This is a genomic window from Microbacterium wangchenii, from assembly GCF_004564355.1.
GTDB lineage: Bacteria > Actinomycetota > Actinomycetes > Actinomycetales > Microbacteriaceae > Microbacterium > Microbacterium wangchenii.
The window spans coordinates 1,016,522-1,131,864 of sequence record NZ_CP038266.1 but is presented as its reverse complement, the minus strand read 5'-3'; the positions used below and the strand labels follow the sequence as shown (position 1 = coordinate 1,131,864).

Annotated in this window: 99 protein-coding genes (2 of these 99 running past the window's edge); 38 read left to right on the top strand and 61 right to left on the bottom strand. The window is 71.0% G+C overall.

Annotated features, from left to right (window positions below):
• Positions 1-79, top strand: the 3' end of a protein-coding gene (locus E4K62_RS18855; protein WP_240742826.1) for a hypothetical protein. Its footprint begins 875 nt before the window's first position; 79 of the gene's 954 nt are visible here — the last part of the coding sequence; the start codon falls outside the window, past its left edge; the stop codon is at positions 77-79.
• 129 nt (positions 80-208) lie between these two features.
• Here E4K62_RS18855 and guaB1 read toward each other — a convergent pair whose 3' ends face one another.
• Entirely contained in the window at positions 209-1,666 is a 1,458-nt protein-coding gene (gene guaB1 / locus E4K62_RS05230) for a GMP reductase (protein WP_135064461.1), read from the bottom strand.
• Positions 1,667-1,820: 154 nt separating this feature from the next.
• Between guaB1 and E4K62_RS05225 the strand changes: the two genes are divergently transcribed.
• Positions 1,821-5,489 carry a multifunctional oxoglutarate decarboxylase/oxoglutarate dehydrogenase thiamine pyrophosphate-binding subunit/dihydrolipoyllysine-residue succinyltransferase subunit gene (locus E4K62_RS05225; RefSeq protein WP_135064458.1) on the top strand — a complete coding sequence of 1,223 codons (3,669 nt, stop codon included), beginning with the start codon at positions 1,821-1,823 and terminating at the stop codon, positions 5,487-5,489.
• A gap of 72 nt (positions 5,490-5,561) precedes the next feature.
• On the opposite strand, the gene E4K62_RS05220 is transcribed toward E4K62_RS05225, so the two are convergent.
• From E4K62_RS05220 to E4K62_RS05210, 3 genes are read right to left on the bottom strand one after another with little or no spacing between them, the layout of a single operon-like run.
• Entirely contained in the window at positions 5,562-6,860 is a 1,299-nt protein-coding gene (locus tag E4K62_RS05220) for a GNAT family N-acetyltransferase (protein ID WP_135064455.1), read from the bottom strand.
• A gap of 49 nt (positions 6,861-6,909) precedes the next feature.
• Positions 6,910-7,149 carry a zf-HC2 domain-containing protein gene (locus tag E4K62_RS05215; protein ID WP_135064452.1) on the bottom strand — a complete coding sequence of 80 codons (240 nt, stop codon included), beginning with the start codon at positions 7,147-7,149 and terminating at the stop codon, positions 6,910-6,912.
• Entirely contained in the window at positions 7,146-7,817 is a 672-nt protein-coding gene (locus tag E4K62_RS05210; RefSeq protein ID WP_135064449.1) for a sigma-70 family RNA polymerase sigma factor, read from the bottom strand. Before E4K62_RS05210 ends, E4K62_RS05215 begins: the two co-directional genes overlap by 4 nt.
• A 28-nt stretch (positions 7,818-7,845) precedes the next feature.
• On the opposite strand from E4K62_RS05210, the gene aroA reads away from it, so the two are divergent.
• From aroA to bcp, 3 genes are read left to right on the top strand one after another with little or no spacing between them, the layout of a single operon-like run.
• Complete coding sequence (gene aroA / locus E4K62_RS05205) at positions 7,846-9,183, top strand: 3-phosphoshikimate 1-carboxyvinyltransferase (RefSeq protein ID WP_135064446.1); 1,338 nt, start codon at positions 7,846-7,848, stop codon at positions 9,181-9,183.
• A gap of 14 nt (positions 9,184-9,197) precedes the next feature.
• Positions 9,198-10,250, top strand: a complete 1,053-nt coding sequence (gene rsgA, locus E4K62_RS05200; RefSeq protein WP_135064443.1) for a ribosome small subunit-dependent GTPase A — start codon at positions 9,198-9,200, stop codon at positions 10,248-10,250.
• Entirely contained in the window at positions 10,247-10,723 is a 477-nt protein-coding gene (bcp, locus tag E4K62_RS05195; RefSeq protein ID WP_135064440.1) for a thioredoxin-dependent thiol peroxidase, read from the top strand. Before rsgA ends, bcp begins: the two co-directional genes overlap by 4 nt.
• Positions 10,724-10,731: 8 nt before the next feature.
• Here the strand turns inward: bcp and E4K62_RS05190 are convergent, their stop codons facing one another.
• The gene (locus tag E4K62_RS05190; RefSeq protein ID WP_135064437.1) at positions 10,732-11,118 is read right to left on the bottom strand and encodes a histidine kinase; all 387 of its coding nucleotides are present in this window, start codon (positions 11,116-11,118) and stop codon (positions 10,732-10,734) included.
• 225 nt (positions 11,119-11,343) lie between these two features.
• Between E4K62_RS05190 and E4K62_RS05185 the strand changes: the two genes are divergently transcribed.
• Entirely contained in the window at positions 11,344-11,592 is a 249-nt protein-coding gene (locus E4K62_RS05185; protein ID WP_013583608.1) for a WhiB family transcriptional regulator, read from the top strand.
• Between the two features lie 70 nt (positions 11,593-11,662).
• On the opposite strand, the gene E4K62_RS05180 is transcribed toward E4K62_RS05185, so the two are convergent.
• From E4K62_RS05180 to E4K62_RS05170, 3 genes are read right to left on the bottom strand one after another with little or no spacing between them, the layout of a single operon-like run.
• Positions 11,663-13,156: a sensor histidine kinase gene (locus E4K62_RS05180; RefSeq protein ID WP_135064434.1), complete on the bottom strand. Its 1,494-nt coding sequence runs from the start codon at positions 13,154-13,156 to the stop codon at positions 11,663-11,665.
• Positions 13,157-13,190: 34 nt separating this feature from the next.
• Entirely contained in the window at positions 13,191-14,429 is a 1,239-nt protein-coding gene (locus tag E4K62_RS05175) for a CpaE/TadZ family protein (protein ID WP_240742825.1), read from the bottom strand.
• Positions 14,426-15,055 carry an SAF domain-containing protein gene (locus E4K62_RS05170; protein ID WP_135064431.1) on the bottom strand — a complete coding sequence of 210 codons (630 nt, stop codon included), beginning with the start codon at positions 15,053-15,055 and terminating at the stop codon, positions 14,426-14,428. Before E4K62_RS05170 ends, E4K62_RS05175 begins: the two co-directional genes overlap by 4 nt.
• A 98-nt stretch (positions 15,056-15,153) precedes the next feature.
• Between E4K62_RS05170 and E4K62_RS05165 the strand changes: the two genes are divergently transcribed.
• Positions 15,154-15,435, top strand: coding sequence for a helix-turn-helix domain-containing protein (locus E4K62_RS05165; RefSeq protein ID WP_135064428.1), 282 nt, complete (start codon positions 15,154-15,156; stop codon positions 15,433-15,435).
• Between the two features lie 4 nt (positions 15,436-15,439).
• Here the strand turns inward: E4K62_RS05165 and E4K62_RS05160 are convergent, their stop codons facing one another.
• Positions 15,440-16,060, bottom strand: coding sequence for a hypothetical protein (locus E4K62_RS05160; protein WP_135064425.1), 621 nt, complete (start codon positions 16,058-16,060; stop codon positions 15,440-15,442).
• A 146-nt stretch (positions 16,061-16,206) separates the two neighbouring features.
• On the opposite strand from E4K62_RS05160, the gene E4K62_RS05155 reads away from it, so the two are divergent.
• A complete protein-coding gene (locus tag E4K62_RS05155; protein ID WP_222707527.1) occupies positions 16,207-16,647 on the top strand; it encodes an Rv3235 family protein in 441 nt (146 codons plus the stop codon).
• Positions 16,648-16,651: 4 nt separating this feature from the next.
• On the opposite strand, the gene E4K62_RS05150 is transcribed toward E4K62_RS05155, so the two are convergent.
• The 3 genes from E4K62_RS05150 to secA all read right to left on the bottom strand — a co-directional run bounded on the left by E4K62_RS05150 (position 16,652) and on the right by secA (position 21,217).
• Positions 16,652-16,999 (bottom strand): hypothetical protein, encoded by a 348-nt coding sequence (locus E4K62_RS05150; RefSeq protein ID WP_135064422.1) that lies wholly within the window; start codon positions 16,997-16,999, stop codon positions 16,652-16,654.
• A gap of 69 nt (positions 17,000-17,068) precedes the next feature.
• Positions 17,069-18,295, bottom strand: coding sequence for a pyridoxal phosphate-dependent aminotransferase (locus E4K62_RS05145; RefSeq protein WP_135064419.1), 1,227 nt, complete (start codon positions 18,293-18,295; stop codon positions 17,069-17,071).
• A 117-nt stretch (positions 18,296-18,412) separates the two neighbouring features.
• On the bottom strand, positions 18,413-21,217 hold the full coding sequence (gene secA, locus E4K62_RS05140) for a preprotein translocase subunit SecA (protein ID WP_135064416.1): 2,805 nt from the start codon (positions 21,215-21,217) through the stop codon (positions 18,413-18,415).
• A 191-nt stretch (positions 21,218-21,408) separates the two neighbouring features.
• On the opposite strand from secA, the gene E4K62_RS05135 reads away from it, so the two are divergent.
• The 4 genes from E4K62_RS05135 (at position 21,409) to E4K62_RS05120 (ending at position 27,072) form a co-directional block, all read left to right on the top strand.
• Positions 21,409-22,008: a PadR family transcriptional regulator gene (locus E4K62_RS05135; RefSeq protein ID WP_135064413.1), complete on the top strand. Its 600-nt coding sequence runs from the start codon at positions 21,409-21,411 to the stop codon at positions 22,006-22,008.
• A complete protein-coding gene (locus tag E4K62_RS05130; protein ID WP_135064410.1) occupies positions 22,005-22,730 on the top strand; it encodes an ABC transporter ATP-binding protein in 726 nt (241 codons plus the stop codon). The genes E4K62_RS05135 and E4K62_RS05130 overlap by 4 nt, the downstream gene beginning before the upstream one ends.
• Before the next feature lie 131 nt (positions 22,731-22,861).
• A complete protein-coding gene (locus E4K62_RS05125; protein ID WP_240742824.1) occupies positions 22,862-25,588 on the top strand; it encodes an ABC transporter permease in 2,727 nt (908 codons plus the stop codon).
• Positions 25,589-25,758: 170 nt separating this feature from the next.
• Positions 25,759-27,072, top strand: coding sequence for a hypothetical protein (locus tag E4K62_RS05120; protein WP_135064407.1), 1,314 nt, complete (start codon positions 25,759-25,761; stop codon positions 27,070-27,072).
• Positions 27,073-27,148: 76 nt separating this feature from the next.
• Here E4K62_RS05120 and hpf read toward each other — a convergent pair whose 3' ends face one another.
• The 5 genes from hpf to mtrA form a co-directional block, all read right to left on the bottom strand.
• Positions 27,149-27,808 carry a ribosome hibernation-promoting factor, HPF/YfiA family gene (gene hpf / locus E4K62_RS05115; protein ID WP_135064404.1) on the bottom strand — a complete coding sequence of 220 codons (660 nt, stop codon included), beginning with the start codon at positions 27,806-27,808 and terminating at the stop codon, positions 27,149-27,151.
• Between the two features lie 101 nt (positions 27,809-27,909).
• Entirely contained in the window at positions 27,910-28,572 is a 663-nt protein-coding gene (locus E4K62_RS05110) for a ComF family protein (protein ID WP_135064401.1), read from the bottom strand.
• A 90-nt stretch (positions 28,573-28,662) separates the two neighbouring features.
• Positions 28,663-30,327, bottom strand: a complete 1,665-nt coding sequence (locus E4K62_RS05105) for an LpqB family beta-propeller domain-containing protein (protein WP_135064398.1) — start codon at positions 30,325-30,327, stop codon at positions 28,663-28,665.
• Positions 30,324-31,994: an MtrAB system histidine kinase MtrB gene (gene mtrB, locus E4K62_RS05100; protein WP_135064395.1), complete on the bottom strand. Its 1,671-nt coding sequence runs from the start codon at positions 31,992-31,994 to the stop codon at positions 30,324-30,326. Before mtrB ends, E4K62_RS05105 begins: the two co-directional genes overlap by 4 nt.
• A gap of 7 nt (positions 31,995-32,001) precedes the next feature.
• Positions 32,002-32,682 (bottom strand): MtrAB system response regulator MtrA, encoded by a 681-nt coding sequence (mtrA, locus tag E4K62_RS05095; RefSeq protein WP_135064392.1) that lies wholly within the window; start codon positions 32,680-32,682, stop codon positions 32,002-32,004.
• Between the two features lie 158 nt (positions 32,683-32,840).
• Between mtrA and E4K62_RS05090 the strand changes: the two genes are divergently transcribed.
• The 5 genes from E4K62_RS05090 to E4K62_RS05070 are packed head-to-tail and all read left to right on the top strand — an operon-like array spanning position 32,841 to position 38,284.
• Positions 32,841-34,148 (top strand): DUF7847 domain-containing protein, encoded by a 1,308-nt coding sequence (locus E4K62_RS05090; RefSeq protein WP_240742823.1) that lies wholly within the window; start codon positions 32,841-32,843, stop codon positions 34,146-34,148.
• Positions 34,145-34,801, top strand: a complete 657-nt coding sequence (locus E4K62_RS05085; protein ID WP_135064389.1) for a DUF4129 domain-containing protein — start codon at positions 34,145-34,147, stop codon at positions 34,799-34,801. The genes E4K62_RS05090 and E4K62_RS05085 overlap by 4 nt, the downstream gene beginning before the upstream one ends.
• On the top strand, positions 34,798-35,961 hold the full coding sequence (locus E4K62_RS05080) for a DUF4350 domain-containing protein (protein ID WP_135064386.1): 1,164 nt from the start codon (positions 34,798-34,800) through the stop codon (positions 35,959-35,961). Before E4K62_RS05085 ends, E4K62_RS05080 begins: the two co-directional genes overlap by 4 nt.
• Positions 35,958-36,929, top strand: coding sequence for an AAA family ATPase (locus E4K62_RS05075; protein ID WP_135064383.1), 972 nt, complete (start codon positions 35,958-35,960; stop codon positions 36,927-36,929). The genes E4K62_RS05080 and E4K62_RS05075 overlap by 4 nt, the downstream gene beginning before the upstream one ends.
• Before the next feature lie 2 nt (positions 36,930-36,931).
• Positions 36,932-38,284 (top strand): DUF58 domain-containing protein, encoded by a 1,353-nt coding sequence (locus tag E4K62_RS05070; protein WP_135064380.1) that lies wholly within the window; start codon positions 36,932-36,934, stop codon positions 38,282-38,284.
• A gap of 134 nt (positions 38,285-38,418) precedes the next feature.
• Here E4K62_RS05070 and katG read toward each other — a convergent pair whose 3' ends face one another.
• From katG to E4K62_RS05055, 3 genes are all read right to left on the bottom strand, one after another.
• Entirely contained in the window at positions 38,419-40,680 is a 2,262-nt protein-coding gene (gene katG / locus E4K62_RS05065) for a catalase/peroxidase HPI (RefSeq protein ID WP_135064377.1), read from the bottom strand.
• A complete protein-coding gene (locus tag E4K62_RS05060) occupies positions 40,677-41,138 on the bottom strand; it encodes a Fur family transcriptional regulator (protein ID WP_135064374.1) in 462 nt (153 codons plus the stop codon). Before E4K62_RS05060 ends, katG begins: the two co-directional genes overlap by 4 nt.
• Positions 41,139-41,323: 185 nt before the next feature.
• Positions 41,324-42,319 carry a stage II sporulation protein M gene (locus E4K62_RS05055; protein ID WP_135064371.1) on the bottom strand — a complete coding sequence of 332 codons (996 nt, stop codon included), beginning with the start codon at positions 42,317-42,319 and terminating at the stop codon, positions 41,324-41,326.
• A gap of 16 nt (positions 42,320-42,335) precedes the next feature.
• Between E4K62_RS05055 and E4K62_RS05050 the strand changes: the two genes are divergently transcribed.
• Complete coding sequence (locus E4K62_RS05050; protein WP_135064368.1) at positions 42,336-43,157, top strand: RDD family protein; 822 nt, start codon at positions 42,336-42,338, stop codon at positions 43,155-43,157.
• A gap of 107 nt (positions 43,158-43,264) precedes the next feature.
• Here E4K62_RS05050 and E4K62_RS05045 read toward each other — a convergent pair whose 3' ends face one another.
• Positions 43,265-43,471 (bottom strand): DUF3499 family protein, encoded by a 207-nt coding sequence (locus tag E4K62_RS05045; protein WP_135064365.1) that lies wholly within the window; start codon positions 43,469-43,471, stop codon positions 43,265-43,267.
• A gap of 71 nt (positions 43,472-43,542) precedes the next feature.
• On the opposite strand from E4K62_RS05045, the gene E4K62_RS05040 reads away from it, so the two are divergent.
• Positions 43,543-43,977 (top strand): metallopeptidase family protein, encoded by a 435-nt coding sequence (locus E4K62_RS05040; protein ID WP_187270391.1) that lies wholly within the window; start codon positions 43,543-43,545, stop codon positions 43,975-43,977.
• Between the two features lie 4 nt (positions 43,978-43,981).
• Here E4K62_RS05040 and E4K62_RS05035 read toward each other — a convergent pair whose 3' ends face one another.
• The 4 genes from E4K62_RS05035 to manA all read right to left on the bottom strand — a co-directional run bounded on the left by E4K62_RS05035 (position 43,982) and on the right by manA (position 49,895).
• Positions 43,982-45,376 (bottom strand): DUF5719 family protein, encoded by a 1,395-nt coding sequence (locus tag E4K62_RS05035; protein WP_135064362.1) that lies wholly within the window; start codon positions 45,374-45,376, stop codon positions 43,982-43,984.
• Positions 45,373-48,192: a glycosyltransferase gene (locus E4K62_RS05030; RefSeq protein ID WP_135064359.1), complete on the bottom strand. Its 2,820-nt coding sequence runs from the start codon at positions 48,190-48,192 to the stop codon at positions 45,373-45,375. Before E4K62_RS05030 ends, E4K62_RS05035 begins: the two co-directional genes overlap by 4 nt.
• 69 nt (positions 48,193-48,261) lie before the next feature.
• Positions 48,262-48,585, bottom strand: coding sequence for a WhiB family transcriptional regulator (locus tag E4K62_RS05025; RefSeq protein ID WP_135064357.1), 324 nt, complete (start codon positions 48,583-48,585; stop codon positions 48,262-48,264).
• 140 nt (positions 48,586-48,725) lie between these two features.
• On the bottom strand, positions 48,726-49,895 hold the full coding sequence (gene manA, locus E4K62_RS05020) for a mannose-6-phosphate isomerase, class I (protein WP_135064354.1): 1,170 nt from the start codon (positions 49,893-49,895) through the stop codon (positions 48,726-48,728).
• Between the two features lie 42 nt (positions 49,896-49,937).
• Between manA and E4K62_RS05015 the strand changes: the two genes are divergently transcribed.
• From E4K62_RS05015 to E4K62_RS05000, 4 genes are all read left to right on the top strand, one after another.
• Positions 49,938-51,341 (top strand): O-antigen ligase family protein, encoded by a 1,404-nt coding sequence (locus E4K62_RS05015; RefSeq protein ID WP_135064351.1) that lies wholly within the window; start codon positions 49,938-49,940, stop codon positions 51,339-51,341.
• Positions 51,338-52,684, top strand: a complete 1,347-nt coding sequence (locus tag E4K62_RS05010) for an O-antigen ligase family protein (RefSeq protein WP_135064348.1) — start codon at positions 51,338-51,340, stop codon at positions 52,682-52,684. The genes E4K62_RS05015 and E4K62_RS05010 overlap by 4 nt, the downstream gene beginning before the upstream one ends.
• A 140-nt stretch (positions 52,685-52,824) precedes the next feature.
• Positions 52,825-54,726: a glycosyltransferase gene (locus E4K62_RS05005; RefSeq protein WP_240742822.1), complete on the top strand. Its 1,902-nt coding sequence runs from the start codon at positions 52,825-52,827 to the stop codon at positions 54,724-54,726.
• Complete coding sequence (locus E4K62_RS05000; protein ID WP_135064342.1) at positions 54,723-55,700, top strand: glycosyltransferase family 2 protein; 978 nt, start codon at positions 54,723-54,725, stop codon at positions 55,698-55,700. The genes E4K62_RS05005 and E4K62_RS05000 overlap by 4 nt, the downstream gene beginning before the upstream one ends.
• On the opposite strand, the gene E4K62_RS04995 is transcribed toward E4K62_RS05000, so the two are convergent.
• From E4K62_RS04995 to E4K62_RS04970, 6 genes are all read right to left on the bottom strand, one after another.
• Positions 55,685-56,431 carry an ABC transporter ATP-binding protein gene (locus E4K62_RS04995; RefSeq protein WP_135064339.1) on the bottom strand — a complete coding sequence of 249 codons (747 nt, stop codon included), beginning with the start codon at positions 56,429-56,431 and terminating at the stop codon, positions 55,685-55,687. The genes E4K62_RS05000 and E4K62_RS04995 overlap by 16 nt on opposite strands.
• Positions 56,431-57,219, bottom strand: a complete 789-nt coding sequence (locus E4K62_RS04990) for an ABC transporter permease (protein WP_135064336.1) — start codon at positions 57,217-57,219, stop codon at positions 56,431-56,433. The genes E4K62_RS04995 and E4K62_RS04990 overlap by 1 nt, the downstream gene beginning before the upstream one ends.
• Positions 57,220-57,265: 46 nt before the next feature.
• On the bottom strand, positions 57,266-58,402 hold the full coding sequence (gene glf, locus E4K62_RS04985; protein WP_135064333.1) for a UDP-galactopyranose mutase: 1,137 nt from the start codon (positions 58,400-58,402) through the stop codon (positions 57,266-57,268).
• Between the two features lie 39 nt (positions 58,403-58,441).
• Positions 58,442-59,704 (bottom strand): lipopolysaccharide biosynthesis protein, encoded by a 1,263-nt coding sequence (locus E4K62_RS04980; protein WP_135064330.1) that lies wholly within the window; start codon positions 59,702-59,704, stop codon positions 58,442-58,444.
• Complete coding sequence (locus tag E4K62_RS04975) at positions 59,701-60,621, bottom strand: glycosyltransferase (RefSeq protein WP_135064327.1); 921 nt, start codon at positions 60,619-60,621, stop codon at positions 59,701-59,703. Before E4K62_RS04975 ends, E4K62_RS04980 begins: the two co-directional genes overlap by 4 nt.
• Positions 60,622-60,689: 68 nt before the next feature.
• Complete coding sequence (locus tag E4K62_RS04970) at positions 60,690-61,937, bottom strand: glycosyltransferase (protein WP_167747741.1); 1,248 nt, start codon at positions 61,935-61,937, stop codon at positions 60,690-60,692.
• A gap of 36 nt (positions 61,938-61,973) precedes the next feature.
• Here E4K62_RS04970 and E4K62_RS04965 point away from each other — a divergent pair, with 36 nt between their 5' ends.
• Together E4K62_RS04965 and E4K62_RS04960 are read left to right on the top strand one after the other, a co-directional pair.
• On the top strand, positions 61,974-62,843 hold the full coding sequence (locus tag E4K62_RS04965) for a glycosyltransferase (RefSeq protein ID WP_167747740.1): 870 nt from the start codon (positions 61,974-61,976) through the stop codon (positions 62,841-62,843).
• Entirely contained in the window at positions 62,833-63,726 is an 894-nt protein-coding gene (locus tag E4K62_RS04960) for a glycosyltransferase family 2 protein (RefSeq protein ID WP_205805882.1), read from the top strand. Before E4K62_RS04965 ends, E4K62_RS04960 begins: the two co-directional genes overlap by 11 nt.
• Here E4K62_RS04960 and E4K62_RS04955 read toward each other — a convergent pair.
• Genes E4K62_RS04955 through E4K62_RS04940 form a run of 4 tightly spaced genes read right to left on the bottom strand, consistent with a single transcriptional unit; the run spans position 63,711 to position 69,855 of the window.
• Positions 63,711-64,118, bottom strand: coding sequence for a DUF2304 domain-containing protein (locus E4K62_RS04955; RefSeq protein WP_135064314.1), 408 nt, complete (start codon positions 64,116-64,118; stop codon positions 63,711-63,713). The genes E4K62_RS04960 and E4K62_RS04955 overlap by 16 nt on opposite strands.
• Positions 64,115-64,843 (bottom strand): glycosyltransferase family 2 protein, encoded by a 729-nt coding sequence (locus E4K62_RS04950; RefSeq protein ID WP_135064311.1) that lies wholly within the window; start codon positions 64,841-64,843, stop codon positions 64,115-64,117. The genes E4K62_RS04955 and E4K62_RS04950 overlap by 4 nt, the downstream gene beginning before the upstream one ends.
• A 38-nt stretch (positions 64,844-64,881) precedes the next feature.
• Positions 64,882-66,813, bottom strand: a complete 1,932-nt coding sequence (locus tag E4K62_RS04945) for a DUF6541 family protein (RefSeq protein ID WP_135064308.1) — start codon at positions 66,811-66,813, stop codon at positions 64,882-64,884.
• Between the two features lie 27 nt (positions 66,814-66,840).
• On the bottom strand, positions 66,841-69,855 hold the full coding sequence (locus E4K62_RS04940) for an arabinosyltransferase domain-containing protein (RefSeq protein WP_167747739.1): 3,015 nt from the start codon (positions 69,853-69,855) through the stop codon (positions 66,841-66,843).
• 137 nt (positions 69,856-69,992) lie between these two features.
• Here E4K62_RS04940 and E4K62_RS04935 point away from each other — a divergent pair, with 137 nt between their 5' ends.
• Genes E4K62_RS04935 through E4K62_RS04920 form a run of 4 tightly spaced genes read left to right on the top strand, consistent with a single transcriptional unit; the run spans position 69,993 to position 74,359 of the window.
• Positions 69,993-71,222, top strand: coding sequence for a lipopolysaccharide biosynthesis protein (locus E4K62_RS04935; RefSeq protein ID WP_135064303.1), 1,230 nt, complete (start codon positions 69,993-69,995; stop codon positions 71,220-71,222).
• A 4-nt stretch (positions 71,223-71,226) separates the two neighbouring features.
• A complete protein-coding gene (locus E4K62_RS04930) occupies positions 71,227-72,357 on the top strand; it encodes a glycosyltransferase family 4 protein (protein WP_135064300.1) in 1,131 nt (376 codons plus the stop codon).
• Positions 72,358-72,410: 53 nt separating this feature from the next.
• Complete coding sequence (locus E4K62_RS04925; RefSeq protein ID WP_135064297.1) at positions 72,411-73,394, top strand: GDP-mannose 4,6-dehydratase; 984 nt, start codon at positions 72,411-72,413, stop codon at positions 73,392-73,394.
• A complete protein-coding gene (locus tag E4K62_RS04920) occupies positions 73,391-74,359 on the top strand; it encodes a GDP-mannose 4,6-dehydratase (RefSeq protein WP_135064295.1) in 969 nt (322 codons plus the stop codon). Before E4K62_RS04925 ends, E4K62_RS04920 begins: the two co-directional genes overlap by 4 nt.
• 4 nt (positions 74,360-74,363) lie before the next feature.
• On the opposite strand, the gene E4K62_RS04915 is transcribed toward E4K62_RS04920, so the two are convergent.
• Positions 74,364-75,371: a decaprenyl-phosphate phosphoribosyltransferase gene (locus tag E4K62_RS04915; protein ID WP_261799174.1), complete on the bottom strand. Its 1,008-nt coding sequence runs from the start codon at positions 75,369-75,371 to the stop codon at positions 74,364-74,366.
• On the opposite strand from E4K62_RS04915, the gene E4K62_RS04910 reads away from it, so the two are divergent.
• Genes E4K62_RS04910 through rfbD form a run of 4 tightly spaced genes read left to right on the top strand, consistent with a single transcriptional unit; the run spans position 75,355 to position 79,279 of the window.
• The gene (locus E4K62_RS04910) at positions 75,355-75,981 is read left to right on the top strand and encodes a histidine phosphatase family protein (protein ID WP_135064292.1); all 627 of its coding nucleotides are present in this window, start codon (positions 75,355-75,357) and stop codon (positions 75,979-75,981) included. The genes E4K62_RS04915 and E4K62_RS04910 overlap by 17 nt on opposite strands.
• Positions 75,982-75,993: 12 nt before the next feature.
• Entirely contained in the window at positions 75,994-76,863 is an 870-nt protein-coding gene (gene rfbA, locus E4K62_RS04905) for a glucose-1-phosphate thymidylyltransferase RfbA (protein ID WP_135064289.1), read from the top strand.
• Positions 76,863-77,864: a dTDP-glucose 4,6-dehydratase gene (rfbB, locus tag E4K62_RS04900; RefSeq protein ID WP_135064286.1), complete on the top strand. Its 1,002-nt coding sequence runs from the start codon at positions 76,863-76,865 to the stop codon at positions 77,862-77,864. Before rfbA ends, rfbB begins: the two co-directional genes overlap by 1 nt.
• A gap of 2 nt (positions 77,865-77,866) precedes the next feature.
• Complete coding sequence (rfbD, locus tag E4K62_RS04895) at positions 77,867-79,279, top strand: dTDP-4-dehydrorhamnose reductase (protein WP_205805935.1); 1,413 nt, start codon at positions 77,867-77,869, stop codon at positions 79,277-79,279.
• A 1-nt stretch (position 79,280) separates the two neighbouring features.
• On the opposite strand, the gene E4K62_RS04890 is transcribed toward rfbD, so the two are convergent.
• Complete coding sequence (locus E4K62_RS04890) at positions 79,281-80,573, bottom strand: nucleotide sugar dehydrogenase (protein ID WP_135064282.1); 1,293 nt, start codon at positions 80,571-80,573, stop codon at positions 79,281-79,283.
• Between the two features lie 132 nt (positions 80,574-80,705).
• On the opposite strand from E4K62_RS04890, the gene E4K62_RS04885 reads away from it, so the two are divergent.
• The gene (locus tag E4K62_RS04885) at positions 80,706-82,670 is read left to right on the top strand and encodes a cell wall-binding repeat-containing protein (RefSeq protein ID WP_135064279.1); all 1,965 of its coding nucleotides are present in this window, start codon (positions 80,706-80,708) and stop codon (positions 82,668-82,670) included.
• Between the two features lie 17 nt (positions 82,671-82,687).
• Here E4K62_RS04885 and wecB read toward each other — a convergent pair whose 3' ends face one another.
• Positions 82,688-83,755, bottom strand: a complete 1,068-nt coding sequence (wecB, locus tag E4K62_RS04880) for a non-hydrolyzing UDP-N-acetylglucosamine 2-epimerase (RefSeq protein ID WP_135064276.1) — start codon at positions 83,753-83,755, stop codon at positions 82,688-82,690.
• Between the two features lie 50 nt (positions 83,756-83,805).
• Here wecB and E4K62_RS04875 point away from each other — a divergent pair, with 50 nt between their 5' ends.
• The gene (locus tag E4K62_RS04875; protein ID WP_135064273.1) at positions 83,806-84,888 is read left to right on the top strand and encodes a glycosyltransferase family 4 protein; all 1,083 of its coding nucleotides are present in this window, start codon (positions 83,806-83,808) and stop codon (positions 84,886-84,888) included.
• A 3-nt stretch (positions 84,889-84,891) separates the two neighbouring features.
• On the opposite strand, the gene E4K62_RS04870 is transcribed toward E4K62_RS04875, so the two are convergent.
• From E4K62_RS04870 to E4K62_RS04780, 19 genes are all read right to left on the bottom strand, one after another.
• A complete protein-coding gene (locus E4K62_RS04870; protein ID WP_135064270.1) occupies positions 84,892-86,199 on the bottom strand; it encodes a glycosyltransferase in 1,308 nt (435 codons plus the stop codon).
• On the bottom strand, positions 86,196-86,624 hold the full coding sequence (locus E4K62_RS18775) for a hypothetical protein (protein WP_147911166.1): 429 nt from the start codon (positions 86,622-86,624) through the stop codon (positions 86,196-86,198). Before E4K62_RS18775 ends, E4K62_RS04870 begins: the two co-directional genes overlap by 4 nt.
• Positions 86,624-87,943, bottom strand: coding sequence for a glycosyltransferase (locus E4K62_RS04860; RefSeq protein WP_135064264.1), 1,320 nt, complete (start codon positions 87,941-87,943; stop codon positions 86,624-86,626). The genes E4K62_RS18775 and E4K62_RS04860 overlap by 1 nt, the downstream gene beginning before the upstream one ends.
• Positions 87,940-89,151, bottom strand: coding sequence for a glycosyltransferase family protein (locus E4K62_RS04855; protein WP_135064261.1), 1,212 nt, complete (start codon positions 89,149-89,151; stop codon positions 87,940-87,942). Before E4K62_RS04855 ends, E4K62_RS04860 begins: the two co-directional genes overlap by 4 nt.
• Positions 89,148-90,926 (bottom strand): ABC transporter ATP-binding protein, encoded by a 1,779-nt coding sequence (locus E4K62_RS04850; RefSeq protein WP_135064258.1) that lies wholly within the window; start codon positions 90,924-90,926, stop codon positions 89,148-89,150. The genes E4K62_RS04855 and E4K62_RS04850 overlap by 4 nt, the downstream gene beginning before the upstream one ends.
• 3 nt (positions 90,927-90,929) lie before the next feature.
• A complete protein-coding gene (locus E4K62_RS04845) occupies positions 90,930-91,916 on the bottom strand; it encodes a Gfo/Idh/MocA family protein (protein ID WP_135064255.1) in 987 nt (328 codons plus the stop codon).
• On the bottom strand, positions 91,916-93,013 hold the full coding sequence (locus tag E4K62_RS04840; RefSeq protein WP_135064252.1) for a DegT/DnrJ/EryC1/StrS family aminotransferase: 1,098 nt from the start codon (positions 93,011-93,013) through the stop codon (positions 91,916-91,918). Before E4K62_RS04840 ends, E4K62_RS04845 begins: the two co-directional genes overlap by 1 nt.
• A complete protein-coding gene (locus tag E4K62_RS04835; protein ID WP_135064249.1) occupies positions 93,010-94,266 on the bottom strand; it encodes a glycosyltransferase family 4 protein in 1,257 nt (418 codons plus the stop codon). Before E4K62_RS04835 ends, E4K62_RS04840 begins: the two co-directional genes overlap by 4 nt.
• A 32-nt stretch (positions 94,267-94,298) precedes the next feature.
• Positions 94,299-96,230 (bottom strand): DUF6541 family protein, encoded by a 1,932-nt coding sequence (locus tag E4K62_RS04830; RefSeq protein WP_135064246.1) that lies wholly within the window; start codon positions 96,228-96,230, stop codon positions 94,299-94,301.
• Positions 96,227-96,964 (bottom strand): ABC transporter ATP-binding protein, encoded by a 738-nt coding sequence (locus E4K62_RS04825; RefSeq protein ID WP_135064243.1) that lies wholly within the window; start codon positions 96,962-96,964, stop codon positions 96,227-96,229. Before E4K62_RS04825 ends, E4K62_RS04830 begins: the two co-directional genes overlap by 4 nt.
• Positions 96,961-97,887, bottom strand: a complete 927-nt coding sequence (locus tag E4K62_RS04820) for an ABC transporter permease (protein WP_240742820.1) — start codon at positions 97,885-97,887, stop codon at positions 96,961-96,963. Before E4K62_RS04820 ends, E4K62_RS04825 begins: the two co-directional genes overlap by 4 nt.
• A 100-nt stretch (positions 97,888-97,987) precedes the next feature.
• Positions 97,988-100,225, bottom strand: a complete 2,238-nt coding sequence (locus E4K62_RS04815; protein WP_135064240.1) for a cell wall-binding repeat-containing protein — start codon at positions 100,223-100,225, stop codon at positions 97,988-97,990.
• Positions 100,226-100,280: 55 nt separating this feature from the next.
• Complete coding sequence (locus tag E4K62_RS04810) at positions 100,281-101,372, bottom strand: glycosyltransferase (RefSeq protein ID WP_135064237.1); 1,092 nt, start codon at positions 101,370-101,372, stop codon at positions 100,281-100,283.
• Positions 101,369-102,832: an LCP family protein gene (locus E4K62_RS04805; protein WP_240742819.1), complete on the bottom strand. Its 1,464-nt coding sequence runs from the start codon at positions 102,830-102,832 to the stop codon at positions 101,369-101,371. The genes E4K62_RS04810 and E4K62_RS04805 overlap by 4 nt, the downstream gene beginning before the upstream one ends.
• Positions 102,829-103,296: a 5-(carboxyamino)imidazole ribonucleotide mutase gene (gene purE / locus E4K62_RS04800; RefSeq protein ID WP_135070920.1), complete on the bottom strand. Its 468-nt coding sequence runs from the start codon at positions 103,294-103,296 to the stop codon at positions 102,829-102,831. Before purE ends, E4K62_RS04805 begins: the two co-directional genes overlap by 4 nt.
• Before the next feature lie 98 nt (positions 103,297-103,394).
• On the bottom strand, positions 103,395-104,531 hold the full coding sequence (locus E4K62_RS04795) for a 5-(carboxyamino)imidazole ribonucleotide synthase (RefSeq protein ID WP_135064234.1): 1,137 nt from the start codon (positions 104,529-104,531) through the stop codon (positions 103,395-103,397).
• Positions 104,532-104,598: 67 nt separating this feature from the next.
• Positions 104,599-105,153 carry a PH domain-containing protein gene (locus tag E4K62_RS04790; RefSeq protein ID WP_135064231.1) on the bottom strand — a complete coding sequence of 185 codons (555 nt, stop codon included), beginning with the start codon at positions 105,151-105,153 and terminating at the stop codon, positions 104,599-104,601.
• Positions 105,154-105,201: 48 nt separating this feature from the next.
• The gene (locus E4K62_RS04785; protein ID WP_135064228.1) at positions 105,202-105,996 is read right to left on the bottom strand and encodes a biotin--[acetyl-CoA-carboxylase] ligase; all 795 of its coding nucleotides are present in this window, start codon (positions 105,994-105,996) and stop codon (positions 105,202-105,204) included.
• A gap of 196 nt (positions 105,997-106,192) precedes the next feature.
• Entirely contained in the window at positions 106,193-108,418 is a 2,226-nt protein-coding gene (locus E4K62_RS04780; protein WP_135064225.1) for a serine hydrolase, read from the bottom strand.
• A gap of 170 nt (positions 108,419-108,588) precedes the next feature.
• On the opposite strand from E4K62_RS04780, the gene E4K62_RS04775 reads away from it, so the two are divergent.
• Positions 108,589-110,178: an acyl-CoA carboxylase subunit beta gene (locus E4K62_RS04775; protein ID WP_187270392.1), complete on the top strand. Its 1,590-nt coding sequence runs from the start codon at positions 108,589-108,591 to the stop codon at positions 110,176-110,178.
• Positions 110,175-110,402 (top strand): acyl-CoA carboxylase subunit epsilon, encoded by a 228-nt coding sequence (locus E4K62_RS04770; protein WP_135064219.1) that lies wholly within the window; start codon positions 110,175-110,177, stop codon positions 110,400-110,402. The genes E4K62_RS04775 and E4K62_RS04770 overlap by 4 nt, the downstream gene beginning before the upstream one ends.
• A 374-nt stretch (positions 110,403-110,776) precedes the next feature.
• On the opposite strand, the gene E4K62_RS04765 is transcribed toward E4K62_RS04770, so the two are convergent.
• From E4K62_RS04765 to E4K62_RS04750, 4 genes are read right to left on the bottom strand one after another with little or no spacing between them, the layout of a single operon-like run.
• Positions 110,777-111,814, bottom strand: coding sequence for a hypothetical protein (locus E4K62_RS04765; RefSeq protein WP_308195141.1), 1,038 nt, complete (start codon positions 111,812-111,814; stop codon positions 110,777-110,779).
• Positions 111,811-113,067, bottom strand: coding sequence for a sensor histidine kinase (locus E4K62_RS04760; protein ID WP_135064216.1), 1,257 nt, complete (start codon positions 113,065-113,067; stop codon positions 111,811-111,813). The genes E4K62_RS04765 and E4K62_RS04760 overlap by 4 nt, the downstream gene beginning before the upstream one ends.
• Entirely contained in the window at positions 113,060-113,728 is a 669-nt protein-coding gene (locus tag E4K62_RS04755) for a response regulator transcription factor (protein ID WP_135064213.1), read from the bottom strand. The genes E4K62_RS04760 and E4K62_RS04755 overlap by 8 nt, the downstream gene beginning before the upstream one ends.
• Positions 113,729-113,747: 19 nt before the next feature.
• Positions 113,748-115,019 carry a class I SAM-dependent RNA methyltransferase gene (locus E4K62_RS04750; RefSeq protein ID WP_135064210.1) on the bottom strand — a complete coding sequence of 424 codons (1,272 nt, stop codon included), beginning with the start codon at positions 115,017-115,019 and terminating at the stop codon, positions 113,748-113,750.
• Between the two features lie 36 nt (positions 115,020-115,055).
• Here E4K62_RS04750 and E4K62_RS04745 point away from each other — a divergent pair, with 36 nt between their 5' ends.
• A protein-coding gene (locus E4K62_RS04745) for a Maf family protein (RefSeq protein ID WP_135064207.1) crosses the window boundary here: on the top strand, positions 115,056-115,343 show its 5' end (the start). Its footprint extends 369 nt past the window's final position; 288 of the gene's 657 nt are visible here — the first part of the coding sequence; the start codon lies at positions 115,056-115,058; the stop codon falls past the right edge of the window.

Sequence of the window (115,343 nt, the reverse complement as noted above, 5' to 3'; positions counted from 1 at the left end):
GACGGACGCCGACCACCCGCGTCGCATCTGGGACATCCTCACCTCGGCCGGATTGCCCACGTCGCTGCCTCGCCCCTGACCGCCCGGGCACGCACCGCGACCCCGCGCGCACCGCGACCGCGCCACTTCCGCGCGTTCGCGCCACATCAAAGCGGCGCGGATGCACCGAAGTGGCGCGAACGTGGTGGCCGGCGCGGCAGCGCGGGGGCTACCAGCTGGCGGGGAGCGCCTTGCCCTCGTCGTAGCCGGCGGTGGACTGGATGCCGACGCGCGCGCGCTCGGCGAACTCCGGGACGGTGGCGGCACCGGCGTACGTGAAGGCCGAGCGCACTCCCGAGGTGATCATGTCCACGAGATCCTCGACGCCCGGCCGCAGGGGGTCGAGGTAGATCTTCGACGAGGAGATCCCCTCGGCGAACAGCTCCTTGCGGGCCAGCTCGTAGGGGTCCAGCCGGCCGAAGCGCTCGTGCACGGCCTTGGTCGAGGCCATCCCCCACGACTCCTTGTACGCGCGGCCCTGGTCGTCCACGAGCAGTTCGCCGGGGGCCTCGATCGTCCCGGCGAACCACGAGCCGATCATGACGGATGCCGCGCCGGCCGCGAGCGCCAGGGCCACGTCGCGCGGATAGCGCACACCGCCGTCCGCCCACACGTGCGCGCCGAGCTCCCGGGCGGCCTGCGCGGTCTCCAGCACCGCGGAGAACTGCGGGCGCCCCACGGCGGTCATCATGCGCGTCGTGCACATGGCGCCCGGGCCCACGCCGACCTTGAGGATCGAGGCACCGGATTCGACGAGGTCGTGCACCCCTTCTGCCGTGACGATGTTGCCGGCCACCAGCGGGATGCCGAGACCCAGGTCCGCCACGACGCGCAGCGCCCGCAGCATCCCCTCCTGGTGCCCGTGGGCGGTGTCGAGCACGAGCACGTCGACGCCGGCGGCGGCCAGGGCACGCGCCTTGGCCGCGACGTCTCCGTTGATGCCGATGGCGGCGGCGACGGCGAGACGGCCGGATCGGTCGACGGCCGGCGGATACAGCGAGGCGCGCAGCGCGCTGCGTCGTGACAGCGTGCCCACGAGCCGACCGTGTTCGAGCACGCACACCGTCTCGGCCTCGGCGGCCACGAGCAGGTCGAAGGCATGCCGCGCACTGCCGACGTCCTCGGCGTCCAGCGACGCGACCCCTCCGTGGGCCAGGTCGCCCAGGAGCGCGTCCGGCTGCGCGGTGCCGAGCCCCCCGGCCGGCACGACGCTGACGATCTGGTCGATCGTGAGGTGCTCGGCACCGGTGTCGGCCACCACGATCCCGTGCCCCGGTGTGGCCGGGAGGAGACGGCGGGCATCGGCCACCGTCGCGGTGGGCGGCAGGACGAGGGGCGTGTCCCACGGCACGGGCTGGGCCTTGACCCAGCGGATGGCGGCGTCCAGCTCCTGCAGCGGCATGTCCTGCGGCAGCACGCCCAGCCCGCCGCGTCGGGCGAGCGTCGCCGCCAGGCGCGCCCCCGTGACGGAGTTCATGTTCGCCGACACCAGCGGCAGGCGGGCGGGCGTACCGTCTCCCGGGGTCAGGTCCACGTCCAGCCGGCTGGCGACGGAGGAGCGGCGCGGGACGAGGAACACGTCCGCGTAGGTGAGGTCGAGGTCGGGCTGGGCGCCGGAGAACTCCATACCTCCACGCTACCGATCCCCCCGCCGCGCGGCACGGTCCGTCGGCCGGTGGACGGGCCACCGCGCGCCCGGTGAGCTAGGCTGGGGGGCGGTGCGCGGAGGCTGATTTCCGCGCAGCCCACCGATCTTCACCGAGGAAAGCAGGCGATCGACCGTGTCGAGCCAGGTCACAGGCGTCGGTACTTCGAACGAGGGCGAATTCGGGGCCAATGAATGGCTCGTCGATGAGCTCTACGAGCAGTACAAGGTCGATAAGAACTCCGTGGACAAGGCGTGGTGGCCGATCCTCGACGCGTACCACCCCGTCGTCTCCGATGGGGGCGCGAACGGGAACGGCGGAGGCACCGAGCCGAAGCCGGTGACCGCACCGATCCCCGTCGTGGGTGCGCAGCCGGTGGCCCGCACGACCGCGAAGCCCGCGGCGCCGCAGCCGATCCCCGCACAGGCACCCGCCAACGCCCCGGCGTCGGCGGAGCGCCTCGAGGAGGACAAGGTCACGCCGCTGCGCGGCATGCCCAAGACGCTCGCGGCCAACATGGACCAGTCGCTGACCGTCCCCACCGCCACGAGCGTGCGGACCGTGCCGGCGAAGCTGATGATCGACAACCGCATCGTCATCAACAACCACATGTCGCGCACGCGCGGCGGCAAGATCAGCTTCACGCACCTCATCGGATGGGCGATCATCCAGGCGCTGAAGGAATTCCCGAGCCAGAACGTCTTCTACGCGGAGATCGACGGCAAGCCCTCGGTCGTGGCGCCGGCGCACATCAATCTCGGCATCGCGATCGACATCCCCAAGCCCGACGGCACGCGCGCCCTCCTGGTGCCGAGCATCAAGCGCGCCGAGAGCCTCACGTTCGGCGAGTACCTCTCCGCCTACGAAGACCTCGTCCAGCGCGCCCGCGCGAACAAGCTGGGCGCCGCGGACTTCCAGGGCACGACCATCTCCCTCACCAACCCCGGCGGCATCGGGACGGTGCACTCGGTGCCGCGCCTGATGAAGGGTCAGGGATGCATCGTGGGCGCCGGCGCGCTGGAGTACCCGGCGGAGTTCCAGGGCGCCAGCGAGAAGACGCTCAACGAGCTGGCGATCGGCAAGACGATCACCCTGACCAGCACGTACGACCACCGCGTCATCCAGGGCGCCGGCTCGGGCGAGTTCCTCAAGAAGGTCCACGAGCTCCTGACGGGCCAGCGCGGCTTCTACGACGACATCTTCGCGGCGCTGCGCATCCCCTACGCCCCGATCCACTGGGCCGGCGACATCAACGTCGACGTCTCGGAGCGCATCAACAAGACCGCGCGCGTGCACGAGCTGATCAACTCCTTCCGCGTGCGCGGGCACCTGATGGCCGACATCGATCCCCTCGAGTACGTGCAGCGCACGCACCCCGACCTGGAGATCGAGTCGCACGGCCTGACCTTCTGGGATCTGGACCGTGAATTCGTGACGGGCGGGTTCGGCGGCAAGCGCCAGATGAAGCTCCGCGACATCCTCGGCGTGCTGCGCGACTCGTACTGCCGCACGATCGGCATCGAGTACATGCACATCCAGGACCCCACGCAGCGCAAGTGGTTCCAGGACAACGTCGAGGTCAAGTACACCAAGCCCGGTCACGACGAGCAGCTGCGGATCCTGTCCAAGCTCAACGAGGCCGAGGCGTTCGAGACCTTCCTGCAGACCAAGTACGTCGGGCAGAAGCGGTTCAGCCTCGAGGGCGGCGAGTCGCTCATCCCGCTGCTGGACGAGATCCTGCAGGGCGCGGCATCCGCGGGCCTGGACGGCGCGGCGATCGGCATGGCCCACCGCGGGCGCCTGAACGTGCTGACCAACATCGCCGGCAAGACGTACGGGCAGGTGTTCCGCGAGTTCGAGGGCTCGGTCGCCGTGGGCAGCAAGCGCGGCTCGGGCGACGTGAAGTACCACCTCGGCACCGAGGGCACGTTCCTCGCCGACGCCGGCGAGGAGCTGCCGGTGTACCTGGCCGCCAACCCCTCGCACCTGGAGACCGTCGACGGCGTGCTGGAGGGCGTGGTCCGCGCCAAGCAGGACCGCAAGCCCATCGGGACGTTCTCGTGGCTGCCGATCCTCGTGCACGGTGACGCCGCGTTCGCCGGGCAGGGCGTCGTCGTGGAGACGCTGCAGATGTCGCAGCTGCGCGGGTACCGCACCGGCGGCACGATCCACGTCGTGGTCAACAACCAGGTCGGCTTCACCACGACCCCCACCGACGCACGCACGTCGGTGTACGCCACGGATGTCGCCAAGACGATCCAGGCGCCCATCTTCCACGTCAACGGGGACGACCCCGAGGCTGTCGTCCGCGTGGCCGAACTGGCATTCATGTATCGCCAGGAGTTCCACCACGACGTCGTCATCGACCTGGTCTGCTACCGCCGGCGCGGTCACAACGAGGGCGATGACCCCTCGATGACGCAGCCGCTCATGACCAACCTCATCGAGGCCAAGCGCTCGGTGCGCCGCCTCTACACCGAGTCCCTCGTCGGTCGCGGTGACATCACCGAAGAGGAGTACGACCAGGCCAAGCAGGACTTCCAGCGCCGCCTGGAGGTCGCCTTCGCCCAGACGCACGAGGCCGAGACGGGCGCCAACCCGATCGTGGATCCGGATGCGTCGGAGGAGCCGGCCAGCGGTGCACCCGACACCACCGGCGTGCCGCGCGAGGTCGTCCACTCCATCGGCGATGCCTTCGTCAACAAGCCCGAGGGCTTCACAGTGCACACCAAGCTGCAGCAGCTGCTGGACAAGCGCCTGGAGATGAGCCGCAGCGGCAACATCGACTGGGGCTTCGGCGAGCTGCTGGCCTTCGGGTCGCTGCTGCTGGAGGGCACCCCGGTGCGCCTGGCCGGGCAGGACTCCCGCCGCGGCACGTTCGTGCAGCGCCACTCGGTGCTGCACGACCGCGAGAACGGCCAGGAGTGGATCCCGCTGACCAACCTGAGCGAGAACCAGGGCCGGTTCTACGTCTACGACTCGCTGCTGAGCGAGTACGCGGCGATGGCCTTCGAGTACGGCTACTCCGTCGAGCGTGCCGACGCGCTGGTGCTGTGGGAAGCGCAGTTCGGCGACTTCGCCAACGGCGCCCAGTCGGTCATCGACGAGTACATCTCCGCCGCCGACCAGAAGTGGGGACAGCAGTCGAGCGTCGTGCTGCTCCTCCCCCACGGCTACGAGGGTCAGGGACCCGATCACTCCTCGGGCCGCATCGAGCGGTACCTGCAGATGTGCGCGCAGGACAACATGACCGTCACGCGTCCCTCCACCCCCGCGTCGTACTTCCACCTGCTGCGGCGCCAGGCCTACCAGCGTCCGCGCCGTCCGCTCGTGGTCTTCACCCCGAAGGCGATGCTGCGCCTGCGCGGGGCGACGAGCCGCGTGGAGGACTTCCTGACCGGACGGTTCGAGCCGGTGCTCGACGACGACCGGCAGATCGACCGCTCCGCCGTCAAGCGCGTCCTGATGCACGCGGGCAAGATCCACTGGGATCTGCGCGGCGAGCTGGAGAAGAACCCGAACCCCGAGGTCGCCCTCGTGCGCCTCGAGCAGTACTATCCCGCACCCGTCGACGAGCTCAACGCCGTGCTGGAGACCTACCCCAACGCGGAGCTGGTGTGGGTGCAGGACGAGCCGGAGAACCAGGGCGCGTGGCCGTTCATCGCCCTCGAGGTGGTCAAGCACCTGCGCGGACGCACGATCCGTCGCGTCTCGCGCGCGGCAGCGGCGTCGCCGGCGACCGGATCGCCGAAGGTGCACGCCCAGGAGCACGCCGAGCTCATGCGCATGGCGCTGACCCTGTAGGAGTCGGATACCACGAAGGCCCCGGGAAACCGGGGCCTTCGTGGTATCCGTGACCGTGCAACGGTGCCGGCGTCAGTACCAGATGCTGAGGACGGGCGTGACGGCGGGCGCGAAGGCACGCGTCAGCGCAGCCACGCTCACCGCGTCGCCGTCGATCCCACCCGCGGTGGCCAGGGCATCCGGGCGCACGCCGCCGAGCAGGATGGAGGCCAGCGCGCTCGCCCCCAAGGTGACCTCCGGCGCGTCCTCGGTGGGCGTCACGGTGGCGTTGCCGTCCTCCCCGACCGCGACCCGCCACGTCCCCTCGGCGAAGCCGAGCGGATCCTCCACGCGTACCGCGAGGTCCAGCGGGGCGGCGTAGGAGCGGATGCCGAGGGCTCGGGGCACGTCGAGGATCCGCAGCCAGTGGTGGTCGGTGCGCGTCTCGCGGACGGCGCGGTGGTCGGAGAGCATCCACCGGATCGGGGAATCGGCCGGTTGCAGGGTCGCCACGACGGTGCCGACGAGATCGTGCTCGATCGCGAAGCGCCACAGCGCGGCGTACGCGTCGTCGTCCGCGGTGAACAGCCCGCGGATCCTCAACTCCTGCCGCGACCCGTCCTCCCCCTTCTCCGCGACGGAATACACGAGGATGCCGTCGGGCTCGCCCGTGCGCCGATAGGCCACGGCACGGACCTTGCGTGCGTCGTCATCGCCGGGGCGGAGCCCCGACATGCGCCGCCACAGCCCGGGCCAGCCGGCCGCCTCGCCGGGACGCTGCCGCCGCGTGCGCTCGTGGAGCGCCGCGAGCGCGTCGGGCAGCTCGTCCTGGCTCAGGAAGTCCAGACGGCCCTGCGGGCGGCGGCCCGTCCACTGCACGCGCCGGGTGTCGATCGTGAGGTCGGAGGTGAACACCGCCGGCCCGAACCCCCACCGGCCGTAGATCGTCGCCTCCGACACCGTCAGTCCCGCCAGGGCGAAGCCCGCGTCCGCAGCCGTCCGCAGTTCGCCGGTGAGCATCGCGCGCGCGATGCCGCGGCGGCGATGGGTGGGAGCCACCGTGACGCCGCTGATGGCCCACACCGGGACCGTTCGCCCGGGCTCGCTGGTGAGCTCGGTGACCCACGAATCCACCGTCCCGACGGGGACCTCGGGGTGGATCGCGTCGCGGTCGAACACGCCGGTCAGGCGCCGAGGGCTCAGCGCGACACGCGAATCCGCGATCTGCTCTGTGGTCGGCTCGCCGTCCAGGAAGCCGCGCGAGACGGCGGAGTGGAAGACCTCGAAGCCGGGACCGTCGTTCGCGACGAGCGCGTACTCCAGATTCTCGGCGGCCAGCTGCTCGGCCGAGGTGGGATCGAGCGGAAGCGAGTGGGCGTCGACGTCAGCCATGAGCCCAGCCTAGGGGCCGGGTCCGACACCCGCGCCGGTCAGCGCGTCGTCAGGCGACGGGATCGGCGCGCAGTCGCGCGATCACGAGGTCGCGCAGCTCCTCGGGCGCGCTCTCCTTGCACGCACGTGCCACCACGTCGGTGAGGGTTCGCGCGAAGTGCGCCTCGTCCCGGCACCCGGGGCAGTGGGCGAGGTGTTCGGCGATGTCCTCGGGACTGGTCTTGCAGACCTCGTCGCGCAGGTACTCCTCAAGGTCGCGTCGCGCCTTCTCGCAGCCGCAGTCGCTCATTTCGTCACTCCCGTCGCGGCGGAGATGCCGCGCTCCTTCGCATAGTCCGTCAGCAGTTCACGCAGCATCCGCCTGCCACGGTGCAGGCGGCTCATGACCGTGCCGATCGGTGTCTTCATGATGTCGGCGATCTCCTGGTAGGCGAAGCTCTCGACGTCGGCGAGGTACACCGCCAGCCGGAAATCCTCCGGAATCGACTGCAGGGCGTCCTTCACGACGGATGCGGGCATCCGGTCGATCGCCTCCGCCTCGGCCGAGCGTGCGCTCGTGGCCGTGGTCGATTCCGCTCCCCCGAGCTGCCAGTCCTCGAGGTCGTCGATGGTGCCCTGGTAGGGCTCCCGCTGCTTCTTGCGGTAGGTGTTGATGTACGTGTTGGTGAGGATGCGGTACAGCCACGCCTTGAGGTTGGTGCCCTGCGTGAACGTCCCCCACGAGCCGAAGGCCTTCACGAAGGTCTCCTGCACCAGGTCGGCCGCGTCGGCCGGGTTGCGCGTCATGCGCATCGCCGCGGCGTACAGCTGGTCCATGAAGGGGAGCGCCTGCTCTTCGAACTGCTCGCGCGCTTCGACGGTGGCATCGGCCTTGTCGTTCATCACGCGCCAGTCTACGTCCGACGGCGCGGCCACGACCCAGGACTCCGGCCGGGACCTGTCCAGGACAGCGATCATCTGCTCCTCCTTCACTAGGGTGGAACCGATGACCCTCGACGGCTATTCCCCCGCGACCTCCGACACCGCGCCCCGCGGTGAGTGGCTCGCGCCCGTCGCCGACGGGCCTCTGCGTGCGACGGTGGTCGTACCCGGGTCGAAATCGCTCACCAACCGGGAGCTGATCCTCGCCGCGATCGCCGATGGACCCAGCGTCCTGCACGCCCCGCTGCATTCGGACGACTCCGCCCGGATGGTGCGGGCCCTCACGACGCTCGGGGTGAGCGTGGAGAGCGTGGACGACAACGGCGCGAGCGCCGACCTGCGCATCACGCCCGTGGCCCCCTTCCGGGGCAACGTCGAGATCGACTGCGGCCAGGCCGGCACCGTCATGCGCTTCGTCGCGGGGCTGGCGGGCTTCGCCTCGGGCGAGGTGACGATCACCGCGCACGAGAGCGCCCTGCACCGGCCGATGGGATCCCTCATCGCGGCACTGCGCGACGTGGGCCTGGACATCGACGACGGCGGCCACTGGGCCCTCCCCTTCACGGTGCGCGGGCACGGCCACGTGCGCGGGGGCGAGGTCGAGATCGACGCGAGCGCCTCCAGCCAGTTCGTCTCCGGTCTGCTCCTGGCCGCGCCCCGCTTCGACGTGGGCCTGCATCTGCGCCACACCGGGGCGCGCCTGCCCAGCATCCCGCACATCGACATGACGATCGAGTCGCTGGCCCACCGCGGCATCCACGTCGAGCGCCCCGCGCCCGGCGAGTGGATCGTGCCGCCGGGTCCGGTGCGCGGCAAGGACATCGCGATCGAGCCCGACCTCTCCAACGCGGCGCCCTTCCTGGCCGCCGCGATGGTCGCCGGCGGCCAGGTGACGGTGCCGGGGTGGCCGCTGCACTCCACCCAGCCCGGCGCCCTCCTGGTGGAGATCCTCGCCGAGATGGGCGCGAAGGTCGTCCGCCGCTCGACCAACCTCACCGTCACCGCAGGCGAGTCGATCGAGGGCATCGACCTGGACCTGTCGGCGGCGGGAGAGCTGGCCCCCACGCTGTTCGGACTCGCCGCCTTCGCCGAGTCGCCCACGACGCTGTACGGCATCGGCCACATCCGCGGTCACGAGAGCGACCGCATCGCGGCACTGGTGTCGAACCTGCAGGCCCTCGGCGGAGAGGCGCACGAGCTGGAGGACGGCATCCGGATCGTGCCCCGGCCGCTGCACGGCGGGACGTGGCGCACGTATCACGACCACCGCCTGGCCACCACGGGCGCCCTCATCGGGCTGCGGGTCCCGCGGGTCCGGGTGGACGACATCGGCACGACGGCCAAGACGCTGCCGCAGTTCCCGTCGCTGTGGCAGGGGATGCGGGAAGGCGCCGGCCGCTGACGCGGACGAGGACGATGAGCTGGCTCGAGGATTTCGAGGACGACCAGGACGACGGCCCCGACGAGACCGACATCCGCGTCCGGCCCAATCCGAAGGCGAACCGCCCGCGCACCAAGCGCCGGCCCGCGCACGCCGACGCCGTCATCGCGCGTGTCCTGGGAGTGGACCGCGGCCGCTATGCGGTGCTCGTGGACGAGGACGGCCCCCAGGAGCGCCGGATCACCGCGACCCGCGCCCGCGAGCTGCGCAAGCAGGCCATCGTCACGGGCGACCGCGCACGGGTCGTCGGCGACATCTCCGGCGCCGAGGGCACGCTGGCCCGCATCGTCGGCATCGAGGAGCGCACGTCGCTCCTGCGCCGCAGCGCCGATGACACCGACCAGGTGGAGCGGATCATCGTCGCCAACGCCGACCAGATGCTCATCGTCGTCGCCGCGGCCGATCCCGAGCCGCGCGCACGGCTGGTCGACCGGTATCTCGTCGCGGCGCTGGATGCCGGCATCCGCCCGCTGCTCGTGGTCACCAAGACGGATCTGGCCGACCCATCGGCGTTCCTCGCGCACTTCGAGGGCCTGGACCTGGAGGTGTTCACCAGCGCGCCCGACGATGTCCCCCTCGAGCGCATCGGCGAGGCCCTCATCGGGCACTCGACGGTGTTCGTGGGTCACTCCGGCGTCGGCAAGTCGACCCTCGTGAACGCCCTCACCGGATCCGAGCGGGCGATCGGTCACGTCAACGTGGTCACCGGTCGCGGGCGCCACACCTCCTCCTCGACCGTGTCGCTGCGCTATCGCGGCGCCGGCGGCAGCGGATGGGTCATCGACACCCCCGGAGTGCGATCCTTCGGCCTGGGGCACGTGGACCCCGCCAACATCCTGGGTGCCTTCACCGACCTCGCCCTCATCGCGGAGGAGTGCCCACGGGGATGCACGCACCTACCGGATGCCCCGGACTGCGCGATCGTCGAGGCGGTCGCCGAGGGGCGCCTCGGGCCGGGCGGCGCCGCGCGGCTGGATTCGCTGCAGCGGCTGCTGACCACCTTCTCCGACCGTAAGGTGGAGGGGTGAGCACCCTCGAACCCGGAACCGCAGCGCCCGATTTCACGCTTTCCGACCAGGACGACCACCTCGTCTCGTTGCATGACTTCCGGGGCCGCCGCGTCATCGTGTACTTCTACCCGGCAGCCATGACGCCCGGGTGCACGACGCAGGCGTGCGACTTCCGCGACAGCCTCTCCTCCCTGCAGGGCGCCGGGTACACGGTGCTCGGCATCTCCCGCGACCTGCCGGAGAAGCTGCGGGAGTTCCGTGAGCGCGACGGCCTGGCCTTCCCGCTGCTGAGCGACCCCGACCACGCCGTGCACGACGCGTACGGCGCGTGGGGCGAGAAGCAGAATTACGGCAAGACCATCCAGGGCGTGCTGCGCTCGACGTTCGTGATCGACGAGGACGGCACCGTCGAGCACGCGATGGTCAACGTCAAGGCCACCGGCCACGTGGCGCGGCTCCGCAAGCTCCTGGGCATCGACGCCGCCGCCTGAACCATCCGTCAGGTCTGCTCTCCCGCGCGGGCCTGACGCCCGGCCGATCGCACGGTCAGGATCAGCATCACGCCGCACACCAGCGCCGGCGCCGCGATCAGCGCCGCCGTCGCGGGGTTCGCGTTCTCGCCGGTCAGCTCCCCCAGCGCGACGGCGAGGATGAGGGCCTGCGCGACGATGCCGCCGGAGCGGCCCCACGACTGCCCGCGCGCGGTGGCCACGGAGAACGCCGCCACCGCGACCGCCCCGACGAGGGTCAGCGCGGCCAGGGCGATCGCACTGGCGAGGGAGGCGGTGTCACCGGCCATCATCGCCACCACCTGCCACACGACGAGCACGGCGAGCCCGAGCGCTTCGAAGGCGAGGATCGCGGCGGCGATCAGTCGGACCATCATGCGGAACTCCTGGGGATCGGGTGCACGGGGGGACGAAAAGGCTGTCAACCGGCTGGAAAGCTCCCGTTCACCTCTTGATCGGTCCGGGTGCTTATGGGACGATATGTAAAGCCGTGTGCTCCCACAGCGACGTGGGGCGAGCCAGACGCTCGCATCTCCCCACCAGAGTATCGGACACCCGAAGCCGGGCTCTGATCAACCTGATTCCTCTCAAGGAGCACCACCATGGATTGGCGCGACAAAGCTGCCTGCCTGACCGTCGACCCCGAGCTGTTCTTCCCCGTCGGGAACACCGGACCGGCCGTCGACCAGATCGAGAAGGCGAAGTCGGTGTGCGCCCGTTGCACCGTCACCGAGGTGTGCCTGCAGTACGCCCTCGAGTCCGGCCAGGACTCGGGCGTATGGGGTGGGCTGTCCGAGGACGAGCGCCGCGCCCTCAAGCGCCGCGCCGCCCGCGCCCGCCGCGCGTCCTGACGCCGCCGCATCGCATCATCCGCGCCATGCGGACGCTCACGCGTCCGCATGGCGCTGTTGCGTGACGGGCTCAGCCCTCCCCGCGGGCGATGTAGCGCATCGGGATGTCGATGGTCACTTCCGTGCCGCTTCCCACGAGCGTGTGCCAGTCGATCGTGCCGCCGAGCTCGCCCTGGATGAGGGTGCGGACGATCTGCGTGCCCAGTCCCCGTCCCACCTGTCCCTCCGGCAGCCCCACCCCGGTGTCCCGCACACGCACCTCGAGGACGTCGTCGGTGCGCACGGCCGCGATCTCCACGTCGCCCTCCTGCCCGGCGAGGCCGTGCTCGACGGCGTTGGTCACCAGTTCGGTGAGAGCCAGGGCCAGGGGCGTGGCGTACTCGCTGGGGAGCGTGCCGAAGCGCCCGGTGGTGCGTGTCTGGGCCCGCGTGTTGGGCGCGGCGGCGACCTCGGCGACCAGCTTGAGCACGCGGGCGAAGACGTCGTCGAAGTCCACGTTCTGGGCGAGGCCCTCCGAGAGGGTGTCGTGCACGACCGCGATCGCCGACACGCGCCGCATCGCCTGCGTGAGCGCCTCGCGGGCCTCGTCCGAGTGCGTGCGGCGGGCCTGGATGCGCAGCAGGGAGGCGACCGTCTGCAGGTTGTTCTTGACCCGGTGGTGGATCTCGCGGATGGTCGCGTCCTTGGTGATGAGCTCCTGCTCCTGGTGACGGATCTCCGTCACGTCGCGGCACAGCACGATCGCCCCGATCCGCGTCCCCCGCTCGCGCAGCGGGATGGTCCGCAGCGACACCTGCACGCCGCGGGCCTCCAGGTCGGCGCGCCACGGCGCGCGGCCGGTCACCACGAGCGGGAGCGACTCGTCCACCTGACGCTTGGCGGGCAGGATGCGGCTGGTGACCTCCACGAGCGATTCGCCCTCGAGCTCGTCGTCGAAGCCCATCCGGTTGAACGCCGACAGCGCGTTGGGGCTGGCGAAGGTCGCGATCCCGTCGACGTCCAGGCGGATGAGCCCGTCCGAGGCGCGCGGGGCGCCACGGCGCGGCGCCGTGGGGGCGGACAGGTCGGGGAACTCCGCCGTGGAGATCATCCCGAACAGGTCGTCCGCGCAGTCGTTGAAGGTGATCTGCTGGCGCGAGGGGGTGCGGGTCTCCCCCAGGTTGGTGTGGCGGGTCAGGACGCCGACGGTCACCGCCGGCGCGCCGCCCTGGCCGAGCTCCCGCACGATCGGCACGGCTCGCACCCGCGTCGGAGTCTCCTCGAACCAGTCCGGTGACGCCGAGTCCACGATGCGCCCGCTGTGGAAGGCCTCGCGCACCTGGGTGCGCCACTGCGGGCGGACCCGGTCGCCGACGATGTCGCGATAGAAGAGGGTGGCCGCGCCGCTCGGGCGTGCGTGAGCGACGGCGATGAACGAGTCGTCCAGGGTCGGCACCCACACCACGATGTCGGCGAAGGCGAGGTCGGCCAGCAGCTGGCCGTCGCTGACGAGGCGGTGCAGCCAGTCGACGTCGGCCTCCGTGGAGCGGCCCTGGGCGTAGACGAGATCGCTGAGGGTGGACACCTCTCCACCCTATGCGGGCGCGCCGGGACCGCCGTCACGCGCTGCGCGGGACGCGGGCGCGAAGGGTGCGTCGCGCGGTGCGCCGCCGCTCCTGCGCGGCGGGGGCGGGGGCCACCGCCTCCCCCACGAACCGCCGCACGGCCGCGGCGAGGGGCGCACGCGGTGCCGTATCGGCCACCGGGCGGGCGGCGAGCATCGCGGCATCGGCCGAGCGAGGGTCGAGGGGCACGAACCACATGTCCTCGACCCCCGCGAACCGTTCCAGCGTGCGCCGCACCTGCCCGCGCGCGTCGATCCCGAGCGTCCCGGCGCGCAGGCGGTTCACCATCACCGCCACGGGCGTCGACCCGACGGTGGCGCGGAGCTCGGCGTGCGCACGCACGAACCGGGCGACTCCGACCGGGTCGGCCGCGCACACGGCCACCACGAGGTCCGACTCGCGCAGGGTCGCCAGCGTCGCGGCGTTGCGACGAGGCCCGTCCAGGTCGCTGACGACCTCCTCGTCGCGCTCCAGCGAGGCCGCGACATCCACCACCACCCAGTCCACCCACGACCGCGACGCCGACAGCACCGCCGCCACGCGGGCCTCGGAGAGCTCCGGCCAGCGGCCAGGGCGGTTGATCCCCGTCAGCACGTCGACGGTTCCGCCGGCGGTGCGCAGGGGGACGCTGATGCGACGCAGCTCCGCCTCGTCCAGCCCGCCCCGCTCCGCCTGCCGGCAGGCGGCGGCGAACCCCGGACCCTCGTCCGCGAGCCCCAGCGACAGCGCGATCGACGGCGCGTGCGAGTCGGCGTCCACGAGCGCGACCGCTCGTCCGCCGCGGGAGAGCTCCGCGGCGAGTTCGATCGCGAGGGTGGAGCGACCCGGCGCCCCGTGCGGACCCCAGACCGACACCACGCGGCCGGAGGCGGCGGGGACCGCGCGCGCGAGGGGAGCGGCGGGGGCCGTCAGCGAGTCGGCGAGCACCCACCCCTCGACCGCGAGACGGAGCGGGACGGTCAGCCCGAACCGCGCGGCCAGGCGCCGCCCCGGCTCGTCGTCGCACAGCGGCGCGATGCGCACGCCGTGCGCGTCGCACGCCGCGACCACCTCGGCGGTGAGGCTTGACGCCCCCACCTGCAGGACCAGGACGTCGATCTCTCCCCCGTCCAGGCGGAGCCGGGAGACCTCGGCCGCGCGCACCACCGCGCCGACCCGCACCCCCTCGATGCTCAGCTCGGTCGCGAGCCGGTCGCCGTGCGGGCCGTCGACGGCCAGCGCCACGCTCGTCACGGGGCCCCTCCGGCCACCGGAACGACCGAGAGCGAGGATCCGCCCGACAGCGCCGCGAGGGTCGCGGCGACGTCGGCGCGCGGGATGACGAGCTCGAGCGTCGCCCCGGCCTGCCCGATCACGCCCTCCTCGCGCACGACGTCGGCCACGGTGGCGTCGGCGACGAGGATGCGGGGAGTGTCGAAGAGGCCGCGCTCGAGCGCCGGCGCGTGCCACACCTCCACCCGCACGCCGGAGGCGACCGTGGCGGGCACGTCCGCCGCGGTGTCGACCACGACGGTCGTCACCCGCGCGTCGGCGCCGGCGCCGACGGCGTGCGCAGGCACGAGTTCGCCGGCGCTGATCGTGCGGGTCGCCACCGCCGCCTCGGGGAGCTCGCCGGGCGCGACGTACGCCTCGCCCGTCGCGCCCAGGGCGACGTCGACCGTGCGCAGATCGTCGGCGTCCAGGCTCTCCCCCGGCACGATCGTGCGGGCCGCCGCGAGCACGGGGACCGTCTGGCGGGCCGCTCCCACCACCAGCCACACGCCGGCGACGGAGACGACGACCAGGAGCACGCCGAGGAGGAACCGGGCGTCGCCCCAGAAGGGCCGCGATCGCGCACGCGGACGGTCGGAGGCAGTCATGCGGATATGGTGCTCCGATCACCGCAGGGGCATCGGTGTTTATCCACAGCGCCGCGAGGCGATTCGAGGGCCGCGGGGGTGCCGGTCATAATGGGCTCATGCCCGACCGTCCCCCCGCCGGCACGCACCTGCTCGCTCCCGCTCAGGTGGCGGAGCTGCTGAGCATCACGGTCGACGAGGTCGTCGCCCTCGTCCACGAGGGGCGGCTCCGCGGCATGCGCGTGGGCAGCCCCGCGCGGTGGCGCGTGGAGGAGGACAGCGTCGAGGCCTACCTGGAGGATCAGGCCGAGGAGGCCCGCCGCATCGCGCTGTGGCGTCAGTCCAACGCCGCGAGCTTCCCCGAGCTGTGGGGGCGCGGCGGCGCCTCCGCACGCGATTGACCGCTCACACCCGCAGCGACTCGGCGTGCCCGTCGATGCCGATCCACGCGACGGCGGCGAACGGCACGATGCGGTAGCCGGTCACCTCCGCCGCCCGGCGGATCGCCCCGCGCTCATGCACGGCCAGGTCCAGATGGTCCGCCCCGGCACGATCGATCGTGCCCGTGACCGACCTGCCGTCCACCTCGTGGACGGTGACACCCGAGCGACGGCGCACGAGGTCGCGCACCGCGAATCCGAACGTGGCCCGTCGTGACACGGCCGATCCGCTCGCCGCCGTCTCCGGCCGGGCGGAGCGCAGCAGCGCGGCGTGCGGCAGGGTGACGCCGGCGATCGCGCTGAGCGGCACGAGCGCGGCGCCCGAGCGCGAGCCCCACGGGGAGGCCAGGAGCCAATCGGCCCCCAGCCCGGCCACCGGCGCGGACAGCGTCGCCCCGCCCCGCAGCTCCAGCCCCGCGGCCACGGGGTCGGCGTCACCGGTCGCCACCAGCGCCGCGAGGCGCTCGTGCAGCGTGATGCGGGCAAGGCGCAGCCGCTCCGCTTCGGTCTCCAGCGCAGCGCGCTCCGCCTCCCACTCGGAGGCGAGCTGGTCCTCGATGTCCTCGAAGAAGCGATCCCAGCGCATGGCGCGAGGCTAGAGCACCGGTGCCGGAAACGACCGGAGTTGTCCACATCCGTCCACGGACCTGGTCGCCGCGCCCGGGGGTGTGCTCTACTGATCGCGAGAAATCTCCTCTCGCACGACATCCCCCTGTCGAGATAGGCGCGCATATGGCACCGATGCCGGCGGGCTCGCTCCCCGCACACCCCGTGACGGCCCGCGCCGCCGATGTGGACGAGTTCTTCGCCCCGCAGCGCACCTCCAGCTCCGCCCTCCCCGATCCCGACGCCCTGCTGCGCAACCTCACGCGCGGCGTGCTGGAGGTGCTGGCCGGCGTCCGTGAGATCGAGCAGCTCGCCCGCTGGCTGACCGAAGACGCGTACCGGGCGCTGCTGACGAGGGCCAACCTCGCCACCCGCGCCCGCAGCGCGCGCGGCGTGCCCGCCACGCGTCCGGTGCACGCCATCCGTTCGGTGCGCGTGTGCGTTCCCGCCGACGGGGTCGTGGAGGCCGTCGTCGTGGTGGTCACGCCGGCGCGCACGCGCGCCGTCGCGATGCGCCTGCAGGGCATCGACCGCCGGTGGCGGGCGACCTCACTCGCCCTGCTGTGACGCGTCAGTCGGCGTCGATCATCTCCAGCAGGCCCTTGAGGGCATCGCGGATCTCGTCGTGGTCGTACTGCCCCGCTCGACTCTCGCCCGAGATGACGCCGGAGCGACGCACCTTCTGGAAGTCACCGAACGGGAACGAGTAGGCGCCCTTGGTCTCCCGGTTCTCGCTCCTGTCGATGCCGAGGTGCCAGTGCGCGTACTCCGTCCAGCCTTCCTTCTCGATGAACGCGTTCTCGTCGGCTGCCGAGGGGGCCGCCTCCGACCAGTCGTCGCGTTCGTCCTTGACCACCTTCCCGTCGCGGATGAGCGCGCGGGCGTGACGCAGTGCCGGTTGGTTCAGTTCGATCGCCATGCCGGCGACATTAACTCCCGGCGGGAAGGTGCGGGACACCCTTGACGCGGCGCCGACGGTGCCGCGATCCTACGGCCGGTAGGACGCCAGGAAGTTCCCGAGACGCTCGATCGCGTCGGTCAGCACGCGCGCCTCCGGCAGCGTCACGATGCGCAGGTGGTCGGGGGTCGGCCAGTTGAACCCCGTCCCCTGCACGAGCAGGACGTGCTCGGCGACGAGGAAGTCGTAGACGAACTTCCCGTCGTCGGGAATGTCGTACACCTCCGGATCCAGGCGCGGGAAGGCGTACAGCGCGCCCTGCGGGCGCACGCAGGAGACCCCCGGGATCGCCTCCAGGCTCTCCCACGCGGCATCCCGCTGCTCGTGCAGACGTCCCGACGGCGCGATGAGCGCGTCGATCGACTGCACGCCCGTGAGCGCTGCGAGCACGGCGTGCTGAGCGGGGACGTTCGCGCACAGCCGCGTGGACGCCAGCAGCTGGATGCCCTCGAGGAACCCGGCCGCGTGCGTCTTCGGACCGGTGATGGCCAGCCACCCCGACCGGTAGCCGGCGACGCGGTAGGTCTTGGAGAGCCCGTTGAAGGTCAGGCACAGCAGATCCGGCGCGACGACGGCCATGGGGATGTGCGCGGCGTCGTCGAAGAGGATCCGGTCGTAGATCTCATCGGAGAGGATGAGCAGCGAATTCTCGCGCGCGATCTGCGCGATGCCTTCCAGGACCTGACGCGAGTACACCGCGCCGGTGGGGTTGTTGGGGTTGATCACGACGATCGCCTTCGTGCGCGGGGTGATCTTCGCGCGGATGTCGTCCAGGTCGGGCTGCCAGCCGTCGAGCTCGTCGCACAGGTAGTGCACCGGGGTGCCGCCGCCCAGGCTCGTCATCGCCGTCCACAGCGGGTAGTCCGGCGCGGGGATGAGGACCTCGTCACCCTCGTCCAGCAGCGCCTGCATGACGATCGTGATGAGCTCGGAGACGCCGTTGCCGAGGTACACGTCATCCGGATCCAGCGCGGGGAAGCCGGCGACCTGCTCGTAGCGCGAGACCACCGCCCGCCGCGCCGACATGATGCCGCGGCTGTCGCTGTAGCCGTGGGCGTGCGGGAGCGCCTCGATCATGTCGCGGACGATCTGGAACGGCGCCTCGAAGCCGAAGGACGCCGGGTTGCCGGTGTTGAGCTTGAGGATCGCGTGACCCTCCGACTCCAGCCGGTCGGCCTCGACGAGGGCCTGCCCGCGGATCTCGTAGAGGACGTCCTTCAGCTTGGAGGACTGATCGAGGGGGCGAAGCGGGCTCATCGGATCAGGATATCCCCGGCCCGCGTGCCGGCATGCGCACCCTCAGCGGGCCAATCCCCGCCCCGTGGCGCCCGAGCCGACCCGACCGCTTTCGACCTCTCGCACCGCCGAAGGGGCCTACTTCTTCTTGTCGGCGGCGCGACGCTGGGCGCGGTTGGCCGCGGGGGCGGCGGGGCCGGCACCGTCGGTGCGCTGTCCGAAGGCACCGCGCGGGGCCTCGGCGGTGCGGGTGGGAGCACCGCCGGTCGCCGCGGCGGCCTGACGCAGGCGACCCGTGGCGGCCTGCTGCACCTGCCCGCGCTCGTTGCGCACCTCCACCTCACCGGCGTCATTGGCCGCCGAGTACTCCAGTCGCGGGGTTTCGGCGGGACCGGCCGAGAGGCCCTTGGCCTCCACCTGCGCGCCCTGCTCGCCCTCGGCGCGGCGCACCTCCACCTCGAGGTTGAACAGGTAGCCGACCGACTCCTCCTTGATCTGCCCCATCATGGCCTGGAACATCTGGTAGCCCTCGCGCTGGTACTCGATGAGCGGGTCGCGCTGGGCCATCGCCCGCAGGCCGATGCCGTCCTTGAGGTAGTCCATCTCGTACAGGTGGTCGCGCCAGCGGCGGTCCAGCACCTGGAGCACGACGCGCCGTTCGAGTTCGCGCACCGCCTGCTCGCCGAGCTCTTCCTCGCGCTTGGCGTAGGCGATGCGGGCGTCGGAGAGGATCTCCCGCTTCAGGCCCTCGGCCGTGATGCGGCCGCGCGCGCCGGCGTCGGCGACGACCTCGTCGATCGTCACGCCCACCGGGTAGAGGGTCTTGAGCTCCGTCCAGAGGGCGTCGAAGTCCCAGCTCTCGGTGTGACCGCTGCCGGTGTGGTCGTCGATGACGGCCGAGATGGCGTCCTCGATGAAGTGCTGCACGCGGTCGGCGATGTCATCGCCCTGCAGGATGTGGCGGCGGTCGGCGTAGATCGCCTCGCGCTGGCGGTTGAGCACGTCGTCGTACTTCAGGACGTTCTTGCGGATCTCGGCGTTGCGCGCCTCCACCTGGGCCTGTGCGCTCTTGATGGCGCGGGAGACCATGCCGGATTCGATCGCGACGTCGTCGGGGAAGTTCGCACGGGCGAGGATCGCCTCGGCGGCCCCGGACTGGAACAGGCGCATGAGGTCATCGGTCAGCGACAGGTAGAACCGGCTCTCGCCCGGGTCGCCCTGACGGCCCGAGCGACCGCGCAGCTGGTTGTCGATGCGGCGGGACTCGTGCCGCTCGGTGCCCAGGACGTACAGGCCGCCGGCTTCGACGACCTTCGCGCCCTCCTCGGCCGCGGTCTCGCGTACGCGCTGGTACACCGCATCCCATTCCGCCTCGTACTCCTCGGGAGTCTCGACCGGGTCCAGGCCCTGCGCCTTCAGCTCCTGCACGGCGAGGAACTCGGGGTTGCCGCCGAGCATGATGTCGGTGCCGCGCCCCGCCATGTTGGTGGCGACGGTGACGGCGCCCAGGCGCCCCGCGCGCGCGACGATCTCCGCCTCGCGCGCGTGGTTCTTGGCGTTGAGCACCTCGTGCTTGATGCCCTTCTTCGCCAGCAGGCGCGAGAGGTACTCGCTCTTCTCCACGCTCGTGGTGCCCACCAGCACCGGCTGCCCGGTGGCGTGGCGCTCGACGATGTCTTCCACGACCTGGGCGAACTTCGCCGTCTCGTTCTTGTAGACGAGGTCGGACTGGTCCTTGCGGATCATCGGCTTGTTCGTGGGGATCGGCACGACGCCGAGCTTGTACGTCGACATGAACTCCGCCGCCTCGGTCTCGGCGGTGCCGGTCATGCCGGCGAGCTTGTCGTAGAGGCGGAAGTAGTTCTGGAGCGTGACGGTGGCCAGGGTCTGGTTCTCGGCCTTGACCGGCACGCCCTCCTTGGCCTCGATGGCCTGGTGGATGCCCTCGTTGTAGCGGCGACCGACGAGGATGCGGCCGGTGTGCTCGTCGACGATCATGACCTCGTCGTTCATGACGACGTAGTCGGTGTCGCGCTTGAACAGGGCCAGGGCCTTGATGGAGTTGTTGAGGAACGAGATGAGCGGGGTGTTGGCCGACTCGTACAGGTTCTCGATGCCGAGGTAGTCCTCGACCTTCTCGATGCCGGGCTCGAGCACGCCGATCGTGCGCTTCTTCTCGTCCACCTCGTAGTCCACGCCCGCCTCGAGCGTGCGGGCGATCTTGGCGAACTCGGCGAACCAGCGGTTGGCCTCGCCGGACGAGGGGCCCGAGATGATCAGCGGCGTGCGGGCCTCGTCGATGAGGATGGAGTCCACCTCGTCGACGATGGCGTAGTAGTGGCCGCGCTGGACGAGGTCCTCCTTGCGCCACGCCATGTTGTCGCGCAGGTAGTCGAATCCGAACTCGTTGTTGGTGCCGTAGGTGATGTCGCACGCGTACTGCGCGCGGCGCACCTCGGGGGTCTGTCCCGAGACGATGACGCCCGTGGTCATCCCGAGGGCACGGTAGACGCGGCCCATCAGCTCGGACTGGTAGGTCGCGAGGTAGTCGTTGACGGTGATGACGTGCACGCCCTGCCCGGCGATAGCGTTGAGGTAGACGGCGAAGGTGGCCGTCAGCGTCTTGCCCTCACCGGTCTTCATCTCGGCGATGTTGCCCAGGTGCAGCGCCGCGCCGCCCATCACCTGCACGTCGTACGGGCGCTGGCCGAGCGTGCGCTGGGCGGCCTCGCGCACGGCGGCGAAGGCCTCGGGCATGAGGCGGTCCAGGCTCTCCCCCGCCTCGAAGCGCGTACGGAGCTCGGCGGTCTCGCCACGCAGCTCGTCGTCGGTGAGGTGGGAGTAGTCCTCTTCCAGCGCGTTGACGGCCTTCACGACCTGCTGAAGCCGCCGGAGGACGCGCCCCTCGCCGGCACGGAGCAGTTTCTCGAGAGGATTGGCCACGGAGGATCTCCATCTGTCGGGTTCGGCCGTGTGCTGACGCACGTGGCCCGCCTGCACGCAGGCATACCGTGCCATGTTATCCGTTCGTGACACGGAGGATCCTGCGAGGATCCGCCGAAAGCAGGGCTGGCGCCGCTTTCCCGGAAAGCATATGCTCGAAAAGCATCTTCCGGGAAAGCAAAGGGGCTCACATGTCGGTACGCCAAGGTCTGCTCGCGATCCTCGCGCAGGGCCCCTGTTACGGGTATCAGCTGAGGGTCGAGTTCGACCGCCGCACGGGATCGACGTCGACCCTCAACGCGGGACAGATCTACAACACGCTGGAGCGCCTCGAGCGCGACGGATTCGTCCGCCGCGGCCTCGTCGACGACGAGGGACACGTGTTCTACGAGATCACCGACGCCGGCCGCGACGAGGTGCGCCGTTGGCTGGACACGCCCGTCGCGCGGCCGGCGGGGACCCGCGATGAGCTGCCCATCAAGATCGCACTGGCCTCGACCCTGCCGGGCGCCGACCTCGCGGCCATCATCCAGAGCCAGCGCCGGGCGTCGCTGGCGCGACTGCAGGGGCTCAACCGCGCGAAGTACGCCGGCGCCACGGATGGGCCCGAGGAGCTCGCGTGGTCGCTGATCGCGGATTCGATGATCTTCGAGGCGGAGGCGGAGGTGCGCTGGCTGGATCACATCGAGCAGCGCCTGGCCGCCGGCCCACCCGTTGCACCGCTTCCGATCGAGCCCGTCCGCCCTGCGCGCTCCTCCTCCCCCACCGCATCCGTGCGAGGTGAGCGATGACCGCTGCGGCGCCGGTGCTGCGCCTGTCGGGCGTCTCGCAGCAGTACGGGTCGGGCGAGACGTCGGTCACGGCACTGAGCGGGATCGATCTGGACGTCGCGCGCGGCGAACTCGTGGCGGTGATGGGCGCATCCGGTTCGGGGAAGTCGACCCTGCTCTCGATCGCCGGTGGACTGCAGCAGCCGACGGCGGGCGAAGTGATCGTCGAGGGCGACTATCTCTCCAGCGCGCGGCCACGGGAGGTGGCCGCGCTCCGCAGGCGCTCCCTCGGCTTCGTGTTCCAGGACTTCAACCTCATCCCGACGCTGACTGCGCTCGAGAACGTCACCCTGCCGCTCGAACTCGACGGCTTCCGCAGCCGCGTCGCGCGGCGTGCGGGCCGCGACGCCCTCGCATCCGTCGGCCTGGAGGAGCGCGCCGGCGCGTACCCCGACGACCTGTCCGGAGGCCAGCAGCAGCGGGTGGCGATCGCACGCGCCGTCGTGGGGAGCCGCCGGCTGATCCTCGCCGACGAGCCGACCGGAGCGCTGGACTCCGTGACCGGGGAGTCGGTGATGCGGATGCTGCGAGCCCGCGTGGATGCGGGGGCGGCCGGCATCCTCGTCACGCACGAGGCCCGGCACGCCGCGTGGGCCGACCGCATCGTGTTCCTCCGCGACGGGCGCATCGTCGACGAGTCGCGGCGCGAGGGCGCCGACTCGCTCCTGGCGAGCGCGCGGTGACGACGGCACGGACGCGTACCCGCGGCCCGGCGCGCCGACGCCGGCGCACGGGCTCGCTGAGCCGCTGGCGCGTCTCCGTACGCCTGGCTCGGAGACAGGCCGCACGGACCCGGCTCTCCAGCCTTCTCGTCGTGATCCTCATCGCCCTCCCGATCGCTGGGATGACCGGCTTCGCCGTGTGGGCGATGAGCTCGGTGAGCACGCCGGAGGAGCGTGCACGCGTGGAGCTCGGTCGGATGCAGGCGTGGGTGGCTCCGGCGGGCGTACCGGACGCGGGCTTCTGGCAGGCCCCGACCGAGCCGGAGTGGCACGGCTATCCCGTCGGAGCCGATGGCGTGTCGGAGGCATGGGAGGGCGCGCCGCTGGAGGATCCTGCCGCTGCGCTTGCGCCCGGCACGGAGGTCGTGGAGATCGTCGAGCGCGGCACTGTCCGCGTGGGCACAGCGGCGGGGGAAGCGCCCGTCACGGCCTGGGCGGGCGAGACATGGCACGAGGAGTTCGCCGGCAAGTACGACCTCGTCGACGGACGACGACCGTCGACCGCGTCCGAAGCGATGGTGACTCCCGCCGCATTGGAGCGTCTCGGCATCGGAATCGGCGGTGGGCTTGTACTCCCCGCCGAGGACCTGACCTTCACCGTGGTGGGCACCCTCGACGCGGCAGGGGTACCCGACGCCGACGCGGGAGTCTTCCTCCCGCTGACCGATCGGACGCGCCAGTTCGTGTCCGGCGAGCACCGTTGGTATCTGCCGGAGCCTGCCCTGCCGTGGTCGGACGTGGAAGAGCTCAACGAGCAGGGCGTCGTCGCACTGTCACGTGAGGTCCTCCTCGACCCGCCGACGCGATTGAACGAGGACGCGCAGCGCGCCCAGGCCAACCAGACCGCCGTGTTCTGGAGCATGGTCGCCGTCATCGCGATCGGAGGCGCGTTCGCCGCGTATGTCGTCGTGATGCTCGCGGGTGCCGCTTTCGCGGTGGCCGCCCGCCGCCAGCAACGCGCGCTCGCCATCGTCGCCAGCGTCGGCGGATCCCCTCGCGACCTGTTCCGCACCGTTGCCCTGCAGGGGACCGTCCTGGGCGCGGTCGGCGGCACGGTCGGCACCGCGCTCGGAGTGGGCCTGGCGGCCGGCGTCCTCGCGATCGTCGATGACGGCAGCGGCATCTCCCCATGGGGATTCCACGTGCCCTGGCTGGGCGTGGCCGGCATCTTCGTCTTCTCCGTGCTGGTCGGCACGCTCTCCGCGCTCGTCCCGGCCCGCACCGTGGCGCGCGCCGATGCCATCAGCGCACTTCGCGGGGCCCGCCGCCCGCAGCGGCCGACCGCGTCCCGCCCCGTCTGGGGCTCGGTGCTCCTGCTCGTCGGGGTGGGGATCACACTGGCGTGCGGGGTGGGCCTGGCCGTCCTCAACCGGAACGGTTCGGGCGTGAGGTGGGATTCACCCCTGAGCATGATCCCGGTCTACGGGATCGTGGCCGGGCCCATCCTGGCGCAGGTCGGCATCCTGCTCTCGGGACGTTGGCTCCTGTGGACCGTCTCGCGAGGGCTGTCGCGCGCCTCGACGGCCGCCCGCATCGCGTCACGGGATGCTGCCGCGAACGCGTCGCGCACCGTGCCGGCCTTCGCCGCCATCGGCGCGACGGTCTTCCTCGGCGTCTTCGTCGCCGCCGTCTCCGCGATGGGCACCGCGAACTCCGCGCGCACCCACGTCTACACCGCTCCCCTGGGAAGCGTCGTCGTCTCGATGGGACCGCCGCCCACGGCCTCGGGCGCCGAGCCACTCAGCGCGGACTCGGCGACGAGGGCGATCGAGTCCGCTCGCACCATGGTCGCCGACGCCGGGGCGGACGGCACCGCGACCATCGCCCGTCAGCTGCCGGTCTGGGACTATGCGGACGCCGACGACGTGCCCGATGACATGGTGCGGGCCCTGGCGGTGCTGCCCGAGCGGTATCTGCTCGATCCGGAGTCCGTGTGGGAATGGCGGGGGGCGGGGGATCCGCAGAACAACATCTCCGTCATCTCCTCGGACGAGCTGTCCGCGGCTCTCGGAGTCTCGCTGTCCGCCGGCGAGCGGGCCGCCTACGACAGGGGTGCGGTCGTCGTCACCGACCCGAGATATGTCGTCGACGGCACCGTGCAGTTGGGCGCGTGGTCCGGCCGCGATCTCTACGAAGGACGCGTACCCGACAACACCTGGCGGCCGCCCGCCGAGGGCCCCGAGCGCTCCGAGTCGATGTGGGAGGAGAGTGCCGACGCCATCGTCGAGGAGGGTGCCCGCGGGTCGATCGTCGTCGCGATGGCACCGCAGACCGCGCTCGACCTCGGCATCCAGGCGCAGCCCGAGGTCGTCATAGCCTCCTTCGACGATCCGATCTCGGTTGAGAGCCGCGACCGCCTCAACACGCAGGCGAACCTGGCCAGCACGCCGGACTACTCGCTGTGGGCGTACGTCGAAACGGGCCCACCGAGCGACCTGACGTGGCTCATCCCCCTGGCCACGACCGTCTCCGTTCTCGTCGTGGGGGCGAGCGCGGTGGCCCTCGGTCTCGCGCGGTTCGAGCGGCGTCCCGATGATGCGACCCTCGCCGCCGTGGGAGGCACTCCAGCCCTGCGACGGCGCATCGGGTTCTGGCAGGGCCTGCTGATCGCCGGGTTCGGGACGATCTCCGGCACAGTCGCCGGCATCCTCCCCGCGATCGGGCTGTCGATCCAGTCGCAGGGGACGCTGCGCCTGACGGACATTCCGTGGCTCGGACTCGCGGCTCTCGGGATCGCGCTGCCGCTGGCGATCGCTCTGGCCAACGCCCTGGTACCCCCGAGGCGGCCCGATCTCACGCGGCGCACGGTCATCGCGTGATCCGCGCACGACCTCCGTCCGGACTCCCCGTTCAGAATTCAGGAGATCGGCGGGCCACGGGGCCGATGGCGCCATCGTCCACGGCGTGTCTCCTGAATTCTGAACCAGCCCGGGCTGGGCGATCGGCGAATCACGACGCGAGGGGCGTCGTCGGCTCCTAGGATCGAGGCATGGCCGGATTCTGGGGTAAGCGCAAGCGTGAAGAGCAGGATGCCGCGGACGCCGACCTGGCGAAGCGGGCGGAGTTGGCCCTGGTCGCCGCCGATGAGCGCATCCGTCTGACCACCGACGAGCTGGACTTCGCCGTCGCCGAGCTCGGCGAGGGGCCCACCGCCGATCTGCGCGCGGCGCTCACCGCCGTACGCACGCACATGGGCGAGGCCTTCCACCTGCACCAGCTCAACCACGACCACATCCCCGACACCCCCGAAGAGCTCCGCACGCGCAACGCGCGCATCATCCAGCTGTGCCAGTGGGCCGAAGACCTCCTCGAGGAGCGGACGACGGCGCTGCAGCCGTCCATCGAAGCGGTACGCCGGGCACCGGAGACCCTGCAGCGCGTGCGCGCGGACCGCGATCGCCTGCAGGCGCGCCTCCCCCACGCGCGCGAGGTGCTGGAGCGGCTGTCGCGACGCTACAGCCCGTCGGCGCTGCAGCAGGTCTCGGGCAATCCCGACGAGGCCGGGCAGCTGCTGGATTTCGCGCTGCACACCGCAGACGTGTCCACGCGGCGGCGGGAGGCCGGCCAGCGCGAGCAGGCGTCGGTGGCGCTGGAGGCCGCAACCGAGGCCGTGCGTCGAGCGGAATCCCTGCTGGACGCCGTCGACGGATACGAGATCGAGGCGCTGCGCGCGGAGTCCACCCTGGCCGCCGTGATCGACGACTCCCGCGGCGACCTCGTGGCGGCACGCTCGGGCCCGCGGACGCCCGCCGTGTCGGCCGCGATGACCGAACTGGAGACGGCGCTGGCGGCCCTTCCCGCCCCGGGTGAGAAGAACGACCCGTTCGCGGTGCTGTCCCGCCTGCGGATCGCCAACGCCGCGCTGGACGAGGCGCGTGAACGCGCGTCGCGTCCCATCCCGTCCGAATCCCACGTGCGCCACGCCGTGGACGACGCCGACCGTCAGATCTCGGTGGCGCGCAGCGTCATCGCCGGCCACCGCGGCTGGATCGGCGCCGACGCGCGCACCCGCCTGGCCGAGGCCGAGCGCCTGCGGGCCGAGATCCCGTTCGGTCCGATCGCCGAGGACGACCGGGAGGCCGCCCAGGTCACGGCCCGCCGCGCCGGGGCGCTGGCCAGCGAGGCTCTGCAGCTCGCACAGCGCGACATCGACGCATCCCGCCCCGACGACTGGGAGAACAGCGGATGGGGCGGCCGCGGCGGTCGCGGAGGTATGGGCGGTATGGGCGGCGGCGGCATGGGCGGCGGCATCCTCGGCGGCCTCGTCATCGGCTCGCTCCTCGGCGACATCTTCGACGGCTGACCCGGGCCCGCGACGGAGCCGCCTCCACGCACGGGAACCCCCGCGGTGCGGGGGTTCCCGGTGGAAAGATCCGCGGTCAGGATGCGGCGCGGGCGGCCGGCGGAGCCGCCGCCGTCAGCGAGATCACACCGTAGTCCCAGCCCTTGCGGCGGTATACCACGCTCGGGTGGTCGGTGCGCGCGTCGATGAAGAGGAAGAAGTCGTGCCCGACCAGCTCCATGCGGTCCACGGCTTCCTCGACCGTCATCCACTCGGCGTCGAACTGCTTCGTGCGGATGACCACCGGCGTGTAGGGCTCGTCGTCCACCGAACGCAGCACGGGGATGTCGCCGGTCGCGACGGCGTGGATGGCGTCGGCCGACGCGGGCTGCACGTCGATGCCCTCCAGGGCCCCCGTGCCCTTTTCGAACTTCGGGCCGCGCGGGTGGTTGCGCGAGTCGACGCGCTTCTCCTTCGCCCGCCGCAGCTGCTCGGTCATCTTGTCCACGGCCAGATCCAGCGCCGCGAACTTGTCGGCGTCCGCCGCCTCGGCCCGGACGACGGGGCCCTTGCTGACGAGCGTCAGCTCGACGGTGTCGTCCTCCATCCGGCCGTTGTGGTACGCGCGGTGGGTCACCTTCACTTCCAGAACCTGCGCCCGCGGGCAGAGGTGTTCGATGCGAGCGGCCTTCTCCTCGACGACCGTGCGGAAGCGGTCGGTGATCCCGACCCCCACGCCGACGATACTGGTGTCCATCCGTTACCTCCTTGTTCCGGGTCCGCCCTGCGGGTCACACGGTGCAAGGGCGGACATCCGTCGCCTTGTACTTCCACGCTATCCCCCTCCGGCCGAAAGTGTCACCTCACGGGACCCCTTCTCTCTCGACCCCGAGAAATCCGCCGCGGCGTCGCCGCGACCGTGACCGCGCCGACCACCTCGGCCCCGGCTGCCCGCAGGGCGCGCGCCGTCTCGCGCAGGGTCGCCCCCGTCGTGACCACGTCGTCGACGATCAGGATGCGGGCACCGGCCACTCCGCGCGCCCGCATGCTGCCGGCGACATTGGCGGCCCGGCCGCCGATCCCGAGGGCGCGCTGGTCGGCCGTGCGGCGCGTCGCGCGCACGCACCGCTGCGGATACCACCCGGCCCGCCTGGCCAGCAGCTCGGCCACCCGGTAGCCGCGTCGGCGCAGGGCCGCGGCGGAGGTCGGCACCGGCACGACGATCACCCCGTCCAGGTCCCAGGATGCGGCCGCGCCCCGCAGCGCGGACCCCAGCGGCCGGGCGAGAGAGGTGCGTCCGTCCTCCTTCAGAGCGCGGATGACGCGGGCCACGGCCCCGTCGTAGACCAGAGCGCTGCGCACCGTGAGCCCGTCGATCACCTGCTGCGACGGCGCCGCGTGCAGCTGGAGGAGGCACGTCCGGCACAGCGAGACATCTGCGGCGGAGCATCCAGCGCATTCGACGGGCAGGACGAAGGCGAGCGCCTCGGCGAAGGCGACGCGGAGGCGGGCGGTGTCCATGCGCCGATCCTGCTGCCGCGCCCGGCCCATCCGGAACGGACGGCGGCGCTCTGGGGAGAACGCAGCGCCGGGCGACAGCGGTGCAGGACGCTACGGCATGCCCTGCTGCACGGCCAGCACGCGCACCTCCGACGCGAGCTGCTGCCACGTCGGGCCCTGCCGCACGTACAGGATGCCTCCGCCGGTGAGCAGCCTCGCGCTGGAGTTGCCGCCCGCCACCGCCGACACGCCGGCGGGGATCGTCAGATCGGTGCCCGGCCCGCCCACCGGCTGCTCGCGCAGCGACACGTCGCCACCCGCCCGCACGAGCACGCCGAGAGTGACGTCGTCGAGCCACGCCAGGCCGGCACCATCCGCGCTGAGGACGGCGACCGGGTTGGGTTCGCCCAGCGCGATCTCGGCGCCGTCGGAGGTGCGACGGATCCCCGCCACCCACAGCTCGGTGCGGCCGCGGACCGTCACCGCGGCCGCGATGCGGGCCCCGTCGCGGGAGACCTGCATCGCCGAGATCGCGGTGGCACCGGGCCACGCGTCGGCCACCTCCACCGTTCCGCCCGCCGGGGCGTACGCACGCACCGCGGCGGGGTCGGCCGCCGGTACCGCCCACACCAGCCCGAAGGGGTCGATCGTGGGAGACAGCAGGCCCGGACGCTGGTCCAGCAGCGCCGTGGTCCCGTCGGCTGCGGCGCGCACCACGGCGCCGGAGGCGGTGCGGATGGCCGCGAGCTCCAGGTCGGCGGTCGTCTGCACGGACACCGCATCCACGGACTCCACGGCGGGTGAGAGGCCCGCGACGGCCTCCACGGAGTCGCCGTCGAGGAAGCCGAACCGCCCGTCGGCCAGTTCCACGAGCGACTGGGCGTCCACGCGCGTGGAGACCGTCGCGGCGGGACGGGCCTGCAGCGGCGAACCGTTCGCCGTCATCTGCACGGCGGTGATGTCGGGCGAACGCAGTGAGGATTCCAGCTGCGCCTGCATGCGATCCAACGTCGTCTGCCCGAGCGAGAGGGCCGATGCGTCGAGGTCGACCTGCGCGACGCCGTCGGAGACGGTGACCGCGCGCGTGGCGGCGCCGACGTCGTCGGGGAACGCGGTGGCGACCGATCCGGCCAGCCACGCGCTGGGCGCCCCGTCCACGAGAGCGCGTGCGATGTACGTCGCGCTGTTGGTGCGCGGGAACCACCGGACATCGGGCACGAGGTACTGCCACGTGGGATCGAAGTACGCCAGCGACGCCGAGCGGAAGACGCTGCGGAACTGCTCCTCGAACAGCACGATGCCATCGGGCGCGTCCGCGATGCGCCATTGGCCGTCCTCCTCCGCCAAGGCGAAGGTCAGTGTCGCCGCGCCGCCGTTCTGCGGCTGATAGGACCCCTCGGCGTCGACGATGCCTGTGGCGGTCACCTCAACGGTGCTCACGCCGTCCACCGGCGCGCTCGGGGCGGATCGGTCGGTCAGGCGGTCGATCGTGACGCTCGCCAGCGGGTTCCACTCCGGCGCGAACGATTCGGTCAGGAACTGTCGTGCCGTGGCCCAGCCGTCCTGAGACCCCGACCCTGCGCGGATGAAGCCGCTCACGATGTCTTCCGGTGAGGCGTCGGGCTGTGGGCTGTCGGGGATGAAACGGATGTCGGGATCGGCTTCGACGTCCACCGGCGAGCGCCCCGGGTGCACCGCCCCGGTGGTGGGCAGGCCCGCGCAGGCGGTGAGCAGGAGCACCAGCGCGGCCGCGGCCGCCGCGGCCAGGCGCCTCATGACGCACCCCGTGCGAGGTCGATCGGCTGGGTCAGGCCCATGGCCTCCAGCGACGCGGAGTCGTCGTCCACGTCGAGCGTGATCGGCGACGGGCCGGCGAGCTGGCCGCCGCGGCGCGGCAGCGTCAGGACGAAGTGCGACCCTCGGCCCAGCTCGCTCCACACCTCCAGGCGCCCGCCGTGCAACCGCGCGTCGCCGAGCGCGATCGACAGCCCCAGGCCGCTGCCGCCGATCGTGCGGGTGCGGGAGGGATCCGCACGCCAGAACCGGTCGAAGACGTGCTCGGCCTCCCCCGGGCGCATCCCCATGCCGTAGTCGCGCACGCCCAGCGCGACGGCGTTCTGGTCGCTGTCGACGGTGACCACGATCGGCCTGCCCTCCCCATGCTCGATCGCGTTGCCCAGGAGATTGCGCACGATGCGGCGGACGCGGCGGGCATCCATCTCCACGAGCGAGTGGCCGCCGGGGGCCAGGAGGCGCACATCCGACCCGTGCTGCTCGGCGAGCTGGTGGAGTGAGCCGATGACGTCCTCGGCGAGGTGGGCGAGGCTCGTCGGTTCCAGCTCCAGCTGCACCGAGCCCGCGTCGTAGCGGCTGATCTCCAGCAGGTCGGTCAGCAGGCTCTCGAACCGCTGCACCTGGGCGTACAGCAGTTCGGCGGCGCGGGCGGTGGCAGGATCGAAGCTCTCGCGCTGATCGTTGATCATGTCGGCGGCCAGGCGGATGGTGGTCAGCGGCGTGCGCAGCTCGTGCGAGACGTCGGAGACGAAGCGCTGCTGCACGAGCGACAGATCGGCCAGCTCCTTGATCTGCGACTCGATGCTGTCTGCCATCGCGTTGAAGGAGCGCCCCAGCACGGCCAGCTCGTCGTCTCCGCGCACGGGGAGGCGCACGCCGAGGTCGCCGGCGGCGAGCTGCGCGCTGGTCTCGGCCGCCTCCCCGATCGGCACGGTCACCGACCGCAGCACGAACCACGTGATGCCGCCGATGAGGGCCACCAGCGCGAGCCCCGCGATCCACAGGGTCACCTGGACGAAGGCCAGCGTGGCCGAAGCGCCCTCCAGGTTGTAGGCCAGGTACAGCTCGTACGGCCCCACGCCCTGGACCACGAGCTGCTGACCGACCAGGATGCCCGGCCCCTGCCCGGCTTCGGTGGTCAGCGGCACCGACTGCCACCACTGCGTGTCGACGTTGGAGCGCACGAGCTCGCGCAGCTCGGGTGTCACGATCGCCGGATCGAAGCCGACGGAGTCGATGTTCTGCGGTGCGAGGGAGGACGCATCCGTGTCGATGCGGTACGAGGCGAACGCGTCGGCGGCGGACTGCTGCGACAGGGTGCGCAGGACGCTGTTCATGAGGTTCTGCGCGGTGACCGGATCGTCGGTGTCGACGGCGGCGTCCAGTTCGGTCTGCGCGGCGACGGTGGCCCGCTGGGCGGAGGAGAGCGCTTGCCGCAGGCGCGACTGGAACAGCTCGTTCTGGATCGCCAGGGCCATCCAGATGAACGCGACGAGCACCGTCACCGCCGTGAGGGCCAGCGTGATCAGAATCGTGCGGAACCGCAGCGACCGCTGCCACAGCGCCGTGATCCGGCCCGGCCACGAACGCCAGCCGCGCACCACGGTGGGCACGGGGCGGCGCGGCGTCGAGGCCGTCGCCGTCGTCATCCCGACCTCACACCACCGCGCCGGCGCGGTAACCCACCCCGCGGACGGTCGTCACGATGCGGGGATTGTCGGGATCGGTCTCGACCTTCGCCCGCAGGCGCTGCACGTGCACGTTGACCAGGCGGGTGTCGGCCTTGTAGTGGTAGCCCCACACCTGCTCGAGCAGCATCTCGCGGGAGAAGACCTGCTGAGGCTTGGATGCCAGTGCCACGAGCAGCTCGAACTCCAGCGGCGTCAGCGCGATCACGGTGTCGCGGCGGCGCACCTCGTGGGCCGCCACGTCGACGGTGAGGTCGCCGATCCGCAGCACCTCGGTGCCCCCGGCGCCCGTCGGGCGCAGCCGCGTGCGGATGCGGGCGACGAGCTCCTTGGGATTGAACGGCTTGACGATGTAGTCGTCCGCTCCCGATTCCAGGCCCTTCACCACATCGGCGGTGTCGGTGCGGGCGGTGAGCATGATGATGGGGACGCCGGACTCGGCGCGCACACGCGCGCACACCTCGATGCCGTCCATGCCCGGGAGCATCAGATCGAGCAGGATGAGGTCGGGGCGCTCCCGCCGCCATGCGTCGACGGCTTTCGCGCCGTCGGCGCAGAACACCGTGTCGAAGCCCTCGGTGCGCAGGACGATGCCGATCATCTCGGCAAGGGCTGTGTCGTCGTCGACCACCAGGATCCGTGCTGTCATGAGCGCGTTCTCGTCCTCACATCCGCCCGGCTGCGCGTCGGGTACACGCAGCAGCCTCCCCGTGCGCTTCCCACAGAGTAGTCGAGGCGGCTGGACACGCGCCGGGCGCCTCGCCCGCGTATGACACGATAGGACAAGCCCAGCACGAGGAGGCGCATGTGACCGCGTACCCGGCCTGGACGCCGGCGCCCCGCCCGGGGATCGTGCCGCTGCATCCGTACGGTTTCGGCGTCACGCTCGGGCGCTCCTTCACGGCCCTGCGGCAGAATCCCGGCGTTCTGCTGGGCTTCGCCCTGGGCGTGCAGGCGCTCGCCTTCCTCGTCCTCACGCTCGTGACCGGCGGCGTCGCGTTCGCGGCGTTCTCGCGGCTGGACACGCTGACCGAGGGCACCGAGGAGTTCGAGGCCGTGATGGCCGGCTCCATCGCCCTCACCGCGATCACCGGCGTCGTGCTCTCCCTCGCCGCCGGCGCCCTGGGCGTCCTGGTGCAGGGCATCGTGGTGCTCGAGGTCGCCCATGCCGTCGTCGCCGAGCGCCTACCGCTGCGGGCACTGTGGCGGCGCCTGCGACCGGTGGCGGCCCGGCTGGTGGGCTATGCCTTCCTGGTGCTGCTGGCCGTCGCGGTGGTCGTGGCCGTCGTGGTCGCCCTCCTCTTCGCCGTCGGCGCGGCCTCCCCGCCGCTGGCGATCCTCGCCGGGATCCTCGCGCTGCTGGGGTCCATCCCGCTCACACTGTGGCTGAACACGAAGCTGCTGCTGGCACCGGCGGCCATCATCCTGGAGCACGCCGGCATCGTGCCGGCGCTGCGGCGCTCGTGGCAACTGACCCGCACGCGGTTCTGGCCGACGCTCGGGATCATCGTCATCATCTCCCTGACGTTCAGCGTGCTCGCCCAGCTCGTCGGCCTTCCGCTGCAGTTCTTCACGGCGGGGCTCACCACCATCCTCACGCCTACGGGCGAACCGGATGCCGGCTTCCTCATCGCCTTCCTGGTCACCGCCGTCCTCACCCAGGTCATCACGATCCTCATCCAGTGCGTCGCGCTGATCGTGCAGTCCACCGCCACCGCGCTCGTCTACGTCGACTGCCGCATGCGTCACGAAGGCCTCGACCTGGATCTGCTCGCCTACGTCGAGCAGCGCGACGGCGGCGCCGTCGACCTCCCCGATCCCTACCGCGTACACGTCGGCCGCGCGCTGGCGCCACGACCACCCGCGTACGCCGGGCCGCCCGCCCCTTATCCGGGCGCCGCATCCGCCTTCCCGACCGCCCCGGCGGGACTGCCGCCGTACGCGGGCGGCTCCGCCGCGGCACCGTCGTGGCCGGCGCCCTCGGGCGCTCCTCGCCCCGGGCCGCCCGCTGCTCCCCCGACTCCGCCTGCCGCTCCCCCCGCCCCGGCTCCCGAGGGGCCTGCCGCGACGCCCGCCACGACGTGGGCGCCGCCGGGCGCACCCCGGCAGCCGTGACACCGGGCACGGTCCCGGCGCAGTCCGCGCCGCTTCTCCCCGACCCCGACGACGCCCGCGATCTGGTGCGCCGCGAACTGGAAGACCCGGTCTACGACGCCGCCGAGCCCACGCTGCTCGACCGTGCGGCGCGGGCCGTCGGCGACTTCTTCGCCCAGCTGCTGAACCCCGACCTCTCCGGCGCGTGGGGGCCGGCCGCCGCCGTGGTGGCGACGGTCGTCGTGGTGGCGGTCCTGGGGGCGGCGCTCCTCATCTGGGGCCGGCCCCGCTCGTCGGCGCGTTCCCGTCGCCCCGCGGAGCTGTTCGGTGCCGACGAGCGGCGTTCGGCGGCGATGCTGCGGGCGGATGCGGCGGCAGCGGCCGCCCGCGGCAACTGGGATGGCGCGATCGCGCTGCGTTTCCGCGCGCTGGCGCGCGGACTTGCCGAGCGCGCGATCGTGGACCCCTCACCTGGCACGACCGCACAGGCCTTCGCTCGCGCCGCCGCACGGACCTTCCCGCCCTCCGCACCGGACCTCGCCCGCGCCGCGACGACGTTCGACGACGTGCGCTACCTGCGCCGCCCGGGGACGCGCGAGCTCTACGAGGAGATCGCGCGGCTCGACGACGTCCTCGTGCACACCCGCCCCGCCACGGCCGAGGTGGGGGGATGAGCTCCGCGCAGCGCACGACTCGCCGGCGCACGCGCACGGCCCTGGCGTGGGCGGGGTTCACCGCGGCGGTCGTCGTCGTGGCGCTCGTCGGCGGGCTCCTTGCCCAGTCGGCCACGTGGTCCGAGCGCGGCGTGCTGGATCCGGAGTCGGCCGGTCCCGACGGCGCGCGCGCCGTCGTCCGCGTTCTGGAGGCGGAGGGGATCGAGGTGCGCGTCGCCCGCGACCGGGCCGCCGCGCAGTCAGCGCTGGCGGACTCCGACGCCACCCTCGTACTGCCCGACGCCCCCGGCCTGTCCGACGCCGCCGTGCGCGAGCTCGCCGACGGCGCCGACGACGTCGTGCTGCTGGAGCCCCGCTCGCGCACCCTGCGGCTCCTCCTGCCCGGCGCCGCCCCGGCGGGGGCGTTCGCCGATGAGGAGGTCTCCCCCGCGTGCAGCTTCCCGCCGGCCCGCAGCGCCGGCGACATCGTCGCGGGCGAGCTGTTCGCCCCCGCCACCGACGGGGAGGCCTGCTACCGCGTCGACGACGCGTACGCGCTCGTGACCTCGGCGCAGGACGGCCGCTCCGTGACCGCCGTGGACGGCCGCACGCTCCTGGCCAACGATGGCGTCGACCGCGCAGGCAACGCCGCCCTCGCCCTCGCCCTGCTCGGGGCCCGGCCCGCCCTGGTGTGGTACGTGCCCTCCCCCGCGGACGCCGACGGGGCAGCCCCCACCCTCGGGGAGCTCACCCCGCCGTGGGTCACCCCCGCGATCGTGCTGCTCCTGCTGGCAGGCGCGGCCGCGGCGCTGTGGCGCGGCCGCCGCTTCGGCCCGCTCGTGGCCGAGACCCTCCCCGTCACCGTCCGCGGATCGGAGACCACGGCCGGCCGCGCGCGCTTGTACGCCCGGTCGCGCGACACCGCCCACACGGCCGAGCAGCTCCGCTCCGCCGCCCTGGCACGGCTCCGCCGCATCCTCTCGCTCGGCGCCCACGCGTCCCCCGCGGCGGTCGCGGATGCCGCGGCCACGCGACTGTCCGAAGACCCCGCAGCCGTGCGCCACCTCCTGCTCGCCGACGCGCCCGCCACCGACCGCGAACTGGTCGAGTTCAGCGAGCGCCTGCACGACCTCGAAGCGGCCGTCGCGGCCGCCGTCCGACCGGAAGGGACCACACGATGAGCGAACATGCTCCCGACGACGCCGCCCTGCGTGACGCCATGCACCGCGTGCGCACTGAGATCGGCAAGGCGGTGGTCGGGCAGGACGGCACCGTGACCGGGCTCCTGATCGCGCTGCTGGCGCGGGGGCACGTGCTGCTGGAGGGCGTCCCCGGCGTCGCCAAGACGCTCCTGGTCCGCGCCTTCAGCCGGTCGCTCGGCCTGGACACCAAGCGCATCCAGTTCACGCCCGACCTCATGCCCGGCGACGTGTCGGGGTCGCTCGTGTACGACGCTCGCACGGGCGAATTCGAGTTCCGCGCCGGGCCCGTGTTCACTCACGTCGTACTCGCCGATGAGATCAACCGCACGCCGCCGAAGACGCAGGCGGCGCTGCTGGAGGCGATGGAGGAGCGTCAGGTGTCCAGCGACGGGGTCACCCGGCCCCTCCCCGAGCCCTTCCTCGTCGCCGCGACCCAGAACCCGATCGAGCACGAGGGCACCTACCTCCTCCCCGAGGCGCAGCTGGACCGCTTCCTGCTCAAGCTCGTCGTCGAGGTGCCCGGACGCGACGCGGAGCTGGCGGTGCTCCGCCGCCACGCCGACGGGTTCGACCCGCGGGCGCTGGAGGCGGCGGGCGTCTCGCAGACCGTCACCCCGGGCGAGATCCTCGCGGCCCAGCGTGCGGCGGCCGCCGTCACCGTCGCCGACGACGTGCTCGGCTACGTCGTGGACCTCGCCCGCGCGACCCGCGAGAGCCCGTCGGTCCAGCTGGGGGTGAGCCCGCGCGCGACCACGGGGCTCCTGGCCGCGGCCAAGGCCTGGGCGTGGCTGAGCGGCTACCCCGCCATCACGCCCGACCACGTCCAGACGATGCTCGTGCCCACGTGGCGCCACCGCATCCGGCTGCGCCCCGATGCCGAGATCGAGGGCGTCTCGGTCGACGCCATCCTCACCTCCATCCAGCAGCAGACCCGCGTGCCGCTCTGACCGTGTTCGTCACCGGCCGCTTCCCCCTCCTCGTCGCCCTCGGCGTCGTGCCCGTCGTCCTGCTGCCGGGCGCCGGCGTGCCGGCGTGGGCGATCGTGGGCGGGTGGATGCTGCTGTGCCTGGGTGCCGCGGCGCTGGATGTGGCCCTGGCCGCGGACCCGCGCGCGCTCACCATCCGTCGGCGCCTCCCGGCCCGTACCCTGCTGGGCGAACCGGCCGACTCCGAGCTGGTCGTGGCAAACGGCGGCACGCGGGCGATGCGGGCGCTGGTCCGTGACGGGTGGCAGCCCACCGCGGGGGCGGGGTCGGCGCGTCTGCGGCTGGACGTGCCGCCCGGGGAGCGGCGCATCCTCCGCCAGCTGCTCCGGCCGGTGCGGCGCGGAGAGCTCCGCAGCGCGTTCGTGGCGGTCCGCTCCGGCGGCCCCCTGGGCATCGCGGGGCGCCAGGCCGTGCTCGAGGCTCCCGGGCGGCTGCGCGTACTGCCCCCCTTCCGTGCGCGCCGGCACCTCCCCTCCCGTCTGGCCCGGCTGCGCGAACTGGACGGCAACACCAGCGTGCAGGTGCGCGGGCAGGGCACCGAGTTCGACAGCCTGCGCGAATACGTGCGCGGAGACGACGTGCGCTCCATCGACTGGCGCGCCACGGCGCGGGCGGGCACCACGATGCTGCGCACGTGGCGCCCCGAGCGCGACCGCCACATCGTGATCGTCGTGGACACCGGTCGCACCTCCGCGGTGCGGGTGGGCGACGGCACGCGCCTGGACGCGGGCATGGAGACGGCGCTCCTGCTGGCCGCCCTCGCCGCGCGCGCGGGCGACCACGTGCACGTCCTGATGTTCGACCGCGTCGTGCGGGCCCGCGTGAGCCGGGTCGAGGGGCCGGCGCTGCTGCCGGCGCTCGTGGACGCGATGGCGCCGGTGGAGCCGCAGCTGCTGGACACCGACTGGGATGCGGCCTTCGGCCACGTGCGCGCTCTGGCGGGGCACCCGTCGCTGGTCGTGCTGGTCACCGCGCACGACGATCCCGCCGCCGCGCGCGGGTTCCTCGGCTCGCTGCCGGCGCTGACCGCCCGCACGCGTGTCCTGGTCGCCACGGCGTCCGAGGGTCCCGCCGGTGCCGGTGGGGGTGCCACGCCGACCGCGGCCCCGGAGGTGGCCGGCCGGGACGCCGCGCGGACGAGGACGGCCGACGACGTGTACGCCGCCGCGGCCGCCGAACGGGCGGCCGCGGACGCTCAGCGGGTGGTCGCCGCCGTCGAGCGTGCCGGCGGCGAGGCGGTCACCGCATCCGCCGACGACCTCCCCCCGCGCGTGGCCGACCGCTACCTCGCGCTGAAGGCCGCCGGGCGCCTGTAGCCCGCCGCATCCGCCGAGAGTGCATCACCTCGGCCAGAGTGCACCGGATCCGGTGCACTCTGGCCGGTTCGGTGCACTCTCGCGGAACGCGGAAAGGCCCGCCCCGGAGGGGACGGGCCTTTCCTGCCGCGATCTCAGACGAGGTCGAAGCGGTCGAGCTCGGTGACCTTGCGCCACGCGGCGACGAAGTCGCGGACGAACTTCTCCTTCGCGTCGTCGCTCGCGTACACCTCGGCGAGGGCGCGCAGCTCGGAGTTGGAGGCGAAGACCAGGTCGACGCGCGATCCCACGCCGACGCGCTCGCCGGAGCCGTCCTTCGTGCCCTCGAACGCGTGCTTGCCGGTGTCCAGCGGCTTCCACGTCGTGCCGAGGTCGAGCAGGTTCGCGAACACGTCGTTCGTGAGCGCGCCCGGGGTCGAGGTGAACACGCCGAAGGGCGAGCCGTCCCAGTTCGCCCCGATCGCGCGCATCCCGCCGACCAGCACCGTCATCTCCGGCGCGGTGAGCGTGAGGAGGTTGGCCTTGTCGACCAGCAGGTACTCCGCCGGCAGCTTCGCGTCCCGGGAGATGTAGTTGCGGAATCCGTCCGCAACCGGCTCGAGGTACGCGAAGGATGCCTCGTCGGTCTGCTCCTGCGTGGCGTCGGTGCGCCCGGGGGTGAAGGGCACCTCGACCTCCACGCCGCCGGCGAGGGCCGCCTGCTCGACGCCGGCGTTGCCCGCCAGCACGATGAGGTCGGCCAGCGACACGGTCTTCGCACCGGCCTGCTGTGCGTCGAACTCCGCCTTGATGCGCTCGAGCACGCCGAGCACCTTCTGCAGCTGGGTCGGGTTGTTGACCTCCCAGTCCTTCTGCGGGGCGAGGCGGATGCGGGCGCCGTTGACGCCGCCGCGCTTGTCGCTGCCGCGGAAGGTGGATGCCGCGGCCCACGTCGTGGTGACGAGCTCCTGCACGCTCAGGCCGCTGTCGAGGATCTGCTGCTTGAGCGCGGCCGCGTCGGCCTGGTCGATGAGCGGGTGCACGGCCGCGGGCAGCGGGTCCTGCCAGATGAGCTCCTCCTGCGGCACCTCGGGTCCGAGGTAGCGGGCCTTGGGGCCCATGTCGCGGTGGGTGAGCTTGAACCAGGCGCGGGCGAACGCGTCGCCGAAGGCGACCGGGTCGTCCTTGAAGCGACGGGAGATCTTGTCGTACTCCGGGTCCATGCGCAGCGCCAGGTCGCTCGTGAGCATGCGCGGCTCGCGCTTGCCCTCGGAGTGGGCGAGGGGGACCATGTCGGCTCCCATGCCGTTCTTCGGACGCCACTGGTGCGCGCCGGCCGGGCTCTGGAACAGCTCCCAGTCGTACGCGTACAGGATGTGGAAGAACTCGTTGTCCCAGCGCGTGGGGTGGTACGTCCACGTGACCTCGAGCCCGCTGGTGATGGTGTCGTCACCCTTGCCGGTGCCGTACTCGTTCTTCCACCCCAGGCCCTGCTCCTCGATGTCGGCGGCCTCGGGGTTGGGGCCGACGTGCGAGTCGGGGGCCGCGCCGTGGGTCTTGCCGAACGTGTGGCCGCCGGCGATGAGGGCGACGGTCTCCTCGTCGTTCATGCCCATGCGACCGAAGGTCTCACGGATGTCGCGTGCCGACAGCAGCGGGTCGGGGTTGCCGTTGGGGCCCTCGGGGTTGACGTAGATGAGGCCCATCTGCACGGCGGCGAGGGGCTTCTCCAGCTCCCGGTTGCCGGTGTAGCGCTCGTCGCCGAGCCACGTGGTCTCCGGGCCCCAGTACACGTCGTCATCCGACTCCCACACGTCGGCGCGGCCGCCGGCGAAGCCGAAGGTGGAGAAGCCCATGGACTCCAGCGCGACGTTGCCGGCGAGGATCATGAGGTCGGCCCACGAGATCGACTGGCCGTACTTCTTCTTGATCGGCCACAGCAGGCGACGGGCCTTGTCGAGGTTGACGTTGTCGGGCCAGCTGTTCAGGGGTGCGAAGCGCTGCATCCCTGCGCCACCGCCGCCGCGACCGTCGGTCGCGCGGTAGGTGCCGGCGCTATGCCAGGCCATGCGGATGATGAGCGGGCCGTAGTGACCGAAGTCGGCGGGCCACCAGTCCTGCGACGTGGTGAGGGCGTCCTTGATGTCCTGCTTGAGGCTCGCGAGGTCGAGGCCCTCGAAGGCCGCCTTGTAGTCGAATCCCTCATCGAGCGGATCGCGCTGCGCGGAGTTCTTGGCGAGGATCTTCAGGTTGATTCCGTTCGGCCACCACACGCGGTTCGGCGAACCCTGCGTGGGGTGGGGCAGTGCGCCGGCGGGCTCGCTGTCGGCGGGCGCCTCGCCCACGGGCAGGCGGTTGTCGTCCGGGGCAGCGCCATCGTGGAACACGGGGCAGCCGGGGGCGGCGGTGTCGCTCATTCGGGTCCTCTCAGAGGGTTCGGGTTTTCAGCTTCTGCTCGACAGGCCGGGCATGTTCCCCAGAACGTGACCTCGGCGGAGCGGATGTCGAATCCGCTCCCCTCCGGCACGTGCAGGCACGGCGCGGCACCGACGACGCAATCGACGTCCTCGATGCGGCCGCACTCCGTGCACACCATGTGGTGGTGGTTGTCGCCGACGCGCAGTTCGAACATGCCGGGACGACCGGCCGGTTCGATCCGACGCGCCACCCCGGCCTCCACGAAGTCGCCGAGGGCGTTGTAGACCGACTGCATGCTCGTGCCCGGAAGGGTCACGCGGATGCGGTCGAACACCTCCTCGGCGGATGCGTGGGGCTTGCCGGAGAGCGCGTCGAAGACGGCGGTTCGGGTCGAGGTCACGCGGAGTCCCGCGGTGCGCAGCAGCGCCTCGGGAGTCGTGTCGGAGCCGTCGAGCATGCTTCGAGCCTAGCCGTGTTTTGAGCTATTCAAAAAACGGCCGATCACTCGGGCGAGCCACTCGTATCCGTGGGCGCGAAGCACGGTCGGAGCATCCCACCGTCGTCGGAGCATGCGGCCGGCATCCTCCGACCTGGATGCGATTCTCCGACGCGCGTGGCACGCCGGAGCGCGGGCGCGGACCCTCAGCCGGCGATCAGGCGAGGCGTGCCGGCCTCGTACTCGGTGAGGTCGCCGTCCTCTCCGGCCCGCACGGCGCGCCCGCCGACGACCAGCATGTACGCCAGGAACGCCGCGAGCGCGAGCGCGCCGATCGTGATCTTCACCGCGACCGGCCAGGGCGCCGGCGTCACGAACCCCTCGATCACGCCGGAGAGGGCGAGGACGAACACGAGCCCGATCGCGATCGTGCCCAGCGACCGGCCGGCCGAGGCCAGCGCCTCGCCGCGCGAGCGGGGGCCGGGCGCCACCCACGCCCAGAAGATCTGCAGTCCGGCCGCCCCGGCCACGAGCACGGCCGTGATCTCCAGGAGGCCGTGCGGGAGGATGAAGGAGAAGAAGATGTCGCCGCGGTCGAAGGCGAACATCACCGCCGCCGCCGTGCCGACCCCGACCGCGTTCTGCACGAGGACCATGAGCGGCCAGATGCCGGTGATCCCGAACGCCACGCACTGCGCCGCGATCCACGCGTTGTTGGTCCACACCGTCCCGGCGAACACCGCGGCGGGGTTCTCGCTGTAGTACGAGGTGAACTCCTCCTCGGCGTAGTACTCGAGGTCGGCGCTGTCGCCGAGGGCCGCGACGGCGGTCGGATCGCCGGCGATCCACGTCGCCACGAGCGCCGTCACCGCGAGGAACCCGACGGCCACGGCCAGCAGCATCCAGCGCACGCGGTACAGCGCCGCCGGCAGCTGACGCAGGAAGAAGCGCGGCACGAGCGCTCCGGAGTGCTCGCGCACGCCGGTCAGCCGCAGCCGCGTGCGGGCCAGGAGCGTGGAGACGTAGTCGCCCTGCGGCGTGCGCCCGGCGGAGGTCTTGATGTCGGCGAGGTCGGCCGACGCCGCGCGATAGCGCGTGACGAGCTCGTCGACCTCGGCGCCGGACAGGCGGCGCGCGCGGCTCAGCGCGTCGAGCCTCGCCCACTCCTCCCGCCGTGCGGCGGTCAGGGCGTCGAGATCCATTTGCTTTACTGTACCCATGGCGCAAGGCCCCTCCCCCGACCTCGTGCGCATCGCGCAGGACGAGACCGTCACCGGTGAAGCCGTCGCCCTGGACGTGCAGTCGGCGGGGTTCTTCCTCCGTGCCCTCGGTGCGCTGCTGGACTTCCTCGCCGGTGTGGCCGTGCTCCTGCTGCTGGCGGCGGTGGTGACGTGGCTGGCGGCGGCCGGAGTGCTCAGCGAGGCGATGATCCGCCCGCTGGCGATCACGGTGCTCGTACTGGTCACCGTCGTCGTGCCCACGACCGTGGAGGCCCTCACGCGGGGGCGGAGCCTCGGCAAGCTCGCCGTGGGCGCCCGGATCGTGCGCGCCGACGGCGGGGCGATCGGGTTCCGCCACGCCTTCCTCCGCGCCCTCGTCGGCGTGTTGGAGTTGTGGTTCACGCTGGGTTCGCTCGCCGCGCTCGTGGCGATCTTCACCCCGCGCGCGCAGCGGCTGGGTGACCTCCTGGCCGGCACCTACAGCGAGCGCACCCGCACACGTCCCCTGCCGGATCCCGCGCCGGGAGTGCCGCCGGTCCTCGCCGGCTGGGCCGCCGTCGCCGATGTCGCGCGGCTTCCCGACCGCCTCGCCGCCCGCATCGCGCAGTTCGTGCGGTCGGCGCCCGAGCTGGACTCCGCCGCGCGCCTGCGCCTCGCCGAGACCCTCGCGGTGCAGGCGCGTCCCTTCGTCGCGCCGCTGCCGCCCGTGGATGCCGACCTGTTCCTCCACGGCGTCGCCGCCGTGCGGCGCGACCGCGAGCTGCGCGCCCTGCGCCTGCAGGACGAGCGCGTGGCCGCGCTGCTTCCCCCAGCCTCCTGACCCGCCGCATCCGCCCCGGATCAGGAGGATCGCCGAAATCAGGTCCGGATGCGCCCGATCGCGCCTGATCTCGGCAGATCGCCTGATCTCGCGCGCTATGGCGTGGGTCAGACGCGCAGGGTCTCGTGACGCACGACCACCCAGCCGCGCGGCACGGAGAGCCGGTCGGTGTGGATGGCGCACAAGTCGTGCGCGTGCGGGTCGTCCACGCGCCCCAGCGGCCCGACGACTGCCATCTGATCGCCGTAGTCGTACGTCAGTGTCGCCACGGCCTCACGGGAGCAGGCCACCTTGGAGCAGAGTCTGTCGCGCATATCGCCGCCAGCCTAACCGCGGGCTCCGTCATCGCCGCAGCGCCTCGCCGCCCGCGTCGTAGGATGGGGCCATGGTCCGCCGACGCACACGCGAACGTCTCCGCGCGAGACCCCCGCGCCACGGCCGTCACGGCCGCGAGAACCGCAGCCCGGTCGTCCGACCCCCGCTGCCCCCGCTGGACACCCGCGCGGAGCGGTTCGACCTGGCCGTGGGCACCGCCGCGGAGTTTCTGCGCTCGGCGTGGGAGGAGCTGCGGGACGTCTCGTTCGAGATCGGCGTCCTGCCCCCCTCCCCCGACGATCAGGGCATCCCGCGCTGGCACGTGCTGCGCGAGCAGAAGCGCATCATCCTGTACCGCGTACCGATCGAGCGGCTCAGCCACCTGCACCGCAACGACGACCTGCACCGGCGCATGATGATCGAGAGCGCGGTCTTCCGCGCCGCGGCCGAATACCTCGACCGCGACCCGTGGGACCTCGGCCCCGAGCGCTTCCGGTACTTCTGAGCGACTACGGGAAGACGACGATCGGCGGGGCCGCCGCATCCGCTCCCCACACGGGGTATCCGGCGAGCGCGCCGGCCCCGGCGAAGGACACGCCGGCACGCACCGGCGCGGACGGATCCAGCGCATACACGCCGGACTCGCTCAGTTCGACCTCCACGGCGCCGGTGGCCGGCACCTCGACGTCCTGCGTGGAGCCGTCGGGCGAGGTCAGGACGACCGTGGCGTCGGCGGCGCGGTCGTTGACGAACGACATCGTCGGGGACGCCCCGCGCGGCACCGCGACCACCGTGGGCAGGTCGACCTCGGGCGCCGCGGCGAACCACGCGTAATCGGATCCTTCCCCGAACCCGGTCGTGCTCCATGCCCCGGCCACGACCGGGGAGTCGGCCTCGACTCCGACGGAGTAGGTGCCGGCGGCGAGTCCGGGCAGTTCCAGCTCGATGGGGGTCCCGTCCGCCAGCGGGACGGTCGCCGTCTCGCCCACGGCGCGTCCGGTGTCGTCCCGCACCGACACGCGCGCTTCGCCGTCACCGGCGGGGGCGAGCAGCCGCACGAGGGTTCGTGCCTCCGCGCCCTCGTCGGCGGCGGAGGCGGACACGACGACTCCGGGGATGACCTGCCGGTCGGCGGCCGCCGCCAGCGGGCTCACCTGGTCGACGCCACCGGGCAGGAGCGTGCGGGTGAGGCTGGACTGCAGGGCCACGCTCACCGGCGCCCCAGCCGCTGTCACGTGCACGACGGGGCTGGCCTCGTCGCGCAGGAGCCCCGCGAGGGGCACGACGATCTGGCTCCGCGCCGGCACGACGCGATCCACGCCGCCGGGCGCGCTCTGGGCTCCCGCCGCGCCGTACACCGTCACCTGCACCGTCGCGGCGACGACACCGGGGTTGGTGAGGATCACGAGGTCGTTGGAGCCAGTCGTGGTGGCACCTCCCACGAGCCAGGACTCCAGGAGGGGCGGCCGGCACGCGGATGCGGCGAACCCGCGCAGATCCGCCGCATCCACCGACGCCGACCCGGCCGCCGCGACGGCGGCGGGCGCGGACCCGTCCGGGGCCGCAGTGAAGCTCAGCGGCCCCGCATCCGGCACGGGCCCCGTGAGAGCCCGCTCGGACGCATCGGCGGTGTCGGGCCCCGCAACGACGGACTGCGCGGCGGCCAGCTCCAGCTGACCGGCCTGCTCGACGACGCGGCCGAGCACCAGCAACGGCCCGTCACACGCCAGCACCGTGTCCGACGGCGCCGGCGTCGCCTCGACGCGCACGGGCTCGGTGGACACCGTGGGCCAGGGGAAGGCGATGGCCAGCACGACCGCGACGACCACGGCCACCGCGGCGGCGGCGCCGGCGATCACCCGCGCGCTGGTCAGTGCCCAGCCGAATCGGCGACGCTCGGTCATCGGGCCTCCCTGGGTGCGGGGCCGACGATGCGCGGGGTGCGCCGCGCGATCCGCCGGCTGGCGGCGGTGGGCACGGCCAGAAGCAGGCCGATGACGACGACGGCGATCTGCAGCAGCGCCAGCACCCGCGCGGTGTCGTGGACGGCGGCGCTCGCGTCGGGCCGGGGTTCGACGTCGCCGGTCACGCGCCACAGGACACCGCGCGAAGCCGCATCCAGTCCGTCGCGCTGATCCAGGGCGGTGGATGCGGCCAGCCGCAGCGCGCGGACGGCCTCGACGTCGCCGGTGGGGGCGGCGAGCATGACGAAACCGATGCCGCGCTCGGCGAGTGCGGCGACCGCATCGGGCCCCGTGGAGGTCACGAGGTCGGCGGCGAGGGCGGCCAGCTCCCGGTCGGCCGCGGTGGGTGCCGTGCGGGTGGCCTGGAGCGTGCTCTGCCCGCCGAGTGTCTCGCTGCCGCCCCACACGACCTGCACGACCATCCCGCTCCCCCGCGGGTCGATCACGATCGTGCCGGTGCGGGCGTCACCGCGCCCCTCCGCGGCGACGTAGGCGGGGAGGGTGGAGGCGGGGCCGTTGGTCAGAACCGCGGCATCCCGCGCCGACGCCGTGAGGGCCGGCAGTGCCGCCACCGCCACGCCGCCGGCGAGGATCAGCGCGACGGCGGGCCGCAGCATCCGCACGCGCGGCACCAGACCGGTGTCCAGGGTCACCGTCGCGGCGCCCAGCGCGCCGGCCCACGCGAGGCTCAGACCGGCGCCCGGCCACAGCGGCACCGTCGATGACCCGGCGAAGGAGACCGCGATCCCGACGGCGCCGAACGCAGTGGCCAGCCCGAGCAGCGCCAGCGCCATCATCGCCGCGGCTGCGGGCCAGCGGGGGGTGACCAGCGACGCCAGCGCGAGCAGGGCCAGCGGAGCGATCAGCAGCGGCACCCACCACACCGGCGCCCCCTCGAGGAACGCGCTCCATCCGGCGGGGTCGGGCGTGGGGAACCCGGCAGCCAGCAGCAGCCGCCCGCCCGCGTCGGCGGCGACGGCACCGCCGGTGGGCGGTCCGGGATCGGCGAGGATCGCCAGCAGGTTCCCCGCGCGCGCATGCGCCCACGCCAGCGGGGCGAAGAACACCGCCGTCGGCACCAGGAGCCACACGATCTTGGCGACGCCGCGGCCCCGGCGGGCCGCGACGACGGCGACGAGGATGCCCAGCCACGCCACGAGCACCGCCGGAGCCAGCGACGGCGCGCACGCCAGCACCGCCACCAGCAGGACCGACGCGCCGCCGGCGCTCGCCCACGACCGGTGCGCGACGCTGCCGGTGTACAGCAGCCACGGGAGCAGGAGATGCACGAGCACGGCCGTCGGGCGTCCGTCGATGAGGGCGGTGAGGAAGGGCGGGGCCAGCGCCCATGTCACCGCCGCGAGAATCCGCAGGAGGGAGCGCTCGGTGACCCGGGTCGCCGCGAACCACGCACCCAGCACCGCGAGCGGCAGGGCCAGCAGCCACAGGATCACCAGGGCCCGCGAAGGGTCGGCGGGCGAGAGCGTGCCCACCACGGCCACCACTGCGGCGAAGGGGTCGGCCGGGGCGATGTCGGCCAGGCCGAGCGCACGCTGACCGTACGCGGCGTCGGCCCACAGCTGAGCCACGCGCGAGCGCAGCGGGAGCAGGGCGCCGCCGCCCAGCACCGGCCAGGCCAGGAGCGCGGGGAAGACCGCCACCGAGACCGCCGCGGCTGCCAGCACCGTCCAGGCGCCGCCGCCGGTGAAGAACCGCAGTTCGGTGCGCACCGGCGCGGAGGGATCGGCGCCGTCCCCGTCCCACCGCAGGCGCAGCTGCGCGTGGCTCACCCGCAGGGGCGCCAGGCGCGACCAGCCGGCGCGGCGGGTGGTGCGGATCTGCCGCCGCGCCCGCGCGACGGCACCCCACCGCACGAGCACCACGAGGGTGGCCCACCAATCCGGTCCGACCCGGCCGGGCTGCTTGGCCACCAGGAGCGCGATCGTGCGCCACACCGCCAGTGGCAGCAGGGAGAGCCAGTGCAGCGGCACCGCGACGGCGGGCGCGTAGACGAGACGGCGGTGCAGCTCCGCCGTGCGGATGGCGAACTCCCGGCGGGTGGAGCGGTGCTCGGCGGGGAGGCCCGCCACGCCGTCGCCGGCCACCGCGACCACGGCGGAGGGCACGAGGGTGACCCGCTCCCCCGCCAGCCGTGCGCGCACACCGAGATCGAGCCCTTCGTCCGCTCCCGCGAGCGCGGGATCGAGTCCGCCCAGCTGCCGCCACGCCTCGCGCCGGACGAGCACGCCGCGGACGTCTGTGCCCAGCACATCCTGCGCGGCGTCGTGCTGCCCCTGGTCGAGTTCGCCCGCCGCCAGCTCGATCGCCCGCCCCGTCGGCGACATGCTCACCCCGAGCGAGACGATCTCCGAGCGGTCGTCCCAGCGGACGAGCTTGGGAGCGGCGAAGGAGACGGACGCCGCCAGTTCCAGGGCGCCGGCCAGGCGGGTGAGCGCCTCGGGGTCGGGCGCGGTGTCCTGGGCCAGGAGCCACACGGCCTCTCCGATGAGGCGGGGGGTGGCCATCGCGGTCGCCGCGGCGAATCCGGTGCCGTGCGCGGCGGTGATGACCCCTTCCGCGCCCGAGCGGGCGGCGATCTCGCGGAGCTCGGCATCGCCGCCGCACAGCACGATGGTCAGGGCGTCGACGGGCCGGGTCTGCGCCGCCAGCGCCGCGAGCGTGGCCCGCAGGTGTGCGGCAGCGGGCGTGCGCCCTTCCGGACGCACGACGAGGATCGCGTGGACTCGAGCGGGCATGACGGAATCAGCCTAGGGCGATCTCACAAGCGTCCCGCGGCGCACGCGCCGAGGGGAAGCGGATCGGGTTCAGCTCGCGCGGCGCTTGAGCTTGCGACGCTCGCGCTCGCTCAGGCCGCCCCAGATCCCGAAGCGCTCGTCGTTCTGCAGCGCATACTCCAGGCACGCGTCGCGCACGTCGCACGAGGTGCAGATGCGCTTGGCGTCGCGGGTCGATCCGCCCTTCTCGGGGAAGAAGGCCTCGGGGTCGGTCTGCGCGCACAGCGCGTCGGACTGCCAGGAGAGCGGGTTGTCCTCGACGTCCGCGTCGCGGCGCACCCCGGGCACGCCCAGATGGACGGGATCGACGAACCAGTTGTCGGGTACGCCGGAACGATACTGTGATCCAGCCATCTCGTCTCCCGCTTCCTCCACCACACGCCGGCCGCGTGTACCCCTAATTACACCGGTGTGATTCGCTGCGGTCAAGTCGCAGAGCATAAACCCTCACCCCCGACTTCAAACTTCACCACGCCCACGGCGTGTCGGGGTTGTTATGCCCGGCCGGGCATCGCCACGAAGGCGCGACCGGCGCCGGCGAAGCGCAGCGGGCTCTCCACGGCACTGGCCACGAGCGCCTGGCCCGGCTGCAGGGTGACCCGCTCACCGCTGGCTCCGGTGACTTCGACGATCCCCGCCACGGCGACGGCGAGCGCGATGCCGCTGAGCTCCAGTTCGGGGGTTCCGGTGTCCACCGTCACCGCTGCCAGGGCGAAATCGGGTACGCCGGGGTCGAAGATCTGGACGCCAGGGCCCGCCTCGCGGGAGGGCAGGCGGGGCGGATCGGAGGGTGCGGCGTCCAGCACCGCCATGAGCTCGCCGGCGTCCACGTGCTTGGGGGTGAGCCCGCCGCGCAGCACATTGTCGCTGGCGGCCATGAGCTCCACGCCGAGCCCCGACACGTACGCGTGCAGCACGCCGGCGGGCACGAACAGCGCCTCGCCGCGCGTCAGGATGACGAGGTTCATCAGCAGCGCCACCACCACGCCCGGGTCTCGGGGGTAGGCCTCGGCCAGGGAGCGGGCCAGCGCAAGCTCCGAAGTGAACTCCGCCGCGCTCGCGCCGCCCACCGCGGAGATGACGTCGGCGACGTCGCCGTCGGAGTCGGGGCCGAGCAGCCACGCGATGGTGTCGCGCAGCGCGGCCGCCGCATCCGCGCCCTCCAGGTGCGCGCGCAGGGCCCGCGGACCCGGGCCGTCGCCGAGTGCCTGGACCAGCCGGCGGGTCGCAGACAGCTCGCGCAGGCCCGCGAGCGCCTCGAACCGGTCGCTGACGGCGACGATCAGTTCGGGCTTGTGATTGTCGTCGCGGTAGTTGCGCTCGGCGGCGTCGCGGGGAACTCCCGCCGCCTCTTCGCGCGCGAACCCCGCCTCGGCCTGCGCCTTGGAGGGGTGCGCCTGGATCGACAGGGGCGCGCCGGCGGCCAGCAGCTTCAGCAGGTAGGGCAGGCGGGTGGGCACACCCAGTGCCGCCGACTCCTCCGCCAGCCACGTGTCCAGCGTGCGGCCGGACCCGTCCTCCACCAGGGCCGGGGATCCGGGGTGGTCACCGAACCACACCTCCGCCTCCGGCGCGCCGGAGGGCGCGCGCCCCTCCAGCTCGGCGATCAGCGTGCGCGATCCCCATGCGTAGTCGCGGGGCGAGTTCGAGATGCGGGTGAGCACGCGCCCAGCCTACGACCCGCCCGGGCGCTACCCTGAGATGCCATGGCGGTTCACACGAAGCATCCTGTCTCGGCGCCGCCCACCCCGCCCGCGCGGGAGAAGACCGCGCACCTGCTGCTGCGCGGATGGTGTGTCTTCGTGGTGCTGCTGGCCCTGGGCGGCACCGCATGGGTGCACGCGTTCGGCGATGTCGCCGCCGGTGCGCTGGCGGTCGTGTCGGGGCTCGTCTCCATCGTGCTGTGGCTCGTCGTGCGCCCACCCGTGCAGGGGCGGCGGATGCCGTGGCTCGCGCTGGGCTACATCGCCTGGGCGGCCGCCTCCGTCATCTGGAGCGCGTGGCCCGCCACGACGGCGATCACATGGCTGCTGCTGGCGACCACCACCGCGCAGGGCCTGTTCGTGGCCGCCGTCCTGACCTGGGCGGAGATCGTCCGCACCATCGCGTCGGCGCTGAAGTGGGTTCTCGGCCTGAGCCTGCTGTTCGAGCTGTGGGTATCGATCGTCATCCAGGGTCCGATCCTGCCCGGATGGGTGCGCCCCACCGAGAAGATGGACCCGATCGTCTACTGGTCGCGGGACAACCTGTTCGACTGGGACGCGCGCATCCAGGGCATCTTCGGCAACTCCAACCTGCTCGCCGGCGTCGCGGTGCTCGCGCTCGTCGTCTTCGCCATCCGCCTGGCCGATCGCGCACCGCGCCGGGGGCTGCTGCTGGCCTGGATGGCCGCGGCGGCCTTCCTGCTCGTGCGCGCCGGCTCGGCCACCGCCTACCTCTCCGTCGTCGCCATCGCCGTGGTCCTGGGCACCGTGCTGCTCATGCGCACCGCGCGCCGACCCGGGGAGCGCACGCGCTGGTACATCCTCTACGCCGTCGTGGGCCTGGGGGGCGGGTCGGCGCTGTGGTTCGCGCGGGACGCGATCTTCGGCATCCTGGGCCGCTCGGCCGACCTCACCGGGCGGGAGCAGATCTGGCAGCAGGTGTTCGAGCGCGCGTCGGAGCATCCCGTCATCGGATGGGGCTTCGCGACGCCGTGGCTGCCGGAGGATCCGCGCTTCGACGGGTGGATCATCGACCACGGCGAGAGCGTGCTGCAGGCACACAGCATGTGGCTGGACGCGTTCCTGCAGCTGGGGATCGTCGGCGTCGTGCTGCTCGCGCTGGCCTACCTCGCCTTCATCTGGCGGGCGTGGTTCTTCGCCATCGACCGCCCCCGGTTCCACCTGCGCGCCGACCGCCCCTACTCGCCGCTGAGCCTGCTCCCGACGCTGTTCGCCACGCTCATGCTGGTGCAGGGGGTGTCCGAATCGGGGCCGCTGCTGGTGTGGGGCTGGATGCTGTTCATTCTGCTGTCGTTCAAGATCGACCAGGCCCCGCTGGTGGGCGTGGGGCCCGCCGAGCAGAGCCTGTCGATCGAGCGCGGCGACCTGCAGAGCCGGGTGCCGTGAGCGGGGCTGTGCCGCTTCCCCTCCCGGGCCTTCCGGCACTGCTGGCCTCGGCATCCTTCGCGCGCGCCTACACCTTCACGACGCTCGCGACGGTCTTCTCCGCGTTCGCGATCCAGCGCGTCGCCGGTGAGGTGACGTTCCTCACGATCATCGCGGGCCTGTGCGTGCTCGGGGTGGGGATGCTGATCGCCCGGCGCGCGGAGTACTCCCTCGTGCGCCTGGCACCCACGACGGTGCTGATGTTCCTGATCTGGACGCTCGTGACCCTCGCATGGACCACCGACCGCGCCCACACCGTGTCGGGATGGCTGTCCCTGGCGGCCACCGCCCTGCTGGCCGTCGTGGTCGCCCTCGTCCGTGACACTCTGCAGACGGTGCGCGCCCTCGGCGACGTCCTGCGCTGGCTGCTGTCGATCTCGCTCGGGCTGGAGATCCTCTCCGGGATCCTCCTGGACATCCCCTTCGGATTCCTCGGCATTCAGGGGCGCATCGCCGAGCTCGGCCCCATCCAGGGCATCTTCGGTACGCGCAACCTCCTGGGCTTCGCCACGGTCATCGCCCTGATCACGTTCCTCATCGAGTACCGCACGCTCTCGGTGCGCACCGGAGTGGCCGTCTTCTCCGTGGTCCTCGGCGGCGTCACCGCCGTGCTCACCGACTCCCCCACCGTGTTCGTCCTCGCCGTCGCCGTGGGCGTGGCCGCCGCCGCGCTGGCCGTCGTCCGCAGCGCCCGGCCCGAACGGCGCAGCGTCCTGCAGTGGACGATCGGCGCCCTGGTGGTCGCCGGTGTCGGCATCGGCTATCTGCTGCGCAACCGCATCATCGACGTCCTCGGCGCCGGAACCGACTTCTCCCTGCGCACCGACCTGTGGCGGACCCTCTTCCCCTTCGTGCGGTTCCGGCCGGTGGAGGGGTGGGGATGGTACGGGCCGTGGACGGCGACCGACTACCCCTTCATCGCGATCAACCTGAGCCTCGGCGAATCCCACGCCTCCGCCCTCAACGCCTACCTTGACGTCCTCGTGCAGGCCGGATGGGTGGGGCTCCTGCTGTTCCTGGCGCTGGCGCTGATCGCGCTCGTACGCGCATGGCTGGTCGCCAGCGAGCGCCGGTCGGTCGTCCACGCCTGGACGCCGCTCGTCCTCATCGCGCTGCTGGTGGACTCGCTGTTCGAGAGCTTCACCCTCAGCGGCTTCGGCTGGTTCATGCTCGTGCTGTGCGCCGTGCGCGCGGGCCAGAGCCGGTCGTGGCGCGAGCGCGTGGGGGCGATGGACGACCCGAGTGCCCCGGAGCTCCTGCCGCTTCCCGGCGACGCTCAGGGCCTGGGCGGCGGGCGCGGGTAGGGGCACTCGCGCGCGGAGGCGCGCCTCGCACCCGATGAAGTGACGGTCAGGCGGGCGTGCCCTCAGTCACGACAAGGTAGGCTGGCACGCGTTCCACGCCCGACATCCGGAGTTCTCACGTGCCCTCAGTCTTGCAGAATGTGATTCTCCCGCTCGACCGGGACCCCGACCTCCTCCCGCTGTACATCGACGCGGAGACCTGGTCCATCATCGACGAGGACCCGGTCCGAGTCAGCGATCGCGCCCACGTGGGCAACGTGCTCGACCGCACGACGCTCCGGATCCCCGGGGGGGAGCGCGTGTCCTTCGGAACGTATTTCAACGCTTTCCCGGCATCGTACTGGCAGCACTGGACGCCGGTCCGACGGGTCCGATTGACCGTGCGGCTCTCAGGCGGCGCGACCGTGCTGGTGTACCGATCCAACGGTGGGGGGACGCCGCAGCGGATGGAATCAGCCCATCTGCCTGGTGAAGCCGACGAGGGCGGAGAGCTCTCGTTCGACCTGGAGGTGACGCGGTTCAGCGACGGCGGCTGGATGTGGTTCGACGTCGTGGCCGACGGCGACGACGTCGAGGTGCGAGGCGCGGAGTGGACCACGGATCAGGAACCGCGCGAGCGCGGTCTCGCCTCCATCGGCATGACGACGTACAACAAACCGGACTACTGCGTCCAGACCCTGCGTAGTCTGGCCGATGCCCCCGACGTCCTGGAATTGATCGACCGCGTCTTCGTGGTGGATCAGGGGGATCAGCTGGTGTCTGATGAACCGGGCTACGGCGAGGTCGCTGAGCGGCTGGGCGACACGCTGGCGATATTGAGGCAGGCCAACCTCGGCGGATCGGGGGGTTTCTCCCGAGCGATGAGCGAGTCGCTGGAGCGTCCAGACACCGCGTTCGTCCAGCTCCTCGATGACGACGTCATCATCGAGCCGGAATCGCTTCGGCGCTCGATCATGTTCGGGCGGTTCGCGTCCCGCCCTCTCCTGGTCGGCGGCCACATGTTCGACCTGCTCGACCGGCCCAAACTGCATGCGTGGGCTGAAGTGGTCGACGAACGGCCCTTCATGTGGCGCAATCTCTTCCAGGAGCGCATGCCCCACCACTTCGGGGAGGCCAATCTGCGGCAGTCCCCCATGCTGCACATGCGCATGGACGCCGATTACAACGGCTGGTGGATGTGCCTCATCCCCACAGAGGTGATCCGCCGCGTGGGGCTGGCGATGCCCGCCTTCATCAAGTGGGACGACGCGGAGTTCTGCCTCCGCGCCCGAGAGGCCGGCTTCCCCACGGTCTCTCTCCCCGGTGCGGCCCTGTGGCATGTGTCTTGGCTGGGCAAGGACGATGCGATCGATTGGCAGGCTTACTTCCATGCGCGCAACCGCCTGGTCGCGGCCCTCTTGCACTCCAATGCCCCGCGCGGTGGCACGTTGCTGCGACACAGCCGCAGAATCGACCTCAAGCACCTGATGATGATGCAGTACTACCCCGTCGCGCTGCGCATGCGTGCGCTGCGGGACGTCCTGTCGGGGCCGCAGCATATGTGGCCGACCTTGGCCACAGCGATGCCGGCAGCTCGCGCCCTGGCGGCTGACTTCCCCGAAACCCGCATCCACAAGGGCACCGACAGCATCCTCCAGGCGCGCCATGGGCGGCAGGTGTTCCGCCGTCTGCGGCGCAACACCTTCGACAGCCCCACCGGTCTTCGCCTGCGGTGGTTCACCCTCGGCACGCTCATCAAGCACTGGTTCCACGTGCCCAGACCGGAGAATCTGGAGACCCCCGAGGTCGAGTTCGGAAAAGGCGACGCCAACTGGTGGCGGCTCCCCCGCTACGACAGCGCGCTCGTCAGTTCGGCGGACGGGTCCGGCAAGAACGTCTACGTGCGCGACCGCGCGGCGTACCGTCGGATGCTGATGGACACCCTGGTCCTGCACTGGCAGCTCAAGCGGCAGTGGCGTCGGCTGGCGTCCGAGTACCGCCGTGCGCTTCCCGACCTCGTCTCCCTGGAAAGCTGGCGCTCCTACTTGCAGGATCCCCGGTGAGCGACGCGGCCGCCCCCTTCTCACCGTCCTCGGCGACCATCGCGGTCGTCACGTACAACCGGTCGGCTCTCCTGACGCGCCTGCTGGAGAGTATCGAGCGGATGGACCCCAAGCCGGGCCACGTGGTCATAGTCGACAACGCCTCCGTGGACGACACGGCTGACGTCGTCGAGTCGTTCCGGGAGCGCGTCGGCACTCAGCTCGTCTACCGCAGGCTCGAGACGAACACCGGCGGCTCCGGCGGATTCAGCGAGGGCATGCGCGTGGCCTACGAGCTGGGCTCGGAGTGGATCTGGCTCATGGACGACGATGTCGAGGTGATCCCCGACGGCCTCGCCCGTATGGGGAAGTGGGCGCCGCGGTTCCGCAGCATCCAGGGGCGCCGTTACGACTACGACGGCAGTGAGTTCTACTGGCAGTACCGCATCGCCGAGTCCATGGGCATCCCGATCCCCTTCGCGCCGGCCGGGTTCGATGCATCCGGATACAAGGAGATGAACTCCGGCTGCTTCGAGGGCATGTTCATCCACCGCGACATCGTCGCGAAGATCGGCCTCCCCGACCCGCGGTTCTTCATCTACTGGGACGACCAGCTGTACGGGTGGCTCGCCTCCCGCCACACGACGTCGGTCATCGTGGACGAGTTCGTTCTGCGCCGCACGCGCGAGATCAAGCAGTGGGACATGGGCATCCGCCACATGAACGCCTCGAGCGATGCGTACCGGTACTACATCATGCGCAACCGCGCGCTCATCAAGCAGTACTACCGCGCGCTGGGCGTGTACCGTCCGGTTCCGTTCGCGGCCGGCACCGCCCTCACCTTCGTCAAGGAGCTCATTCGGCTGCTGGCCGTCGAGCGGACCGTGCGCGGCACGAGCCACCTCTTCCGGGGGCTGCGGGACGGCGGGCGCATCGCGCGGGATCGCTCGTGGAAGCCGATGCCGCCGCTGACCGCGTCTCAGCCGGTCGCGTAGTCGGCGTTGTAACGGTCGAGCACCTCGGCGATCGGCGCGTCCATCGCGAGGGTCCCCTTGTCGAGGTAGAGCCCTCGCGTGCAGAAGCGACGGAGATCCTTCTCGTTGTGGCTGACGAAGAAGAGCGTTCGCCCCTCCGCCAGCAGTTCGTCGATGCGGCGATAGCACTTCTCGCGGAATGCCCGGTCACCGACGGCGAGAACCTCGTCGACCAGCAGGATCGGTTCGTCCAGCTGCGACACGACGGAGAACGCCAGACGCACCTTCATGCCGTTCGACAGGTGTTTGTACGGCGTGTCGACGAAGTCGCGGATCTCGGCGAAGTCGATGATCCCGTCGAAGCGGCGGTTGACCTCGGCGCGCGACATGCCACGCAGCCCCGCGGCCAGCCGCACGTTCTCCCGCACCGACAGGTCGCCGACGAAGCCGCCGGTGATCTCGATGAGCGGGGCGACGCCGCCGTGGACGGTCACGCCGCCTTCGTCCGGGATGAGAACGCCTGCCACGAGCTTCAGCAGGGTGGACTTCCCCTGCCCATTGCGTCCGACGACACCGATCGACTCACCGTGTCGCACATCGAAGGTCACGTTGCGGAGGGCCCAGAACTCCCCCGGGCGCGTGCGCCGCGTGGAGCCGGCGAACAGGTCCTTGATCGTCCGCTTGCCGCGCTTGTTCCGGCGGAAGCGCACGCCGAGGTCGCGCGCCTGGATCGCCAGATCGTTCGTGCTCATCACAGTTCCTTCAGGAGGGGCCGCTCCAGCCGCCGGAAGAGCAGGAGCCCGGCGCCGAGCAGGACGACGGAGATCACCGCGGAGCTGATGACGGCGGCGCCGTCCCACTGACCGGGGAAGAACCCCGCCCGGAAGAGGGTGAAGATCCCGGCGAGGGGGTTGCACACCGCCAGCCAGGAGAAGCCGCTGGGCAGGTCGGCGACGCCGTAGATGATGGGCGACGCATAGAACAACGCGCGCAGGACGAGGCGTGTGGTGCGCTCGAGGTCGGCGAAGAGCACGCACAGTGGCGCCACGATGAGACCGAGTCCGACCAGGAGTATTGCCATCAGCAGCACGCCCAGCGGGAACCACAGGAGCCCCCATCCCACCGTCGCCCCGCCGAGAACGGCGAACAGCACGAGGACCGGGAGGGAGAAGAGGAACTCGATGCCCTTGCTGAGCACGATCCGGTTGACCCAGATCGTCCGCGGAATGGCGGTGGACCGCACGAGTCGGGCGTCCTTGTTGAAGGCCCTCGTGAAGTCGGTCACCGCGGAGTTGAACCACACCCAGGGAAGCAGCGCGGTGATGAGGAACAGGATGTACGGCTGCTCTCCGACCGTGCGCTGGAAGATCTGAGTGAAGACGAACCAGTAGATCAGGCTCATCACGAGCGGATCCAGCACCGACCACAGGTAGCCCAGGGCGCTGGTGGCGTACCGCACTCGCAGGTCGCGCGCCGACAGAAGCCATAGGGAGTGGAGGTAGCGCCGGGCGGATCCGGGTGCGCCGACGGCGGTGGTCACGGCATCGATCCTAGGGCGCGGCGGCGAGCGGCTGCGACAGACTCACTCAGGCGAGGTGGTTGTTCCACATCGAGAGCGCCGATCCGATCGCCATGTGCATGTCCAGGTACTGGTAGGTCCCCAGCCGTCCCCCGAAGTGGACGCCCTTCTCCCCCTTGCTGAGCTCGCGGTAGGCCAGGAGCCCGGCGCGGTCCTCGGGCGTGTTCACCGGGTAGTACGGTTCGTCGTCTCGCGTCGCGAAACGCGAGTACTCGCGCATGATGACCGTCTTGTCGGCGGGGTAACGGTCGGCCCGCTCGGGGTGGAAGTGCTTGAACTCGTGGATGCGGGTGTACGGGATGTCGGCGTCGGCATAGTTCATGACACTCGTGCCCTGGAAGTCGCCCACTTGCAGCACCTCCTCCTCGAAGTCGAGGGTCCGCCACGACAGCGCGCCTTCGGTGTAGTCGAAGTAGCGGTCGACGGGGCCGGTGTACACGACGGGGACCTGTCCCACGGTCGCCGCCTTGTGCAGCGGCTGGGTCTCGTCGAAGAAGTCGACGTTCAGCTTGACGTCGATGCGCGGGTGGTCGGCCATCCGCTCGAGCCACGCCGTGTAGCCGTCGACGGGAAGTCCCTCCCACGTGTCGTTGAAGTACCGGTTGTCATAGGTGTAGCGGACCGGGAGGCGCGAGATGACCTCGGCGGGGAGGTTCGTGGGGTCCGTCTGCCACTGCTTCGCCGTGTAGTCGCGGATGAACGCCTCGTACAGCGGGCGCCCGATCAGGCCGATGGCGCGCTCCTCGAGGTTCGTTGCCTTCTTCGGGTCGAACTCCCCCGCCTGCTGGTGGATCAGCGCACGCGCTTCGTCCGGCGAGAACGCGGCGGTGAAGAACTGGTTGATCGTCCCGAGATTGATCGGCAGCGGGTACACGACGTTCTCATGATTGGTGTACACCCGGTGCACGTACGACGTGAAGTCGGTGAATCGGTTGACGTACTCCCACACCGTCGGATTGGAGGTGTGGAAGAGGTGCGCTCCGTACCGGTGCACTTCGATCCCCGTCTCCGGCTCGTCCTCGCTGTAGGCGTTGCCGCCGATGTGGTGACGACGGTCGATCACCGTGACCTGACGGCCGGCGGCTGCCGCGCGCTCGGCGATCGTGAGGCCGAAGAAGCCCGATCCGACGATGAGGAGATCCATGCAGGGTCGCTTTCTGGAGAGGGCGGGGACCCTGCCAGTCTATTCGGCCGGCCGTGGGTGGCCCTGGTCGGCCAGCCGCGCCAGGCGGATGACATGCCACGCACGGTATGCGGCGGTGCCCAGGGCGACCAGGAGCATGGCCGCGGCTGCGCCGACGACACCCAGCCACCACGTGAGGGCGGCGAACAGTGGTAGCCCAACGATGGCGGCGGCGATCGAGGACCACGCGAGATGGCGCACTCCCCCCAACGCGACGAGCCCGGCCAGGCCTGCCACCTGAGCCACGGCCTCCGCCGCGAAGGCCAGTCCGAGCAGGATGGCGGCGACGACGGGGATCCGCACCTCCCCCACGGTCAGGAAGGAGGAGACCGGGGGAGACAGGACCGCGATGCAGAGGCCGCCGACCAGCCCGATCGCCGCGCCCAGTTCCAGCGTGCGACGCGCCCGGCGGCGGGTCTGCTCCCCCGCCGTCTCCGGCACCCAGCTCTGCACGGCCTGCAGGATGGGGCCGAGCGCCAGGACGGCGTACTTGTACAGCCGGTCGGCGATGGCGTAGACGGGCAGCACTGCCGGCGCCACGATCTGCACCAGAGTCGGGGGCAGCGTGGAGTAGATGCTCCCCGAGACCATGGTCGCCGTCCCGCCCAGCTGCGAGGAGTAGAGGGAACCCAGCGAGCGGCGGGCGCGCCACGAAAGCGGACCGTCATCGGCTCGCGTGAGGACGTAGCCGGCCGACAGGATCGACCCCAGCACGGCGAAGGCCGCCACTCCGGCGAGGTAGGCGGTCAGGTCGGGCCACATCAGGACGGCCACCAGACCGGCGACCTGCCCGACGATCAAGGGCAGGGCGTCCAAGAAGAACAGTGCGGCCGGACGGTTGCCGCCGATGAAATACCACGCCGCCCCGATGCCCGGCGCAGCGTAGGCCACGGCGCTGAGCAACGCGTTCACAAGCCCCTGTCCGGTCACGAGCATGCCGAGCACCGCCGCAAGCGGGATGGCGACCACGAACACGACACCCCGGGCCACGAGGGAGTCGAGGTAGAACTGCCGGCGCTCGTGTCGTGGACGCGCAGCCACCATACTGGGGCCGGTCGCCCCCCACCCGAAGGCGACGAGGATCGCGAAGAACTGTCCGATCGACTGCAGGACGACCAGGACGGCCCACTGCCGCGCTCCCACGGTGGCGACGAGGACCGGGATGGAGAAGACGCCCACCACCGTCGAGGCGAGGATCGGTGCGGCGAACAGGATGCTTCGGCGCAGAAGCTCGTGGCGCAGGAGGGCGCCGAGCCTGGTCATCGACGCGCCCTCGAGGGCGCCATGATCCACTCGAGCGTGGCGGGGTCGATCTTGCCCAGCACGCCCCGCCGCGCGTCACGGCGCCCAGCGCGTACCGCCCGCAGTTGCGATCGACGGTCGGCGGAGAGGACGATGCAGCCCGCCACCATCTCGAACATCTTGCGGCTGCGTCGCCGCATCCACTGCGGCCGGTGATGGGCGTAGCGACGGTTCAGGACAGTGCTGTTGCGCACCATGTAGTACGTCCGGAACGGCGAGTGGTACAGCACGTGCCGGGGTTTGCCGGCGAGCACGAGCTGCCGTCCGAAGATCCGGATCGGTTGCAGCTCCCCCAGCCCGTGCTCGATCTCCGCTTCGTCGACAACGGCGAACGAATAGCCGAGTGCATCTGCTCGCAGCCAGAAGTCGGAGTCGACGGCGTCGATGAACAGCTCCTCGGCGAAGGGACCCACCGCGTCCAGGACCGCGAGCGGGATGAGCTGACCGGACTGGATGGGGTCGAAAGGCACGTCGTCCATGTCGCGCAGCACCGCGGCCCCGCCGGCCGAGGAGGGCACGGCGCCCGCGACGAGCCGCCCGCTGTCGGCACGCGACTGCAGCGCAGCGAGCATGCGGGCGACGTACCCGTCGGGCACGGTGGAATCCTGGTCCAGCGTGAGAATGTGGGTGGCGTCCAGGCCGCGGGCCCTCTCGACTGCGACGTTGAGCGCGTGAGCGATTCCGGAGTTCGCCTCCAGTGCCACCTGTACGACGCCCGGAAGGTCGAACGCGGCAGAGGGGAGGGAGCCGCTGCCGTCGTCGACGAGCACCACCGCAGCCACCTGCTGCCGCAGGGCCCTTACTCGGGCGGGCAGGTCGCTGGGGGCGCGGAAGACGGGGATCGTGGCGACCACGCGCGCAAGTCCGGCTGGGTTCATGGGCTGGGGCAATCGTCGGGGCCGCGGCGCGCACGCCGGGGACGACGCGATGTCGTCGACAGTCGATCCTAGGCGAGCCGATCGGGCATCAGCTGACCGTACAGCGCCCGCACCCGCCGGCCGAACGCATCCATGCCGTACACCTCTGCCGCCCACTGCCCTCCCGCTGCGGCACGCTCCGCATGTGCGCCGCGCAGAGCCGCCACGACGAGGTCCGCGAACCGGACGGGGTCGTCGGTGACTCCCACGAAGACGTCCTCCCGCTCGATGCCCTCGGCACCCACGGGAGTGGCCACGATGGGGAGCCCACGCACGAGCGCGTCGACCGTCTTGAACTTCACGCCTGCCCCCGTGAGCACCGGTGCGACGAACACCCGCGCCGCCGCGTAGTAGGGGTCCAAAGAAGGGACGAAGCCGGTGAGTTCGGCCCGGTGGGATTTCGCCACCAGGCGCCGCAGACCGCGTCCCGGGCCGGATCCGGCAGCGACGAATCGGGCATCGCCGACCTGCTCGATCACGCGCGGCCACACCTTCTGCAGGAACCAGCGCACCGCCCGGTCGTTGTCGGGCCTGCCGAGCGCACCCGTGAAGAGCACGACGGGTTCTTCCTCGCTTCCCTCGGCGGGCGTCGAGCCGAGGCGGAAGCCGGGCGCCACCACGACCGGGTGTGCGGCGGGAGCGAGCTCGCGCACCAGCGCCGCGTCCTTCTCGCTGAAGACCACGATGCGGTCGGCCGCCGAGAAGTCGGCGTGCTCACGGGTGGCGCTGCGCCGCGCCGCCACGGAGTAGGCGGTCCGCGCCAGCGGGTTCTTCGTCGCGCCGGCGGCGCGGTTCCACCGCTGGGTGATGACGTCGTGCGCCACGATCACAAGTGGCTTCTCCGGGAATCGCGCTCGGATCAGCGGCGCGAGCGACGCCATCTCCGACCACTGGAATTCGACCACGTCGGCGTCGGCGATCAGCTGCCACGGCCATTCCGGCGTCGCGGTCGCGCGTCGGAAGAACCCTTGCGCGTCACTCCCCCGCCAGGCCGAGGCGAGGTCGGTCAGCAGCTTCGCCCGCCCGGCGCGGAGAAGGCCTGTCCCTTCGATGAGAACGACCTCCGGGGGCGCTCCCGGCCGCGTCGCGGCGTCGCGGTTGGCCGTCGTGGAGGGTGCCACCGCGACGAGCCGCGCGATCCCGGAGAGCGCGTCGAAATGATCCTTCGCATACTGCCCGCCCGCGTGGGGGATGCCGTCGTACGGGATATACTTCGTGACGCTGACGATCAACGGAGTGTGACCATCGCGGACCGACTTCCGCTCATACTTCGCCACCGCAACAGCCTACGCCCGCCCCCAGGGCTCCCCGCCATGACTGCCTACGCCGCCCTGATCATCGCCTATCGCCGCCGCGACCTCGTCAACGGCGTGCTGGCGCGACTGGCCACCCAGTCCCAGCCACCGGCCGCTGTCGTGATCGTGGACAACGCCGGCGACCTGGGCGAGGTGGAGATCCCCCCGGGACTCCGCGGACTCGTGCAGGTGGTGACAAGAGCCGACAACCCGGGCTACGGCGCAGCGGTCAACGAGGCGAGGCGGGCGGTACGCGACAGCGTGCCCGCCCTGCTCGTTCTCACGCACGACGCCGAATTCGACGTGCACCTGGCCGAACGGCTTTCAGAGACGCTCGCATCCGCACCCGACATCGGGGCGGCCGGCCCCGTCTTGCGGCGTGTCTCCGATCCGGGGACCATCTTCTCCGCCGGCGGACGGCTGACCCGCGGCGGTCGCGCGACCCATGTGACCCGCGAGCCGGACACCCGGGTGTCGGACGTCGATTGGCTCGACGGCGCCATTGTGATGTTCCGCCTCGACGCCCTCGACGCCGTGGGCGGCGTCGACGAGGAGTACTTCTTGTATTTCGAGGACGTCGACACATCGTGGCGCCTCGCGCGTGCCGGGTGGCGCACCGTGATCGACCGTGACGCCCATGGGGCACAGGAGCCGGGTGAGCATCCCGTGTACCTCGGCATGCGCAACATGGCGCGCTTCGCGCACCGCGCCGGCATCCCGCGCTGGTCGCGCGGCGCGGCAGCGCTGCGCCGTCTGAGCGAGGTGTCCGTCTCTTCGTTGCTGCGCCGTCGGCCCGCCGGCCTGACGGACGGCTGGCGGGGATGGCGCGACGGTCTGCACGGTGTGTCCGGCAAGCCCGCGGAACGAGGTGATGACGGTGGACGATGAGACCATCGACATCCTTCTCCCCCACTATGGCGACGTCGAGTATCTGCGCCTGGCGGTCGACAGCGTGCGCGCTCAGACCGACACCCGCTGGCGCCTCATCTGCGTCGACGACGCCTCGCCTTCCTCTGCGGGGCATGAGTGGATCTCATCGTTGGACGACCCGCGCATCGTGGCGATCCGCAACGAGGAGAACCTGGGGGTCGCGCGCAACTTCGCCCGCTGCCTCGACCTGTCCACGGCGGAGTGGTTCGTCATGATGGGCGCCGACGACGTGATGATGCCGCGCTATCTCGAGACGGTTCGCCGGGCGGCCGCGCGGACCCCAGCTGCCGACATCGTCCAACCCGGGGTCCAGGTCATCGACGATGATGGGAAGCCTGCTCACCCTCTCCCCGACCTCGTCAAGAATCTCTTGCGCCCCCGCACGCGCAACGGCGACCGGGTGCTCGTCGGAGAGCCGTTCGCAGTGAGCCTCGCGCGGGCCGACTGGGCGTATTTCCCGTCGCTCCTGTGGCGGCGCGCCAGCGTCGCCGTCCACGGATTCGACGCCAGCTACGACGTCGCGCTGGACCTCGCTCTGCTTCTGGATATCGCGATGGCCGGGGGCACACTTCGGGTCACGGACGATGTGTGCTTCCAGTACCGGCGGCACGCGCGCTCGTTCTCCCAGGCGACCGCCGTGAGCGGACTCCGGTTCGACCAGGAGCGACGCTTCTTCCAGCACTACGCGGGACGCCTGCGCTCCCGCGGCTGGAACCGCGCGGCACGGGTGGCGCGCCGGCGGACCGTCTCACGACTCAACGCCGCCGCGGAGTCGGCGGTGGCACTGTTCGGCGGCCGGATGCGTGACGCACGTCGGCTGGCCGCCTACGTGGTCCGCTGACCGGTCTCCTGATCGCCATCCGGGGCGTCCCGGTCGACCGAAAGACGCTCGACGGCCGCCGACAGGGTGTCCATCTCCGCCCGCAGGATCGCCGTCTCTTCCGCCACGCGTCGGATCTCGTCCTCGGCGCGTGACAGTTCCCACGACAGGTGGAGGGAGACCCCCAGCAGCAGCACGATGGCGAGGGTGAACAGCAGGTTGGCGGGCAGTTGCACTCCCAGGAGCGCCGTCGCGGCGGTGAGCAAGCCGGGGAACAGCCCGAGGACGAGGACGGCCAGTCCGATCACGAGCCACATGACGGCGTACTTCTCGCGGATGGAGCGCCTCAGCAGCAGAATCATCACGATCGTCAGGATGATGAGTGCGAGGGCGACTGCGCCGATGACCGTCATGCGGGGGGCTCCGTTCGACGACGACGGGGGCGCAGTACGGCGAGCCCCAGGGCGAAGACCGACCGGAGAAGGTAGATCGTGGCGCCCACGGCGTTCTGGCTCGGCCGGCCGGTGGCGCGCGGCCGCATGGCGACGGGCACCTGGGTGACCCGCAGGCCGCCGTGCACGGCGGCCACGAGGGAATCGATCGTGTCACCGAGGTACTCGGCGGGGTAGTACCGCACGTATTGATCGATGGCTCTGTCGTTTGCAGCGCGGAAGCCACTCGTCACGTCGGTCAGACGCGTCTTCGCGACGTTCGAGAGCACCTTCGCCAGGACGACCATCGCCCACCTGCGCGGTCCTTTCACGGGGTAGTCCCCGACGTCGGCGAATCGTGCGCCGATGGAGATGTCGGCGTGCTCCAGACCGTCGAGGACGCGCGCGATGTCGGCCGGGTTGTGCTGACCGTCGGCGTCGACCTGGATCGCTTTGCGGTAGCCGTGCCGGCGGGCGTAGGTGAACCCGGTGCGCATCGCACCCCCCACGCCCAGGTTGAACGGAAGGGTGAGCACCACGGCCCCCGCGTCGCGGGCGACCTCGGCGGTGGCGTCCGTGGAACCGTCGTCGACGACGGCGATGTCGTACGGACCGGCCTCTCGGATGCCGCGTACGGTGGCGCCGACGTTGTGCTCCTCGTTCCACGCCGGAACGATGACCAGGACACGTTCCACGCTTTCCGACATCCTTTCCATGGTATCCGCAGTGCCTGGACGAACGATCATCAGCCGCACCCGACCAGTTCGAACAGGCGTGCTTCGCCGACCTGGTCGCGCAGCACCATCGAGGGCGACTCGGAGAGGTTCTCGTAACCGGGATACGCATGGTGGCCGTCGTGCACCTCCTCCGGGCTGAACTCGAGCACGAAGCGCACTCCGAACTCATGGGCGAGTTCACACGTGTCGTCTCCCGCCGTGCTGGATCCGAGTTCCGCGCCCAGTTGGCGCAATCGCTCGTCCTCGTAGCTGAGCAGATGCGGCGTCAGGACGGGGCGGTCGCCCAGCGCGTAAGCCAGCGATGTCCCCGTCCAGGGGTTGCCCGCCACGACAGCGCCAGGCGGAACGTGCGCGTCGAGGCGCTCCAGCAGGGTCCGCTCGTCCTGGGAGAGCAGCGGGGGGTGTCCGGAATCGTCGAAGTTGCGCTGCGCGGACGCGATCGCCGCCGGCACCGGTGACAGCGGAGCCGCTTGGCTGACGGCCAGGCCGACGAGGGCACCGACGACGCCGAGCACCGGCAGAGCGACACGCCGACGCGGTACCGGGATGCGCCGGGAGATCGCGTGCGCGAAGCACGCGATGCCGTAGGCCCCCAGTGGCACGGCGCCCAGCGGCAGGAGGGCGGCCAGTCGCGGGATGTTGTTGTACCAGCTCCCGGTGAAGATGTCACGGAGCGGGATGATGGGAAGGCTTGCCACGATGATGAACAGCAGCAGCGCCACGAGGAAGATCCCGGCTGCCAGGATCGCCCCGCGCGAGCGGTTGCGCACCGTGAAGAAGAGTCCGGCCAGGACGGCGACGGCAGCCACGACGGGCACGACGCCGTACCATGCGGAGCCCACGAGCCCCTGGACGAAGGCCTCCCCCATCGACGACTGGATCGCCCATCCGCGGGCATCGGCGGGGGGCCGCAGGATGCGCAGCAGTGCCGCACCGGCCACGAGATAGACGGCGGCCGCCACGAAGACTCGCACGCGCGCCTGCCGGGAGCGGGCTCGCCTCACCGAACTCCAGCCGAGCAGCGCCGCGATGGGGGTCGACAGCGCGAGCCATGCGACGAACCCGCCAGGGTGCGCGAGAGCGATGCCCCCCAGCGTTGCGGCGAGCAGAAGGGCGCGCTGCCACGACGACGCCGCATCCCGCAGCCGGCTCCACCCGAGGACGTGGAGGGTGAGGGCCAGGGCGACGGGGACGAGGGCGAGGGAGAGCTGATACGGGTAGAGCACGCCGTAGTCCAGCAGCAGGATCGGGAAGACGGGCATCGCGACGCTGAGCAGTCCCGCCCCCACCGTGGCTGCGGGGGTGCGGCCGAACAGCGCGCGCGTGAGCACGATCGCCGCCATGGGCCACACGAGCGCGCAGACGACGATCACCGTGGCGTTCACGGCGACCGGGAGGGTGACTCCCGACAGCTGCACCACGAGCGCGACGAGCGCGTGCCATGCGCCGGGGTAAAAGGCGAGGCCTTCGCTCTGCGCCGTGATCTGTCCGAGCGTCAGGGACGACGCCGACCCCGTGTCCAGGATCCACCGCACCGCGTTGAGGTGGAAGACGTTGTCGAACGTCTGGGAGATCGCGTCGGGCGCCCCGATGGACAGCATCACCTGCGTCGTGGCGACGCCCGCTGCCACGAGGACGGTGCCGGTCAGCCAGAGGTCCACCCGCCGCCGCGACGCCGCCGCCTTCCTCGATCGTCGCCCGCCGACGGCGCGGCTCAGTGCCGCCGCGACGACGAGGGCGATCAGCGCCGGGATGACCGACCACGCCAGCCCCACCCAGGGCGCCACGACGCTCGCGACTGCGATGACGGCCACCGTCAGCGCAGGGCCGGTCGCCAGCAGAGCGAATCCGCGCAGCCCACCCGCCCACCCGACCACACCGCCGATGAGGAACAGTAGAAGCGCGGCGACGACCGCTGCCGCAACCAGTTCAGTCCACATCGAGTGCAGATCCCTTCCCCATCACGCTCACCGCTCCGCCACCACCAGTTGGGACGCTTCCGGGAAGGCGCTTCGCCAGCCCGGAGTCAGGACACGGTCGGTGCGAAGTTCGTAGGCCGCCTCGGCGACCGGATAGTCGAACACCTGCACGCGCCCCCACGCCGCGCCGAAGCCGTCCATGTCTCCTGCGAGCGTGCGGATGTCGGCCAGGCGGGAAGCGCCGGCGAGGATACCGCCCCGCCCCGGCGACCAGGGGTTCATGTCCCACGCGAAGTCGCCCCACGACGTGGCCCCTGCCGGCGGCTCGACGATCCCGTTCGAGATGGCCGGGGGCGTCGTGCACGCGAACCAGAACGACATCAGCCAGTGGACCGAGACCGGCGTTCCGGGAGGGAACACCTGCGCGAAACTCCGCGCGGGGGCCACCAGCGGATCGCTCACCGCAAGCCACTGTCCGGGCAGCTCCGTCCTGGTCTGGGCGACGAGCCGGATCTCCTCGGTGTCTTCTGCGATCAGCGGCGAGAGCAGCAGAGTGCGCCAGCCATGACGGTCGACCTCATCGGTGAGGGGTGCCGTCGTGATCTCGCCGGATCCGTCCCGTCGCTCCAGGGTGAGCTTCGTCGATGCGTCCCGCGTCAGGTGCCCGGCGACGGCGACGACCAGCTGCTCCCCGTCGGCGAGGGGGGGCACATCGAACCAGCCGGACTCGTGCGAGCCCACGGACGGGACGCCGTCCTGCAGGCTCGTCCACACCGATGAGCCGGTCGCCAGAATCGGCTCGGTCGGCGTGCCGTCGGGCAGGCGCTCGGGGATGCCCTCCGGCGCGCCGGCCTGCGTGTCGACGGCGGGCGCGACCACACCGCCGGCCGCATCCCACGTCGTGATCGCCTCCTCGAGCAGGCAGTCGCGCGCCAGCGGATCGCGGACGTTCGCCGCGGAGGTCGAGAAGTCGTCCCATCCCCGCGCCGCCGCGATGCCGAAGGTCCCGAACATGTAGACCCCGATGAGGGCGAAACAGGTCACGGGGACCGCCGCGGCGAGGATCGGCAGGCGGACCGGCGTGCGCCGCACCCGCGACAGCGCGAGCAGGACTCCCACGCTGACGACGACCACACCGACCCACAGTGCGGGCTGGGCGAACACGACCGGGCCGACACCCGGAGCCTGCCCCCAATCCGACAGGTGGGCGTTCCAGGAGAACCAGTTCTGAGGGCCCTCCAGCGCCAGCAGCACGGGTGGGAGGAGGGAGGCGGCGAAGATCGATGCGAGGAGCCACCGCTGACGGGCGGTGGGCAGTGCCGCCAGGACGCGTGCCGGGAGGACCGTCAGCATCCAGGCGACGAACCCCGCCCCGATGACTGCCATGGCTCCGAAGTGATGCGACCACTTGCTGGTGGTGATCCAGATGAGCACGAACCCGACGGCGAAGGTCCACCCCATGAGGGAGGCGGCGTCGCCGATCAGTCTCGTCCGCGCTCGCAGATCCCACGCCCACGCGATGAGGAACCACAGCACGAGGACGAGCGCGACGAGCACCACCGCTCGCTTGACATATGTTCCCTGGGGCCCGTTCTCCAGCAGCAGACCGTACCGACCGAGTTCGTCGGTCCAATCCAGCGGTGTCTCGACCGCGGCGAAGCGGCGCTGCCCGTTGATCGCTTCGAACAGCGCGCCGTCGTGGAAAGCGGCGATGAGGGCGAACGCCCCGCCGCTGATGATGGCCAGCGTGCGGCGGGCTCCCGCCCGCCATCCGTCGCCGGACAGCGCACGCCACAGGGGAACGATCCCCACCAGCAGCGGGCCGAACGCGACGACCCCGGTCGGGTGAGCCGCGAAGCTCAATGCCCCCACCGCGGCGGCCACGAAGGCGGGGAACGCGCGGCCGGTGCGTACCGAGGTCACGACCAGCACCAGGACGGCCATCGCCCCGACGGCCGCGACCGCCTCGGGGCGGACACCGATCGCGAAGGCACACCACCACAGGACGGTGACCATGCCCGCGACGGCGAGGAACCCGGCGCGGACGGCTCCGGCGACCTCCAGATGGCGCCTGACGTAGTACCGGATCAGCATCCACCCGCCCACGGCGGCGATGAGTGAGGGGATCCGCAGCCAGACCGCGCTGACGGACACCGTCTGCCACAGATCGAGGAACTGCCAGTACCACACGAAGGGGACGAAGGTCTGATTGAAGATCTGGTAGTACATGCCGACGTAGCCGGCATCGGAGTTGTTGCGCGCCATCACCGCGTAATAGCCGTCGTCGGCGGTCATCGGCCCGATGAACACCCACAGCACGAGCGCCCCCACGACCGCGACGTCGACGGCCGCGACGGCGACCCGCACCCACCGCCCCTCGCCGTCGTCCCGACGCCGACGGGCCGCACGTGGAAGCGGCCGCGCGCGATCGTCACGGATCAGCAGCACGGCCACGGCGATGAGTGCCAGCGCGGCGACCACGAGGATGAGGAGCTTGAGCGGGGAGGCGACGGTGTTGTTGTCGTCGAGCACCTGAACCGTCGCCTGGAACACGGCACCGGTGGGGAGCTCCTGCACATCGGTGAGCAGGCCGTCGATCTCCGGGGGCACCTCACTCTGCCAGGACAGCACCGGCTCCCCGTCGCGCTCCAGCGTCATCCCTTCGATGCTCGAGCGCAGGTGCCACGATCCCGGCTCGATCACCACGGTCTGCGCGCTCTGGCGCAGGGTGACCGTGAGAGTCGCCCCGTCCGTCTCCAGGACCAGGCCCGCCGCTCGGGCGGCGGGTCGGTCGGTGCGGACCGTGGACAGCAGCAGGCCGCCACCGTCGGCGGCCGCCTCCAGCGCGGCCCCGTCGAACTCCACGTCGACGGCGTGCGGGGTGAGGTTGGCCAGAAGGAGCGCAGTAGACCGGACGTCGTCGGAGGCCTGCGGCCAGCGCACCTCGACTTTGCTCTGCAGCACCGGCGCGAGCGCGAGGGCGAAGCCCGCCACGATCGCCACGAGCGAGGCGACCAGGAGGGCGGCGCCACGCCGCCGCGCGACTAGGTTCAGGGATCTCACGGACATCCGAATCTCTCGAGTGCGGATCTGGGGCAGCCGAGCAGACACGACGGTCGCAGGTGCAGCCGCCCCATTGTCGCAGGCATCCGCTGAGAACCCGATCCGCGCGGCCGGTGTCGGCCCGATACCCTTTCCCGGTGCCGAAGCCACCGTCTCCCCCGCAGGTCGCCGGCATCGCGCTGGCCTGCACGGTCGTCGCCGGTGTGCTCACCTACGTCCTCCTCGCGATCATCTCGCGGTCGCTGCCGGCCGCGGAGTTCGACGAGTTCTCGGTGTTCTGGTCCCTGGCTCTCATCGTGGGGTTCGGCGCCTTCCTCCCCGCCGAGCAGCTGCTGGCGGCGCGCCACGGCACCCTCTCACGCCGGACCGCCGCCGCCGCCTGGCGCACGTCGTGGGTTCTCGCAGGGGCGGCGGTCGTCATCGCGTGCGTCGCGGCCGCCCTCCCCTTCCCGCAGAACCCGGTGTCCATCCCCGTCCTCGTGGGGCTTGCGGCAGTCGCCGTGGTCTCACCGCTGCAGTACGTCACGCGCGGTCTGCTCCTCGCCTTCGGGCGCCAGGTGACGTTCGCCCTCGCTCTGGTCGTGGACGCGGCGCTGCGAGTGGTGCTGGCCGCGGGGATCGCCGTGGCGGCGATCGGTCAGCCTGCACGCGCGGCCCTGTTCATGGTCGCCGTGGCACTGGCCATCGCGATCGCCCACGTCGCCGTCTATCCGCGCGGCGCGCCGTTCGGCCCGGACCCGGTCGGTGGCGAGTCCTTCGCGCGCCCCATGCTCACGCTCCTGCCCCAGGCCCTCTCGTCACAGGTGCTGGCCAACGCCGCCCCGCTGATCGTCTTCGCCCTGGGGCCGGTCGGGGCCGCCGGCGCGTTCCAGGCGAGCTTCACGCTCGCGCGGCTGCCCCTGTTCCTCATCACACCGGTTCAGGCGATGCTCGTGCCGCCCTTCACCGTCATGCTCCGCGAAGGGCAGACCGTCCGGCTGCTGGCGGCGATCCGCACCCTCGTGCTGGGTGTCACCGGTCTGGCTGCCGCGGGCGCGGTGGTGGGGTACCTGGCCGGACCATGGGCGGTGGAGCTCATCTTCGGTCCCGGCCGCGCCCTGCCCCCGCTGGACCTCGGGATCCTCGTGGCGGGCGTGGTGTGCATGGCCGGCCTCATCGTCTTCACCCAGGCGGTGATCGCCGCCGGTCGCCACCGCCTGGCCCTCGCCGCCTGGTCGGGCGCTCTGGGGGCGGCGGTGGTGACGGTCGTGGCCGCCGGGACCTTCCTCCCGATCGAGCTCGCCTGCTCGATCGCGCTCCTGCTGTCGTCCCTCGCCGCGCTGGTGGGCAGCGCGCTGTCTCTTCGCACGCATCTCACGAGAGGATGACCGGATGCGCATCCTGATCACGCTCAACTACTACGCCCCGTATGTCAGCGGCCTGACCAATGTCGCGCGCGATGTGGCCGAGGGGCTGGCGGCGCGAGGGCATGACGTGCTCGTCCTCACCACGCAGCACGACCGCTCACTCCCCCGGTCCGAGACGATCAACGGCGTCCGTGTCCGCCGATTCCCCGTTCGGGTCCGCCTGGGCAAAGGCGTGATCGCGCCGGGCCTCGTGCCCGCGGTGATCCGAGCCGCACGGACGGCGGATGTGGTCAACATCCACGCGCCGATGCTGGAAGCCGGACCCATCGCCGCCGGAGCCCGGCGGGCAGGGACGCCCGTCCTCTTCACGTACCAGTGCGACATCGCGATGCCGCCCTCCCTGCCCGGCCGTCTCCAGTCGCGGGCCATGGATGCCTCGACGACGGCGGCGGCGGGCAACTCCCGGGCCGTGATCGTCTCCAGTTCGGATTACGCGGCGCATTCGCGGGTGTCGCGCGCTCTCGCGCGCAATCAGCTCGTCATCCCCCCGGGATGCCACGATCGCCGCGGCGGAACGGGACGGTTCCGGGAGGGCGACGGGCTGCACGTCGGCTTCCTCGGACGCATCGTGGAGGAGAAGGGCATCGAATACCTGGTCCGCGGGTTCACCGCGCTCGCCGACCCCGAGGCGCGGCTGCTCATCGCAGGCGACTTCGCCAACATCGCCGGCGGGTCGGTCATCGAGCGCGTGCGCGAGGCGATCGGCCGCGACGAGCGGATCCGCATGCTGGGCTTCCTCGCGGACGAGGACCTTCCAGACTTCTACGCGTCCCTCGACACCTTCGCGCTGACGTCCGTGAACTCCTTCGAGGCGTTCGGGATCGTCCAGGTCGAGGCGATGATGGCCGGAGTGCCGGCCCTGGTGACCGACATGCCCGGCGTGCGCACCCCCGTGCAGGAGACCGGCTTCGGAACCATCGTGCCGCCGCGTGACTCCGCGGCGATCACCGCAGCGCTGCGGAAGCTGCCCACGCTCGCTCTGCCCGCGGACGGACCGGAGCGCGCGCGGGCGCTCTTCGCCAACGAGAGGGGCGTCCAGCGCTACCAGGAGCTCATCGACGAGGTGCTCGAAGAAGCGGAGAGGGCCACCCGGTAGGGTGCTTAAGCGCCGTCGCACCGGACGGCGGTTCCCATCGGAAAGCGGACGCCATGCCTCGCGCGCTCATCACCGGCATCACGGGACAGGACGGCCTGTACCTCGCCGAGCTGCTCATCTCGAAGGGCTACACCGTCTACGGCCTGATCCGCGGGCAGAACAACCCGAAGATCGAGCTCGTGCGGCGCACCGTTCCCGACGTGCGCCTGGTCACCGGCGACCTGACCGACGTCTCGAGCCTGGTCCGGGTCCTGTCCGAGGCGCAGCCGGACGAGGTGTACAACCTCGGAGCGATCTCCTTCGTCGCCTACTCCTGGGAGAACGCGGCGCTGACCACCGATGTGACCGGCAAGGGGGTGCTGAACATCCTGGAGGCCACGCGGCTGTACGCGGGCGATGATCCGTCGTCGGTTCGGTTCTACCAGGCATCGTCGTCGGAGATGTTCGGCAAGGTGCAGGAGGTCCCCCAGCGCGAGAGCACGCTGCTGTGGCCGCGGTCGCCGTACGGCGTGGCGAAGGTCTTCGGCCACTACATGACCATCAACTACCGCGAGTCGTACGGCATGCACGCCTCCAGCGGAATCCTGTTCAACCACGAGTCGCCGCGGCGCGGGCCCGAGTTCGTCACGCGCAAGGTGACACGCGCCGTCGCCAGGATCGCGCACGGGCTGCAGGACACGCTCGTGATGGGCAATCTGGACGCACAGCGTGACTGGGGATTCGCCGGCGACTACGTGGAGGCGATGTGGCTCATGCTGCAGCAGCCCCATGGCGACGATTACGTGGTGTCGACCGGAGAGACCCACTCCATCCGCGAGCTGCTGGATGCGGCGTTCGATGCGGCCGGCATCGCGGACTGGGAGCCCCACGTGCAGCAGTCGCAGGAGTTCATGCGCCCGGCCGAGGTCGATCTGCTCGTCGGCGACGCGGCCAAAGCGCGTGAGGTGCTCGGATGGGCGCCGAAAGTCGGCTTCCGGGAACTCGTGGCCATGATGGTCGAAGCCGATCTCCGAGACGCTGCCGCCGAGGCCCGATGAACCCCGGGGCCCGCGTTCTCGTCACCGGCGCGACCGGACAGGACGGCTCCTACCTCCTCGAGCGGCTCCTCGAGCGGGACGCATCGGTCACCGCCGTCACGCGCCCCGGCGATGAGCTGACCGCCGGGCTGCCCGCCCAGGTCCGACCCCGCACGGCCGCGCTGGACGATGCGGAGGCGCTCCGGCGGGTCGTCCGCGACGCCTCGCCGCAGTACATCTTCCACCTCGGAGCGGTCTCCTCCGTCGCGGCATCGTGGGAGCGGCCGGCCGAGACCATGGCGGTCAACACCGTCTCCACCGCGGCCCTCCTGGAGAGCATGGCGTCGGCGGAGGGTGCGCGCCTGGTCCTGGCCAGCAGTTCGGAGATCTTCGGCAACGCGGCTGAGTCGCCCCAGACGGAGGCCACCGCCATCCGACCCGTGACACCCTACGGCGTCTCCAAGGCCGCTGCGCATCAGCTCGTCTCTCTCTGGCGCGGCCGCGGGTCGTTCGCATCGACGGCCATCCTCTACAACCACGAATCACCGCGGCGGCCGGAGACGTTCGTCACCCGGAAGATCACCGCGGGAGCCGCGCGCATCGCGCGCGGCCTGCAGGACCACCTCACCCTCGGCGCGCTCGACGCACGCCGCGATTGGGGGTGGGCTCCGGACTATGTCGAGGCCCTCCTGACCATCGCCGATGCGGAGGAGCCGGATGACTTCATCGTCGCGTCAGGTCGCTCGCACTCGGTCGCGGACTTCGCCGAAGCGGCGCTGCGCGCGGCCGGAGTCTCCGCGACGGACGGACTGATCGTCTCCGACCCGCGCTTCGTCCGGCCCGCCGACGTCGCCGAGATGGTCGGGGACGCGTCCCGCATCCGTTCGCGTCTCGGCTGGAGCCCGACGGTGGACTTCGACGGCCTGGTCCAGCGGATGGTGGCACACGATCTCGCACTCATCGACCAGGCCGATCCGGCCCGCTGACCCCTCAGCCCAGGGGTAGGTAGAGCACCGCCACGAGTGTCAGCACCCACACGAGCGCGAGCACCTGGAGCAGGCGGTCATGCAGGGCGATGTCCTCGGGTGCTTCCGCGTCACCGGCGTCGATGTGCTGGCAGTAGCGGAGGATCGCGATGACGAACGGCACCAGCGTGTAGGCGAGCAGCGTGTTCGTTCCGTACTGCCCGCCGGTGACCGCCCACATGCCGTAGACCAGGATCACGATCGTCGCCGCGGACTGCCAGACGAATCGCAGGTAGGTATCGGTGTACTGCTTCAACGACCGCCGCGACCTCGCCCCGTCATGCGCGCCGACGAGCTCGGCGTACCTCTTGCCGCCCACCATCAGCATCGAGCCGAATGCGGCGACGAGCAGGAACCAGTGCGACAACGGCACGCCCACCGCGACGCCGCCGGCGATGGCGCGCAGCAGGAACCCGGAGGAGACGATCACGATGTCGATCACGGCGACGTGCTTGAGCCAGACGCAGTAGGCGACCTGCAGGAGCAGGTATACACCCACGACGACCGCCAGCGGCCAGCCCACGAGGGCGGCGGCGGCCACCGCCAGCGCCATGAGCGCGATCGCGACCGCGTACGCCAGCCGGATCGGCACGATGCCCGCCGCGATCGGACGCATCCGCTTGGTCGGGTGCTCACGATCCGCGTGGACGTCCAGGGCGTCGTTGAGAAGGTAGACCCCGGATGCGGCCAGACAGAAGGACGCGAAGGCGACCGCGATGCGCCACAGGCTGCCGCCGTCCACGAGCACGCCGGCTGCCAGCGGCGCGGCGAGCACCAGAAGGTTCTTCAGCCACTGGCGCGGGCGCGCCGTCCGCACGATTCCAGCGAAGACGGTGGCGACTCGCCGGGGTGGCTCGTCCGCGAGGAGGTCGGGATCGGAAATGGGCTGCTCCTGCAAAGTCGGGTGTGGATCAGCGTAGCGTCCGGGCCGCGCGCTCCCCGGTATCGTCGAGGCGATGGTTACGCGCAGCACGTCCGACCGGCAGGTTCACCTCGTCCGGCATGGGGAAGTGGACAACCCGGGGGGCGTCGTCTATGGGCGCCTGGAGGGTTTCCCGCTCACCGACCGCGGCCGCCACCTCGCGGCCCTCGCCGCCGAGGAACTGGCCGGCCGGCACCGGCCGATCGCGGCCCTGTTCACCTCTCCCTTGTTGAGGGCGAAGCAGTCCGCGGACCCGATCGCTCACGCGTTCGCCCTGTCACCCCAGGAGCGGGTCGGCCTGCTGGAGGCCACGAGTCTGCTCGAAGGCAAGGCATACGACGTCAGCCTGTCGATCCTGGCCCGCCCCTCGGCGTGGCGATACCTGGTCAATCCGTTCAGACCCTCCTGGGGCGAGCCGTTCGCAGACGTCGCCGTACGCATGGGCCGCGAGCTGCAGAACGCGTTCGCTGTTCCAGGGGAAGGTGACGTGGTGATGGTCTCGCATCAACTCCCGATCTGGATCACCCACCGCGTGGCCACGGGACGGCGTCTCGCGCACGACCCCCGACGTCGACGGTGCGCTCTCTCCAGCATCACCTCGTTCCAGATGCGGGACGACCGCCTCACGGAGGTCGGTTACTGGTGCCCTCCCGCTGCGTGAGACGATGATGCGGTGAAGGGCATCATTCTTGCGGGCGGTTCGGGTACTCGGTTGCACCCGATCACGCTGGGCGTTTCGAAGCAGCTGATCCCGGTGTACGACAAGCCGATGGTCTACTACCCGCTGTCCACGCTCATGCTCGCGGGCATCCGCGACATCCTCGTGATCACCACGCCGCACGATGCGCCGTTCTTCGAGCGTCTGCTGGGCGATGGGTCGCAGTTCGGGGTGAACCTGACCTTCGCGCAGCAGCCGTCACCGAACGGCCTGGCGCAGGCGTTCACGATCGGGGCCGACTTCATCGGCGACGACAAGGTCGCCCTCGTCCTGGGTGACAACCTGCTGTATGGGCCGGGCCTGGGCACGCAGCTGGCGCGCTACACCGACGTCGAGGGCGGCGCGGTGTTCGCGTACTGGGTCGCCGAGCCGTCCGCGTACGGCGTGGTGGACTTCGACGACGCGGGCCGGGCGATCTCGTTGGAGGAGAAACCCGCGCGGCCGAAGTCGAATTACGCGGTGCCGGGTCTGTACTTCTACGACAACGACGTCGTCGAGATTGCGCGCGGTCTCGCCCCCTCCGCCCGCGGCGAGTACGAGATCACCGACGTCAACCGGGCATACCTGGAAGCCGGCCGGCTTCAGGTGGAGGTGCTCCCCCGCGGCACGGCATGGCTGGACACCGGCACGTTCGACCAGATGACGGATGCCGCCGATTACGTCCGGACGATGGAGCGGCGCACGGGGATGCGGATCGGTGTTCCCGAAGAGGTCGGCTGGCGGCAGGGATTCCTCTCCGACGAGGAGCTCCGCTCCCGCGCGGAGAAGCTCGTGAAGTCGGGGTACGGCACGTACCTGCTGGAACTGCTGGAGAGGGGCCGCTGATGGGTCGTCGTCTGCTCGTGACCGGTGGAGCCGGGTTCATCGGCTCCAACTTCGTGCACCACGTCGTCCAGCACACCGATGACGAGGTGGTCGTGCTGGACAAGCTCACCTACGCCGGCAACCGGGCGTCTTTGGCCGGGCTGCCTGAGGACCGGGTGGAGCTGGTCGTCGGCGACATCGCCGACGCCGCGCTCGTGGACGACCTGTTCGGGCGGGTGGATGCCGTCGTGCATTACGCCGCCGAATCCCACAACGACAACTCCCTGAACGACCCGCGGCCGTTCCTGGACACCAACATCGTCGGCACCTACACGCTGCTGGAAGCCGCCCGCCGGCACGGCACCCGCTTTCACCACATCTCCACCGACGAGGTCTACGGCGATCTGGAACTGGACGACCCCGCCCGCTTCACCGAGTCCACGCCGTACAACCCGTCGTCGCCGTACTCCTCGACCAAGGCCGGCTCCGACCTGCTGGTGCGGGCGTGGGTGCGCTCGTTCGGGGTGCAGGCGACGATCAGCAACTGCTCCAACAACTACGGGCCGTATCAGCACGTGGAGAAGTTCATCCCCCGCCAGATCACGAACGTCATCCGCGGCATCCGCCCCAAGCTCTACGGCGCTGGCGAGAACGTCCGCGACTGGATCCACGCCGACGACCACTCCTCCGCCGTCCTGACGATCCTCGACAAGGGCGAGATCGGACAGACCTACCTCATCGGTGCCGACGGCGAGAAGGACAACAAGACCGTCGTCGAACTCATCCTCACTCTCATGGGCCAGCCCGCCGACGCGTACGACCACGTCACCGACCGCGCCGGCCACGACCTGCGCTACGCGATCGACTCCACCAAGCTGCGCACCGAACTCGGATGGCAGCCCCGCTACCGCGACTTCGACGCGGGTCTGGCGGCCACGATCGACTGGTACCGCGCCCACGAGGACTGGTGGGCGCCGGCCAAGGACGGCGTCGAAGCCTTCTACGCCGCCAAGGGCCAGTGACCGTGGGGATCGAGTTCGGCAAACCCCTCACCGCTACCACCACCCCCATTCCGGGGCTGGTGGTCTACGACCTGCCCGTCCACGGCGACGCGCGCGGCTGGTTCAAGGAGAACTGGCAGCGCGAGAAGATGGTCGCCGCCGGACTGCCGGATTTCGGGCCCGTGCAGAACAACATCTCCTTCAACGACGAGGTCGGCACCACCCGCGGCATCCACGCCGAGCCGTGGGACAAATACGTCTCCGTCGCCACCGGCCGCATCTTCGGAGCGTGGGTCGACCTGCGTGAAGGCCCGACCTTCGGAGCGGTGTTCACGACCGAGCTGGATCCCTCCCGGGCGATCTTCGTCCCCCGTGGCGTCGGCAACTCGTACCAGACCCTCGAGCCGAACACCGCGTACACGTATCTCGTCAACGACCACTGGTCCCCCACCGCGGAGTACACGTTCCTCAACCTCGCCGACGAGACGTCGGCCATCGTGTGGCCCATTCCACTGGATCAGGTGCAGATCAGCGAGAAGGACAAGAATCACCCGCGCCTCGCCGACGTCACGCCGATGCCCCCCCCGAGGATGCTGATCACCGGCGCGAACGGCCAGCTCGGGCGCGCGCTGCGGGCGGAGTTCGGGGACCACCCGCACATCGAGTACGCCACCCGCGACGACCTCGATCTGACCGCAGCCGACCTGGACACCGCGCGGCGGTGGCGCGACTACGCCACGATCATCAACGCCGCCGCCTACACCGCCGTCGACAAGGCCGAGACCCCCGAAGGTCGCGCCGAAGCATGGGCGGCGAACGTGACAGCCGTGGCGAACCTCGCCCGGATCGCGACGGCGAACGGGATCACCCTCGTCCACGTCTCCAGCGACTACGTCTTCGACGGTACGAAGGCGGCCCCCTACACCGAGGACGATGCGGTAGCGCCGCTCGGGGTCTACGGGCAGACCAAGGCCGCCGGCGACGCCATCGTCGCCACGGCCCCCCGCCACTACATCCTCCGCACCAGCTGGGTCATCGGCGAAGGGGGCAACTTCGTGCGCACGATGGCGGCTCTGGCCGAGAAGGGCGTGGACCCGCGCGTCGTCGACGACCAGATCGGGCGCCTGACCTTCACCGACGATCTGGCCCGCGGCATCCGCCATCTCCTCACCACGCGGCCGGCCCACGGAACCTACAACCTCACCGCGTCCGGCGACCCGGAGTCGTGGGCGCAGATCGCGCGCCGCGTCTTCGCTCTCACCGGACACGACCCCCGTCGGGTGACCGGTGTGTCCACCGAGGAGTACTTCGCGAACGCCACGGCTCCCGTCGCACCGCGCCCGCGCAACAGCGTCCTCGAACTGAGCCGGATCGAGGCGACGGGATTCCGTCCCTCACCCGGCTCGACGGCGCTGGCCGCCTACCTCGCGCGGTAGGTCAGCCGACGCCCACGACGACGCGGGGAGTGCCCGCCCACGCGGCCGGGTCGGTCGCGTTGCGTCCGTCGACCAGGAGCCGGATGCCCGGGAGGTCGGCAGCCGAGAGTGCGCGGTACTGCGCATGGTCGGTCTGGAGGATGGCGAGGTCGGCGGAGTCGCCCACGTGGTAGGGCTCCAGCCCCATCGCGCGCAGTTCGTCGTCGCTGTAAAGCGGGTCGTGGACGCGCACCTGAGCGCCGCGCTCGGCGAGCGCCTGCACCGTCGGGAACACGCCGGAGAATGCGGTCTCCTTCACTCCTCCCCGGTACGCCGCCCCCAGCACCACCGCGGTGAGGCCGTCGAGGGACCCGAGCAGGTCAGCGGCCCGGGAGACCAGCCGCTCCGGCATCGAGGCGTTCAGGAGCCGGGCCGTGCGGACGATGTCGGCGCCGGGGTCCGTCGAGAGGTACAGGCGCGGGTAGACCGGGATGCAGTGTCCGCCCACGGCGATCCCCGGGCGGTGGATGTGACTGTAGGGCTGGGAATTGCACGCCTCGATGACCTGGTAGACGTCGATGCCGTGCTCGGCCGCGAAGAGGCCGAACTGGTTGGCGAGCCCGATGTTGACGTCACGGTACGTGGTCTCGGCGAGCTTGGCCATCTCGGCTGCTTCCGCACTTCCCAGATCCCACACCCCGTTCGGGCGGGGCAGGTCGACTCGGTCGTCGAACTGGAGGACGGCCTCGTAGAACTCCCGTGCGCGCTGCGCACCGGCATCCGAGAGACCGCCGATGAGCTTCGGGTACTTGCGCAGGTCCGCGAACACGCGGCCGGTGAGCACACGCTCGGGCGAGAACACGAGATGGAAGTCGGTGCCCTCGGTGAGCCCGGAGCCCTCTTCGAGCATCGGCTTCCAGCGGTTGCGCGTCGTGCCCACCGGCAGGGTCGTCTCATACGAGACCAGGGTGCCCGGGGTGAGGTGCTGCGCCAGCGAACGCGTGGCAGCATCCATCCACGCGAAATCCGGGTCCCACGTCGCGTCGTCCACGAACAGCGGCACCACGAGCACGACGGCGTCGGCACCGGGGATCGCGTCGGCGTAGTCCGTCGTCGCCCGCAGGCGACCGGCGGGGACGAGCTCGGTCAGCTTCTCCTGGAGGTGCGCCTCTCCGGGGAACGGCTCGCGCGCGGCGTTGATCTCCGCGACGGTGGTCGCGTTCACGTCCACGCCGATGACCTCATGGCCGGAATCGGCGAACTGGACGGCGAGCGGGAGCCCGATCTTTCCGAGGGCCACGACGGCGATGCGCATGGATCCAGTTTAGGTGTGTGGCTTGGGGTCGTTCCGCGGTGCGACAGGCAACACGACGCGACAGATGCGGGCCGGGCGTCCGCGACCGGTAGCGTGTGAACGCACCCCGCCCGCGACGCCGAAGGAGTCGTCATGCGTCTCGTCCCACTACGCTCCGCCGCCGCCGCCACGGTGCTGGCCCTCGCCGTGGGTCTGCTCAGCGCGCCACCCGCCGCCGCCTCCGCTCAGCAACCGATCGAAGAGACCACCGTTGCGAGCGCAGCAACGAGCGCGACGGTCACCCGCGCGGCCGGGCAGAGCAGGTACGAGACCGCCGTGGAGCTCAGCAAACGCCTGGCGCCAGGCCAGAACGCGGTCTTCGTCGCCACCGGGGCAGACTTCCCCGACGCGCTGAGTGCGGCCGCCGCGGCAGGCAGCATCGGCGGACCCGTGTTGTTGACGCCCTCCTCATGGATACAAGACACGGTGATGGCGGAAATCCGACGTCTCGCCCCGAATACCATCTACGTTCTGGGCGGACCGACGGTGGTGTCGGAGAGCGTCAGCGCAAAGCTCGCGACCATCGCTCCCGTCGAACGCATTCACGGAACTAACAGGTACGAAACGTCACGGACGATAGTGAGCCGCTTCTTCTCCTCGAGCACCGAGATGATTCTGGCCACCGGGCGCGGGTACGCCGATGCCCTGGCGGCGGGCGCTGCGGCTGGGTCACGCAAGATCCCCGCCCTGCTCGTGGACGGTGACAAAGCCACGCTCGACACTGCCACCATGCGGCTCATCGAAGACAGCGGGGCCCGGACTATCTGGCTCGCCGGGGGTCACGGCGCCGTAAGCATCGGGATCGAGCAGGAGTTGCGAACCGCCGGTTTCTCGGTCCGCCGCTACGGAGGCGCGACACGCTATGACACCGCAGCGGCTATTACAGCGGCGTTCCGAGCAAGCGAACCCGCGACGATCTTCGTCACCACGGGGCAGGACTTCCCCGACGCGCTCGCAGCAGCCGCGGTGGCAGCCCAGACCGGTGCCGCCCTGTATCTCTCCCGCGCCACATGCGTGCCCCTCGCCCCGCGCACCGCCATCGCCGCTGCCAGCACCGTGCCGCGCGTCGTCGTCGGCGGAATCGCGGTGGTCTCCGACGCTGCAGCTCGGAACACGAGCTGCGGTGACACCGCTCCCCCGCCCCCCTCCTGGGCGACGACCCACTGGACGTTCTCCACGACGACCGAGGCGCCCTACCTGGACCGGCCGCCGGTCAACGTCCACGACCCGGGCATCGTGCTGGATGCAACGGGGCTGCGGGTGATGAATTTCGGGCCGGGAGGTACGCGGGCAGACCACCCCGTCGCATATGCGCAATATGGATTGTCGGCGCTGCTCGAATACCAGAACACCGGCAACACAGTGTGGCTGGACAGGGCGCTCCGACACGCGCAGCGCCTCGTGGAGATCCACACGGACCGTGGCGACGCGTGGCACTTCCCATATCTCTTCGACTGGCGCAACGCGAACGGGCAGACGCTGAAGGCTCCCTGGTGGTCGGCGATGAGTCAGGGCGAGGCACTGAGCCTGTTCGTGCGCCTCTTCGAAGAGACCGGCGACACGGGCTGGCGGGCTGCCGCCGATCACACCTGGGCGGGGCTGCAGCAGCCTCGGTCTGCTGCTGAGCCCTGGACGACGGTCACTGATCAGAACCTTCTGTGGTTCGAGGAGTACGCAGGCAACCTGCCGCCGCTGCGGGTCCTCAATGGGCACATCTTCGCTCTGTTCGGCGTGTACGACTACTGGAAACTGACCGGAGACCGCACAGCCCGACGGTATCTCGACGGCGCGGCGACCTCAGTGCTCACCGTCATGCCGAAGATCCGTATCCCCGGTCAGGTCTCGTATTACTGCTGGGCTCCCGAATGCCGCTCCCCCGCATGGCAGAACTGGCGCTATCACCTGATCCACTCTTGGCAGCTGGATACCCTCGCCCGCCTGACCGGTGACACCCGTTTCACTGACTGGTCCGACCTGCTGCGCCGCGACTGGAGCCAGAACGCTCGGTTGCGGGAGGAGCACTTCGAGCCGGATCCTCTCGGCTTCGTCGCCGAGTGAAGCGTCGCGCGGGCTTCCTAGCCGGCGTGACGCAGGAGCTCGTCCACGACGCGCTCCGCTGCCCGGCCGTCACCGTACGGGGCGGCGTCGGTGTCGGTCGGACGGGCCCGCTGCACGCCGGCGGCAACCTCCTCGGCGGTGCCGGCGAGGACATTCCACCCGAGCTCCACCGTCTCCACCCACTCCGTCTCGGTGCGCACCGTGGTACAAGGCACCCGCAGCAGAAACGCCTCCTTCTGCAGACCACCAGAGTCCGTGACAACCCCCGCGCTGTGCAGTGCCGACGCGATGAGGTCGGGGTAGGCCAGCGGCGAGTGCGCGACCAACGCCCCCTGCGTGAGCGCGATTCCGTGGGCCGCGGCCTTCGCGACCACGCGCGGGTGGGCGAGAAGGACGACGGGCTTGTCGAGCCCCGCAAGCGCGGACGCCACTTCGGCAAGGCGAATCGGGTCGTCGGTGTTCTCAGCACGGTGGATCGTCGCGACGTAGTATGCCCCTGCAGACAACCCGAGTTCGGCGGCGAGCGGCGAAGGACGGCCGGCGACCTGATCACGCACCTGGAAGAGAACGTCGGTCATCACATCACCGACGAGCACCGTCCGCGGTGCCAGGCCCTCCGAGGCGAGATGATCGACGGCGACCTGCGTGGGGGCGAGGAGGAGGTCAGCCACGTGGTCGGTCATCACGCGGTTGTGTTCCTCCGGCATCCGCCTGTTGAAGCTGCGCAGCCCCGCTTCCAGATGCGCGACTGGCAGGTGCATCTTGACGGCGGAGAGGGCCGCCGCAACTGTCGAGTTCGTGTCGCCGTACACAAGGACCCAGTCCGGCTGCTGGGCGTCGAAGACCGCGTCGAGAGCGGCGAGCATCGCGCCGGTCTGCACACCGTGCGACCCACTGCCGACGCCTAGGTGAACATCGGGCGAAGCGATCCCCAGGTCCTCGAAGAACACGTCCGACAGCATCGGATCGTAGTGCTGGCCCGTGTGCACGATGACATGGTCGACGCCTGAAGCCTGCGCAGCATGGTGGATGGGGGCGAGCTTGACGAACTGCGGGCGCGCGCCCACGACGCTGACGATCTTCACGGGGAACAAGTCTAGGGGTCGTCCCGCGTGGCGCCCGGTATCGTGGGGAGGTGCGCATCCTCATCGTCACGCCGTGGTTCCCTACGACGGGGAAGCCGGAGTCGGGTCTCTTCGTCGCCCGCGAAGCCGCAGCGTTGGCGGTCGAGCATGAGGTCCGGGTGCTGCATCTGGACGCCAACAACGCGCCCGGCGACCCGGTGACGCTCCCCGGCGTCCGCATCGCCCGCCGCGCGATGCGGCGGGCGAACCCCCTCGATCATCTGCGCACGCGACGCCAGGTCCGCCTCGCCGCTCAGGACGCCGACGTCCTGCACACCCACGCTCTCCCCCTGCTGCTGCCCTGGCTGGTCGGTCGGCCATCCGCCGGTCCGTGGGTTCACACCGAGCATTGGTCGGGGATCACCGCACCCCAGACGCTCAGTCGCGTCGAGAGGGCAATCCGTCGGGTGCTGCTGCCGGTGCTGCGGCGCCCCGACGTCGTCGTGACGGAGTGCGAGCGACTCGCCGCGGCGGTTCGCAAGCACCGCCACGGACCGACCGACATCGTGCCGTGCATTGTGACGGACGCCCGCCCGGTGGCCTCTCCGCGGCGACCGGGAGTTCTGCGCCTCGTCGCTGTGGGAGGGCTGATCCGGCGGAAGGGACCGGACATCGCCCTCGACACCGTCGCAGAGCTGCGGCGCCGGGGTCGGGACGTTCACCTGCGATGGGTCGGCCGAGGCCCCCTGCAGGAGCACCTCGACGCACGTATCAGGGATGAAGGGCTCGGGGATGTCGTCGCCCTCACTGGCGCTCTCCCCGCAGAGGGTGTCGCCGCCGAGCTGGATGCCGCAGATATCTTCCTGCTCCCGACGCAGGGTGACAACTTCTGCGTGGTGACCGCGGAGGCACTGGTACACGGTCGACCGATCGTCAGCGGAGCGGCAACCGGTGCTGTCGACTACGCGGATGCCGCCGTCTCGGCCTTTGTCACCGACCAGACCGGGCCGGCCTACGCCGACGCGGTGGCCGACGTCGCACGGCGCACCGCCCGCATGTCGGCGGAGGACATCGCGGCGACCGTACATGGACGGTTCACGCCCAGCCGCGTGCGCGAACTCCTCACCGCGATCTACAGCGACCTCACCCGCTGACGCTCACTCCGGGCGGAGCGTCTCGATCCGCGGCGTGAGCTGAGCGGTGCGCGAGTATCCCGACGCGGCCTGCTGTGCGGCGCTCCGCTCCTGCGGCGTCTGATCCAGCGCACGGCGCGCTGTCTCCTCGAGTGCATCGGCGATGGCCTCGGGCGTCACCTCTGCAACCGGCACGTGCACCGGTGAACCCTGAAGGACATCCGTTGCAGCGTTGCCCGGGTCATGGATCGCCGCCACCGGCATGCCGGTCGCGGCGTACTCGTAGACCTTTCCGCTCGTGACGTAGCGGCCGGCGCCGAGCGCCAATACGAGTGCATCGAAGCCGGCGTAGACACCGGCGATGTCGGCCTTGCTCACCGGTCCCTCGTAGCGGATGCCGAGGTCACGGCCCCGATCGAGGGCAGTCTGGAGCTGCTCACTGACCGTGCCGAAGTGGCCGAGGTAGCCCCGCAACGATAGTCGCGCGTTCGAGATCGGGCCCCCGCGCGCCCGAGCGATGGCCCACCCCGCCACAAGCTCACGGAACGGGACCTTGTCTGTGATGGTGCCGATGTAGCCGAAGACCAGGCCCTGCTCGCGACCGGCGCGCACCGGGACGGTCAGCGGGGAGCCGTACTCCTCGAATCCGTTGGCCACGACGCGCATTCGGCTCGCGGGCTGCGGATGCTGCCGCTCGTGCCATTGCCTGATCGCGTCGTTGACGAACCACACCTCTCGGGCGTTCGCCATGAGTTTCGCCTCCCAGCGGTTCACCACGGGCAGCGCAGTGATGAGCTTGTGCCCCGTGAACACATCGAGCTGCCAGGCGTCGCGATAGTCCATGACGTAGGGCACGCCGAATCGGCGATGCAGGTGCCACCCCGGGATGAAATCGACGTGCGGGTTCGCGGTCCCGATCGCGAGGTCGACCCGGCGCTCGGCATGGATTCGCTCGGCGGCGCGCTCGAGCGACGGCCGCCAGCGACCGTAGTTCGGCTCGGGAAAGTGCCGGAAGTCCTTGCGCATGTCGGCGAGTTTGAACAGCTCGGGATGACGCGCCCGTGCGCGGGGCCACCGGGCGATGTCGTTCTGGAACGCAGGCACGTGCGGCTCATCACGGACCACGCGCACTCCCGGCCGGATCTGCTCCTCAAGGCGGAAGTCCGCGCCGGTGGAATCGACGAAGATGCCCCGCGGGACGGTCAGCACGGTCACGTCCCACCCGGCGTCGGCGAAGGCGTTCACCGTCGCCAGCGCTCGGTAGACGCCGCCCGCACGGCTGGGCGGGAAGCTCCAGGCCGTGTAGAGCAGGTGCGGTTTACGGGCGGTCATCGCGCGCGCCGCTCGACCGCCGCGCGTGCGGCGGGGTAGCCGTAGACGGTGGGCAGATCACGACCCGCCCTGCGTGCGGCTCGCGCCCACCGCCACGCCGCGTACCCGGCATCGCGCTCCGCTGCCACCAGGACGTCGGCGGTGCGGATGGCCCCGCGGGCGGCCGGCGTGGAGCGCGTCGCCCGCCAGAACGTCGCACCGGCATCGAGCGGCGTGAGCCGGATCAGGATGCGTCCGGGCATCGACCTGGAAGCGAGAGCTCGCAGTCGCGCGGCGATCCTGCCGCGGAGCGGTAGAACGATCGTCTCGACCTGCGGGTCCGCCGGACGCTCCCCTGCAATGAGGGTCACACGCGCCCCCTCGGGCAGTCCGGGTAGCGTTCCCTCGTCGAAGCCCGCAGAAGGGGCGAGGACCACGATGTGCATCAGGTCTTCCTCTCATCTACGAGCGCCGTGGCATCGGCCACAGCGCTCGCCAACTGTTTGCCGCGTTCCCACTGCGCGCCCCAGGCGATCGCCGCCGCGCGGTCTTCGGGGGTCTGGGCGAGGGTCCGCCGCCCGACCTCCGACAGGGCCGCCGCCACATCCTCCGCCGACAGCGACACTGTCGGCGTCCAGACCGGCGATGAACGCAGGATGCTCGTCGCGGCGCTCGCAGGGTCATGGACGGAGACGACCGGCAGACCGGTCGCGGCGAATTCGAAGACCTTGCCGCTGGTGACCCCCGGCCCGCTCGCTAGGGCGAGCACGAGAGCGTCGAACTGGGCGTACACATCGGCGAGATCAGCCTTCGCGACCGGACCTTCGTAGCTCACACCCTGTGCGGCTGCGGCGTCCAGCAGGCTCTGCAGGTCCTCGTTTGCGACACCGGTGCGCCCGAGGTGTCCGCGCAGCACGAGGCGAGACCGCGCGATGAGAGGATCCCGCTCCCGTGCCAGCTCCCACCCGGCGAAGAGCGCCTCAGCGGGGAACTGTCCGAAGTTGATCGTCCCGACGTAGCCGAACGTCAGTGCGTCCGTCGGCGGGCGGAAGGGCACCGCCGGGGTACGCCCGCCTGTCACATCGAAGCCGTTGGCCACGACGCGCATCCGGTCCGCAGACTCGGGGTGGCGTTCGGCATGCCAGCGGCGGATCGGCTCGTTGACGAACCAGATGCGGTCCGCTTCAGCCATGAGTTCGCGCTCCCAGCGGCGCTCGGCCGGCGTCGCGGACGCACGATCCGTGCCGGAGAAGACGTCGACGTTCCAGGCGTCGCGATAGTCCATGATCGCGGGCACCCCATGGCCGCGCTTGAGATGGCTCGCCGGGACGAAGTCCACATGCGGGTTGGCCGTACCAATGGCGAGGTCGACGCGGCGCGCAGAATGTACGCGCTCAGCGGCGCGCTCCAGTTCGAGGCGCCACAGCCCGAAGCCCGGCTCCGGGAAGACACGGCGCTCCCGGGCGAGCCGCAGGCCGTTCCACAGCTCCGGGTGCCGCGCACGCAGTGGCGACCAAGCTGCCACGTCGGTGTCGTACGCCTGCGCCGAGAACGGCACGCGCTCGACTCTGACACCCTCATCCACTGCGGCGAGGAGCGAGCGGTCGACCATCGCATTGTCGGTGAACGTTCGCTCCGGAGCAGCGAGCACGGTCACCTCCCAGCCTTCAGCAGCGAAGGCGTTCGCGATCCCGACGGCGCGGTGCACTCCTGAGGTCCGCGCCGGCGGGAAGGCCCAGGCCGTGAGCAGGACGTGCCGCCTCACGTCTGGACTCCGAGGAACGCGGAGAGAACGCGGGCGGAGTAGGCGCCGTCATGCACGGCGGCCACGAACGCCGGTCCTCGGGCGGCGACCTCACGATAGTGATCAGGTCGCGCGACGACGTCACGCAGCACCGCACCCAGTGTCGCCGGTGTGGCGGAGACCACAGGCACCTCCAGCCCCGTCACCTCTCGCACGTGGTCGCGGACCTGGTCGTGCACATGCGCGATGACGAGCCGGCCCGCAGCCATCGCCTCAACGGATGTCACCGAGTACATGCCCAACGCGAACTGTTCCAGCACGACATCCGCGTCGGCGTACAGACCCGGCATCCGGTCTGCGGGGGTTTTCTCCACGCGCCGATAGTCGACCTCGCCCGCGGTGTGCAACGCGCGCACCACCGGTTCGATCAGATTCGTGCCCTTCACGAGTGGATTGGTCGGGGCGTGCAGCACGATGGGGACGGGACGCTCGAGCACGGGTGCGTTCGTCGCCCAGCGATTCGGATCAACGACGATCGGCAGCCATGTCGAATCGGGGCGATCGAGCAGCATCTCAGGGGTGGAGACGAACACCGGCGCTCCCACACGATCCAAGATCGCGTGGTTGGCGCGCGCGCGTGCTTCCAACGCGCCGACCCACTGCGGATCTGCGCCGCGGAACGGCGACCACTCGTCCAGCCGGGCATGGCGGCTGGGCAGCCGGATGTCCGTCCCGTGGCAGACCATGCCGACCTCGACATGCCGCTGGCGCAACCACGCGGCTTCCCTCGCGACGACCTTGTCAAACGCCGCTCCGAACAGGGAGCGCTCAGCCTCGAACAACACGTGGGTGAACCCGGAGCCGACAGCGTCGCGCTGGCGCATCCCCCACTTCCGGGAGAAGCTCCAGACGTTCTCGGCTACGGCGTAGTCAGCGGGAAAGCCGTAATCGGCATGCCCGCGGTACTGCATGTTCACGGCGCCGACGCCGTCCAGCCGTTCGGCTGCGCGCGCCCAGGTGTAGCCCTGCGCAGCGAAGTTCGCCGGTCCGATGAAGAGCCGGACCGGGGTGTCCGGCGCCGGCACCGGTGGCGGCACGCTTTCCAGGTCGTAGCGGGACGCGGGAGGCAGCAACCGCACGCTCACGGCCTCGGGCAGTCGTGCCCGGACCAGTCGCGCGGCGATACGGCCCTTGGACCGCAGCGCCGCTGTGAGGTCCGGGACCCTCACACCAGACCCGCCAGCTGCGCCTGCATCGCGAACTCACGATTCGCGGCCACGACCTCATCGAACGACCCTGACTCCTCGACGCGTCCTTCTTTCATGAACAGGATCTGGTCGAAGGGGCGGATCGTCGACAGTCGGTGCGCCACGGCGATGACGGTGACTTCGCCTTGCAGGCCCTGGATCGCGGCGGCCACGTCAGCCTCCGTCTTGGTGTCCAGAGCGCTCGTCGCCTCGTCGAGGACCAGGATCAGCGGGTCAGAATACAGCGCCCGCGCGATGCCGAGCCGCTGACGTTGCCCGCCCGAGAGCGTGAGCCCCCGCTCGCCGACACGCGAACTGAGGCCGCCTTCACGCTGCTCGATCACGTCCCACAGCTGCGCTCGACGCGCCGCGTGCTCGGCGCGCTCGAGATCCACGTCCTTCCCCCAGGTGAGGGCGATGTTCTGCGCGATCGTTCCGTCGAACAGCGTGACGTCCTGCGGCACGTAGCCGACGTGCGAGCGCCAGGCGCCGAGCACGTCTTCCAGCGGCAACCCGTCGATGGTGAGAAGCCCCGCTGTGGGAGTGATCAGTCCGAGCAGCAGGTCCACCAGCGTAGATTTACCGGCGCCCGAAGAGCCGGCGATGCCCACGGTGGAGCCCATCGGGATCTCGATCGTCACGCCGGATACCGCGGGCACCGCGGCCTTCGGATAGGTGAAGCCGACGTCGTGGAACGACAGCAGCTGCGGGGCAGCAGGAAGCGGCTGCTTACCGAGATGCTCCTGAGCGCGGAGATATTCCTCGCTCGTCTCGATGTCGCTGATAACGGCATCCGCATACGGCGCTGCGGTGACGGTGCGGGTGATCACCGACTGGAATCCGGTGAGCGCAGGCACGAGGCGGAACCCGGCGATTCCGAACAGCGCGATCGCCGCTATCGCCCCCTCCATTCCGTCCAACGCGAACGCGAGACCGCCGGTGAGGAGGAACCCGCCGATGATGGCCGCGTCGAACACGAATCGAGGTACCGACGAGAGGAAGCTGACGTTGGCGCGAGCGCGCGATGTCAAGGCGCGCTGGTCCCGGACGACCGCCTCCACCTCGTCTGCCTTGCCCCGGAGCGTGATCTCCTTGAGCGAGGCGACCATCCCGGAGATCAGTGCGGCGACCTTGAGCGCGGAGTCCCGCGCGACGCGGCCCGCCTGCCGGGTCTTGGAACCCAAGACCGCGTACTGCAGCGCGGCGATGCCGCCGAGGTAGACGACGGTGATGAGCGCCGTGAGCGGCTGTGCGAAGACAATGACACCCGCGACACCGACAGACGTCACGACGAGCCCAGGAAGCGTTGTGATGGGCAGCAGGAAGCCCGCGATGACATTCGCGATGCCGGTGTCGGCCATCTGCACGATCTGGGCCGTATTGCGACCGAGGCGCTCGGTCCAGGGCGCGCGGATGTAGGCGGAGAAGAGGCGTCCGCCCACAGCGAGCTCGTAGGAGGCGAACCTCCGCGTCGCGATCCATTGGAGGCCCACGTTGGCCGCAGACTTACCGACCACGAGGATTGACAACACGACGATCAGCCACGGCACGGCGCTCTCCGGCAGCGTCCCGACGATGGGCAGTCTCACCGTATTGCCCGCCGCTGCGGCAGCGAGGGTCAGCGCGAGGAGCATGAGAGCGACGACGTCGACGACGGCGAGGACCGCGGTGAGGGTGCAGTACCACAGCAGGAACCGGCGCGCCGATGCCGGTAGGTACGGCATCAGCCGCCGCAGGGTCGAGGAGATGAGCTTCATCGGTTAGACGGCGATGGACTCGCCGGTCCTCGCAGAATCCACTGCCGCCTCGACGACGACGAGCGTCCGCTGTCCCTGAGCCATCGTGACGACGTCGCTTTCTCCCCCCAACACCGCGTCACGGAACGACTCAAGCTCCACCCGCAGCGGCTCCCGCTTGGCGATGGCGAAGCGAGTGACGTCCCCCTCCGAGACACCCCGGAATGAAGAGACAGACTCCCACTCCAGGGGAATGGTGCCATTGGCGAAGAACGTTAGGTCGCCCGCCGACGTGTCGGCGACGAACGCGCCCTTCTCCCCCGTGACGACCGTGACCCGCTCCTTCATCGGGCTGAGCCAGTTCACGAGGTGGTTCACGATGACGCCGGAGGCCAGGCGCCCCGTGATAGCGATCATGTCCTCGTGTTCTCGGCCGGACTTGACCGCGGTCTGCGCATAGACGGACGTGTAGACGCTCTGGGCGACCCACGCGGTCAGGTCGACGTCGTGCGACGCCAGGTCCTTGGCGACGCCCACGTCGGCGATGCGCGAGGGGAACGGCCCCTGGCGCCGCGTCTGGATCTGATAGACACTCCCGAGGTCGCCTGCCTCCAGTCGGCGTCGCAGTTCCTGCAGCGCCGGGTTGAAACGCTCGATGTGGCCGACCGCGCCCACGAGTCCGGCATTCTCGAAGGCGTCGACCATCCGCTGACCGGCGTCGAGCGTGTGTGCGATGGGCTTTTCGACCAGCGTGTGCACACCCGCCGCGGCAAGCTTCAGCGCCGCTTCTTCGTGGAAGCGGGTCGGTACGGCGACCACGGCGATGTCGATTCCGGCGTCCATCAACGCGTCGATGTCGGGCAGGATGCCGAGGCCTCCGGCGACCCCGTGTGGGTCACCACCCGGGTCCGCTATCGCGACCAACTCGATGCCGTCGACCTCGCGCAGCACGCGGGCGTGGTGACGCCCCATCATGCCGACACCGAGCAGGCCGGCGCGCAGGGCGGCCATCAGGCGCCCGCCCCGGCGACGGCGTTGACGGCGGCGACGATCCGGTCCAGATCCGCGGCCGACAGGGAGGGGTGCACCGGCAGCGAGGCCACCTCGCGCGCAGCCCTCTCCGTTTCCGGCAGATCTAGGCCCGGGGCGTACGGCGCGAGCGAGGGCAGGCGGTGGTTCGGAATCGGATAGTAGACGCCGGCGCCGACATTGTGCTCGTCCTTGAGCGCCTTCACGAAACCGTCGCGGTCATCGGCGACGCGGATCGTGTACTGGTGGTACACGTGGACGGCGCCGTCCGCGACGGGCGGTACGACGACGCCCTCCACATGTGCGTCCAGGAAGGCGGCGTTCCGTTGGCGTGTCGAGGTCCAGTCATCGACCTTCGTCAGCTGCACCCGGCCGATGGCCGCGTGGATGTCGGTCATGCGGGCATTGAATCCCACCACCTCGTTCTCGTACTGCCGCTCCATGCCCTGGTTGCGCAGCAGCCTGACCATGCGGGCGATCTCCGGCGACCCCGCGGTGACCATACCGCCCTCCCCGCTGGTCATGTTCTTCGTCGGGTACAGAGAGAACATCGCGAAGTCCCCGAACGTCCCCACGGGGCTGCCGTCCAGCGCCGCACCGTGCGCCTGGGCTGCATCCTCGTACAGAGCGATGCCGTGCTCCCGTGCGATCTTCCCCAGCTCCCGCATGCGCGCGGGATGCCCGTACAGGTGGACGGCCAGGATCCCCTTGGTCTTATCGGTGATCACCTTCTCGACAGCGGCGGGATCGAGAGTGAACGTGTCCGGCTCGATGTCGGCGAAGACCGGCACTGCACCGGCGAGCGCGACGGAATTACCGGTCGCTGCGAACGTGAACGAGGGCACGATGACCTCGTCTCCAGGTCGCACGCCCGCCGCGAGCAGGCCCAGGTGCAGCCCGGAGGTCCCGGAGTTCACCGCGACGGTCGGGCGCCCACCGACGAAGTGATCGGCGAATTCCTGCTCGAACGCCGCCACCTCGGGCCCTTGTGCGACCATTCCGCTGCGCAGCACTCGATCGACCGCGTCGCGCTCTTCGTCGCCGATGATGGGTTTGGCCGGCGGGATGAACTCGCTCAATCGGACTCCTTTGACGGATTGTTCTGTGTGTCGATGTTCCGGTCGCCGCTGGCTGGCGCGGGGCGCGCGACCTCGGACACGACATGGGATGCACGGTCCGCAACGGCGCTCAGGGAGAGGTTTTTTCGCGCCCACTCCGCGCGCTGCGCGCGGCGACGGTCGGTCTCACCGCTGCCTTGCTCCTCGAGCAGCTGCTGCATGCCCTCGGCGACGTCCTCCACCGCGAAGCCCACCGCCGTGCCGAGTCCGGCGCTCGTGACGAGCTCGCCGCCCTCGGCGGGTCCGGCGAAGAGCACCGGCGTGCCCGTGGCCGCAGCCGCGTAGGTCTTCGTCGGTCGGGCGAAGTCGTACCCGATCCCGGGCACGATACTCACGAGCGCAGCGACCGCACCCCTGATCCATGCCGCCGACTCAGGGGGACTGATCACCCCACCGAAATCGACCCGCCCGGGTACTAGCGCCCCAGCGAGGTCGCGTAGCCGAGGCTCGACGGCGCCCTGACCGAAGAACTTGAGCCGCAGGTCGGGATGACCGTCGACGATCGATGCGAAGGCTCGGATGAAGACGTCCGGTTGCTGCCATTCCGACATCGTCCCGGTGTAGACGAAGTACCTCTGCCCGGGTGAGGCCGGTGCGATCTCGGGGGTGAACACCGAGGTGTCGATCCCGTTGCCGATCGTCGCCACGCGAGAGCGGTCGGCGCCGAGCAGGACGAGCCGATCGGACACCTCCTCGCTGACGGACAGGATGCCGCGAGCCTGGCGGAGAACGAGCCGCTCAAGACCGCGGATGACCGACACCACCGCCCGGGGCGCGCCCATCGAGATGACGCCGTCCGTCCAGACGTCGGCTGCGTAATACACCACCGGGCGGCGCTTGAGCAGGGCGACGACCGTGGCGACGAACCCCGTCGTCGGCGGCGACTCGGCCACGACGACGTCGAAGCGGCGCAAGAGCAGGCGCGCGAAGAGGGGCAGGTCGAAGCTCAGGTACTGCAGGTATCCGCGCACGTTGCCGCCGCGGTCGCGCAGCACCGGCCATCGTCGCACACGCACATCGGTGGGGTCTTCGACGGCCGGTGCGGCGGCCGGGGGGCGGGTGCTCAGCACGTTCACGACGTATCCTCGCTCCGCGAGCGATCGAGCCAGCGCGCCCAGCCGGAAGGCTCCCGCGCTGACCTCGGGCGGGAACAACCGGCTGACGATGACCACACGCGTTATCGCGGGTGTCTTTCCGTCGGCGGCGAGAGGCATTTCCATCAACTCTAGCGAACGCCTCGAAGCCCTCACTGGGCGCATGCCGTGATCCTCCACAGCGTCGCGCTCTTGGTCCCGGCGACCAGTTCGAACCCGTCCTGGGTGCCGAACCCGGTCATCCCGGGCATGAGGTAGCGTCCCGGCGCCTGCTCGCCAGGCCCGAAATCCAGGACGTAGTCGGGGTAGCCGTACTGTGCGAGGGCATCGCACACCGCTGCGTCGTCCGCGGCATCCCGGAGACTCCCGGCGAGGACGTTCCATGCCTGGTGCCGGGGCGGAGACCACGTCCGGGGATAGACATCGAGACCGCTGAGCATGTACCCGAACGCGCCCCCCGTGGAGGGGTTCACCAGAACCCGCGCATCCTCGTCCACGTACCGGGGCAACTCCTCGAGGAGCTCGCGCTCAGAGGAGTTGAGATAGGAGGTCTCGTCCTCGGCGTAGCGCGACTCGATGTCGAAGGTGTTCTCCACGACTTCAGGCATCTGCTGCACTGGCCGCAGGACGATGCCGACCACCAGCACCGCCGCCAGCACTCCATACGTGAGCCATTCGGCCCATCGACGGTCGGACAGGAAACTCGCCACCCACCCTGCGACCGTCGCCGCACCGATGGCGGCCAGAGGGATCACGACGAGGGGTACAAGCGCGACGATGCGGTACGGGTCGGCGTACCAGGCGCCGAGCAGCACGGACCGCACGCCGAGGTTATCGATCGACGCCACGGCGACGTACAGCGCGCTGACGGCCATCCAGGCGACGACGAGCCAGCGGAGGCGGGCCTTCCGGCATGCGGCCACGAGGCCCACCGCCATCAGCACGCTCACGAGCACCGCTGGGGGCAGCCGCAAGTGGGTGTTCAACGCAAGGTCAACCAGAACCTCGGCATTTCCCCGGAAAGCATCCCAGTGCGCTCCGCTCGTGGACCTGGAGAGGAAGTACCACACTGCAGCGAGAGCGCCCCACATCGCCACGATGGCGAGCAGAGGCAGGATGCCGCGCCGTCTGCCCAGCGTGGCGAAGGTCGCCCACGTCAGGGACAGGAGCCCGAACACCAGCAACCCGGCAGGTTGGGCGACACCGATCGCCCCGATGCACAGAAGGACCAGCAGCGCCGCGGCCATCCCGGCACGCCAGCCGCGGGGCCATCCTTCTCTCCCCCGCACCCACGCCGGCACGGTGATGACCGCCGACAGCGCAGCGGGCAGGAGAGCGGTCGACAGAGCGTTCGGGTACAGCACTCCCCACTGGAACATGAGCATCGGGAACGCGTGCAGAGCGCCGGCAAGCAGACCCGCGGCCGCGGCGACGACATCGTCATGGGTGGCGACACGGGCGAGCAGGGCAATGCCGGCCGGCCAGATGAGACCGGCGATGACCATCGCCACCGCGTTGGCCGCCATGGGGATGCTCGCCCCCGTCATCATCACGACCAGCGAGGTGATGCCGTGCCAGCCCGCGGGATAGAAACCCCTGCCTCCGATCACCTCACTGACATGCAGCGATGAGGCGGACTGGGTCTCCAGGATGAACCGGATCGCGTTGAGGTGGAAGACCGCATCGTTGGTCTGGGAGATGCCGTCGGGAGTCTGGATGTACAAGAGGAGCCTGACGACGACCAGCGCCCCACCCACCGCGATGCCGGCGACGAGGAGAGCCGTCCGTCGCCGAGCTGCGGCCCGCGCGGGCGACGGCCTCAAGTGAAGCACCCACCCGGCTACCGCTGCCGCAACGACCAGCACCACGCATCCGACGAGGAACACGAGCGGCGTCCACGGTAGACCGAGAAGGTCGACTGCGAGCGCGAGCCCCCCGACGGAGACCGTTCCCACCACCGGGGCGAGCCCCCACAGGCGCAGCCCGCGCAAGCCCAGCAACGCCAGCACCGCCGCGCCCGGGACGAAGACCACGGCGGCGGCGACCAGGATGACCGGTACCGCCGCGATCCAATCTCCGATCACGATTCGACCAGGGAGATGGCGCCCGCCACCGGCCCGTCGTAGACGACCTCCCCTTTGTTCATGACGATGCCACGAGTGCAGAGTTCGCGGACCATCTCCATGTCATGGCTGACGACCACCAGGGTCTTGTTGTGCGCGATGAGCTCCTGGAACTTCAGCCGGCACTTCTCGCGGAACGGCGCATCGCCGACGGAGAGGATCTCATCCACCAGCAGCACGTCCAGTTCGACGTGGATCGCGACCGAGAACGCGAGCCGCATGAACATGCCGGACGAGTAGTGTTTGACCTCCTGGTCGATGAACGGCTCGATCTCGCTGAACGCCACGATCTCGTCGTACCGCGCCGCGATCTCCTTGCGGCTCATGCCCAGGATCGCGGCGTTGAGGAAGACGTTCTCCCGTCCGGACAGCTCGGGGTGGAAGCCGGCCCCGACCTCGATGAGGCCGGCGACGCGACCTCGGGTGAGCACCTCTCCCCCGTCCGGCTGCATGACGCCGGAGATCAGCTTGAGCAGGGTCGACTTGCCCGAGCCGTTCAGCCCCAGGATCGCCACGGACTCGCCCTCGTTGATGACGAGATCCACACCGTTGAGAGCATGGAACACGCTCGTGGTCTTGCGGCCGCGCAACGTGGCGACCACCGTGTCCTTGAGCGAATGGGCGTGATGAAGAAGGAAGGTCTTCTCAGCCCTCTGGACGACGATGCTGGGCTTGAGAGAAGTCGTGGTGGTCATAGATCCTGCGCGAACCTTCCCTCGAGGCGGCGGAAGACCAACTGGCCGACGAAGAACACGACGACACCGATGAGGAAAGCCCACAGCGTGTTGATGCCCAGATCGGGCGCGAGTGGCATGTCTGCGACAACCGGCGACGTCGATCGGGCGGTGTCGGTGACGGGATACCAGAACGCGTAGTGGAAGAGCTCGACAGCCTGCGTGATCGGGTTGAGCAGGTACAGCTCGGTAAGCCAGTCCATCCCCACCGTGCGGGCTGCCTGCGCCACCATCGTCCAGTGATACAGGACCGGTGAGGCCCATGTCGCCAGCAGGAGCAGGAGCTCCACGATGTTCTCGGCATCGCGGAAACGCACGTTGACGGCTCCGAAGAAGAGCCCGAGGCCGAGCGCAAAGAGCAGGATCAGCAGCACCGCCGCGACGATCGCGAGCACCTGCAGGATCGTCACCTGCACGATCCACCCCATGAGGAGGCACACGACCAGCAGCAGGGCCACCTGCGGCAGGAAGTGCACGAAGGCGACGACGACGGCCGACGCGGCGAAGAGCTGGCGCGGGAGGAAGACCTTGCGCACGAGCGGAGCGTTGCCGACGATCGACGTCGTCGCGTTCTTGAAGGCCTCGCTGAACAGGTTGATGACGACGATGCCGCTGAACAGGTATACGGCGTAGTTGGGGATGCCGCGATTGAGGTCGAGGAACAACCCCATCACTGCCCAGAAGACCAGGAATTGCGCCGCCGGGCGCACGTACGACCAGGTCCAGCCCAGCACCGAGTTGCGATACCGGGTCGTCACGCCCGTCCGGATCAGGAGCCGCAGCAGGTAGTGCCACCGGAAGACATCCAGGAGACCGCGGCTGCGCCCGGGGACGTCGAACTCGGCGCGCGGCACGGCGGCGAAGGGGTCGGGTGTGTTGCTCACGATCGATCGTTCTCGGGGCGGATTCGCCGGGTACCAGCGAACCGGGCCAGTCTAGTCGACCCGTTCCTGTGCTCCCGGTGGACGGCGACCACCGGTCAGCTCAGCATCGCTGGAACTTGCCCACTGAGGCGTTCATGACGCCCACGCCGCCCACGAGGGTGAAGGCGGACCCGCCATTGCGCAGCATGAAGTCGGCAGTCTCGCCGGTCACGCAGCCGCCCCTGTTGACGAAGATCGGAACGCCGCGCTCCGCGGCTAGCACTGCCCCGGTCAACGCATCGGGAAAGTCTCGCCCTGTCGCCAGCACCATCGACCGGGTACCTGCACCGAAGGACGCGCTGTTGAGTGCCGCGTTCGTGGCAAAGCGGTCGATGCCGCCGTACCGTTGGACTGCGAGCGCCCGAGAACTCAACTGGTCGGCGATGCCCTTCGAAACTGCGCCTTCCGCTCCGGCGATGACCACATCCTTCGCCCCAAGAGCGGTGAGGGTCCGCAGCGTCTGGTCGTCGACCCGTCCGGTCTCACCCTTGACGAGGATGACCGGAGCGCTACGGTGGCCGGCGATAGCGGCCGCGCCGAGCGCGTCCGCGAAGTCTCTGCCCGTCGCGACGTAGACAGTGGGCGCTGATCCGAACTGGGCCGCAATCATGCGGGCGGTGTCGTATCGGTCGGTGCCCCCGATCCGGTCAACGGTCAGCGAGGAACCAAGAAGCGTGCGTAGCCGGTCCGGCATGCCCGCGTCGAGAACCCCCGTGCCGCCGATGAGCACGACGCGCTGCGGCGCGAGCCGTTTCAGCTCCGCCGCGGTCGAGGCGGGCAGCGCCCCGGGCCGGGTGAGCAGCAGCGCGGCGTCCTTGTTCGCCGCGAGCGGGGCTGCCGCCAGCGCGTCGGCGAAGTCCGTCCCCACGACGAGGTAGACCGTGCTCGTCCCGTTGGCGAAGGATGCCCGCGAGACGGCGACCGCCGTCTCGTAGCGGTCTTGGCCGTCCAACCGGTCCGCCGCGAATCCGCGAGCGGACACGCTCGCAGAGGTGCTCTGGGTCTTCTCTCCACCAAAGTGGGCGGAGACGGTCACGGAGATGCGCGCGGTGGCGTCGTCATTCGTGACGCGGTACGACGATGCGGTAGCTCCCGCGATGACCTTGCCGTCGCGGTTCCATTGATAGGAGAAGGAGGACGGCTGGGGAGTCCAGGTGCCGGTTGCGGCCGTCAGGATCTGGCCGGATGCGGCGTTCCCGCTGATCGTGGGCGTGCCTGGTACCACGGTGAACGTAGAGAGGTACTTCGTCGTCAGCCACATCTGCACGCCGTTGACGCTGGCCCTCGTCCACGCCCCGTACGTGCCGGAGGCCTGCACGACGGTGCCTTTCGCGAGGCTCACCGCTCCGGTGCCGCACGCGGTCGTCGGCGCACCGCGGGCATTGAGGGAGGCTGCGGTCACGACGAGCCGGTCACCGCGCGGAGCGATCTCGGTCGCGGGCGGCACGGTGCACGGAGCGACCTGCGCCGCGGGAGCGCCGGTGACACCGCGGAACCACTGTGCGTAGTAGTTGTAGAAGTTCCTGTTCCCGTACGACGAGCAGTCGTCACCGGTCCCCCATCCGGCGGCGAGCGCCGCGATGTTCGGACGGTAGGGCGTGTAGATGTAAAGGTTCGCCGTGGCCTGGTTGTGGATGTACACCTGCGAGGTGCCGCACGCAGCCTTGTCCGGGTGCCACTGGATCGTGTTGACCCGACCGGGGCGGTAGTTGTACCAGGTGGGGTTCTGGACGTAGATCTGCTGCTGGCGTGCACCGAGGTACATCTGGTTGACAAACCCCGCCGCGCGAGGGTCGCACGGCGCGGTGTCGGGGCAGCTCTGGCCGAGCGCCTTGTCGTAGTGGGTCGTGGTGGGCTTGGTGCGCGTCACCAGGCTCTGCTCCTTCTGGAGCATCACCAGAAGCACCCGCGGGCTGATCCCGCACGCCTGACCCGCGGCGGCGATGATCTCCGCTGCCGTGGCGCGCGCCTTCCCCGGCACAGCCTTGCAGTACCGGTCGGCGGCCATCGCGGGCAGGTCGGCCCGGTAATCCTTGATGCACGCAGGCCCACCCGGTGCCGGTACGCATGATCCGCCCTTGTCGTTGAGGAACGCCTGGACCTGCGCGGCCGACATCGCAGCTCCGTCGAAGAACTCGGCGTCGCTGATGATCATCCCGCCGTCGAAGATCGACCCCCCGGCGGCCTGAGCCGAACCCGAGGGGGACGCCGCCCCTAACGCCGAGCCCAGCAGAACGCCGGCGAGCGCGAGTACGGCGAGCTTGGACGCCCGCCGCGGGCGCTCTCGGGTGTGAAACATGTGACCAGTGTTGCGGAAGTTGGCCCTGAACACCAACGATCGTCCGCGACTGCGCCTACAGTTCCGCGTGCAGTTGCCAGATGCGCTCGGCGCCGCTGACCCACGAGAAGGCGCGCGCGCGGTCGCTGGCGTGTACGCGCAGCACTTCGGAGCGTTCCCCGAGGGCGGACGAGATCGCGTCGCCGAAGCCGGCGGGTGACGCGGTGGCGGCCGAGTCCGCGAGCACCTCGCGATGCGCGGGCGAGTCCGCCGCGACGACGGGCGTGCCGGTCGTGATCGCCTCCACGGCCCGCCACGGCCAGTCCGAGCGCTCGGACGGAGCGAGGAACATCGACGCGCTGCCGTGCACCGCAGCCCGGTCGAACGGCTCGAGCGAACCGCGGACATGGACACGCGCTTCCGGGACACCGGCAGCGGCAGCCAGTTCCACGACAGCGGGCTCCTCCCCATCAGGGCAATCCAGGACGACGACGTCCCCGTCCCACCCGGCGCCCACGATTCCGGCGAAAGCGGGCGCAAGCCCATCCGATGCGGCCGCTCCGCCTGCCGTAGCGACGAACGTCCCGGGCAGGTCGAGCGAGCGCAGCCGCCCCGCGACATCCGTGGGGACGCGGAATCCCTCCGGCGCAGCCCCGGCGATGACGCGGATGCGGCCGGCGAGACGGGGAGCGATACCCGCGAGCGCATCGGCCATCGCGTGGGTGGGGACGACGACGGCGTCCGCGTATCTCTCCGCCCTCTTGAGCATCGCCCGGTGCCACATCACCTCGGGCCGCGACAGCGCCTCGGGCGCCTCCCACGCGCGCAGATCCCACAGCGTGACGACCACCTGATGCGTCTCGTTGACGCGGTCGTGCCGCACCAGCGGGGCCAGCAGCGTCGGTGAATGGATCATGCCCTTCCCGACGCCGGGTGCCATCCCCAACTGCCAGGATGCGGCGAGCTCGCGCCGCGGCAGACCGAGGCGCGAGAGATCGACGAGTCCATCCACTGCGGGGTCTTCGCCTCGCGGGATGATGCCGGCCACATCCGCTCCCCGCGGGGCGGTCGCGATGAGCGCGTTCGTGAGCGCGCGCGACGCCTCCGCCAGGTCACGGGAGGTGGGCGAGACGAGCTGGTCGAGCACGACGCGCAGCGTGGCGGTCACGCGCCCGGCTCCGGCGTGGGTGGATGCAGGGTGGTGCGGACGAGCTCCTGGATGTACGCGTAGTTCGGATCGAACTCATCGATGCCGCCGTCAGGCGTGAGCTCGATCGTCGAGACGGGGAGCTCCTTCGCCTTCATGGCCAGGTCCACCAGCGTCGGCAGGAGCGGCTGGGGCAGGTCCGTCTCCACGACGGCGGTGCCGGCGGCGGCGACGTCCTGGAACCGGGTCAGGACGTTCTCGGGAGTGAACTGGGCGAGCATCGCCTGCTGCAGCTGCCGCTGGCGCTCCATGCGGTCGAAATCGCTCGTGGTGTAGCGCGAGCGCGCGAACCACTGGGCGGTGTCGCCGTCCATGTGCTGCGGCCCCGGCTCGATCCACCCGATGGCCCAGTCCTCGGCAGGCTGACCGGGATACTGCGGACCGCCGCCTTTGGGCAGGCGCTCCTCGACGGTGATGTCGACGCCACCGAGTGCATCGACGAGAGCGGCGAAGCCGTGCATGTCGATGAAGACGTAGTAGGGGATCTCGATGCCGAGGATGCCTTCGGCGGCGTCCTTGGTCGCCTCGATGCCGGGAGCGGATCCGTTCGCCGCGGCGTCGGGGTAGAGCTCAGTGCCGTCCTGGCACACCTCCACCTCCGTGCGCAGCTGGTTGATACCGCTCCCCCAGCCGCACGTGGAGCTGGCGAAGCCTTCATGCCCGTCCGGGTATTTGTCCTGCATGGGCCCGGGAGCGAAGGGGAAGTTCGGCATGTCGCGGGGGATGCCGGTGATCGTGACGGCGCCGGTGTCGGCGTGAACCGAGACGACCGAGATGCTGTCGAACCGCATCGAGTCGCGCCCCTCGCCGCTGTCGGCGCCGAGGAGGAGGATGTTGTAGTACCCGTCGGAGGGGGGCACCACGGGCCCGGATTGCCCGAAGATGTCGCCCAGCGTGTCGCGCGCTATTCCGGCTGCCTGCGCTCCCCACACCGCACCGCTCCCAGCGCCCACGAGGAGCAGCACCGAAACGGCGGCGATGCCGAAACGGGCGATCCTGCCGGTGCGGACGAGGCGGACCAGGCGCAGGGTGTCGACGGTGAGCACGACCCAGAGCACGACGTAGCCGACGAGGAGCACCTGGACGAGGGTGAGCGGAACCCACCGGAACCACCCGAGCCACTCCGGAAGCCACGCCCCCGACACGATCGAGACCAGGGCGGTGGGCCACAGGAGGGCGAACAGCCCCGCGACGATGAGGCCGATCCACAGTGCAAGCGTCGCGCCGATGCCGAAGCGGCCGAGGCGGCGGCTGCCGGCGAGCACCTGTGCCGACCCGGGCAGGAGGAAATTGAGGACGACGAGCCACCATCCGCGCCGCGTCATCACCTGGGGCGACCCGGCGTCGGGATTGCGCAGCGGTCGGGTCTCCACGACGCTGCGGGCGGCCGGGCGCGTGCGGGGCGCCGTGCCGACGCTCACAGGGAGTCCTTCAGCCGCCGGCTCTTCTCCTCGACCTGCGTCTCCAGCGCCCGCGCGTAGGCGACCAGTCGGTCGCCGAGGGCGAGGTCGGTGCTGCCGAGGATGCGCGCGGCGAGGATGCCCGCGTTCTTGGCGCCGTTGATCGACACGGTGGCGACGGGGATGCCTGCCGGCATCTGCACGATGCTCAGCAGGGAGTCCATGCCGTCGAGCGTCGCGAGCTGCACGGGCACGCCGATGACGGGCAGGGAGGTGACCGAGGCGAGCATGCCGGGCAGGTGTGCCGCTCCGCCGGCTCCCGCGATGATCACGCGCAGTCCGCGCGCGCGCGCGTCGCGGCCGTAGCGCATGAGCTTGTCGGGCGTGCGGTGCGCGGAGACGACCTCCACCTCGTGCGGGACGCCCAGCTCCGTGAGCATCTGCGAGGCGTCGCTCATGACGCGCCAGTCCGAATCGGAGCCCATGACGACGCCGACCACAGGCGTCTCGGAGGAGTGCAGCGGTCGGGTCACTGCACCAGGCTAGGGCGACTGCCTGCGAGATCGCCGCAACGGCGCGGGCCTCAGTCCAGGAAGTGGGCTGCTGCCGCGCGCGCCTCGTACGCGACGTCGTCGAGATCGTCGCCGGCGACATTGACGTGCCCGACCTTGCGGCCGGGCCGCGGCGCCTTGCCGTACGTGTGGACCTTGGCCCGCGGATGCTCCGCCATCGCCGGCGCGAACCGCTCGAGAAGTCCGCCCTCCGCCGGCCCGCCGAGGAGGTTGACCATGACCGACCACGGTGCCGTCGACTCTGTCGCGCCCAGCGGCAGGTCGAGGACGGCCCGGAGGTGCTGTTCGAACTGGCTGGTCACCGCCCCGTCCTGGGTCCAGTGGCCGCTGTTGTGGGGGCGCATGGCGAGCTCGTTGACGAGGATGCGCTCATCCGTCGTCTCGAACAGCTCCACCGCCAGCATCCCGGTGACCCCCAGGCCTTCCGCGATGGCGACGCCGAGGTCGGCGGCAGCCTGTCTCAGTCGCGCGCTCGCGCCGGGGGCGGGGGCGAGCACCTCGGCGCACACGCCGCCGCGCTGCACCGTCTCCACGACGGGGTAGACCGCGACCTGTCCGGACGGACGACGGGCCACCTGCTGGGCGAGCTCGCGGGAGAAGTCCACGAGCTCCTCGACCAGCAGCTCTCCCCCGCGGGCGTCCTCCGCGAGCGTCGTGAACCAGTCCTGCGCCTCGTGGGCCGCCGAGACGACGCGCACGCCCTTGCCGTCGTAGCCGCCGCGCGGGGTCTTCACCACGGCGCGGCCGCCGTGGGCGTCGAGGAACTCCTGCAGCTGCGTCTCATCCGACACCGCCGCCCACTCCGGCTGCGGTGCGCCCAGCTCCTGCATGCGCCGGCGCATGACGAGCTTGTCCTGTGCAACGCCGAGGGGCTCGGGCCCCGGGTGCACGGCGACGCCGGCGTCCACGAGCGCGGCCAGGACGTCCTGCGGCACGTGCTCGTGGTCGAAGGTGATCACGTCGACGTCGTGTGCGAACGCGAGGACGGTGTCGGCGTCGCGGTAATCGCCGGTGGCGGTGGCTGCGAGCTCCGCCGACATGCCCGGCTCTTCGGCGAGGACGCGGACGTCCACGCCCAGCTCGACCGCGGGCGCGATCATCATCCTCGCGAGCTGGCCGCCTCCGATGATCCCTACTCGCAGCGCCATGGGTCCCCTTCCGTCGCCCCCATTCTCGCGCAGGCCGCGGGCGCCCACGACGGCGAGCGCGGGGTGGTCACATCTGCGCGGTGGGGACGGTCGCCGGCTGGGCGTCGCGGTGGGCGAGGATCTGGTTCACCTCGACCTGGTCGACGAGCACTTCGTGCACGAGCTCGACACTGGGGACGTTCCGCAGGCGCATCGGCGCATCCACGCCGTTGGAGAGGATCAGCGTGCCCGCTCCCCAGAGCCGCTGCAGGGGGCCGCGGCGCACCTGGATCGTGTACCCCCGCATGTGCGGCAGCTCCGTGCGCCTCGTGCCGAAGAGGCCCGACCGCTCGATGACGCGCCGCGTCGTGATCGTGTAGGTGTGCGCCCACCACGTTGCCCATGGCAGCACGGCCAGGAGGAGCACGGCCGCGGCGGCGGCGGTCAGCAGCATCCAGTCCTCGAACGGCGCGCGGAGATTGCCGTAGAAGTAGCCGACGGCGCCGGCCACGGCGATGAGCACGAGGGCCGACCAGAACAGCCGGCGGGCGTGCGGACGGAAACGGGCGACGCGCAGCTCGGGCGTGGGCACGCCCGGGGCGGGGGTGAGAGGCCGCCCCCCGTACGTCGTCGGAGAGGTCACGCTCCTATTGTGGCGCCGGGCGCCGACATCGCGGTGCTCCCACGCGGATCAGCGCACGTGGACGACGTCTCCGGCCGATACCGGGATCTCCTCGAGCCCCGTCGCGACCACGAGGCGGCCGTCGCCGTCGATGCGCTGGCCTCGCCCCGCGAGCGTGGTCCCGTCCGGGAGCGAGACCCGCACGTCGCTGCCGAGGGTCGTGCACAGCGCCTCCACTTCACCGAGGACGCCGGATGCGGCGGCGTCGCCGTGGGAGGACAGCAGCGCCTGCACGTGCTCGTCGAGGGCGCGCAGGTAGTCGGCGAGCAGGCGGTCGTCGTCGCAGTCCAGCCCGAGCGACGCGAAGGAGACCGCAGTGGCCACGGGGAGATCGGCGCGGGTCATCCGCGTGTTGACGCCGGCGCCCACCACGATGGCGTCCATGTCGCCGGGGACGACCTCGGCGAGGATGCCGCAGATCTTGCCGCCGTCAACGAGCACGTCGTTCGGCCACTTCAGCGCCGTGGTGTTGCCGGTGCCGGCCAGTTGCGCCGCCACGGCCCGCGTCATGGCAGCACCCGCGGCTAGCGGGATCCACCCGCGTGCGTGCGCGGGGAGCCCCGGTACGCGCACGAGCACCGACAGGGCGAGCGCCGTCCCGGGGGCGGCGGTCCAGGCGCGATCGAGGCGGCCGCGTCCGGCGCGCTGGTCAACGGTGACGAGCACCGACAGGTGCGGCCAGCCGGCGGGGTCCTCCTCGGCGGCGGCGAGCACATCGGCGTTGGTGGAGTCGGTGGTCTCCACGACCTGGACACGCGGGCTGACGGCGGCGGCGAGCGGGTAGCCCTCTTCGGGGATCGGCATGGCCCCACCCTAGGCCGGGGCCTGGCTCGTCGTCCGGCCTTGACAGCGGCGGTGCCGATCGTCCGAAACCAGGAGGATCGCCGGAATCAGGACGGGAAGGCCGCCCGGCATCCTGTTCTCGGCGATCCTCCTGTTCTGGGGGCGGCGGAGGGGCGGGTGCGGCGCGGCGACGCCGGCGCCGGCGCCCCACGGCGCATCAGCGGTTGCGGAGGTCGTTGACCACAGTCCAGAGCTGCCGGTTCCCGTAACGGACCTTGTACCAGTTGCGATCCGCGTCGAGGACTTCGATCGGCACGCCCGCAGGCACGACGACTGTCATCGCCCCCGCTGGGGACGTGCGCAGCGCCGTCGCACGCACCGTCACCATCTGCTCGACGGGATACCACGCGGCCGTTCCGAAGGACCCGTTGAAGGATTCGTAAACGGTCCGGGAGATCGCCCGCAGTGCGGCCTGCGGCGGTGCCTGATCGCCGACGATCGAGATGACATAGGTCGACTTGGGTCCCCAGACGACTCCGCTGTCGCCCTGCAGCAGACCGGAATCGATCCACAGCGCGCCGGGCTTCGTGGCCTGGCGGACCCCTGGGGGGATGCCCGAAGCGATCCGGGAGCGCCAGATCTGTGCCGACATCAGGGTGAGGAGGTGATCCGCGGATGGGCGGGAGATCATCTTCGCCCCATGGAGCCGGTCGAGCAGGAGCACCAGGTCGTTCGTCGTGGTCCTGTTGCCCGCATAGAGCACGCTGGTGCCGGAGGGCACGCTTCCGTAGGTCGTCTGACTCCATCCCGAAGCGCGGATGAACGCGTTCAGGTTTCCGATGCCGATCCAGTGCACGATGTCGGAATGGCATCCGTTGTCGGAGGCATGGATCATCACGTAGACGCACGTGGAGAGGTCCAGTCCTGACGGGAGCATCGTCCCCCACGACGCTTCCCCGCGCTCGATCTTGTGCAGCACCGCCCACGCTGCATACAGCTTCATCATGCTCGCCGGTTCGCGGAGCACCCCACCATTGACATCTGTGACCACTCCGAGCCCGTCCATCTGACGTACCGACACGGAGAAAGATCCGGGATACTGCGCCGTCGTGGCTCGGATGGCGGCGTTGAGGTTCCGCTGCCGAAGATCCTTCTCCGCCGAGCAGTTCCGGTTCACCAGCACCGCCGGACCGAGCCAAGCCGGTCCGCCCACCGCCGTGACCGCGACCCCACGGGCGCTGATGTCGGCGGCGACGGCGTCGGGGGTACAGGGCTCGATCGCGTAGTAGAGGGGCTGCTCGCTGGCGGCGGCCAGGGCAGCCGCGACGGCCAGGTCGGGGTCGGTGAAGGAGTTGACGACGATCGCCCGCTGGGCCGGTGCGGTGCGCTGGCCGGCCATGAGGATGGACTGCGCATACCGGTTAGGGGCCACGAGCCGCGAGACGGTGAACCCTGCTGTACGAAGAGACTGTTCGTGTCGCGCGCTCACTGTGCCGAGACCTCCGACGATGACCGTCTTGGTGGCTCCGATCGAGCGAAGAGCAGTCAGGGTCGGCTCGTCCAGAGCCCCCGCGCCTCTCACCAGGAGCACACCGCGCCCGTTGGACGCAGCCGTCACCGACGCGAGGGCGGCATCGACGGTTCCTTGCCCACCGGCCACATACACCGTGTCGATCGTTCCACCGACGCCGGTCAAGGCCAGCCGCGAACTCTCATACCGGTCACCGCCGCCGTACCTGCGCACGTCGGGCGCCCACCGCTGCAACTGGGTGAGGACGGCTTCCTGGACGACCCCCGTGCCCCCTACGACGACGATGCCCTCGGGAGCCAGCCGCGTGAGCTCCTCGGCGACGGCAGCCGGGACCGAATCCGCCCGCACATAGAGCAGCGGTGCCTGCAGCCGCGCTGCCAGACCCGCCGCCACGATGGCATCGGCCGGAGCATTGCCCGCGGTGACGAGAACGGTGGCAGCTCCGCTCGGAAAAGCGTTCCGGGCGGCCGCCACGCTCGTGCTGTATCGGTCCTGGCCCGATACGCGGGATGCGTTGGGGACAGCGACGGCGTCTTGCGGCACGACGGCCCGCGGAGCGCTGCGCGGCTCCGGCTCCACCGGCATGGGGCGGTCGTCGGGGACCTCGTCGGTCGGCGGCGTCACCCGGTCGGGCGCCAGCGGATTCTGGCTCGGAGTCGGCGAAGGAGTCGGGGGCTGCGCGAGGTCTTCGACGTCCGCGGGCGCAGGGGGCTCGGGAGACGGCGTCTGCGCGGGCTCCTCCCCGGTGGCCGATGGGGACGGGGACGGCGGAGACACGGTGGTCTCAGGCGTCGGTGCCGCCATGGCGCCGGACGACGTCGTCAACGACGACGAGAGGACGCACACCACTGCCAGCACGAGCGCGGATGCTCGTGCGATGTGGGACCTGCGGAGGGGGGATCTGTGAGTCACCGTGGCAGGACGATACTGCGATCGCGATCCGCGCGCGGGACCGCCACGCGCCGATTATGAAGAACGGCGCCCGATCCGGCGCCCGATGGATTGGAGCGCACAGCGGATGCGGTGATGCCTTGTGCGCACCCTCCAACGCCGCGGCGCACCCCGCCGATAGGGTGGAACGCGTGACCGAGCAGCCCGATCTCTCCACCACCGCCGGCAAGATCGCCGACCTGCGCAGCAGGTATCAGGCCGCGGTGGTCGATCCCGAGGAGGCCGCGCGCGCCAAGCAGCACGCGAAGGGCAAGCTCACCGCCCGCGAGCGCATCGAGCTGCTGGTGGACCCGGGATCCTTCGTCGAACTGGACGAGTACGTCCGCCACCGCACGACCGCGTTCGGGATGGACCGCGCACGCCCGTACGGCGACTCGGTCGTCACCGGCACCGGCACCATCCACGGCCGCACCGTCGCGGTGTACGCGCAGGACTTCTCCACCTTCGGCGGATCGCTCGGCGAGGTCGCCGGCGACAAGATCATCAAGGTCATGGAGTTCGCCCTCCGCGGCGGCATCCCGATCATCGGCATCCTCGATTCCGGTGGCGCCCGCATCCAGGAGGGCGTGGTCGCCCTCGGCAAGTACGGCGAGATCTTCCGCCTGAACACCGCCGCCTCCGGGGTCATCCCGCAGATCTCGATCATCATGGGTCCCGCCGCCGGCGGTGCGGTCTACTCCCCCGCCCTCACCGACTTCGTGATCATGGTCGACAAGACCAGCCAGATGTTCGTCACCGGCCCCGACGTGATCAAGACCGTCACCGGCGAGGACGTCGGCATGGAGGAGCTCGGCGGCGCGTACACGCACAACACCCGCTCGGGCGTGGCGCACTACCTCGCCGAGGACGAGGACGACGCGCTGGATTACGCCCGCACGCTGCTGGGGTTCCTGCCCGACAACAACCTCGACGAGATCCCCGTCTACGAGACGGCGTTCGAGTTCGAAACGACGGATGCGGATCGCTTCCTCAACACCGTCATCCCCGACTCCCCCAACCAGCCCTACGACATCCACAGCGTCATCTCCCACGTCGTGGACGACGGCGACTTCCTCGAGGTCCAGCCGCTGTTCGCGCCGAACATCGTGATCGGGTTCGGGCGCATCGAGGGCCGCACGGTCGGCATCATCGCCAACCAGCCGTCGCAGATGGCCGGCACGCTCAACATCGACGCGGGCGAGAAGGCCAGCCGGTTCGTGCGCTTCTGCGATGCCTTCTCCATCCCCATCGTCACGCTGGTCGACGTGCCGGGCTACCTCCCCGGCACCGACCAGGAGTGGACGGGCGTCATCCGCCGCGGCGCGAAGCTCCTGTACGCCTACGCCGAGGCAACGGTGCCCCTGGTCACGGTGATCCTCCGCAAGGCCTACGGCGGCGCCTACATCGTGATGGGCTCCAAGCAGCTCGGCGCCGACATCAATCTCGCATGGCCGACCGCGGAGATCGCCGTCATGGGCGGTCAGGGGGCGGTCAACATCCTCTACCGCGGTGAGATCAAGCGCGCCGAGGAGTCCGGCGAAGACGTCGCGGCCGTCCGCGCGCGCCTGGCCAGCGAATACACCTACAGCGTCGCCTCCCCGTTCCTCGCTGCCGAACGCGGCGAACTGGACGGCATCATCGAGCCGGCCCAGACACGCGTGGCCATCGCGAAGGCGCTGCGGGCGCTGCGCGGCAAGCGGGCGAGCCTGCCCGCCAAGAAGCACGGGAACATCCCGCTGTGACCCCCGATCCCGCCGACGCCCCCGTGTCGCTGGACGTGCGCCGGGGAAACCCCACCGAGGACGAGCTCGCCGCCCTGCTCGCCGTCGTGAGCGAGGCGTACACGGAGGAGTCGGCGCAGGCCACGGCCCCCGAATCCCGGGCGCGGTCGCGGTGGCGGCTCTCCGCCAGGGCAGCGCGTGCAACCCTGTCCCGCGAGGCCGGATGGGGCGGATTCTCCGGCTGAGGTGTCCCCCGAAGGTCCCGGCGTGTCCCCCGAAGGTCCCGCGGTCTGTCCCCCGAAATGCCTACAGACGGGGGGCTTGCGCCCGTCGCATACTGAATGAGCTGGAACGCATCACGCGTTCGGTCGGAACCGCTCTTCAGCCGGTTTCGATCTCGCGGGCGGTTTTCGGGTAACCGCTCGCCAGGGCGAGGGGCGGGCGGCTTCGCCGCCCCTCGCCTCCCCCCGACTCACCGATCCGGAACCTCCCCCGGCCGGATCGGTGAGTCGGGTGGGCCAGCCCCGTCCGCGCCCCCGAGAGTGCATCACCTCGGCGAGACGATGCACTTTCGCCGTGCGGCAGATGGAGCGGACGGCGCGCGCACTCTGCCGGCGGCTCAGGGGGTGCGGGAGATCTCGTGCCAGAGTTCGACGCTGTCTTCGTCCGACAGGCGGTCGCCCTCACCTGAGCGGCCCACGATGGTCACGGCGACCTCCTCGTGCGGCGATGTGCGGATGATCAGCCGCGTCGACGACGCCGAGCGCAGGATCTCAGCCAGCTCGGCCCTGATGGCCGCCAGCTCCGGCTCGGCGAGGTCTTCCAGGCCGCCCTCGTCGAGCATCGTCACGGCGATGCCGCGGCGGCGGGCGGCCTCCAGCTGCTCGCGCACGACGTCGTCGAGCAGGCGCGGACCGCGCAGCTCGTCGCGCAGGCGCCCCTCGGCCAGGCGCGCCTCCAGGCGCTCGGCGGGCCGCAGGTTGCCGCCGGTCTCGATCGTGCGCCCGAGGATCGGCCCCGCCGTCTGCAGGGCGCGCTGCACCTGCACGCGTCGCTCGCGCTGCCGCCCCGACTGCGAGGCCTGCCATGCGGATGCCGTCTGCTGCAGCTCCGCCAGACGCACCGTGTCGCGCGCGGCGTTGTCCAGCGCGAACATCAGCAGCTGGGCCGCGGCGACCCAGACGATGGAGCCGACGAGCCCGAGAGCGAGGGCGGAGAGGGGCCCGATCCACAGGGAGATCGACACCCCGGCGAGGATGAGGCCCGCCCACGCGAAGAACGGCCGGCGGCGCACCATGATGATGGTCATGAGCGCCCCGATGCCACCGATCACCCACGTCGCGAACGGCTGCGTGCGCGAGCCGGGGGCCACGGCGAAGAGGATCGCGTTGGGGACGAGCACGGCCACGGCCAGCGCCAGCGCGCACGCCCACAGGGGCAGCCCGCCCTTGCGGGTGGACGGGGTGGCTGCCGGTGCCGCCGAGCTCGAGCCCACGCCCCAGAACACCGTCAGCCACGTCACGACCAGGTACAGCGGCAGCGCGAGGTAGATGACCACCGGATGGTCGACCTCGCCGGTGCCCCACCAGAACCCCCGCGCGGCCAGGTAGGCGGTGAAGGCCACGGCCAGGACGGAAACGATCGTGCGAACGCTCACCAGCGGTCCCCGCTGTCCCACTCGAGGGTGATGGTCGTCCCGTTCGAGCCGGACTCGATCTCGGTGCGTCCGCCCACGGCCGTCACGCGCGCGAGGATCGAGCCGCGGATGCCGAGGCGATCCTCCGGAATCTGGTCGACGTCGAATCCGTCGCCGGCATCGCGCACGCGCACGACGACGCCGCCGGGTTCGGCGCGTCCGCGCAGCTGCACGGCCAGGCCCTGCGCGTTGGCGTGCTGGACGGCGTTGGCCACGGCCTGCAGCGCCGCCAGGACGAGAGCGCGCGCCACCCGCCCGGGGACGCGGGGCGCCTCGGGATCGATCGATCGGGCCACCTGCAGCTGCACGCCCATCTCCCGCGCACCGCTTTCCAGGTCGTCGGCCAGCCGGTCGGCGTCGACCGGCTCGTCGCTGCCCTCCCAGGGGTCTTTCTCGGCATTGGCGAGTCGGGTGAGCGCCTCCCGCGCCATGCTGACGGCAAGGGTCCGCTCGCGGGGCGTCGTGGCCCGCTCGGCGGCGAGGAGCGCCCCCAGGACGCTGTCGTGCATGAGGGCCGCCACGGCCACCCGCTCCCCTTCGGTCGCCGCCGCCGCCGCAGCCGCGGCGTAGCTGGCCACCGCGCGCGCCCGCGTCTCGTCGACGTTGGCCGCCACGGAGCGGTAGGTCCACCCCAGCACCACCACGACGCTGCCGAGGATCAGCGCGAACGAGACGTCCAGGCCCACCGGCAGGAAGAACCGCTCGTCGAAGCCCGCCTGCACCAGACGCACGAAGCCGAACAGCAGCGGCGTGAGCACGGTCCAGACGATCTGCAGCGCGAGGGGGAAGGCGACGATCGTGGCGACGGTGGCGACGTTGATGAGGTAGAAGATCCACGGTTCCTCGGTGGGAACCGGCCGCGCGCCCCCGGCGGTCGCGAACGGCCACACCGCGAGGGCGATGACGTAGATGATCGCGAACAGTCCGCTGAACAGGCGCGGGAACCGCCCTGCCACACACGCGATGACCATGGCCGTCAGCGGCACGAAGACGGCGAGCACCATGGGCAGATGCCAGCCGGGGCGCTCGTCGCCGGGGCCGAACGAGGCGAAGACGGCCTGCGCCCCCAGGATCAGGGAGCCCGGGCCGACCAGCAGCGTGATGACGCGTTCGATGCGCGCGCGGGTGAACGAACCGAGGTTCTCGGTGGCCTCCCGCGAGTTCGGCAGGCGCCCCCAGGCCGCTTCCAGCACCGACCTGCCGGCCTCAACCATCGAGTTCGCCCTCGGGGCGCTGCAGGATGCCGTCCTCCATCGCGCGGCGCAGCAGGTCGATCTTCGTGGGGGCCGGGCGGCCGACCTCGACGTACTTCACGCGCACGCGGGTGATGTTCTCCTTGGCGGTGGAATAGGCCACGCCGAGCCGGTCGGCCACGGCTTTCAGCGGCAGGCCCGCGGCGTACAGGCGCAGGACCTCGCGTTCGCGCGCTGACAGCTGCGCGTCGGCGAACTCCCGGTCCGCTTCCACGGCGCTGGCCCACTCGACGTTGTTGAGCAGCTCGCCCTGCGCGACGGTGCGGATGGCCCCGAGCACCTCGTGAATGGGGGAGGCCTTGCTGACGATGCCCGCAGCTCCCGCCGACAGCGCCTCGCGCACGGCCGCGGGCCGGTCGGCGACGCTGTGGATGATGACGCTGGAGCCGTCGGCGAACAGGCGGGTGACGTTCTCGGACACCGTGGTGCCATCGCCGAGCGTAAGGTCCAGCACCACGACGTCGGCCGGTGCCTGCGCGCGCGTGGACTCGCCGCGCCACACCAGGTACTCGGTCACGGTGCTGCCGGAGAAGGCGACCACCATGCTCTCTTCGCGGGCGATCGCGGCTTCGAGCCCGAGCCGCACCGACTCGTGATCATCGATCAGGGCGACTCGCGTCATAGTCGTCATGGTATCGGTGTCACGGGGTCAGCACCGCGACCGCCTCGACGTGGTGCGAATGCGGGAAGAGATCGACCGCGCGAACGGGGCGGGGCGCGCGGTATCCGGCGTCGCGGAAGATCCCCAGATCCCGTGCCAGGGCGACCGGATCGCACGCGACGTACACGACCGCAGCCGGCGCGAGGGCGAGGATCCCCTCGACCACGTCGCGTCCGGCTCCCGCCCGCGGCGGGTCGAGCAGGACGACTCCGCGCGAGAGCCGCTCGCGCTCCACCGGCGAGGATTCCGCCGCCAGCTGCCGCACGAAGCGGTCGACGCGGGCGGTCACCGCGCGCGCGCCGACCCACTCGGCAAGGTTCTCGCCGGCGTGCTCGGTGGCGCGCGGATCGGATTCGACCGACGTCACCCGTGTGCCCGGCCCGCCCACGTCGCCGAGCGTCGCGGCGAACAGGCCGACGCCGCCGTACAGGTCCAGGTGCGCGGCGTCGGGGTCCACCGCCGCCACGGCCCGCAGCTCCTCGGCGACGATCGTGGTGAGGCTGTGCGCGGCGAGGCGGTGCACCTGCCAGAATCCGCCGGCGTCCACGCGGAACTCCCGCCCGCCGGCCTGCTCGAGGATCACCTCCGCCGGTGGGGGCGCTTCCCCGTCGGGGCGCGGGAGGATCCGCGCGCGGCCATCCGCGGGCTGGACGAGGTCGACGCGTCCTGGTCGCTGGCCGCGCAGCCCGGCCGCGGCCCGCGCAACGGCGGGCGTGGCCAGCGGCAGGTCGTCGACCTCGATCACACGGTGACTGCGCGCGGCGAACGGGCCGATGCGGCCGTCCTCGTCCACGTGCAGGCTCACGCGCGTGCGCCACTGCGTGGCATCCGGGCTCTCCTGCGCGAGCACGGCACCGGATGCGTCGACGATCGGCACCGCCTCCTGCATCGTGACCGGCACATCCACCTTGCCGATGCGCTCCAGCGCGTCGCGGAACACCTTCAGCTTCAGTTCGCGCTGGTGCGGCAGGTCGATATGCCCGAAGTCGGCCCCACCGGGGCGCTGCTCCGGCGGCGTGGTCACGTCGGCCGCGGCCCACACGTGCGGCCTGCGGTGGGGCGAGGACGTCAGCACCTCGACCGTCTCGGCGCGCCAGAAGGACTTCTTGCGCGTGTCGCTCAGGCGTGCGCGGACGCGCTCGCCCGGGATCGCGTCCGCGACGAAGACGACACGACCCTCCAGGCGTGCCACGAACACGCCGCCGTGGGCGACATCGGTGATCTCCAGCTCGACGAGGTCTCCGGTTTCCATCCCGCCAGCCTTTCACGCGACAGCTACCGTGTGAGCATGCACGTGTGCCTGGCCTCCACCTCCCCCGCCCGCCTCCAGCTTCTGCGGCAGGCCGGGATCGAGCCGCGGACGCTCGCGCCCGACGTGGACGAGGATGCGGTGATCGCCGACACCGAGCGGACCGAAGGGCGGCGTCTGCCCCCGGCCGAGCACGTGCTGCTGCTCGCCCGGCGCAAGGCGGCCGACGTGGCCGCACGGCTGGCCGCGACCGAACCGGACTTCGCCGGTTTCGTCGTCGGGGGCGACTCGATGTTCGAGCTCGACGGCGAGATCCTGGGGAAGCCG

Coding starts and splice junctions, on each gene's coding strand:
- guaB1 (WP_135064461.1), bottom strand. CDS start 1,666: ATGGAGTTCTCCGGCGCCCAGCCCGACCTCGACCTCACCTACGCGGAC.
- E4K62_RS05220 (WP_135064455.1), bottom strand. CDS start 6,860: ATGGCTGACGTCGACGCCCACTCGCTTCCGCTCGATCCCACCTCGGCC.
- E4K62_RS05215 (WP_135064452.1), bottom strand. CDS start 7,149: ATGAGCGACTGCGGCTGCGAGAAGGCGCGACGCGACCTTGAGGAGTAC.
- E4K62_RS05210 (WP_135064449.1), bottom strand. CDS start 7,817: ATGATCGCTGTCCTGGACAGGTCCCGGCCGGAGTCCTGGGTCGTGGCC.
- aroA (WP_135064446.1), top strand. CDS start 7,846: ATGACCCTCGACGGCTATTCCCCCGCGACCTCCGACACCGCGCCCCGC.
- rsgA (WP_135064443.1), top strand. CDS start 9,198: ATGAGCTGGCTCGAGGATTTCGAGGACGACCAGGACGACGGCCCCGAC.
- E4K62_RS05190 (WP_135064437.1), bottom strand. CDS start 11,118: ATGATGGTCCGACTGATCGCCGCCGCGATCCTCGCCTTCGAAGCGCTC.
- E4K62_RS05185 (WP_013583608.1), top strand. CDS start 11,344: ATGGATTGGCGCGACAAAGCTGCCTGCCTGACCGTCGACCCCGAGCTG.
- E4K62_RS05170 (WP_135064431.1), bottom strand. CDS start 15,055: ATGACTGCCTCCGACCGTCCGCGTGCGCGATCGCGGCCCTTCTGGGGC.
- E4K62_RS05165 (WP_135064428.1), top strand. CDS start 15,154: ATGCCCGACCGTCCCCCCGCCGGCACGCACCTGCTCGCTCCCGCTCAG.
- E4K62_RS05160 (WP_135064425.1), bottom strand. CDS start 16,060: ATGCGCTGGGATCGCTTCTTCGAGGACATCGAGGACCAGCTCGCCTCC.
- E4K62_RS05155 (WP_222707527.1), top strand. CDS start 16,207: ATGGCACCGATGCCGGCGGGCTCGCTCCCCGCACACCCCGTGACGGCC.
- E4K62_RS05150 (WP_135064422.1), bottom strand. CDS start 16,999: ATGGCGATCGAACTGAACCAACCGGCACTGCGTCACGCCCGCGCGCTC.
- E4K62_RS05145 (WP_135064419.1), bottom strand. CDS start 18,295: ATGAGCCCGCTTCGCCCCCTCGATCAGTCCTCCAAGCTGAAGGACGTC.
- E4K62_RS05135 (WP_135064413.1), top strand. CDS start 21,409: ATGTCGGTACGCCAAGGTCTGCTCGCGATCCTCGCGCAGGGCCCCTGT.
- E4K62_RS05130 (WP_135064410.1), top strand. CDS start 22,005: ATGACCGCTGCGGCGCCGGTGCTGCGCCTGTCGGGCGTCTCGCAGCAG.
- E4K62_RS05120 (WP_135064407.1), top strand. CDS start 25,759: ATGGCCGGATTCTGGGGTAAGCGCAAGCGTGAAGAGCAGGATGCCGCG.
- hpf (WP_135064404.1), bottom strand. CDS start 27,808: ATGGACACCAGTATCGTCGGCGTGGGGGTCGGGATCACCGACCGCTTC.
- E4K62_RS05110 (WP_135064401.1), bottom strand. CDS start 28,572: ATGGACACCGCCCGCCTCCGCGTCGCCTTCGCCGAGGCGCTCGCCTTC.
- E4K62_RS05105 (WP_135064398.1), bottom strand. CDS start 30,327: ATGAGGCGCCTGGCCGCGGCGGCCGCGGCCGCGCTGGTGCTCCTGCTC.
- mtrB (WP_135064395.1), bottom strand. CDS start 31,994: ATGACGACGGCGACGGCCTCGACGCCGCGCCGCCCCGTGCCCACCGTG.
- mtrA (WP_135064392.1), bottom strand. CDS start 32,682: ATGACAGCACGGATCCTGGTGGTCGACGACGACACAGCCCTTGCCGAG.
- E4K62_RS05080 (WP_135064386.1), top strand. CDS start 34,798: ATGAGCTCCGCGCAGCGCACGACTCGCCGGCGCACGCGCACGGCCCTG.
- E4K62_RS05075 (WP_135064383.1), top strand. CDS start 35,958: ATGAGCGAACATGCTCCCGACGACGCCGCCCTGCGTGACGCCATGCAC.
- katG (WP_135064377.1), bottom strand. CDS start 40,680: ATGAGCGACACCGCCGCCCCCGGCTGCCCCGTGTTCCACGATGGCGCT.
- E4K62_RS05060 (WP_135064374.1), bottom strand. CDS start 41,138: ATGCTCGACGGCTCCGACACGACTCCCGAGGCGCTGCTGCGCACCGCG.
- E4K62_RS05055 (WP_135064371.1), bottom strand. CDS start 42,319: ATGGATCTCGACGCCCTGACCGCCGCACGGCGGGAGGAGTGGGCGAGG.
- E4K62_RS05050 (WP_135064368.1), top strand. CDS start 42,336: ATGGCGCAAGGCCCCTCCCCCGACCTCGTGCGCATCGCGCAGGACGAG.
- E4K62_RS05045 (WP_135064365.1), bottom strand. CDS start 43,471: ATGCGCGACAGACTCTGCTCCAAGGTGGCCTGCTCCCGTGAGGCCGTG.
- E4K62_RS05040 (WP_187270391.1), top strand. CDS start 43,543: ATGGTCCGCCGACGCACACGCGAACGTCTCCGCGCGAGACCCCCGCGC.
- E4K62_RS05035 (WP_135064362.1), bottom strand. CDS start 45,376: ATGACCGAGCGTCGCCGATTCGGCTGGGCACTGACCAGCGCGCGGGTG.
- E4K62_RS05030 (WP_135064359.1), bottom strand. CDS start 48,192: ATGCCCGCTCGAGTCCACGCGATCCTCGTCGTGCGTCCGGAAGGGCGC.
- E4K62_RS05025 (WP_135064357.1), bottom strand. CDS start 48,585: ATGGCTGGATCACAGTATCGTTCCGGCGTACCCGACAACTGGTTCGTC.
- E4K62_RS05015 (WP_135064351.1), top strand. CDS start 49,938: ATGGCGGTTCACACGAAGCATCCTGTCTCGGCGCCGCCCACCCCGCCC.
- E4K62_RS04995 (WP_135064339.1), bottom strand. CDS start 56,431: ATGAGCACGAACGATCTGGCGATCCAGGCGCGCGACCTCGGCGTGCGC.
- glf (WP_135064333.1), bottom strand. CDS start 58,402: ATGGATCTCCTCATCGTCGGATCGGGCTTCTTCGGCCTCACGATCGCC.
- E4K62_RS04980 (WP_135064330.1), bottom strand. CDS start 59,704: ATGACCAGGCTCGGCGCCCTCCTGCGCCACGAGCTTCTGCGCCGAAGC.
- E4K62_RS04975 (WP_135064327.1), bottom strand. CDS start 60,621: ATGAACCCAGCCGGACTTGCGCGCGTGGTCGCCACGATCCCCGTCTTC.
- E4K62_RS04965 (WP_167747740.1), top strand. CDS start 61,974: ATGACTGCCTACGCCGCCCTGATCATCGCCTATCGCCGCCGCGACCTC.
- E4K62_RS04955 (WP_135064314.1), bottom strand. CDS start 64,118: ATGACGGTCATCGGCGCAGTCGCCCTCGCACTCATCATCCTGACGATC.
- E4K62_RS04950 (WP_135064311.1), bottom strand. CDS start 64,843: ATGTCGGAAAGCGTGGAACGTGTCCTGGTCATCGTTCCGGCGTGGAAC.
- E4K62_RS04945 (WP_135064308.1), bottom strand. CDS start 66,813: ATGTGGACTGAACTGGTTGCGGCAGCGGTCGTCGCCGCGCTTCTACTG.
- E4K62_RS04930 (WP_135064300.1), top strand. CDS start 71,227: ATGCGCATCCTGATCACGCTCAACTACTACGCCCCGTATGTCAGCGGC.
- E4K62_RS04925 (WP_135064297.1), top strand. CDS start 72,411: ATGCCTCGCGCGCTCATCACCGGCATCACGGGACAGGACGGCCTGTAC.
- E4K62_RS04920 (WP_135064295.1), top strand. CDS start 73,391: ATGAACCCCGGGGCCCGCGTTCTCGTCACCGGCGCGACCGGACAGGAC.
- E4K62_RS04910 (WP_135064292.1), top strand. CDS start 75,355: ATGGTTACGCGCAGCACGTCCGACCGGCAGGTTCACCTCGTCCGGCAT.
- rfbB (WP_135064286.1), top strand. CDS start 76,863: ATGGGTCGTCGTCTGCTCGTGACCGGTGGAGCCGGGTTCATCGGCTCC.
- E4K62_RS04890 (WP_135064282.1), bottom strand. CDS start 80,573: ATGCGCATCGCCGTCGTGGCCCTCGGAAAGATCGGGCTCCCGCTCGCC.
- E4K62_RS04885 (WP_135064279.1), top strand. CDS start 80,706: ATGCGTCTCGTCCCACTACGCTCCGCCGCCGCCGCCACGGTGCTGGCC.
- E4K62_RS04870 (WP_135064270.1), bottom strand. CDS start 86,199: ATGACCGCCCGTAAACCGCACCTGCTCTACACGGCCTGGAGCTTCCCG.
- E4K62_RS18775 (WP_147911166.1), bottom strand. CDS start 86,624: ATGCACATCGTGGTCCTCGCCCCTTCTGCGGGCTTCGACGAGGGAACG.
- E4K62_RS04850 (WP_135064258.1), bottom strand. CDS start 90,926: ATGAAGCTCATCTCCTCGACCCTGCGGCGGCTGATGCCGTACCTACCG.
- E4K62_RS04845 (WP_135064255.1), bottom strand. CDS start 91,916: ATGGCCGCCCTGCGCGCCGGCCTGCTCGGTGTCGGCATGATGGGGCGT.
- E4K62_RS04835 (WP_135064249.1), bottom strand. CDS start 94,266: ATGCCTCTCGCCGCCGACGGAAAGACACCCGCGATAACGCGTGTGGTC.
- E4K62_RS04825 (WP_135064243.1), bottom strand. CDS start 96,964: ATGACCACCACGACTTCTCTCAAGCCCAGCATCGTCGTCCAGAGGGCT.
- E4K62_RS04815 (WP_135064240.1), bottom strand. CDS start 100,225: ATGTTTCACACCCGAGAGCGCCCGCGGCGGGCGTCCAAGCTCGCCGTA.
- purE (WP_135070920.1), bottom strand. CDS start 103,296: ATGGGCTCCGATTCGGACTGGCGCGTCATGAGCGACGCCTCGCAGATG.
- E4K62_RS04795 (WP_135064234.1), bottom strand. CDS start 104,531: ATGGCGCTGCGAGTAGGGATCATCGGAGGCGGCCAGCTCGCGAGGATG.
- E4K62_RS04785 (WP_135064228.1), bottom strand. CDS start 105,996: ATGCCGATCCCCGAAGAGGGCTACCCGCTCGCCGCCGCCGTCAGCCCG.
- E4K62_RS04760 (WP_135064216.1), bottom strand. CDS start 113,067: ATGGTTGAGGCCGGCAGGTCGGTGCTGGAAGCGGCCTGGGGGCGCCTG.
- E4K62_RS04755 (WP_135064213.1), bottom strand. CDS start 113,728: ATGACGCGAGTCGCCCTGATCGATGATCACGAGTCGGTGCGGCTCGGG.
- E4K62_RS04750 (WP_135064210.1), bottom strand. CDS start 115,019: ATGGAAACCGGAGACCTCGTCGAGCTGGAGATCACCGATGTCGCCCAC.